Annotated in this window: 107 protein-coding genes and 1 riboswitch (2 of these 108 running past the window's edge); of the genes, 50 read left to right on the top strand and 57 right to left on the bottom strand. The window is 73.6% G+C overall.

The features are described 5' to 3' along the window. Nucleotides 1-82: the final stretch of an SIS domain-containing protein gene (locus ACQYWQ_RS00970; protein ID WP_431031930.1), read on the top strand. It extends 944 nt beyond the left edge of the window; the window shows 82 of its 1026 coding nt (coding positions 945-1026); its start codon lies beyond the left edge, outside the window; the stop codon is at nucleotides 80-82. A 72-nt stretch (nucleotides 83-154) separates the two neighbouring features. On the opposite strand, the gene ACQYWQ_RS00965 is transcribed toward ACQYWQ_RS00970, so the two are convergent. The 12 genes from ACQYWQ_RS00965 to ACQYWQ_RS00910 all read right to left on the bottom strand — a co-directional run bounded on the left by ACQYWQ_RS00965 (nucleotide 155) and on the right by ACQYWQ_RS00910 (nucleotide 13676). Further along, nucleotides 155-1675 (bottom strand): alkaline phosphatase family protein, encoded by a 1521-nt coding sequence (locus ACQYWQ_RS00965; protein ID WP_431031929.1) that lies wholly within the window; start codon nucleotides 1673-1675, stop codon nucleotides 155-157. A 186-nt stretch (nucleotides 1676-1861) separates the two neighbouring features. Further along, nucleotides 1862-2920 carry a 2-aminoethylphosphonate ABC transporter substrate-binding protein gene (locus ACQYWQ_RS00960; RefSeq protein ID WP_431031928.1) on the bottom strand — a complete coding sequence of 353 codons (1059 nt, stop codon included), beginning with the start codon at nucleotides 2918-2920 and terminating at the stop codon, nucleotides 1862-1864. A gap of 109 nt (nucleotides 2921-3029) precedes the next feature. Beyond that, a complete protein-coding gene (locus ACQYWQ_RS00955; RefSeq protein ID WP_431031927.1) occupies nucleotides 3030-3827 on the bottom strand; it encodes an ABC transporter permease in 798 nt (265 codons plus the stop codon). Then, a complete protein-coding gene (locus ACQYWQ_RS00950) occupies nucleotides 3814-4707 on the bottom strand; it encodes a 2-aminoethylphosphonate ABC transporter permease subunit (RefSeq protein ID WP_431031926.1) in 894 nt (297 codons plus the stop codon). Before ACQYWQ_RS00950 ends, ACQYWQ_RS00955 begins: the two co-directional genes overlap by 14 nt. Beyond that, nucleotides 4704-5813, bottom strand: a complete 1110-nt coding sequence (locus ACQYWQ_RS00945) for an ABC transporter ATP-binding protein (protein WP_431031925.1) — start codon at nucleotides 5811-5813, stop codon at nucleotides 4704-4706. The genes ACQYWQ_RS00950 and ACQYWQ_RS00945 overlap by 4 nt, the downstream gene beginning before the upstream one ends. Beyond that, entirely contained in the window at nucleotides 5810-6532 is a 723-nt protein-coding gene (locus tag ACQYWQ_RS00940; RefSeq protein ID WP_431031924.1) for a phosphonatase-like hydrolase, read from the bottom strand. The genes ACQYWQ_RS00945 and ACQYWQ_RS00940 overlap by 4 nt, the downstream gene beginning before the upstream one ends. Before the next feature lie 5 nt (nucleotides 6533-6537). Further along, entirely contained in the window at nucleotides 6538-7662 is a 1125-nt protein-coding gene (locus ACQYWQ_RS00935) for a TIGR03364 family FAD-dependent oxidoreductase (protein WP_431031923.1), read from the bottom strand. Between the two features lie 144 nt (nucleotides 7663-7806). Continuing rightward, nucleotides 7807-8574 carry a GntR family transcriptional regulator gene (locus ACQYWQ_RS00930; protein ID WP_431031922.1) on the bottom strand — a complete coding sequence of 256 codons (768 nt, stop codon included), beginning with the start codon at nucleotides 8572-8574 and terminating at the stop codon, nucleotides 7807-7809. Between the two features lie 200 nt (nucleotides 8575-8774). Continuing rightward, the gene (locus tag ACQYWQ_RS00925; protein ID WP_431031921.1) at nucleotides 8775-10274 is read right to left on the bottom strand and encodes an MFS transporter; all 1500 of its coding nucleotides are present in this window, start codon (nucleotides 10272-10274) and stop codon (nucleotides 8775-8777) included. 22 nt (nucleotides 10275-10296) lie between these two features. After that, entirely contained in the window at nucleotides 10297-12690 is a 2394-nt protein-coding gene (locus tag ACQYWQ_RS00920) for a phosphoketolase family protein (RefSeq protein WP_431031920.1), read from the bottom strand. A gap of 173 nt (nucleotides 12691-12863) precedes the next feature. Beyond that, entirely contained in the window at nucleotides 12864-13310 is a 447-nt protein-coding gene (locus ACQYWQ_RS00915; RefSeq protein ID WP_431031919.1) for a (4Fe-4S)-binding protein, read from the bottom strand. Nucleotides 13311-13358: 48 nt separating this feature from the next. Then, nucleotides 13359-13676 carry a GNAT family N-acetyltransferase gene (locus ACQYWQ_RS00910; RefSeq protein WP_431031918.1) on the bottom strand — a complete coding sequence of 106 codons (318 nt, stop codon included), beginning with the start codon at nucleotides 13674-13676 and terminating at the stop codon, nucleotides 13359-13361. 277 nt (nucleotides 13677-13953) lie between these two features. Here ACQYWQ_RS00910 and ACQYWQ_RS00905 point away from each other — a divergent pair, with 277 nt between their 5' ends. Next, complete coding sequence (locus ACQYWQ_RS00905) at nucleotides 13954-14808, top strand: NmrA family NAD(P)-binding protein (RefSeq protein ID WP_431031917.1); 855 nt, start codon at nucleotides 13954-13956, stop codon at nucleotides 14806-14808. Between the two features lie 31 nt (nucleotides 14809-14839). Here the strand turns inward: ACQYWQ_RS00905 and ACQYWQ_RS00900 are convergent, their stop codons facing one another. The 3 genes from ACQYWQ_RS00900 to ACQYWQ_RS00890 form a co-directional block, all read right to left on the bottom strand. Then, nucleotides 14840-15040: a hypothetical protein gene (locus ACQYWQ_RS00900; RefSeq protein WP_431031916.1), complete on the bottom strand. Its 201-nt coding sequence runs from the start codon at nucleotides 15038-15040 to the stop codon at nucleotides 14840-14842. A gap of 230 nt (nucleotides 15041-15270) precedes the next feature. Next, nucleotides 15271-15885: a DsbA family protein gene (locus ACQYWQ_RS00895; RefSeq protein WP_431031915.1), complete on the bottom strand. Its 615-nt coding sequence runs from the start codon at nucleotides 15883-15885 to the stop codon at nucleotides 15271-15273. Nucleotides 15886-15944: 59 nt separating this feature from the next. Further along, complete coding sequence (locus ACQYWQ_RS00890; RefSeq protein ID WP_431031914.1) at nucleotides 15945-16661, bottom strand: DUF1275 family protein; 717 nt, start codon at nucleotides 16659-16661, stop codon at nucleotides 15945-15947. A gap of 209 nt (nucleotides 16662-16870) precedes the next feature. Between ACQYWQ_RS00890 and ACQYWQ_RS00885 the strand changes: the two genes are divergently transcribed. Together ACQYWQ_RS00885 and ykgO are read left to right on the top strand one after the other, a co-directional pair. Continuing rightward, nucleotides 16871-18334 carry an MFS transporter gene (locus ACQYWQ_RS00885; protein ID WP_431031913.1) on the top strand — a complete coding sequence of 488 codons (1464 nt, stop codon included), beginning with the start codon at nucleotides 16871-16873 and terminating at the stop codon, nucleotides 18332-18334. Nucleotides 18335-18791: 457 nt separating this feature from the next. Next, the gene (gene ykgO / locus ACQYWQ_RS00880; protein WP_010276268.1) at nucleotides 18792-18914 is read left to right on the top strand and encodes a type B 50S ribosomal protein L36; all 123 of its coding nucleotides are present in this window, start codon (nucleotides 18792-18794) and stop codon (nucleotides 18912-18914) included. Between the two features lie 237 nt (nucleotides 18915-19151). Here ykgO and ACQYWQ_RS00875 read toward each other — a convergent pair whose 3' ends face one another. Continuing rightward, nucleotides 19152-19295: a hypothetical protein gene (locus ACQYWQ_RS00875; protein WP_431031912.1), complete on the bottom strand. Its 144-nt coding sequence runs from the start codon at nucleotides 19293-19295 to the stop codon at nucleotides 19152-19154. Nucleotides 19296-19616: 321 nt separating this feature from the next. Beyond that, on the bottom strand, nucleotides 19617-20027 hold the full coding sequence (locus ACQYWQ_RS00870; RefSeq protein WP_431031911.1) for an organic hydroperoxide resistance protein: 411 nt from the start codon (nucleotides 20025-20027) through the stop codon (nucleotides 19617-19619). A 128-nt stretch (nucleotides 20028-20155) separates the two neighbouring features. On the opposite strand from ACQYWQ_RS00870, the gene ACQYWQ_RS00865 reads away from it, so the two are divergent. Next, nucleotides 20156-20692, top strand: coding sequence for a MarR family winged helix-turn-helix transcriptional regulator (locus ACQYWQ_RS00865; protein ID WP_431031910.1), 537 nt, complete (start codon nucleotides 20156-20158; stop codon nucleotides 20690-20692). Here the strand turns inward: ACQYWQ_RS00865 and ACQYWQ_RS00860 are convergent. After that, nucleotides 20684-21295 (bottom strand): CGNR zinc finger domain-containing protein, encoded by a 612-nt coding sequence (locus ACQYWQ_RS00860; protein ID WP_431031909.1) that lies wholly within the window; start codon nucleotides 21293-21295, stop codon nucleotides 20684-20686. The two genes, ACQYWQ_RS00865 and ACQYWQ_RS00860, sit on opposite strands and share 9 nt — an antisense overlap. Nucleotides 21296-21388: 93 nt before the next feature. Between ACQYWQ_RS00860 and ACQYWQ_RS00855 the strand changes: the two genes are divergently transcribed. After that, nucleotides 21389-22567: an MFS transporter gene (locus ACQYWQ_RS00855; protein WP_431031908.1), complete on the top strand. Its 1179-nt coding sequence runs from the start codon at nucleotides 21389-21391 to the stop codon at nucleotides 22565-22567. Here ACQYWQ_RS00855 and ACQYWQ_RS00850 read toward each other — a convergent pair. The 4 genes from ACQYWQ_RS00850 to ACQYWQ_RS00835 form a co-directional block, all read right to left on the bottom strand. After that, a complete protein-coding gene (locus ACQYWQ_RS00850; protein WP_431031907.1) occupies nucleotides 22545-23285 on the bottom strand; it encodes a class I SAM-dependent methyltransferase in 741 nt (246 codons plus the stop codon). The genes ACQYWQ_RS00855 and ACQYWQ_RS00850 overlap by 23 nt on opposite strands. Nucleotides 23286-23326: 41 nt before the next feature. Then, nucleotides 23327-23884 carry an isochorismatase family protein gene (locus tag ACQYWQ_RS00845; RefSeq protein ID WP_431031906.1) on the bottom strand — a complete coding sequence of 186 codons (558 nt, stop codon included), beginning with the start codon at nucleotides 23882-23884 and terminating at the stop codon, nucleotides 23327-23329. Nucleotides 23885-23934: 50 nt separating this feature from the next. After that, nucleotides 23935-24579 carry an HD domain-containing protein gene (locus ACQYWQ_RS00840; RefSeq protein ID WP_431031905.1) on the bottom strand — a complete coding sequence of 215 codons (645 nt, stop codon included), beginning with the start codon at nucleotides 24577-24579 and terminating at the stop codon, nucleotides 23935-23937. A gap of 158 nt (nucleotides 24580-24737) precedes the next feature. Further along, nucleotides 24738-26534, bottom strand: a complete 1797-nt coding sequence (locus ACQYWQ_RS00835; protein ID WP_431031904.1) for an ABC transporter ATP-binding protein — start codon at nucleotides 26532-26534, stop codon at nucleotides 24738-24740. Nucleotides 26535-26779: 245 nt separating this feature from the next. Between ACQYWQ_RS00835 and ACQYWQ_RS00830 the strand changes: the two genes are divergently transcribed. Further along, nucleotides 26780-27796, top strand: coding sequence for a Gfo/Idh/MocA family protein (locus ACQYWQ_RS00830; protein ID WP_431031903.1), 1017 nt, complete (start codon nucleotides 26780-26782; stop codon nucleotides 27794-27796). Nucleotides 27797-27845: 49 nt separating this feature from the next. Here ACQYWQ_RS00830 and ACQYWQ_RS00825 read toward each other — a convergent pair whose 3' ends face one another. The 3 genes from ACQYWQ_RS00825 to ACQYWQ_RS00815 form a co-directional block, all read right to left on the bottom strand. After that, nucleotides 27846-28418, bottom strand: coding sequence for a TetR/AcrR family transcriptional regulator (locus ACQYWQ_RS00825; RefSeq protein WP_431031902.1), 573 nt, complete (start codon nucleotides 28416-28418; stop codon nucleotides 27846-27848). Between the two features lie 79 nt (nucleotides 28419-28497). Beyond that, a complete protein-coding gene (locus ACQYWQ_RS00820) occupies nucleotides 28498-29988 on the bottom strand; it encodes an MFS transporter (RefSeq protein ID WP_431031901.1) in 1491 nt (496 codons plus the stop codon). Between the two features lie 162 nt (nucleotides 29989-30150). Beyond that, nucleotides 30151-31917, bottom strand: coding sequence for a glycosyl hydrolase family 28-related protein (locus tag ACQYWQ_RS00815; RefSeq protein ID WP_431031900.1), 1767 nt, complete (start codon nucleotides 31915-31917; stop codon nucleotides 30151-30153). A 391-nt stretch (nucleotides 31918-32308) separates the two neighbouring features. Here ACQYWQ_RS00815 and ACQYWQ_RS00810 point away from each other — a divergent pair, with 391 nt between their 5' ends. The 9 genes from ACQYWQ_RS00810 to ACQYWQ_RS00770 all read left to right on the top strand — a co-directional run bounded on the left by ACQYWQ_RS00810 (nucleotide 32309) and on the right by ACQYWQ_RS00770 (nucleotide 40730). Continuing rightward, a complete protein-coding gene (locus ACQYWQ_RS00810; protein WP_431031899.1) occupies nucleotides 32309-33322 on the top strand; it encodes a LacI family DNA-binding transcriptional regulator in 1014 nt (337 codons plus the stop codon). Between the two features lie 630 nt (nucleotides 33323-33952). Next, entirely contained in the window at nucleotides 33953-35311 is a 1359-nt protein-coding gene (locus ACQYWQ_RS00805) for an extracellular solute-binding protein (protein ID WP_431031898.1), read from the top strand. 7 nt (nucleotides 35312-35318) lie between these two features. Further along, nucleotides 35319-36281 (top strand): carbohydrate ABC transporter permease, encoded by a 963-nt coding sequence (locus tag ACQYWQ_RS00800; protein ID WP_431031897.1) that lies wholly within the window; start codon nucleotides 35319-35321, stop codon nucleotides 36279-36281. 15 nt (nucleotides 36282-36296) lie between these two features. Beyond that, the gene (locus ACQYWQ_RS00795; protein ID WP_431031896.1) at nucleotides 36297-37256 is read left to right on the top strand and encodes a carbohydrate ABC transporter permease; all 960 of its coding nucleotides are present in this window, start codon (nucleotides 36297-36299) and stop codon (nucleotides 37254-37256) included. A 225-nt stretch (nucleotides 37257-37481) separates the two neighbouring features. Then, nucleotides 37482-39092 carry a glycoside hydrolase family 13 protein gene (locus tag ACQYWQ_RS00790; RefSeq protein ID WP_431031895.1) on the top strand — a complete coding sequence of 537 codons (1611 nt, stop codon included), beginning with the start codon at nucleotides 37482-37484 and terminating at the stop codon, nucleotides 39090-39092. Nucleotides 39093-39357: 265 nt separating this feature from the next. Further along, entirely contained in the window at nucleotides 39358-39597 is a 240-nt protein-coding gene (locus ACQYWQ_RS00785; RefSeq protein ID WP_431031894.1) for a DUF5133 domain-containing protein, read from the top strand. 261 nt (nucleotides 39598-39858) lie between these two features. Next, nucleotides 39859-40032: a hypothetical protein gene (locus ACQYWQ_RS00780; protein WP_431031893.1), complete on the top strand. Its 174-nt coding sequence runs from the start codon at nucleotides 39859-39861 to the stop codon at nucleotides 40030-40032. Between the two features lie 10 nt (nucleotides 40033-40042). After that, nucleotides 40043-40279, top strand: coding sequence for a hypothetical protein (locus tag ACQYWQ_RS00775; RefSeq protein ID WP_431031892.1), 237 nt, complete (start codon nucleotides 40043-40045; stop codon nucleotides 40277-40279). An 88-nt stretch (nucleotides 40280-40367) separates the two neighbouring features. Then, the gene (locus tag ACQYWQ_RS00770) at nucleotides 40368-40730 is read left to right on the top strand and encodes a hypothetical protein (RefSeq protein ID WP_431031891.1); all 363 of its coding nucleotides are present in this window, start codon (nucleotides 40368-40370) and stop codon (nucleotides 40728-40730) included. 90 nt (nucleotides 40731-40820) lie between these two features. Here the strand turns inward: ACQYWQ_RS00770 and ACQYWQ_RS00765 are convergent, their stop codons facing one another. Beyond that, nucleotides 40821-41414 (bottom strand): TMEM165/GDT1 family protein, encoded by a 594-nt coding sequence (locus tag ACQYWQ_RS00765; RefSeq protein WP_431031890.1) that lies wholly within the window; start codon nucleotides 41412-41414, stop codon nucleotides 40821-40823. A 313-nt stretch (nucleotides 41415-41727) separates the two neighbouring features. Continuing rightward, a complete protein-coding gene (locus ACQYWQ_RS00760) occupies nucleotides 41728-43770 on the bottom strand; it encodes a GTP-binding protein (protein WP_431031889.1) in 2043 nt (680 codons plus the stop codon). Between the two features lie 224 nt (nucleotides 43771-43994). On the opposite strand from ACQYWQ_RS00760, the gene ACQYWQ_RS00755 reads away from it, so the two are divergent. Together ACQYWQ_RS00755 and ACQYWQ_RS00750 are read left to right on the top strand one after the other, a co-directional pair. After that, nucleotides 43995-44813 (top strand): tyrosine-protein phosphatase, encoded by an 819-nt coding sequence (locus ACQYWQ_RS00755; protein ID WP_431031888.1) that lies wholly within the window; start codon nucleotides 43995-43997, stop codon nucleotides 44811-44813. A gap of 30 nt (nucleotides 44814-44843) precedes the next feature. Further along, on the top strand, nucleotides 44844-45809 hold the full coding sequence (locus ACQYWQ_RS00750) for an LLM class F420-dependent oxidoreductase (RefSeq protein WP_431031887.1): 966 nt from the start codon (nucleotides 44844-44846) through the stop codon (nucleotides 45807-45809). 99 nt (nucleotides 45810-45908) lie between these two features. Here ACQYWQ_RS00750 and ACQYWQ_RS00745 read toward each other — a convergent pair whose 3' ends face one another. Next, nucleotides 45909-46679, bottom strand: coding sequence for an MgtC/SapB family protein (locus ACQYWQ_RS00745; RefSeq protein ID WP_431031886.1), 771 nt, complete (start codon nucleotides 46677-46679; stop codon nucleotides 45909-45911). A gap of 223 nt (nucleotides 46680-46902) precedes the next feature. Between ACQYWQ_RS00745 and ACQYWQ_RS00740 the strand changes: the two genes are divergently transcribed. From ACQYWQ_RS00740 to ACQYWQ_RS00730, 3 genes are all read left to right on the top strand, one after another. Continuing rightward, nucleotides 46903-47394, top strand: a complete 492-nt coding sequence (locus ACQYWQ_RS00740; protein ID WP_431031885.1) for an ATP-binding protein — start codon at nucleotides 46903-46905, stop codon at nucleotides 47392-47394. An 82-nt stretch (nucleotides 47395-47476) separates the two neighbouring features. After that, a complete protein-coding gene (locus tag ACQYWQ_RS00735; protein ID WP_431031884.1) occupies nucleotides 47477-48307 on the top strand; it encodes an SAM-dependent methyltransferase in 831 nt (276 codons plus the stop codon). Between the two features lie 118 nt (nucleotides 48308-48425). Further along, complete coding sequence (locus ACQYWQ_RS00730; RefSeq protein WP_431031883.1) at nucleotides 48426-48797, top strand: YkvA family protein; 372 nt, start codon at nucleotides 48426-48428, stop codon at nucleotides 48795-48797. 88 nt (nucleotides 48798-48885) lie between these two features. Here ACQYWQ_RS00730 and ACQYWQ_RS00725 read toward each other — a convergent pair whose 3' ends face one another. The 6 genes from ACQYWQ_RS00725 to ACQYWQ_RS00700 all read right to left on the bottom strand — a co-directional run bounded on the left by ACQYWQ_RS00725 (nucleotide 48886) and on the right by ACQYWQ_RS00700 (nucleotide 56128). Next, the gene (locus ACQYWQ_RS00725) at nucleotides 48886-50109 is read right to left on the bottom strand and encodes an aminotransferase class V-fold PLP-dependent enzyme (RefSeq protein WP_431031882.1); all 1224 of its coding nucleotides are present in this window, start codon (nucleotides 50107-50109) and stop codon (nucleotides 48886-48888) included. A gap of 55 nt (nucleotides 50110-50164) precedes the next feature. Next, nucleotides 50165-51160 carry a threo-3-hydroxy-L-aspartate ammonia-lyase gene (locus tag ACQYWQ_RS00720; RefSeq protein WP_431031881.1) on the bottom strand — a complete coding sequence of 332 codons (996 nt, stop codon included), beginning with the start codon at nucleotides 51158-51160 and terminating at the stop codon, nucleotides 50165-50167. A 35-nt stretch (nucleotides 51161-51195) separates the two neighbouring features. Further along, on the bottom strand, nucleotides 51196-52842 hold the full coding sequence (murJ, locus tag ACQYWQ_RS00715) for a murein biosynthesis integral membrane protein MurJ (protein ID WP_431031880.1): 1647 nt from the start codon (nucleotides 52840-52842) through the stop codon (nucleotides 51196-51198). A gap of 10 nt (nucleotides 52843-52852) precedes the next feature. Continuing rightward, nucleotides 52853-54115, bottom strand: coding sequence for a glycosyltransferase 87 family protein (locus ACQYWQ_RS00710; protein WP_431031879.1), 1263 nt, complete (start codon nucleotides 54113-54115; stop codon nucleotides 52853-52855). Between the two features lie 92 nt (nucleotides 54116-54207). After that, nucleotides 54208-54852 carry a response regulator transcription factor gene (locus ACQYWQ_RS00705; protein WP_431039024.1) on the bottom strand — a complete coding sequence of 215 codons (645 nt, stop codon included), beginning with the start codon at nucleotides 54850-54852 and terminating at the stop codon, nucleotides 54208-54210. Between the two features lie 22 nt (nucleotides 54853-54874). After that, nucleotides 54875-56128, bottom strand: a complete 1254-nt coding sequence (locus tag ACQYWQ_RS00700) for a sensor histidine kinase (protein WP_431031878.1) — start codon at nucleotides 56126-56128, stop codon at nucleotides 54875-54877. A gap of 278 nt (nucleotides 56129-56406) precedes the next feature. Between ACQYWQ_RS00700 and fdh the strand changes: the two genes are divergently transcribed. From fdh to nrfD, 3 genes are read left to right on the top strand one after another with little or no spacing between them, the layout of a single operon-like run. Further along, on the top strand, nucleotides 56407-59667 hold the full coding sequence (gene fdh, locus ACQYWQ_RS00695) for a formate dehydrogenase (protein ID WP_431031877.1): 3261 nt from the start codon (nucleotides 56407-56409) through the stop codon (nucleotides 59665-59667). Continuing rightward, complete coding sequence (locus ACQYWQ_RS00690; protein ID WP_431031876.1) at nucleotides 59664-60605, top strand: 4Fe-4S dicluster domain-containing protein; 942 nt, start codon at nucleotides 59664-59666, stop codon at nucleotides 60603-60605. The genes fdh and ACQYWQ_RS00690 overlap by 4 nt, the downstream gene beginning before the upstream one ends. Beyond that, nucleotides 60602-61576 carry an NrfD/PsrC family molybdoenzyme membrane anchor subunit gene (nrfD, locus tag ACQYWQ_RS00685; protein ID WP_431031875.1) on the top strand — a complete coding sequence of 325 codons (975 nt, stop codon included), beginning with the start codon at nucleotides 60602-60604 and terminating at the stop codon, nucleotides 61574-61576. The genes ACQYWQ_RS00690 and nrfD overlap by 4 nt, the downstream gene beginning before the upstream one ends. A 71-nt stretch (nucleotides 61577-61647) precedes the next feature. Here nrfD and ACQYWQ_RS00680 read toward each other — a convergent pair whose 3' ends face one another. From ACQYWQ_RS00680 to ACQYWQ_RS00670, 3 genes are all read right to left on the bottom strand, one after another. Next, a complete protein-coding gene (locus ACQYWQ_RS00680; RefSeq protein ID WP_431031874.1) occupies nucleotides 61648-62055 on the bottom strand; it encodes a rodlin in 408 nt (135 codons plus the stop codon). 207 nt (nucleotides 62056-62262) lie between these two features. Beyond that, entirely contained in the window at nucleotides 62263-63207 is a 945-nt protein-coding gene (locus ACQYWQ_RS00675; RefSeq protein ID WP_431031873.1) for a ribose-phosphate diphosphokinase, read from the bottom strand. Between the two features lie 38 nt (nucleotides 63208-63245). Then, the gene (locus tag ACQYWQ_RS00670) at nucleotides 63246-63989 is read right to left on the bottom strand and encodes a phosphotransferase (RefSeq protein ID WP_431031872.1); all 744 of its coding nucleotides are present in this window, start codon (nucleotides 63987-63989) and stop codon (nucleotides 63246-63248) included. 103 nt (nucleotides 63990-64092) lie between these two features. Here ACQYWQ_RS00670 and ACQYWQ_RS00665 point away from each other — a divergent pair, with 103 nt between their 5' ends. Together ACQYWQ_RS00665 and ACQYWQ_RS00660 are read left to right on the top strand one after the other, a co-directional pair. Beyond that, nucleotides 64093-64374 (top strand): hypothetical protein, encoded by a 282-nt coding sequence (locus ACQYWQ_RS00665; RefSeq protein ID WP_431031871.1) that lies wholly within the window; start codon nucleotides 64093-64095, stop codon nucleotides 64372-64374. Further along, nucleotides 64374-64748 carry a toxin Doc gene (locus ACQYWQ_RS00660; RefSeq protein ID WP_431031870.1) on the top strand — a complete coding sequence of 125 codons (375 nt, stop codon included), beginning with the start codon at nucleotides 64374-64376 and terminating at the stop codon, nucleotides 64746-64748. Before ACQYWQ_RS00665 ends, ACQYWQ_RS00660 begins: the two co-directional genes overlap by 1 nt. Here the strand turns inward: ACQYWQ_RS00660 and ACQYWQ_RS00655 are convergent. Continuing rightward, a complete protein-coding gene (locus tag ACQYWQ_RS00655; protein WP_431031869.1) occupies nucleotides 64687-65244 on the bottom strand; it encodes a GNAT family N-acetyltransferase in 558 nt (185 codons plus the stop codon). The two genes, ACQYWQ_RS00660 and ACQYWQ_RS00655, sit on opposite strands and share 62 nt — an antisense overlap. Before the next feature lie 374 nt (nucleotides 65245-65618). On the opposite strand from ACQYWQ_RS00655, the gene ACQYWQ_RS00650 reads away from it, so the two are divergent. Together ACQYWQ_RS00650 and ACQYWQ_RS00645 are read left to right on the top strand one after the other, a co-directional pair. Further along, nucleotides 65619-66911: a YeeE/YedE family protein gene (locus ACQYWQ_RS00650; RefSeq protein ID WP_431031868.1), complete on the top strand. Its 1293-nt coding sequence runs from the start codon at nucleotides 65619-65621 to the stop codon at nucleotides 66909-66911. A gap of 134 nt (nucleotides 66912-67045) precedes the next feature. After that, on the top strand, nucleotides 67046-67879 hold the full coding sequence (locus ACQYWQ_RS00645; RefSeq protein ID WP_431031867.1) for an aldo/keto reductase: 834 nt from the start codon (nucleotides 67046-67048) through the stop codon (nucleotides 67877-67879). A 22-nt stretch (nucleotides 67880-67901) separates the two neighbouring features. Here ACQYWQ_RS00645 and ACQYWQ_RS00640 read toward each other — a convergent pair whose 3' ends face one another. Then, nucleotides 67902-68684: a polysaccharide deacetylase family protein gene (locus ACQYWQ_RS00640; protein ID WP_431031866.1), complete on the bottom strand. Its 783-nt coding sequence runs from the start codon at nucleotides 68682-68684 to the stop codon at nucleotides 67902-67904. Nucleotides 68685-68975: 291 nt separating this feature from the next. Here ACQYWQ_RS00640 and ACQYWQ_RS00635 point away from each other — a divergent pair, with 291 nt between their 5' ends. Further along, entirely contained in the window at nucleotides 68976-69185 is a 210-nt protein-coding gene (locus tag ACQYWQ_RS00635; RefSeq protein WP_431031865.1) for a hypothetical protein, read from the top strand. Nucleotides 69186-69347: 162 nt separating this feature from the next. On the opposite strand, the gene ACQYWQ_RS00630 is transcribed toward ACQYWQ_RS00635, so the two are convergent. Continuing rightward, a complete protein-coding gene (locus tag ACQYWQ_RS00630) occupies nucleotides 69348-69749 on the bottom strand; it encodes a RidA family protein (RefSeq protein WP_431031864.1) in 402 nt (133 codons plus the stop codon). Nucleotides 69750-70006: 257 nt separating this feature from the next. Between ACQYWQ_RS00630 and ACQYWQ_RS00625 the strand changes: the two genes are divergently transcribed. Further along, nucleotides 70007-70222: a hypothetical protein gene (locus tag ACQYWQ_RS00625; RefSeq protein ID WP_431031863.1), complete on the top strand. Its 216-nt coding sequence runs from the start codon at nucleotides 70007-70009 to the stop codon at nucleotides 70220-70222. A gap of 465 nt (nucleotides 70223-70687) precedes the next feature. Here the strand turns inward: ACQYWQ_RS00625 and ACQYWQ_RS00620 are convergent, their stop codons facing one another. Both ACQYWQ_RS00620 and ACQYWQ_RS00615 read right to left on the bottom strand, forming a co-directional pair. Further along, nucleotides 70688-71155 (bottom strand): MarR family winged helix-turn-helix transcriptional regulator, encoded by a 468-nt coding sequence (locus tag ACQYWQ_RS00620; protein ID WP_431031862.1) that lies wholly within the window; start codon nucleotides 71153-71155, stop codon nucleotides 70688-70690. Nucleotides 71156-71337: 182 nt separating this feature from the next. Next, nucleotides 71338-71691, bottom strand: coding sequence for a DUF6479 family protein (locus tag ACQYWQ_RS00615; RefSeq protein WP_431031861.1), 354 nt, complete (start codon nucleotides 71689-71691; stop codon nucleotides 71338-71340). A 236-nt stretch (nucleotides 71692-71927) separates the two neighbouring features. On the opposite strand from ACQYWQ_RS00615, the gene ACQYWQ_RS00610 reads away from it, so the two are divergent. Then, entirely contained in the window at nucleotides 71928-72665 is a 738-nt protein-coding gene (locus ACQYWQ_RS00610; RefSeq protein WP_431031860.1) for a class I SAM-dependent methyltransferase, read from the top strand. A gap of 113 nt (nucleotides 72666-72778) precedes the next feature. On the opposite strand, the gene ACQYWQ_RS00605 is transcribed toward ACQYWQ_RS00610, so the two are convergent. Together ACQYWQ_RS00605 and ACQYWQ_RS00600 are read right to left on the bottom strand one after the other, a co-directional pair. Beyond that, the gene (locus ACQYWQ_RS00605; RefSeq protein WP_431031859.1) at nucleotides 72779-73348 is read right to left on the bottom strand and encodes a rhodanese-like domain-containing protein; all 570 of its coding nucleotides are present in this window, start codon (nucleotides 73346-73348) and stop codon (nucleotides 72779-72781) included. An 89-nt stretch (nucleotides 73349-73437) separates the two neighbouring features. Next, nucleotides 73438-73899 (bottom strand): VOC family protein, encoded by a 462-nt coding sequence (locus ACQYWQ_RS00600; RefSeq protein ID WP_431031858.1) that lies wholly within the window; start codon nucleotides 73897-73899, stop codon nucleotides 73438-73440. 123 nt (nucleotides 73900-74022) lie between these two features. Between ACQYWQ_RS00600 and ACQYWQ_RS00595 the strand changes: the two genes are divergently transcribed. Next, on the top strand, nucleotides 74023-75036 hold the full coding sequence (locus ACQYWQ_RS00595) for a helix-turn-helix transcriptional regulator (RefSeq protein WP_431031857.1): 1014 nt from the start codon (nucleotides 74023-74025) through the stop codon (nucleotides 75034-75036). Between the two features lie 266 nt (nucleotides 75037-75302). Continuing rightward, entirely contained in the window at nucleotides 75303-76208 is a 906-nt protein-coding gene (locus ACQYWQ_RS00590; protein ID WP_431039023.1) for a glycoside hydrolase family 16 protein, read from the top strand. Between the two features lie 24 nt (nucleotides 76209-76232). Here the strand turns inward: ACQYWQ_RS00590 and ACQYWQ_RS00585 are convergent, their stop codons facing one another. Next, nucleotides 76233-77468 (bottom strand): DUF4032 domain-containing protein, encoded by a 1236-nt coding sequence (locus ACQYWQ_RS00585; protein ID WP_431031856.1) that lies wholly within the window; start codon nucleotides 77466-77468, stop codon nucleotides 76233-76235. Nucleotides 77469-77743: 275 nt separating this feature from the next. Then, the gene (locus tag ACQYWQ_RS00580) at nucleotides 77744-78712 is read right to left on the bottom strand and encodes an aldo/keto reductase (RefSeq protein ID WP_431031855.1); all 969 of its coding nucleotides are present in this window, start codon (nucleotides 78710-78712) and stop codon (nucleotides 77744-77746) included. Between the two features lie 140 nt (nucleotides 78713-78852). Continuing rightward, nucleotides 78853-78958, top strand: a riboswitch (ZMP/ZTP riboswitch). 20 nt (nucleotides 78959-78978) lie between these two features. Between ACQYWQ_RS00580 and ACQYWQ_RS00575 the strand changes: the two genes are divergently transcribed. Further along, nucleotides 78979-80433: a glycine hydroxymethyltransferase gene (locus ACQYWQ_RS00575; protein WP_431031854.1), complete on the top strand. Its 1455-nt coding sequence runs from the start codon at nucleotides 78979-78981 to the stop codon at nucleotides 80431-80433. Between the two features lie 175 nt (nucleotides 80434-80608). Further along, nucleotides 80609-80983 carry a DoxX family protein gene (locus tag ACQYWQ_RS00570; RefSeq protein ID WP_431031853.1) on the top strand — a complete coding sequence of 125 codons (375 nt, stop codon included), beginning with the start codon at nucleotides 80609-80611 and terminating at the stop codon, nucleotides 80981-80983. Nucleotides 80984-80986: 3 nt separating this feature from the next. Here the strand turns inward: ACQYWQ_RS00570 and ACQYWQ_RS00565 are convergent, their stop codons facing one another. Continuing rightward, the gene (locus tag ACQYWQ_RS00565; RefSeq protein ID WP_431031852.1) at nucleotides 80987-82849 is read right to left on the bottom strand and encodes a glycoside hydrolase family 15 protein; all 1863 of its coding nucleotides are present in this window, start codon (nucleotides 82847-82849) and stop codon (nucleotides 80987-80989) included. A 164-nt stretch (nucleotides 82850-83013) separates the two neighbouring features. Here ACQYWQ_RS00565 and ACQYWQ_RS00560 point away from each other — a divergent pair, with 164 nt between their 5' ends. The 3 genes from ACQYWQ_RS00560 (at nucleotide 83014) to ACQYWQ_RS00550 (ending at nucleotide 87414) form a co-directional block, all read left to right on the top strand. Beyond that, nucleotides 83014-83919, top strand: a complete 906-nt coding sequence (locus ACQYWQ_RS00560; RefSeq protein WP_431031851.1) for a Gfo/Idh/MocA family protein — start codon at nucleotides 83014-83016, stop codon at nucleotides 83917-83919. Nucleotides 83920-84196: 277 nt separating this feature from the next. Beyond that, nucleotides 84197-86785, top strand: a complete 2589-nt coding sequence (locus tag ACQYWQ_RS00555; RefSeq protein WP_431031850.1) for an ATP-dependent Clp protease ATP-binding subunit — start codon at nucleotides 84197-84199, stop codon at nucleotides 86783-86785. Between the two features lie 65 nt (nucleotides 86786-86850). Then, nucleotides 86851-87414, top strand: a complete 564-nt coding sequence (locus tag ACQYWQ_RS00550; protein ID WP_431031849.1) for a chloramphenicol phosphotransferase CPT family protein — start codon at nucleotides 86851-86853, stop codon at nucleotides 87412-87414. A 102-nt stretch (nucleotides 87415-87516) separates the two neighbouring features. On the opposite strand, the gene ACQYWQ_RS00545 is transcribed toward ACQYWQ_RS00550, so the two are convergent. Beyond that, nucleotides 87517-87996: a VOC family protein gene (locus tag ACQYWQ_RS00545; protein ID WP_431031848.1), complete on the bottom strand. Its 480-nt coding sequence runs from the start codon at nucleotides 87994-87996 to the stop codon at nucleotides 87517-87519. A 127-nt stretch (nucleotides 87997-88123) separates the two neighbouring features. Here ACQYWQ_RS00545 and ACQYWQ_RS00540 point away from each other — a divergent pair, with 127 nt between their 5' ends. Beyond that, the gene (locus ACQYWQ_RS00540; protein WP_431031847.1) at nucleotides 88124-88951 is read left to right on the top strand and encodes an endo alpha-1,4 polygalactosaminidase; all 828 of its coding nucleotides are present in this window, start codon (nucleotides 88124-88126) and stop codon (nucleotides 88949-88951) included. A gap of 145 nt (nucleotides 88952-89096) precedes the next feature. Here ACQYWQ_RS00540 and ACQYWQ_RS00535 read toward each other — a convergent pair whose 3' ends face one another. The 3 genes from ACQYWQ_RS00535 to ACQYWQ_RS00525 all read right to left on the bottom strand — a co-directional run bounded on the left by ACQYWQ_RS00535 (nucleotide 89097) and on the right by ACQYWQ_RS00525 (nucleotide 91336). Next, nucleotides 89097-89342, bottom strand: coding sequence for a DUF6296 family protein (locus tag ACQYWQ_RS00535; protein ID WP_431031846.1), 246 nt, complete (start codon nucleotides 89340-89342; stop codon nucleotides 89097-89099). A gap of 231 nt (nucleotides 89343-89573) precedes the next feature. Beyond that, a complete protein-coding gene (locus ACQYWQ_RS00530) occupies nucleotides 89574-90614 on the bottom strand; it encodes a serine hydrolase domain-containing protein (RefSeq protein WP_431031845.1) in 1041 nt (346 codons plus the stop codon). Then, entirely contained in the window at nucleotides 90611-91336 is a 726-nt protein-coding gene (locus tag ACQYWQ_RS00525; RefSeq protein ID WP_431039022.1) for a helix-turn-helix domain-containing protein, read from the bottom strand. Before ACQYWQ_RS00525 ends, ACQYWQ_RS00530 begins: the two co-directional genes overlap by 4 nt. A 189-nt stretch (nucleotides 91337-91525) precedes the next feature. Here ACQYWQ_RS00525 and ACQYWQ_RS00520 point away from each other — a divergent pair, with 189 nt between their 5' ends. Genes ACQYWQ_RS00520 through ACQYWQ_RS00500 form a run of 5 tightly spaced genes read left to right on the top strand, consistent with a single transcriptional unit; the run spans nucleotide 91526 to nucleotide 96642 of the window. Beyond that, nucleotides 91526-93097 (top strand): ABC transporter substrate-binding protein, encoded by a 1572-nt coding sequence (locus ACQYWQ_RS00520; RefSeq protein ID WP_431031844.1) that lies wholly within the window; start codon nucleotides 91526-91528, stop codon nucleotides 93095-93097. Beyond that, on the top strand, nucleotides 93094-94080 hold the full coding sequence (locus ACQYWQ_RS00515) for an ABC transporter permease (RefSeq protein ID WP_431031843.1): 987 nt from the start codon (nucleotides 93094-93096) through the stop codon (nucleotides 94078-94080). The genes ACQYWQ_RS00520 and ACQYWQ_RS00515 overlap by 4 nt, the downstream gene beginning before the upstream one ends. Beyond that, complete coding sequence (locus ACQYWQ_RS00510) at nucleotides 94077-94991, top strand: ABC transporter permease (protein WP_431031842.1); 915 nt, start codon at nucleotides 94077-94079, stop codon at nucleotides 94989-94991. Before ACQYWQ_RS00515 ends, ACQYWQ_RS00510 begins: the two co-directional genes overlap by 4 nt. Then, a complete protein-coding gene (locus ACQYWQ_RS00505; RefSeq protein ID WP_431031841.1) occupies nucleotides 94988-95833 on the top strand; it encodes an ATP-binding cassette domain-containing protein in 846 nt (281 codons plus the stop codon). The genes ACQYWQ_RS00510 and ACQYWQ_RS00505 overlap by 4 nt, the downstream gene beginning before the upstream one ends. Continuing rightward, a complete protein-coding gene (locus tag ACQYWQ_RS00500; RefSeq protein ID WP_431031840.1) occupies nucleotides 95830-96642 on the top strand; it encodes an ATP-binding cassette domain-containing protein in 813 nt (270 codons plus the stop codon). Before ACQYWQ_RS00505 ends, ACQYWQ_RS00500 begins: the two co-directional genes overlap by 4 nt. Before the next feature lie 50 nt (nucleotides 96643-96692). On the opposite strand, the gene ACQYWQ_RS00495 is transcribed toward ACQYWQ_RS00500, so the two are convergent. After that, nucleotides 96693-97652, bottom strand: coding sequence for an ROK family protein (locus ACQYWQ_RS00495; RefSeq protein WP_431031839.1), 960 nt, complete (start codon nucleotides 97650-97652; stop codon nucleotides 96693-96695). A 41-nt stretch (nucleotides 97653-97693) separates the two neighbouring features. Here ACQYWQ_RS00495 and ACQYWQ_RS00490 point away from each other — a divergent pair, with 41 nt between their 5' ends. The 3 genes from ACQYWQ_RS00490 (at nucleotide 97694) to ACQYWQ_RS00480 (ending at nucleotide 100093) form a co-directional block, all read left to right on the top strand. Then, nucleotides 97694-98497 carry a creatininase family protein gene (locus tag ACQYWQ_RS00490; RefSeq protein WP_431031838.1) on the top strand — a complete coding sequence of 268 codons (804 nt, stop codon included), beginning with the start codon at nucleotides 97694-97696 and terminating at the stop codon, nucleotides 98495-98497. A gap of 64 nt (nucleotides 98498-98561) precedes the next feature. After that, entirely contained in the window at nucleotides 98562-99689 is a 1128-nt protein-coding gene (locus ACQYWQ_RS00485; RefSeq protein WP_431031837.1) for a mandelate racemase/muconate lactonizing enzyme family protein, read from the top strand. Beyond that, complete coding sequence (locus ACQYWQ_RS00480) at nucleotides 99686-100093, top strand: RidA family protein (RefSeq protein WP_431031836.1); 408 nt, start codon at nucleotides 99686-99688, stop codon at nucleotides 100091-100093. The genes ACQYWQ_RS00485 and ACQYWQ_RS00480 overlap by 4 nt, the downstream gene beginning before the upstream one ends. Nucleotides 100094-100197: 104 nt before the next feature. Here the strand turns inward: ACQYWQ_RS00480 and ACQYWQ_RS00475 are convergent, their stop codons facing one another. From ACQYWQ_RS00475 to ACQYWQ_RS00460, 4 genes are all read right to left on the bottom strand, one after another. Further along, nucleotides 100198-101853: a purine-cytosine permease family protein gene (locus ACQYWQ_RS00475; RefSeq protein ID WP_431031835.1), complete on the bottom strand. Its 1656-nt coding sequence runs from the start codon at nucleotides 101851-101853 to the stop codon at nucleotides 100198-100200. 104 nt (nucleotides 101854-101957) lie between these two features. Beyond that, on the bottom strand, nucleotides 101958-103286 hold the full coding sequence (locus ACQYWQ_RS00470; protein WP_431031834.1) for an MFS transporter: 1329 nt from the start codon (nucleotides 103284-103286) through the stop codon (nucleotides 101958-101960). Between the two features lie 135 nt (nucleotides 103287-103421). Continuing rightward, a complete protein-coding gene (locus ACQYWQ_RS00465) occupies nucleotides 103422-104111 on the bottom strand; it encodes an ArsR/SmtB family transcription factor (RefSeq protein WP_431031833.1) in 690 nt (229 codons plus the stop codon). Nucleotides 104112-104214: 103 nt separating this feature from the next. After that, the gene (locus tag ACQYWQ_RS00460; protein ID WP_431031832.1) at nucleotides 104215-105900 is read right to left on the bottom strand and encodes an IclR family transcriptional regulator domain-containing protein; all 1686 of its coding nucleotides are present in this window, start codon (nucleotides 105898-105900) and stop codon (nucleotides 104215-104217) included. Between the two features lie 183 nt (nucleotides 105901-106083). Here ACQYWQ_RS00460 and ACQYWQ_RS00455 point away from each other — a divergent pair, with 183 nt between their 5' ends. The 3 genes from ACQYWQ_RS00455 (at nucleotide 106084) to ACQYWQ_RS00445 (ending at nucleotide 109176) form a co-directional block, all read left to right on the top strand. Further along, entirely contained in the window at nucleotides 106084-106674 is a 591-nt protein-coding gene (locus ACQYWQ_RS00455) for a putative immunity protein (RefSeq protein ID WP_431031831.1), read from the top strand. A 430-nt stretch (nucleotides 106675-107104) separates the two neighbouring features. Continuing rightward, nucleotides 107105-107902, top strand: a complete 798-nt coding sequence (locus ACQYWQ_RS00450) for a FadR/GntR family transcriptional regulator (RefSeq protein ID WP_431031830.1) — start codon at nucleotides 107105-107107, stop codon at nucleotides 107900-107902. 272 nt (nucleotides 107903-108174) lie between these two features. Beyond that, the gene (locus ACQYWQ_RS00445) at nucleotides 108175-109176 is read left to right on the top strand and encodes a cupin domain-containing protein (protein ID WP_431031829.1); all 1002 of its coding nucleotides are present in this window, start codon (nucleotides 108175-108177) and stop codon (nucleotides 109174-109176) included. Between the two features lie 105 nt (nucleotides 109177-109281). Here ACQYWQ_RS00445 and ACQYWQ_RS00440 read toward each other — a convergent pair whose 3' ends face one another. Then, nucleotides 109282-109887, bottom strand: partial view of an IS1182 family transposase gene (locus ACQYWQ_RS00440; RefSeq protein ID WP_431039021.1) — the 3' portion only. The gene runs 1038 nt beyond the window's last position; only the last 606 of its 1644 coding nucleotides appear in the window; its start codon lies beyond the right edge, outside the window; its stop codon occupies nucleotides 109282-109284.

The raw sequence follows: 109887 nt of genomic DNA, 5'->3' as shown, positions 1-109887 counted from the left end.
CGCCGAGGTCAGGGGCGAGCCGGTCGACAAGGTCGCCTTCGCGCGCGAGGACACGAAGATCGCAGCGCTCGCGGAGTTGTGAGGCCGTGCGTGCTTGACACGGCCGGGGCGGGAGAGCGGCGCTCCCGCCCCGGCCGGTGCCGGGCGCGGGTGCTCAGCGCCGTACCACCGCCACGTCGTCCACCGTCCAGTACCAGTTGTTGCCCGCCGTGTACCGGAAGCGCACCCGCGCGGTGCGTGCTCCCGCCGGGACCTGGAGCGCGATCGTCTCGGTGCGTGAGGGCACGTCCGCCGTGTAGGTGCGTACGGAGACGGGCGCCGCGCCGTCGTACGACACCAGCACCTCGCCGCGCTGGGGCGACTCCTGCCGGTAGTACGTGGTGTAGCGCAGGACGCTGCCCTCCGACACCGGCCAGGCGGGGCTGACGAGCGTCGAGTCGAAGCTGCCCGAGAAGGCGCGGTCGGCCCACTCGTCGCCGTCCGCGACGGCGAAGACGTTCCGCGCGCGGATGTTGTTCTCGCGGCCCTGCCCGCGTTCGGCGGCGCTCCAGAACTCGTCCGTCGTGAAGCTCCAGCCGCGCCACTCGGTGACGCCGCCGCTCATGCCCGTGTTCTCGACGCTCCAGCCGCTCGGCGCCGTGTGCGTGAAGCCGAGGGTCCCCGCGGGGATGCCCGTCTCGTCGACGCGCCCGCCGAGCGCGGGACGCAGCGTGTCGAAGGGGTCGTCCGATGACCGTGCGAGCGGGCGCCCGTCGAGTTCCCACGCCGGGTCGAGGGGAACGCCCAGGTGGGCGAGCGCGGTCACCGCGACGTCGGGCATGCGGACGTCGTACCGCACGCTCCCTGCCGGGAGCCCGGCGCCCGAGGCGACGAGGAAGGTCTGCCGCTCGGGCAGCGTGTTGCCGCCGTGGCCGCCGGGGTCCGTGTGCCCGTGATCGGTCGTCACGAGGACGAGCCAGTCCTCGCGCGCGTACGAGGCCCGGCCGCGCACGGCGTCGAGGAGCTGCCCGAGCTGCGCGTCGACGCCCGCGAGCGCCGCGAGGTACTGGCTGCTGGCCGCGCCGTAGGAGTGCCCCGCGTGGTCGACGTTGTCGAGGTGGACGAAGACGGCGTCGTGGTCGCCGTCGCGCAGCGCCGCCACGGCGCGCGCCGTCGTCCCCGCGTCGTACTCGGCGTCCGGCGTCGAGACGCGCGTGTCGACCTCCGGCGAGAACACGGTCGTGGTGAGCGGGTTCCAGGAGGCGACGGCGTACGTCGACAGGGCGGGCCTGTACCGCTCGGCGCGCGTGAGGAAGTCCGGGTAGAGGTCGAAGCGGCTGCCGGTGAAGTCGTTGTCGCGCACCTTGTGCTTGTCGGGCCACACGCCGGTGAGGATCGTCGACCAGCCGGGCCCCGAGAGGGTGGGCGCGAGCGGTTCGCTGTACAGCAGGCTCTCGGCGGTCACGCCGGAGGCGCGCAGGGCGTCCAGGTGCGGGGTGCCGGCGGCGGCGGTACGGGAGAGGAGGGCGCCGTCGACGCCGAGGAGCAGCACCTTCGGCGTGCGGTCGGCGGCGCGGGCGGGGGAGAGGGGGAGGGCGGCGCCGACGAGGACGGCGCCGGCGCCGGCGAGTACGGCGCGGCGCGAGGGGGAGAAGGCGCGGGAGGAGAGGGGGCCGGTCGTGCTGTCTGCGGGCATCACAGGGCTCCGTTTTCCGTGGGGTGGGGCGGTGTCTGCGGGGTGAGGCGGTGGCGGGCAAGGCGGTGGCAGTGGGGTGACGCGGTGGCTGCGCCTGGAGGGGGGGGTGAGGGACGTGAAGGAGGGGGCGGGGGCAGGGCACCCCGCCCCGGGGGGCACCCCGCCCCGGGCGGGTCCGGCGCGCGGTCAGCTGCCGGTCGCGGTCTTCCAGGCGTCGACGTACGCGTCGAGGTGCTCGCTCAGGTCCTGCCAGTCCGGCGTGAAGATCTCGACGCCGTTCATGATCTTCGCGAGGTCGGTGGCGCGCGCGTCGCTCGCCTCGACGTCGTCGCGCGCGGCGAAGCCGCCGCCGACCGAGCTGACCTCGCGCTGCGCGGCGGGGGAGAGGAGGTAGTCGAGGAGCTTGCGGCCGTTCGCGGAGTGCGGGGCCTTCGTCACGAGCCCGGCCGCGTAGGGCAGGGCGAAGGAGGTGGGCCTGCCGGAGTCACCGGCGGGGAACCAGATGCCGAGGTGCGGCATCGTCGCCGACTGCGCGTAGTTCATCTGGACATCCCCGTTGCCGACGAGGAGTTCGCCCTTGTCGACCTTCGGCGCGAGCTTGCCGGTCGACGCGGAGGGGCCGACGTTGTTGGACTGGAGCTTCTTCAGGTACTCCATCGCCTCGTCCTTGCCGCCGAGGTCGTGCATCGCCTTGACGAGCACGGCCGTGCCGTCCCCGGCGACGCCGGGCGTCGAGTACTGGAGACGGTTCTTGAACCTGCCGTCGAGCAGGTCGTCCCAGGTCTTCGGCGGGGTCTTCAGTTCCGTCGTGTTGTAGACGAACCCGAAGTAGTTGTTGACGACGGTGGTCCACGTGCCGCCCGGGGACTTGGCGTCGGCGGGCACCGCCTCCGCTCCCCGCGGCACGTACTTCTGGAGCAGGCCCTTGCTCTCCGCCTGCTGGATGAAGGGCGGGAGCGTGACGAGGACATCGGCCTGCGCGTGCGACTTCTCGCGCACGGCGCGCTGCACCATCTCGCCCGAACCCCCTTCCACGTACTTGACCTTGATGCCGGTCTTCTTCTCGAAGTCCTTGAAGACCTTGTCGTACCAGCCGTCGCCGTTCTCGCCCTTGAGCCCGTCCGCGCTGTACACGGTGACGGACTTGGCGTCGGCGGCGGCCGAGCCCCCGCACGCGGAGAGCGTGGCGGCGAGGACGGCGCAGGAGGCGAGGGCGGCGAGCGGGGTGAGGTGTCGTATGCGCATGACGTACGTACTCCGGTGGAGGAGGGGAGGAGGGGAGGAGGGGAAGGGACGAGGGCTTTCGACGAGGGCTTCGGCGGTGCGGGGCGTCCTCAGCGGTACGGGGGCGTCCTCAGCGGTACGAAGCCCGCGTGCGCAGCCGGGAGAGGCCCAGCAGGACCAGCAGCGTGGCCACGAGGAGCACCACCGCCGTCGCCGCGCCGGTGAAGAGTGCGCCCCGGTCGGTCGCCGAGAAGATGAGCACGGGCAAGGGGGTCCAGTCCGGCGGGTAGAGCATCATCGTCGCGCTCAGCTCGCCCATCGACAGGGCGAAGCACAGCCCGGCGGCCGCGCCGAGCGCGGGCAGCAGCAGCGGCAGGCGCACGCGCCACAGCACCGTGAACGGGCGGGCCCCCAGACCTGCCGCGGCCTGCGCGAACGCCGGGTCGACGCGTCGCGTCGCCGCGCTCACCGACTGGTAGGCGAACGCCGTCACCAGCACCGTGTGCGCGAGGATCACGATCCACCGCGTGCCGTTGAGCAGGAACGGCGGCCGGCTGAACGCCACGAGCAGGCACAGCCCCACGACGACCGAGGGCACAGCGACGGGCAGCATGAACAGCGCGTCCACCAAGCGTCGCCCCCGCCGCCCGAGTCCCTCGGCGGCGAGCGCCGCCCACGTACCGATGACCAGGGCGAGGAGGCTCGCCACGACCGCCGTCACGAGGCTCGTCGTCAGCGCGTCGAGCGCTTCCCCGCGGGTCGCGCTCGCGTAGTGCGCGAACGTCGGCGCCGAGGGCAGCGCCCCCGACCAGCGGCCCGCGAACGAGGCGGCCACGATCACGGCGAGCGGCAGTGCGAACAACGGCAGGAAGAGGACGAGGAACAGCGCCCACACGGCGTACTTGCCCGCACGGCTACGCACCAGCACGACGGCTCACCACCCGGTACAGGCCGTACAGGCCCACGGAGACAAGGATGTTGACGACGGCGACCGCGCACGCCGCCGGATAGTCGGATTCGAGGATCGCCTTGCCGTAGATGAGCGTCGGCAGCGTCGTGACCCCCTTCGCGCCCGTGAACAGGACGATCCCGAACTCGTTGAGGCACAGCACGAGGACGAGGCTCCCCCCGGCGGCGAGCGCGGGCAGTGCCTCGGGCAGGACGACCCGCCGCACGATGCGCGCGGGCCGCGCCCCCAGTGAGGCCGCCACCTCGACCTGCGCCGTGTCGAGTTGCGCGAAGGCCGCGAGGACGGGGCGCATCACGAACGGCGTGAAGTAGGTGACCTCGGCGAGCAGCACGCCCCACGGCGTCGTGAGGAACGCGAACGGCCCGTGCGCCGCGCCCGTCACGTCCGTCCACAGCCCGTTGGCCATGCCGACCGTGCCGTAGACGAAGAGCAGCGCGAGAGTGATGAGGAACGAGGGGAAGGACAGGAACACCTCCACGCACCGCGCGACGAGCCGCGCCCCGGGAAAGGGCACGAACGCGATGACGAGCGCGAGGAAGAAGCCGAGCACCAGGCACCCGGCCGTCGCCCCGGCAGCGAGGTACACGGTCGTGCCGAGCGCCTTGCGGAAGGCGGCGGAGGCGAACACCTCGGTGTACGGGGCGAACGAGGTACCGCCCCCGTCCGGCGTCAGCGACTGCCGGACGAGCAGCACGAGCGGGTAGAGGAACGCGAAGCCGAGCGCCGCGAGCGGCGGGAGGAGCCACACCCGGCGCGGCACGCGCCGCGCGGGGCGTACCCGTGCGGGGACAGCGGCCTCGGCCTTCTCCACCGGCGTCCTGACCGCGGTGCCGCTCATGCCGCACCTCCCGTCGTCTCGCCCGCGAGGAGCACGGCGTCCTCGGGCGCGAAGCCGAGGGTGACGTCGTCCCCCACCCCGGCCGGCTCCTCGCCCCCGGGCACGTCCACGAGCAGCACGTGCTCCCCGACGCGCACGTGCAGGCGGTGCGCGTTCCCGCGCCACTGGCGCTCGGCGACGGTGCCGCGCAACGCGTTCGCCCGGGTGGGTCCGCCGGAGTCGTCCGGGGCCAGGCGCAGCTGGTGAGGCCGTACGAGCACGGTGGCCGTGCCCGCGACAGCTTCGCCCGCGAGCCGCAGCGGCTGCCCGGCGAACAGCGCGGTGCCGTCCTCGCCCCCTCCCTCGACGGGCAGGAGATTCGCCTCACCGACGAAGGAGGCCGTGAACGCCGTGCGCGGCCTGGTGTACAGCGCGCGCGGGGTCCCGCACTCCTGGAGGCGGGCCCTGTCCAGGACAGCGACGCGGTCCGCGAGGGTCAGGGCCTCGATCTGGTCGTGCGTCACGTACAGGATCGACATGCGCGGGAACTCGCGGTGCAGCCGGGCGAGTTCGGTGAGCATTCCGCTGCGCAGGCGCGCGTCGAGCGCCGACAGCGGCTCGTCCAGGAGGAGCACACCCGGCCGGATCGCGAGCGCCCGCGCGAGCGCGACGCGCTGCTGCTGTCCGCCGGACAGCTCGCGCGGGTAGCGGTCCGCGTAGCCGTCCATGCCGACCAGCTCCAGGGCCTCGGCGACGCGGCCCGCGGCCGCCGCGCGCGGGACCCGGCGGGCCCGCAGCCCGAAGGCGACGTTGTCGCGCACGCGCAGGTGCGGGAAGAGCGCGTACTGCTGCACCACCATCCCGAGCCCGCGCCGGTGCGGCGGCAGGTCCGTCACCTCGCGCCCCGCCAGGTGCACACGCCCCGCGGCGGGCCGTACGAATCCGGCCACCGCGCGCAGCGCCGTCGTCTTGCCCGAGCCCGAGGGCCCGAGCAGTGCCATGACCTCGCCGGGTTCGACGCTCAGATCGAAGTCGTCGAGCACCGTGGTGCCGCCGTACCTGACGCTGACGTGCTCGAAGCGGATACCGCCCGCCGGCGCCTCCGTGACGAGCGGACCGGCGCTCACGCGTCCGCCCCCGCCGGCCGCCGCTCCTCCACGAGGGCGAGCAGCCCCGGGAGTTCCACGACCGAGCCGAGCACCGCCGTCGCCCCGGCGGCGCGCAGCGTCTCCTCGTCGTGCGCCCCGGTCCGCACACCGGCGACGACGCCCGCCCCCGCCCGTACCCCGCCGCGCATGTCGTAGGCGGTGTCCCCTGCCACGGCCACCCGCGCCACGGCGTCCGCGGCGTGCGTGCGCAGCAGCGCGGCGAGCACCAGGTCCGGGTACGGGCGGCCGCGCCCACCCGCCTCCGCGGGGCACAGCGTCAGGTCGGCGAGATCCCGCCAGCCGAGCGCGTCGAGCAGCAGATCCTGTGTCGGCCGCGCGAACCCGGTGGTCAGGACGACGGTCCGCCCCTGGGCGCGCAGTTCCTCGACGGTGCGCCGCGCCCCCGGCACCTCGCCGACCGCACCGTCGCCGACGAGCCGCGCGTACGCCTCCTCGAAGGCGGTGTTCGCGCGCCGGGCCCGCTCCTCGTCCCCGTACAGGTGCCGGAAGACGGAGATCTTCGACTCGCCCATCGTGGCCCGTACGTGCGCGAGCTGCGCGGCGTGCTCGGGCGAGCCGGGGGTGACGCCGAGCTGTTCGGCGGCGGCAGTGAAGGCGCTCTCGACGAGGCCGCCGTCGCGCACCGTCGTGCCCGCCATGTCCAGAACGACGAGGCTGTGGAAGGGAGTTGTGTGCATGTCGGTCACCATCCGATGAGGTCGGCGGTCTGTTCGGCGATGGCGGGCGAGCACGTCATGCCCCGGCCCCCGGGACCGGTCACGAGCCACACGCCCTCCGCGACCTCCTGCCGGTGCACCACCAGGGACGGGTCGGTGCACTGCGCGTACACGCCCGCCCAGCGGTGCCGGACACGGGGCAGCGGACGGCCGAGGTACGACTCCACGACGGCACGCAGGTGCTCGTACGGCTCCTCGACCGTGTCGAAGGGGAAGGGATGCGCGTACGCGTGCGTGTCGCCGATCGTCAGGCCGCCGTCGCGGCGCTGCACCATGAGCAGCTGCATCGCGTGCTCCGCGGCCACCGGCGCCTGGGGCTGCCCGGCGGCGAGGGCGTCCAGCGCCTCGCTCGCGTACGCCGGGTAGTAGCGGAAGGAGTCGGGGTCGGCGACCGAGGTCGTCAGCGGCTCGCCCAGCGGATCGGTCTGCATCATCTGGAGACGCACGCGTCGCACCGGCAGGCCGGGCCCCGCCAGCTCCCGTACGAGACCGCCCAGCCAGGCGCCCGTCGCGAGGATCACCGTGTCGCCCGCGTGCGTGTCCCCGTGGTCGTCGCGGACCGTCCCCGCACCCGTGACCTCCCGTACCTCGCGCCCACCGAGGTACGTGTACCGCCCCGAGGCGAGCAGCTCGCCCTTCAGCGCGAGCTGCGCGGTCCTCGGCTCGACCGCCGCGTCCCGCTCGCACCACAGCGCCGCGGTGAACTCCCCGCGCAGCGCCGGGTTCACCCCGCGCGCCTCCTCGGCCGTGAGCAGCTTGAAGCCGCGCGCGGCCGCGTCCGCCCGGGCGAGAGCCGCCTCGGCGACGCCCACCTCCAAGGGGGTGCGCAAGGGCGTGAGCGAACCGCAGGCACGGAAGCCGAGCCCCGGCACCCGCTCCCCGATCCCCTCCCACAACTCCCGGGCGCGCAGGGCCGCTTCCAGCTCCGGGCCACCGGCCCTGCCGCTCACCCAGATCTGCCCGAAGTTGCGCAGTGAGGCGCCACGCGCCTCCGCCTCACGCTCGATGTGCACGACCTCGTGGCCGCGACCCACCGCGTGCCAGGCGTGCATGGTGCCCACCACGCCTGCTCCTACGACGATGACCTTCATGCCGACGAGATTCACGGCGGCGGGTGGCGTCCAGCGGTCCGTCCGCCGACCGGCTGATGAACCAGCCGCCAATCTTGGACCAGACCCGTTATCTTTCCGTGACACGAGCGGGGGAGTGCGGGCGGTTTCCTGCCGGTACGTTCCCTACTCGGTGGCCTCGCCCAAGCGCGTCGTGAACGAGAACCTGTCGCCCCGGTACAGCGTCCTGACCCGCTCCACACGCCGGCCCGCCGTGTCCCGCGAGACGCGGTGCAGCAGCAGCATCGGCAGCGCGGGCGGCGTCCCGATGAGCAGCGCCTCACGCGGCGAGGCCAGCACCGTCTCGATCCGCTCCTCGGCGGCGCCGAACACGATCCCGAGGCGTTCCCGCAGGTAGGCGTAGAACGAGGAGTCCGGGTCGAAGTCCCGCTCCAGACCCGGCACGCGCTCCACCGACACGTACGTGCTCTCCAGGCCCACCCGCTCGTCGTCCGCCAGGAGCACCCGCTCCAGGTGCCACACCGCCTCGCCCTCGGCGAGCCCCAGTTCGGCGGCGAGCGCGGGCGGGCACGGGAAGCGGTCGAGCCCGATCAGGGACCGCCCCGGCCTGCGGCCCTGCCTGCGCACCCCCTCCGTGTAGCTCGCCAGGGACAACGGCTGCTCCAGCTTGGGGCCCGCCACCACCGTCCCGCGCCCCTGCCGCCGCAGCCGCCCTTCGAGGAGCAGTTCCCGCAGCGCCTGCCGCACCGTCTCGCGCGCCACCTCGTACCGAGCGGCGAGATCCCGTTCCGTCGGCAGCGGCGTCCCGCTCTCCCACGTGTCGAGCAGGGCGGAGATCCGCGCCTTCACCGCGTAGTACTTCGGGACCCGGCCGTGCTCGGGGACCCCGCCGCGCACGGGGGCGCCCGGGTCCTGCTCCTGGGGGTAATCCATGATCAGGATGCTCTCAGACCGGGCGGGGCCGCGTCCTCCGCCCTCCGCGGTGCGCTCGCCCACCGGCCGCATTCCTCGCGGTGCGCTCGCCCACCGGCCGCATTCCTCGCGGTGCGCCCGCCCACCGGCCGCATTCCTCGCGGTGCGCTCGCCCACCGGCCGCATCCTTCGCGGTGCGCCCGCCCACCGGCCCCGGTTCTTCACCCCCGCTGCCCGTCCCCCGGCTCCAGCGGGGGAGAGGCGAGCCCCGCGTGGGTACGGCAGCGCGGCTCGGCCGCTCGCGCCGGGGGTGTCCGGCCCGGGCGCCGTACGAAGCAGAACGCGAGGGCCGCCGCGAGGACGAGGAGGCCCGCCATGCCCCAGGCCGCGCGGTGGAAGGCCGCGTTGACCTGCGGGGCGTGGCGGTAGGCATTGTCCGAGAGACCGACCGCCAGGGGGAGCGCGGCGACCACGAGCAGCTGCGCGATCCGCGCCGCCGTGTTGTTCACGCCGCTCGCGAGCCCCGCGCGCTCCGCGTCCACCGAGGCGAGCACCGTCGCCGTGAGCGGCGCCACGAAGACACTCATCCCGAGGCCCATCACCGCGACCGCGGGGAGGACGTCGGGGAAGTACGAGGCACCCGGCGCGATCCGCAGCATCAGGAGCGCCCCGCCCGCCGCCACCAGCGGACCGGCCGTCAGCGGCACGCGCGGCCCGATCCGCCGCGCGAGGTCACCGGCGGGCGCCGAGAGCACGAGCATCAGGAGCGTGATCGGCAGGCTCGCGACACCCGCTTCGAGCGCGTCGTACCCGAGCCCGTTCTGCAACTGCACGGGCAGCAGGAACAGCACGCCGCCGATCGCCGCGTACAGACACAGCGTCATGAGGTTCGTGACGCTGAACAGGCGCGAGGAGAAGAGCCCGAGCGGCAGCATCGGCTCCCGCGCCCGCCGCTCCACCAGGAGGAACGCCGCACCCGCGGCGAGCCCCGCCACGAGCGGCACGAGCAGCTGCCCAGGACTCGCACCCTTCGCCGTGATGAGCGCGTAGCTGATCCCCGCGAGGAACAGCGCGCCCAGCGCCGCCCCCGCCCAGTCGAACCGCCCCGTCGCCGCGGGATCGCGGCTCTCGGGGACGTGGCGCAGCGCGAGCGCGAGGACGACGGCGCCGAGCGGCAGGTTGAGGAAGAAGATCCACCGCCAGCCCGGACCGTCGATGAGCCACCCGCCGAGGAACGGGCCCACCGCCCCGGCGACCCCCGTGAGCCCCGACCACGCGCCCACCGCCTTCGCCTGGTCCTCCTCGCGGAACGAGGCCCGTACGAGCGCGAGCGAACCCGGCGTCAGGAGCGCCCCGCCCACGCCCTGGAGCGCCCGCGCGGCGATGAGCAGCCCGCCGTCCCACGCGAAGCCGCACAGCGCCGAGGCGAGCGCGAACCACACGATGCCCGCCACGAGCGTCCGCTTCCTGCCGAGCCGGTCGCCGAGCGCCCCGCCGAGCAGCAGGAGCGCCGAGAGCGTCAGCATGTACGCGTTGACGACCCACTGGAGCGTCGCGAGCGACACGTCCAGGTCGCTCCCGATACGCGGCAGGGCGACGTTGACGACCGTGCCGTCGAGCATCGACATCCCCGAGGCGAGCACCGCGCAGGCGAGCACCCAGCGCCCGCGCCCCGAGGAGAGCGCGATGCCGGGCGTGGGCCCGGTGGCGGCGGCGATCACCGCGTGCCCCCGGGCACCGCGCTCAGCCCTCCCAGTGCCACTGCGCCACCTCGGGCAGGTCCTCGCCGTACTCCTGCACCCACGCGCGGTGCCGCGTGCGCGTGTCCGCCATCTCCTGCCGCAGCGCCGCCGCGCGCTGCGCGAGGCCCGGGACCCGGTCGATGACGTCCATGACGAGCCGGAAGCGGTCCATGTCGTTGAGCACGACCATGTCGAAGGGCGTCGTCGTGGTGCCGCGCTCCTTGTAGCCGCGCACGTGCAGGAAGGGGTGCACCGCGCGCCGGTAGGCGAGCCGGTGGATCAGCCACGGATAGCCGTGGTAGGCGAAGATGACCGGCTTGTCGCGCGTGAACACCCCGTCGAAGTCGAAGTCCGGCATCCCGTGCGGGTGTTCGCTCTCCGGGAGCAGCCGCGCCAGGTCCACGACGTTCACGACCCGCACCGCGAGTTCCGGGAGCCTGTGGCGCAGGATCTGCGCGGCCGCGAGGATCTCCAGCGTCGGGGTGTCCCCCGCGCACGCGAGCACGACGTCGGGCAGCCGCCCCTCCTCCGTACCCGCCCACTCCCAGATCCCCGCGCCGCGCGCGCAGTGCCCGCGCGCCTCCTCCAGCGTCAGCCAGTCGAAACTGGGCTGCTTGCCCGCCATCACGACGTTGACGTAGTCCCTGCTCTGGAGCACGTGCTCCGCCGTCGAGAGCGCCGTGTTGGCGTCCGGGGGCAGGTAGACGCGGACGACCTCCGGGCTCTTGTTGAGCACGTGGTTGATGAAGCCGGGGTCCTGGTGCGAGAAGCCGTTGTGGTCCTGGCGCCACACGTGCGAGGACAGCAGGTAGTTGAACGAGGGGACGGGCGCCCGCCACGGCAGCGCGCGCGAGGTCCGCAGCCACTTGATGTGCTGGTTGGCCATCGAGTCGACGATGTGCGCGAAGGCCTCGTACGTGGAGAACAGCCCGTGCCTGCCCGTCAGGTTGTAGCCCTCCAGCCAGCCCTGGCACATGTGCTCCGAGAGCACTTCCATGACGCGCCCGTCGCGCGTCAGGTGCTCGTCGACAGGGAGGATCTCCTCCTGCCACGTCTTCGCCGTCACGTCGTACACCGCGTTGAGCCGGTTCGACGCCGTCTCGTCCGGGCCCATGAGCCGGAAGTCCCGCCGGTCCGCCGTCAGATCCATGATCCGCGCGAGGTACTGGCCGAGCACCCGCGTCGGTTCGTGCGTGCTCGTACCGGGCCGCTCGACCGTGACGGCGAAGTCCTCCAGCGGGGGAGCGGGCAGCGAGCGGGTGAGCCTGCCACCGTTCGCGTGCGGATTGGAGCCGAGCCGCAGATCCCCTTCGGGGACGCACTCCAGGACCTGCGCCCGGGGCCTGCCCTGCTCGTCGAACAGCTCGTCGGGCTGGTAGGAGCGCATCCACTCCTCCAGCTGGCGCAGGTGCTCCGGGTCGGTCCGCACCTCGGCGAGCGGGACCTGATGGGCGCGCCACGTGCCCTCCACGGGAAGCCCGTCGACCATCCGCGGGCCCGTCCAGCCCTTCGGCGTGCGCAGCACGATCATCGGCCAGTGCGCCCGGTCCGTGGAGCGGCCCCTGCGCGCCTCGGCCTGGATCTCGTCGATCCTGCCGACCGCCTGCGCGAGCGCCCCCGCCATCTGCCGGTGCACGAACGCGGGGTCGTCCCCGACGACCTCGATCGGCCGGTACCCGTACCCGCGCAGGAGGTCGTGCAGCTCGGTCTCGGGCAGCCGTGCGAGGAGCGTCGGATTGGCGATCTTGTAGCCGTTGAGGTGCAGGATCGGCAGCACGGCCCCGTCGTGCACCGGGTCGAGGAACTTGTTGGAGTGCCACGAGCCCGCGAGCGGCCCTGTCTCCGACTCGCCGTCACCGATGACGCACGGCACGAGCAGGTCCGGGTTGTCGAAGGCGGCACCGTAGGCGTGCAGCAGCGAGTACCCCAGCTCACCGCCCTCGTGGATCGACCCCGGCAGCTCGGGCGAGACGTGGCTCGGCACCCCGCCGGGGAACGAGAACTGCTTGAACAGGCGCTTCATGCCCGGCTCGTCGCGGCTGATGTCCGGGTAGATGTCCGAGTAGGAGCCCTCCAGCCAGCTGTTGGCGAGCACCCCGGGCCCGCCGTGCCCGGGGCCCCAGACGCACACCGCCTGCTGCCTGCGCAGCCTGATCAGGCGGTTGACGTGCGTGTAGACGAGATTGAGCCCGGGGACCGTGCCCCAGTGGCCCAGGAGACGGGGCTTGATCTGCTCGGGGCGCAGCGGCTCCCGCAGGAGCGGGTTGTCCATGAGGTAGATCTGCCCGACCGCGAGGTAGTTGGCGGCCCGCCAGTGCGCGAGGAGGGCGTCCAGCTCCGCGTCCGAAAGCTCGGGCGCCACGGGGGCCGGTGTCTCGTACGTGAATTCCTGCATCGCAAGCCTTTCAGCACGGCTGTGGGTGACACCTGTCGGTCACGGCCTCCGGTCGCGGCCGCTGGTCGCCGGGGACGGTGCGGACACCGCACCCCCGCTCCCTCCCTCCCCGTTCCCCCCGGCCGCCCCGGCACGCGGGGCCGACCGGCCTCTCCACCGCGGCCGAACGGCCCTCAGCCGTGCGCCGCGCAGCGGCTCCCCGAGTGGTCGCAGAAGGGGCTGTGCGCCGTGTGCCCGCAGGCGCACAGCATGACCCGCGTCTCGTGCCGCCCGCCCTGCGGCGTCTCGACGTCCAGGTCGCCGCGCGCGTGCAGCACCCCGTCCTCGTGCAGCGCGAGGCGCGTCGGCACGCGCGGCCGCTCCGCGTGCCCGGGCCAGTGGTACTGGAGCGCCCCGCTCGGGCAGCGCTCGATCACCTCGGCGACCTCGGCCGCGGGCGCCCCGTCCGGGGCGATCCACGGCCTGCGCTCGACGTCGAAGACGGCGGGCAGACCCCGTACGCATTCGGCGGCGTGCAGGCAGCGCGCCACCTCGTAGCTCACCGCGATCTCCGCGCCCCGGTACCGCCTGGCGCCCTCGCGCACGGTCGGGTCCTCCGCCGCCTGTCGCGCGTCCGGCATCGCTCAGCTCCTCGGCCTCATCGGTTCGTGGGCGCTCGGCCCGCGGACTCAGTCGGTCACCTTGCTCCGCTCCGCGTACAGGAGGTCCTGGTACTCGGGGTGCCGCGCGATCCAGCCGGAGTAGAAGGGGCAGACCGCGAGCACAGCGACCCCGGCCGCGCGCGCCTCGTCGAGCGAGGTCCGCACGAGCGCGCTGCCCACGCCGCGGCCCTCGAAGGCGGGCTCGACGACGGTGTGCACGAAGGCGATGAGGTCCTTCGTACGGATGTACTGGGCGAATCCGGCGAGTTCGCCGTCGATCCTCGCCTCGTACCGGTCCGCGTCGGGGTGATCGCTCACCTCGGCCGAAGCCGTCTTCTCACTCATCGCGCTCCCCTCACCCCCGCCGCCCGCTGCGGCCGGTGTCCGCCCCAGCTTGCCGCGTGAAGAGGCGGGACGCGAGTGGTGTGCCCCCGGCGGGGGCAGCGCGGCGGGCGCAGCGGCGGGAAGGTGACGGGCCGTCGGCCCCCACTCGCCCGTTCGGCCCGCTCCTGTGGCCCGGCGGCCCACGAGGGACGAAGGTGGGGGTGCGTGCGGGCTCGGGCGGGGACGGGGCGCGGGCTCAGGGGGTTTCCGGTGGTGTGGAGCGGCAGGAGGCAGTGCGATGAAGATCGCCGTACTCGGGGCGACCGGAGGGCAGGGCGGTGCTGTGGTCACGGCCTTGCGCGCGGCGGGGCGGCCCGTGCGGGCCGTCGTGCGCGATCCGGGCGAGGCCAGGGCACGTACGCTCGCCGCATCGGGCGTCGAAGTGGTCGCCGCCGATCTGCGCGACACCGGCTCGCTCGCCGCGGCCTTCGAAGGCGCGGCCGCGGCCTTCGCCGTCACGACCCCCTTCGAGGCGGGCCTCGACGCCGAGAAGGAACAGGGCGTCGCGATCGTCGACGCCGCGGCCCGCTCCGCGCTGCCCTTCCTCGTCATGGCCTCCGTCGCGAGCGCCGACCGCGGGACCGGCATCCCGCACTTCGAGACGAAGGCGCACACCGAGAAGATCCTCGCCGCTTCGGGGCTCGCCTCCGCCGTCGTCGCGCCCACGTACTTCTACGACAACGTCTTCGGTGAACTCCAGGAAGTCGCCGACGGCGAGATCACGATGGCGCTGCCGCCCGACACGCGCCTCCAGCAGGTGGCCCGCGCCGACCTCGGCAGGGTCGTCGCCTCGGTGCTCGACGACCCCGTGCGCTGGCGCGGGCAGCGCGTCGAGGTCGCGGGCGACGACCCGACCCCCGCCGAGATGGCGCGCGACATCGGCCGTGCCGCAGGCGGCAGGGTCGAGTACCGGCAGATCCCGCTGGAATCGGTGACGAGCGCGAGCCCTGACATGGGCGCCATGTACGCGTACCTCACCGAGGTCGGCTACCAGGTCGACATCCCCGCGCTGCGCGCCGCGTTCCCCGAGATCCCCTGGACGTCCTACGCGGACTGGGCGGCGGGCCAGTCGTGGCCGACGCCGGGTGGCTGAGCGGCCACGGACACGGCGAAGGGAGCGCCGCTCAGGGCAGCAGCCGCTCGATGGCCTCGCGGCCCTCCTCCGCGAGCTTCCTGCGCGCCCACTCCAGATTCTCGGGTGTCACGTCGCGACCGGCGGCCTGGACGAGATCCTCGGGCGTCACCTCCTGGTCCGCACCCGTGTGCAGTTCGTCGTCGGGGGTGACGACGCGGGGCAGATCCTCCGGGTTCTTCTCGCCTGCCATCTGCGGCCTCCTCGGTGTCGGCGCGGCCGGTGGGGCCGCGCGTCCCTGTCCGTCAATCTTCGTCGGCGCGGCGCCGCCCGGCCACTCGGCGGGAGCGGGCGGCGGACCGCGCGGGCCGCGTACCCTCCGCGCGGCGCGGGACACCTGAGGTGTCCAGGACGCCCGCCCCTCTCAGGACGCCCGCCCCCCTCAGGCCGCGCTCCTCAGGCCCCTCAGGACGTCCGCGCCACTCAGGAGACCTGCGCGAGAAAGGACTCCGGGGTGACCGGGTAGCCGCCTGGCCCGAGTACGGCGACGGGGCCGCCGTCGAGCAGCACGGTCGGTGTCGCGTGCACGGAACTCTCCACGAAGGCCATCGAGACGGCCCGCGCCCACGGCCGGTACGTACCGGCCCGCACCTTGTCGGCGAAGCCGTCCTCGCCGAGGCCAGGTACCTCGCCCGCGAGCCGGACGAGCAGGTCGTCGTCAGAGAAGCGGTCGTCCTCCTCGGGCGGCTGCTCGGCGAAGAGCAGCCGCTGGAAGAGCACGAACTCCCCGGGGCCCTCGTCGAGCGCGGCGCCGAGCGCCGCGAGGGCGTGCAGCGAGCCGCTGCCGCCGGCCCCGTCGTCGATGAAGGTCGCGAAGTGGTACTCGACGCGGAAGCGCCCCGCGTCGGCCGCCTCCTGGATGACCATGCCGAGCCCGTTCTCCATGCGCTTGCAGTACGGGCAGCGCGGATCGAGGTACACGCTCAGGACCCGCCCCGCACCGTCGTCGCCGTAGCGGACGACAGTGCCGTCCGGGCCCGAGGTGTGCGCGGGTACGGGGTACGTGTCCGTGGTGTCGCCGGAGGTGCGTGGGGTCATGCCTCCAGGCTGCGGCCACCCGTACGCCCGCGCAAAACGGGCAGAACGGGTGGTGCCGCTCAGTCGCCCCGCGCGGCCCCTCCGTGTACGGGCCGCAGGCTTCGTACGAGCCGGAGCCCCGCCACTGTCGCGGCGAGCACGGCGGCGGGGAGGGCCGCTGCCCAGGCGGGGGCCGAGCGGTGCAGGAGCGCGGCGAGCGCGGCACCGAGGACGAGGGCGCACAGCCGGGCCACGGGCGCGCTCGCGCGCCGGACGCCGCCCCCACGCGCGAGAGCGAGCACGAGCGTCGTGAGGGTGCTCGTGAAGAACGTCGTCGGGGCGCCCGCGGGGCCGAGCGCGAGGACGGCCGACGCCTGCCCGCCCATCGCCGCGGCGAGCGCCGCGAGCAGCACGTACGGTTCGCTCCCCGCGGGCGGCCCCGCGGCCCACACCCCGGCGACCGCGGCGAGCACCACCGTCTCGGCGAGGAGCACCCGCAGCGGGCCGCCCCACCGCGCCCGCAGCACCGGCGCGGCGCACGCGACGCCGAGTACGTACCCGCCGACCGCCGCGGCTGGGGCCGCGATCCCCTCCGGCAGCCCGGCGCCGCCGAGAGCGGCGCCGAGGAAGACGAGGTTGCCCGTCATGACCCCGGCGAAGGCGCCGCCGAGCGCCACCACGGCGAGCGCGTCGACCGCGCCCGAAGCGAGGCTCAGCGCGAGCAGGGGCCACAGCGGGACGCCCGCCGCGCGCGTGCGGGTGACGACGCGGGTACTCCCGCCGCGTGGCTGCTCCACGTGGGCCTCCGCTCCCTGGGTCACGGGGCGAGCGCGTGCGCACCCGCTTCACGGGACACTCCTCGGCCCCGCGCCCCGCCAGCAGACCACGCGCCCGCCCCGAACCGGGCGAAGAGCGCGCCCACCGGCGGTGCGCGAGCGCGCGCACCGGCCCAGAATCGGGGTACGCGCAGCCCGTCCGAAGCGCAGTGCCGTACAGAGGAGTTCCCGTGGCCCAGCAGGAACCTGCTTCCCCGGCCCCGCAGGAGGCGTACACCCCGGACCCGGACCGGTGGAAGGCCCTCGCTGTCTGTCTGGTCGCCGGGTTCATGACCCTCCTCGACGTATCGATCGTGAACGTCGCGCTGCCCTCGATCCGTACCGGCCTCGACACCCCCGAGTCCGACCTCCAGTGGGTGCTGTCCGGGTACGCGCTCTCTTTCGGGCTCTTCCTCGTGCCCTCGGGCCGGCTCGGCGACGCACGCGGCAGGCGGCGCGTGTTCATGGCGGGGCTCGTCCTGTTCACCCTCGCCTCCGCCTCCTGCGGGGCCGCGCAGTCCAGCCTGTGGCTCGTCATCTCGCGGCTCGTGCAGGGGGTCGCGGGCGGGCTCGTCGCGCCGCAGATCTCGGCGCTCATTCAGCAGATGTTCCGGGGCAGGGAGCGCGGCAAGGCCTTCGGGGCCTTCGGCTCGGTCGTCGGCATCTCGACGGCGGTCGGGCCGCTGCTCGGCGGCCTCCTCATCCAGGCGGCGGGCGCCGATGAGGGCTGGCGGTGGGTCTTCTACGTGAACCTGCCGATCGGCGCGCTGTGCCTCGTCCTCGCCCACCGGCTGCTCCCCGACACGCCCGGCGCCCGCAAGGTGCGGCTGCGTGAACTCGACCCGCTGGGCGTCCTGCTGCTCGGGGCGGGGGTCGTCGCGCTCCTGCTCCCCTTCGTGCAGTCGCGGCAGTGGCCGGGGGACGAGAAGTACCTGCTGCTCGTGGCCGCCGCGGCGCTGCTCGCCGTCTTCGCGTGGTGGGAGAGCCGCTGCACCCGCGCGGGCGCGGAGCCCCTGCTCGATCTCGCGCTCTACCGGGTGCGCTCGTACTCGCTCGGCTCCTCGCTCGGCCTGCTCTACTTCGCCGGGTTCACGTCGATCTTCTTCGTCAGCACCCTGTACCTCCAGAGCGGGCTGCACTACACGGCGCTCCAGGCGGGGCTCACGCTCACGCCCTTCGCGCTCGGCTCGGGGCTCTCGGCGGGGATCGGCGGCAGGCTCGTCGACCGGCTCGGGCGCCCGCTCGTCGTCGTGGGGCTGCTCATGGTCGCGATCGGTCTCGCGGGTACCGCTTTCGCCGTCCACCAGGTGACGGGCAAGGGCATCGGCTGGGCCCTCATCGCCCCGCTGCTCTTCGCCGGGCTCGGCAGCGGCCTCGTCATCTCGCCGAACCAGACCCTCACCCTTTCGGAGGTACCGGTGCGCAGGGCGGGCAGCGCGGGCGGCGCTCTCCAGACGGGGCAGCGCGTCGGCTCGGCGATCGGCATCGCGGCCGTGGGCTCCGTCTTCTTCGGCCGCCTCGCTGACGACGGCTGGTCGAACGCCTACGACCACGGCCTCATCGTCTCGGTCGGCTTCGTCATCGCCGCGCTGCTCGTCGCGGTGGCGGACGTGGTGGCGGGACGGCGCGGGGCGGGGCGTACGGGGGAGCGGTGAGGCGGGACCCTTAAGGGACGGTCGAACGGTTCACCTAGGGGATCGGTGGGCCCCCCGGTGGGCCCAACGCGCGAGGTGCGACGGGGGTTCCGGGGGCCCGGGTTCCCCGGGTTCCAAAACGGGCCAGGGGCTCTCGGGGTCCCTGGGGTTCCAGAGAGGCCAGGGGCTCGCAGGTTCCAGAGGGGCCAGGGGCTCCCAGGTTTCCAGGGAGGGCCGTGGGCTCCCAGGGCTCCCAGGGTTCCTGGGGGCCCAAGGGCTCATGGGCTTCTCGGCTCCCGGGCCTCTCGGCTCCCGGGCTTCCCGGCTGGTTCCGGTGGCTCGCGCGGGTCGCGTGTATGGGGGCCAGGGGTTCCGGCGGCCCCGAGGGGGTGGGAATGCGTTGACCCCCGGCGTGGTTGTCATGGACATCGTCGGCTGGGTGTCCCCGTAGCCCCGCCCCGTTCCGAAAGGTGGCGCCGTGAAGGTACGCAACTCGCTCCGCGCCCTCAAGAACCGTCCGGGCTCCCAGGTGGTACGCCGGCGCGGCCGTGTCTACGTCCTCAACCGCAAGGACCCCCGGCAGAAGGCCCGCCAGGGCTGAGGCCGCCGGAGATCCGCGGTCGTTCCGCCGGAGCCCCGTACCCATGCGGTACGGGGCTCCGGCGCGTCCGGACCCGCTCAGGGCGGATGCCCCGGGCCCCGGGAGAAGGCCCGCCCCCGAGAGGAGGAGCAGCTGCTGTGCCGCCTGCTCCCGCGGCGGCTGACCGGGGACGCGCGATCACCGATTTCGGCCATGCGGATGTCGTGCGAGACGTGTCACGTCATGGGCGCGACCGCCTCAGCCGGGTCCCGGCCGCAGCCCCGCCCGCAACGCCGCCGTCGTCCCGGCCAGGGTGAGCGGCACCGTGAGCGGACCGAGCCGGGTGAAGGCGCCGAGCGAGGGGCGCTCGCCGTGCTCGTGCAGGACGCGGCGCCGCGGCAAGGTGGCGCGCGGGCCCGCGTACGTGAGGTTGGGCCCGAGGCTGACCCCGAGGACCGCGGCAGGGACCGGCCCGGCGCCGCCCGGAGCGACGATCGGCAGGAGCGCGAGGACGGCGGGGGGTTGTCGATCGCGTTGGCGCGCAGCAGACGCGAGACGAAGGAGTCCCCCGCGGGCGGGGGCGGATCAAGGTTCCCACCAGGAGCTACGCCGCGCGCGTGAAGCCCGGCCGGAGCGCCGCACACGTCCCTGGCCCGGTGCGCGAGGGGTGCGCACCGGGCCAGGGACGTGGTCCGTACGGGGCGGAGGGCCCCGTACGGCGGATCACTCGACGACGAGGTCCACCTCGATGTTGCCGCGCGTGGCCTTCGAGTACGGGCAGACCTGGTGGGCCTGCTCGACGAGCTTGCGGCCCGTCTCCTCGTCGATCGTGTCGGGAAGCTCGACGCGCAGGGTCACCTTGAGGCCGAAGGTCCCGCCGTCCTTGCCGATACCGACCTCGGCCGTGACGGAGGCCTCGCTCGTGTCGGCGCCGGCCTGCTTCGACACGAGACCGAGTGCGCTCGCGAAGCAGGCCGAGTACCCGGCGGCGAAGAGCTGCTCGGGGTTGGTGCCCTTGCCGTCGCCGCCGAGCGCGGGCGGCATCGCGAGCGCCAGGTCGAGCTGACCGTCCGAGCTGACCGCGCGCCCCTCGCGCCCGTTCGCCGTGGCCACCGCCGTGTAGATCGCGTCCATGAGAACCATCCCTTTTCGCTGTCGTGCTGTCGATGAGTGGCGGGCGTGCTGCCGTTGCCGTACGACGAGTAGAGCACACAATTAAGTTGTGCACAACTAAAATGGGGGCATGGCGTTAAGGTGGAGTCATGACAGACACGACAGCGGCCGGGGTGGCCGAGGAGGAGTTCCTGCGCCTCGACCGCCAGATCTGCTTCTCGCTCAACGCGGCCTCGCGCGCCTTCGGCGGCGTGTACAGGCTCGTGCTCAAGGACCTCGGGCTCACCTACCCGCAGTACCTCGCGATGCTCGTGCTGTGGGAGCACGGCGAGCTGCCCGTCAAACGCATCGGCGCGCTCCTGCGTCTCGACTCGGGGACGCTCTCGCCGCTGCTCAAGCGCCTGGAGGCGGCGGGGCTCGTACGGCGCGAACGCCTCGCGAGCGACGAGCGCTCCGTCGCCGTCCGCCTGACCCCCGAGGGCACGGCCCTGCGCGTCCGCGCCCTGCGCGTGCCGCGCGCCATCGCCGCGGCCACCGGGCTCGGCCTCGACGAGATCGAGGACCTGCACGCGCGCCTCGGCCGTCTCACCGAGGCGCTGGACCGCGCGGCGGCCAACGGCCTGGCGGACGAGGGGGCGGCGGGCCTGGCGGGGCACTCGGCGGAGGAACCCGAACCCTCAACCTGAGGTCGAGCCCCGCGGGGGCCTGCGCGCGCGGTGCGCCGCCACGCGTTCCCTCGTCGCGCAGCGCCGCGAGCAGTAGCGCCGGGTCGGTCCCGCGCCGTACGGGATCAGGACGCGCGCACAGCCCCGCGCCGCGCAGACGGCGCCCGGCGGTCCCTGCCGCTCCCACACCACGGTCAGCAGTGCGAGCGCCGAGGTGGCGCGGAACCACTCGTCCCACGGCGCCTCGTCGGCGGAGTCGATGTGCGGGTGCCAGGGCGCGTCGCCGTCGTGCGAGGTGAGCCGCAGGGGACCCGCGCACCGCGCGAGCAGCGCGTTGAGCCGCCGGACGGCCGATTCCGTGTCCGGCGCCGTCAGCACGTCGCGCACCTCGTCGGCGGCCATCCGCAGCCCCGCGACATCCGCCGCGGTGAGCCGCACCGGCGGTCGTTCCCCGTAGTCCAGGAGGACGGCGGCGACCTCGCGGGGGCCCGCCCCGTCCACGTGCAGCGCGTTGACCACCGCCACCGTCCGCGCCGCGACCCGCCCCCCGGCGAGTCTGCCCAGCCACTCCGCCCGCTCCAGGCCCGCCGCCCGGACCCGCCGCAGCCTCTCGGCCCGCTCCATCCCGCACCCCTTCCGTCCTCGCGGATATAACGCCGTCCTCGCGGCTGTAACGCTACTGGCAGGCTTCTTCGTTACGTCCCTACGCTCCCCGCCATGCCACCCCGCCCGTCCCCGCTCGCCCGCCACCTCCTCGCCGCCGCCCTCGCCCGGACGGGGGACGAGATGGCGGGACCCGCGCTGCTGCTGCTCGCGCTGGGGGTCACCGGGGGTCCCGCCCGCGCGGGCGGCCTCTTCGGGGCGCTCCTCCTGAGCGCGGCACTCGGCGGCCCCGTACTCGGCGCGCTGCTCGACCGGGCACCGCGCCCAGGCCACGTGCTCGCCGCCGCGCTCGCCGGGTACGCGGCCGGGCTCGCGCTCCTGCTCCTGGGAATCGGCCGGGCCCCATACCCGCTTCTCCTCGCGCTCGCCTTCCTCACCGGGCTCCTCGGCCCGGCCCTCTCCGGCGGCTGGACCTCGCGCGTCCCCGACCTCGTCCCGCCCGCCGCTCTCCCGCGCGCCGCCGCCCTGGACGCGCTCGGCTTCACGGCCGCGAGCCTCCTCGGCCCCGCCCTCGCGGGCCTGTGCGCGAGCCTCGCGGGAGCGCCCGTCTCCGTCGCGACGGCCCTGGTCCTCGTCCTCCTCGCCGCGCCCGCCGCACTCCGCCTCCCGCCGTCCACCACCCCGGCTCACGCGCCCCGCCTGCGCGCCGAACTCCGCGCGGGCGTCCGCGCCCTGCGCACCACCCGCCCCCTCGCCCGCGCCACCGTCGTGAGCACGGTCTCCTGCGCCGGGCAGGGCGTGTTCGTCACCTGCGCCCCGCTGCTCGGGGCGCGGCTCGTCGGCGGCGCCGCGCACGGCACGTCGCTCCTGGCACTGAGCGCCGCGTCGGCGCTCGCGGCGGGTGCCGCCCTCGCGCGCAGGCCCACCGCGCTGCCCCCGGACACGGTCATCGGCGCGAGCGTCCTGGTCCTCGCCGCCGCGAAGCCGCTCGCCGCCATCCCCTCGCCGTGGGCCCTCGTCGCCGCCGTCCTGCTCACCGGTGCGGGCGAGGGCCCGCAGCTCACCGCGCTCCTCGCGATCCGGCACAGGGACGCGCCGCCCCGCCTGCGCGGCCAGGTCTTCACGACCGGAGCGAGCCTCAAGATCACGGCCTTCGCCCTCGGTGCCACCCTCGCGGGCGTCCTGGCGGCCCACTCCCTGACGGCGGCTCTGCTCGCCGCCGCGGTCCTCGACCTCGGCGCGGGCGTCGCGTTTCACGCCCTGCGCCCGGCTACGGGCGCCGCGCGACCGTGATGATCTCGGGACCCGCTTCCCCCACCGCCGCCAGGTCCCAGTCCCCGTACTGCTCCTCCACCACGAAGCCCGCCCCCGCGAGGAAACCGTTCAGCGCGGCCACCCCCAGGAAGCGCAGGCTCTCGCCGAAGACCCGGAGCACCGTGCCCTCCGTGTCGGTGAGAACCCCCCGGAACGTCACCACGTCCCCGACGACGGAGTCGACGTCGTGTCCGTACCGCAGCGCCCGTCCCGCACCGTCCACCAGATCCGTCACGTCGTCCGGATTCGCCGGGGTCCACCGCTCCCAGGCCCGCGCCCCGGGGTGCCGCGTCTCGAAGGCGAATCGTCCCCCCGGGCGCAGGGCGCCGTGGATCGCCGCGAGCGAGGCCCGTACCTCGTCGTCGGTCAGCAGGGTCTGGAAAGCGTGCCCCGTCATGGTCGCGAGGGCGAAACCCGCACCCCGCGGCGCGTCCACCGCCCTGCCCCCGACCCACGCGATGTCGTCCCGCCGTCGTGCCCGCTCCAGTGCCGCCCCGTCGGGGTCGAGCCCGAGCAGCCGCCCCCGGTGCCCCCGCTCCCGCGCGAGCGTCAGCATGGCCCCGGTACCGCACCCGACGTCGATGACCGCGTCCGCGCCCATGACGAGAGGATGGTAGAAGCCGTCGCAGGTGTTCCGCTCGGGGTCCCAGGGGTTCAGCAGGTCGTAGAGCGCCGCGGCGTCGCTGTCCGAGTACACGCGGGGAAGTGTTCTCCGCGCCCGGGCGCGTGGGCAACCCGTTATCCGGCGGTGAAGACCACTTCCGCCGCCGCGACCGTCCCCCCGGCCCGCCCGGGGGCCGCCTGCCGCGACCAGTACAGATTGGTGTGCGCGATGATCGCGGCAGGCCCGGGGACACCCTCGGCGCCCGTGTCCTGCGTCGTGTGCGCGTCGGCGACGAGTGTCACGTCGTAGCCGCGCGCGAAGCCGCCGTGGAGTGTCGAGCGGACGCACACGTCGGTCGCGGCGCCCGTGACGACGATCCGGCCGACGCCCTCCGCGGCGAGAGTGGACTCCAGCTCCGTCGCCTCGAAGGCGTCCGCGTACTCCTTGTCGAGCAGCGCCTCACCCGGCAGCGGCACGAGCGTGGGGACGAGCCGCCACGCGGGGGTGCCCGGGACCAGCTCACCGTCCTGGTGCCGCACCCACACCACCGGAGCCCCCGCACCCCGCGCCCGCTCCACGAGCCCGGCGAGCGTCCGCACCACCTCGTCACGCCGATGGGCCCGTGCCACGACCCCGTTCTGCATGTCGACGACGAGGAGCGCGGTGCGGGGACGGTTCGCCAGTGTGGTCATGCCGACGAGACTAGGGTGAGGTGCGATGCGGGCGCCCGGCAATTACCGTGTCAGTCCTGCCACTTCGAACTCTCGATCAGCGTCACGAAGTCGCCCCGCTCGAAGCCCGGCACGAAGTGCTCCAGGACGTCCGCCTTCACGTTCCCGAACGTCGTCTCCGGCTTCGGCGCGATGCCCTCGGTGAAGGCCGCGAGGATGCGGCGCTTGAAGTCGGGGCGCGGGTGGAGGGCGACCACCTCGGCGCGCTGCCCGGCCGTCAGGTCCTCGTACCCGATGCCGAGGACGTCGTACTCGACCCCCGCCGTCACGAGGGCCACCTCGGGCTCCATGAACTCCGGGATGCCGGGCGTCGTGTGCAGCGCGATCGCCGTCCAGACCCTGCGCACACTGTCCTCGGGGACTCCGTGCGTGTGCAGGAAGGCGCGCGCCTCCTCGGCGCCGTCCACCTCGAAGCGGCGCCCGCTCTCGCGATGGCGCGGGAGCAGCCCCAGGTCGTGGAACATCGCGCCCACGTAGAGCAGCTCGGGATCGAAGCTCAGCCCCCTGCGCCGCCCCTGGAGCGCGCCGAAGAAGTACACGCGCCGCGAGTGGTCGTAGATCAGGTCGTCGGTCGCCTCGCGCACCAGCGCGGTCGCCTCGCGCGCGAGACGGGTGTCGGGGACCCGTACTCCTGCGGGGGCCTGCTCCTCGGTCATGCCGCTCCTCGTCATCAGGGAGCCGGGCGGGTGCCCGGTACACGGCGGGCACTTCCCCCGGGACGCCCGCCGTCTCCCGCCGCCCGCCCGAAACCCTCCGGCCGGGCGACGGGAGCGGAGCCGTACGGCCGCACGGGGCACGGCCCGGCACGGCCCCCTCAGCGGCTGTACGCGCGCGGCTGGAGCGTCGTCGCGTACGGCCCCGTACCGGCGAGCAGCTCCTCGTGCGTGCCGACCTCCACGAGCCGCCCGTGGTCCATCACCACGATGCGGTCGGCGTCCTGGATCGTCGAGAGCCGGTGCGCGACGACGAACACCGTGCGCCCGCGCATGAGGCGTTCGAGGGCCTCCTGGACGAGCGCCTCCGACTGGTTGTCGAGCGCCGAAGTCGCCTCGTCCAGGACGAGGACCCTCGGGTCGCGCACGAGGGCGCGCGCGATCGCGAGCCGCTGCTTCTGGCCGCCGGACAGGCGCGCGCCCCTCGCCCCGACGACCGTCTCGACGCCCTGCGGCATCCGGTCGACGAACTCCAGCGCGTTCGCGGCCGCGAGCGCCGCGCGGATCTTCTCGTCCGGCACCTCGCCGTCCATCCCGTACGAGACGTTCTCGCGGATCGACCCCTCGAAGAGGATCGACTCCTGCGGCACGACGGACAGGAACTTCCGGTAGGTGCGCAGGTCGAGGCCGGCGATGTCCTCACCGTCGAGAAGGATGCGCCCCGCGGTCGGCCTGATGAACCCGATCACGAGGTTGAGCACGGTCGACTTGCCCGCCCCCGAGCCGCCCACCAGCGCGACCGTCTCACCGGCCCGCACCGACAGGCTGAAATCACGCACCGAGTGCTCGGCGGCGTCCGGGTAGCGGAAACCCACCTTGTCGAAGGTGAAGCTCCCCGTCACCTCGCCCGCGTCCGTCTTGCCCTCGTTCACCTCCAGGTCGGGCGCCTGGAGCACCTCGCCGACCGAACGCACCGACTCCAGGCCGCGCGAGACGATCGGCATGAGGTTGAGCAAGGCGGTCAGCGAGGCCGTCAGACCCGTGAAGAAGGTGCTGATCATGACGACGTCACCCGGCGAGATCCCGAAGAGGCCGTAGTACGCGACGGCCGCCGAGCCCGACAGGAAGGCCACCGCCATCACGTTGAGCAGAATCCACGACAGCGCGCCGAAGCGGCCGCCCAGCATGTCGAGCCGGAAACCTGCCGTCAGGACCCGCTGGAGCGAGGAGTCCACGCGGCGCAGCGCGGTGCGCTCCAGGCCGTGGGCCCGCGTGATGGGTATCAATGTGGTCATCTCGCCGACCCTGGCCGACAATTGCTCCACCTCCACCCGGAACGCCTCGTTGTCCGCGCGGATACGGCCGCGCAGGCGCCGTACGAGCAGCGCGGCGAGCGGCACCACGACGAGGAAGAGGGGCAGCGCGATCGGTGCCTGGAAACCGATGACAGCGAGCCCGCCCAGGAGCGTCATGACCGCGCCCAGGCCGTTGTTGGCGGTCTGCTGGAGCATCGTCTCCAGCGCCTCCACATCGCGCACCACCTTCGTCTGGAGCACCTCGGCGCTCACGCGCGAGTGGTACCCGATCGACAGGTGCTGCATGCGGTGGCACAGCGCGCCGCGCAGTTCGGTGCCCGTGCGGCGGATCGACAAGCTCAGCAGCTTGGCGAAGTACATGTTGAGGGGGAAGTTGAGAAGGAGGACGAAGAGGACGGCCGCCGTGTTCCACCACAGCTCGGAGACCGGCTTGCGGTCCACGACGACGTCGATGATGCGGGCCGTCACCAGCGGCAGCAGCCATACGGGTATGTGCTTGACGGCGAAGACGAGCACGGCGAGCGTCAGCCGGCCCCGGTCGGGGCGCAGCAGGTAGCCCAGTGTGCGCAGCGGATGCTCACCGACGTAGGCGTGGTCGAGTGGCGGCTTCCGCACCGCGGAGGGCGGAGGGTTCTGCCTCAAGAGCTCTGATGTCCTTCCAAGGAAGAAGCTCGATCGAACAGGTCCCTATCCTCCTCCTGTCCACGTCGGCGCAGACAGGGGGCGCCCGGCATCCGGACGGTACGTGCCGTGCGCGCGCCGGAGACCGGACGGTACGCGCCCCCGCGCCGGAGCCCGCTGCCGCCCCGCGGGCCTCGGCGCGCGGCCCCGGGTGATCTACGCTGGCCGCCGGGCAGACACGCGAGGGTCAGTCAGGAGGCCAGCGGATGGGTGAGGCACTGGGAGTCGCGGTGCTCGGCGCCGGGCACATGGGCGCCGACCACGTACGGCGCATCGACCGGGTGGTGAGCGGCGCGCGGGTCGCCGCCGTCGCGGACCCGGACCAGGGCAGGGCGCGCGCAGTGGCGGGGGACCTGCCGGGGTGCACCCTGCACACCGACGCGCTCGCCGCGCTCGACGCGCCCGGCGTCGAAGCGGTGCTCATCGCCTCGCCCGCCGAGGCCCACGAGGCCGCGCTCCTCGGCTGCTTCGAGCGCGGACTGCCCGTCCTGTGCGAGAAGCCGCTCGCCCCCGACGCGCGCGGCGCGCTGCGGCTCGCCGAAGCGGAGGCCGCGAGCGGCGGGCGGCTCGCGCGCGTCGGCTTCATGCGCCGCTACGACCCCGAGTACCGCGCCCTGAAGGACCTGCTCGACGGCGGCAAACTCGGCCGCCCCCTCATGCTGCACTGCACCCACCGCAACGTCTCCTCGCCCCCGTACTTCACCTCCGAGATGCTCATCGGCAGCTCGGTCTCGCACGAGATCGACGCGGCCCGCTGGCTGCTCGGCGAGGAGATCGACGCCGTCACCGTGCTGCGCCCCCGCTCCACCGCACACGCCCCGCAGGGCCTGACCGACCCGCAGTTCGTCGTCATGGAGACCAGCGGCGGCGCCCTCGTCGACGTCGAGATCTACGTCAACTCCGGCTTCGGCTACCAGGTGCGCTGCGAGGCCGTGTGCGAGGGCGGCAGCGCGCGCATCGGCGAGGACCGCGCGATGCTCGTCGAGTCGGCGGCCGGCGCCGGGCAGGAGATCGCGCGGGACTACCTCACACGCTTCGCCGACGCGTACGACACGGAGGTGCGGGACTGGGTCGACGCGGTCCGCGCGGGCGCCCCCACGAGCGGTCCGAGCGTGTGGGACGGGTACGTCGCGAGCGTCGTCGCCGAAGCGGGTATCGCCTCGTTCCACTCCGGCGAACGGGTCCCCGTACGACGCGCGCCGATGCCGGGCATCTACGCCTGAACGGGCGCGCCACGGCCGGACGCGGGCACGAGGCCGCGCGCCCGTCCGCTCACTCCCACGCCTTCGCCAGCCGCGCCGCGTGGGCACGCAGGGCGGCCGCGTCCGGCGCGGGGGAGCCGCCCATGACGAGCAGCACCACGGGCCCGCACAGCTCGGCCGCGGCGAAAGGGCCCTCGGGCACTCCGCCGAGCCGCCCGCGCACCCGGGCGAGCACCTCGCGGGCCGGGCCGCCGAGCAGATCGGCCGCGGCGACGAGCTTGCCCACCTCGGGATCGTGCTGCGCCTCGCCGAGCAGCGCCCGGTAGGCGGCCCCCGCGTCCGCGCCGGTCAGGAAGGCGGCGAGCGCGGTGAGGAAGGCGGTGAGCTGTTCCACCGGCTCGGCGTCGTCGTCCGGGACCGTCAGCTCCTTGGACACGTCCGCCGCGCATGCCTCGATGAGGATGTGCGCCTTCGTCGGCCACCAGCGGTAGACCGTCATGCGGCCGACGCCCGCGCGTTCCGCGATGCCCTTCATGGTCATCGCGGCGTAGCCGACGTCCACGAGCAGGTCGTCGACGGCGTGGAGCACCGCGAGTCGTGCGGCCTCGCTGCGCGGGCGGCCGGGGGCGGCGGAACCGGTCATGCGGACAGGGTAGCGATCCCCCGGGGCCGCGCGCCCGGCCCCGGGCCTCTCCCGTGCCGCCGTACGGACTCCCGCCGCCTCACGCCGCGGCGCGGGCCCGGCGGTGGGCGCCCGTGACACTCCCCACCACGAGAGCACCGGCGACGAGCGTGACGAGGGCGGCGGCGCGCAGCGCGGTGTCGGCCCCCTGCGTGAACGCCGCGGTGATCGAGGCGTGCTCGCCCGGGGCCAGTGCCAGCGCCTGCGAGACGGTGCGCGGGGCGGGGCTCTCGTGGCTGAGCCCGGCGGGCAGGTGGTGGAGGAAGCCCGCCGTGAGGATCGTGCCGACGACGGCGACACCGAGCGCGCTGCCCAGTTCACGGGTCGCGGACTGGAGACCGCCCGCGATACCCGCGCGTTCCAGCGGCAGCCCGGCCGCGATCTCGGCGGTCAGTGCGGGCACGGCGAGCATGATGCCGAGGCCGACGACGAAGAGGCAGGCGCCGTACCACGGGTAGGCGCGGTCCGCCGTGAAGGAGAGCCCGGTGAGCCCCGCGCTCGTGATCACGAAGGCGGCCGAGAGGGTCGCGGGCACCCCGAAGCGCCTGACGAGCGCGGGGACGTGACGGCTGCCGAGGAGCAGCGGGATCGTCACGGGGATGATGCCGACGCCCGCGTGCAGCACGGACCAGCCGCGCCCGTACTGGAGCAGCGAGGCGTTGATGTAGAAGAGCCCGAAGTTGCCGAAGAACGCGACGGTCATGCCGAGCGCCGCCCCGGCGAGCCGCGCCTCGCGGAACAGGCGCGGGTCGAGCATCGGGTGCCGTACCCGCAGCTCGGTGAGGACCCACGCCATGCCGAGGACGAGGCAGGCGGCGAACGCGGCGACGACGGTGAGGCTCGACCAGCCCTTCGCGGGCCCCTCGATGATGCCGAGCAGCAGCGCGATCACCGCGCCGACGAACAGGGCCGTGCCGGGTATGTCGAGCCTTCGCGCGTGCCGCGCGCTGCGCGGCGTGACCGCGGCCGCCCAGACCAGGCAGGCCACGGCGACGACGGCGACGGCCACGAACAGCGCCCGCCACGAGCCGCCGAGCAGGGCGCCGCCGCCCAGGTTGCCGACGACCCCGCCGATGCCGGTCGCGGCGGCCCAGACCGCGAGGGCGTGGCCGCGCCGCTCGGGGGCCGTGGCGTGGAGCAGGACCCCGACACAGTTCGGCAGGACGCAGGCCGCGCCGAGACCCGTGAGCGCGCGGCCGCCGAGCATGACAGCGACGTTCGGTGCCACGGCGGAGACGAGCGCGCCCGCGGCCACGACGGCGAGACCGGTCAGCAGGGTCCCCTTGCGGCCGAATTTGTCGCCCGCGGCCCCGGCCGGGATGACGAGGCAGGCGAAGACGACGACGTAGGCGTCGACGATCCACAGGAGCTGGTCGGCGGAGGGATGGAGCGAGGAAGCGGCGAGCCGGGGCACGGCGAGATTGATCGCGGCGACGAAGCCGACGACGAGAGCGGTGCAGACGCTCAGGCAGGCCAGCACCAGCCCCTGCCGGTGCGCGGGCACGGCGGGGCGGTCCACGGTGGAGGTCACGGAGGTTCCTTCCCGTACTGATTTCGAGACATCGTGTATCGAAAAAGTACCACGCATGCGGTGCACGATGTCTCGCAATAAGCAGGGGAGACGGGTGCGGCCCCGTCCCCGCACCAGTCGGTACGGGAACGGGGCCGCGTCAACGGGCCTCCGCAGAGGCCACTACCGCGGCTCGGGCCACGTCGTGCAGTCGTCCCACGTCGTGTCCCAGCCGCTGTTGTCGCCCGTGTCGTCGAGCGTGAAGGTGCCGCTGCCCTCAGGGAAGGGGCAGTTGTACGTGCCGGCCGCGCCGACCCCGCTCGCGTGCACCCCGCCGATCGCCACCTGGCCGGGGGTCTCCGCCTGGACGACGACGGTTCCCGCCGTGTCCACCGTCGCCCCGTCGACCGTCACGTTGCGTACCGCCTTGCCCGTGCCGCCGCCCGAGACGAACTCGAAGGCGCTGTACGGGCTGTCGGTGAAGGTGGTGTCGGTGATGTTCACCTGCGCCTCGATGTCGCTGTCGTACGCGTCGACCCGCAGCGCGCCCATCGGGTGCTGCCAGTTGGGGTTGATCGCGCCGGTGCGCACGAGCGTGTTGCCCGAGACGTCGATGGTCCCGGCGAGCGGGAAGAACGGATCGGCGAACTTCTGGTTGGAGATCGCGATGCCGCTGCCGAGCGCGTTGGTGTCGGAGATCAGGTTGTTGCTCACCGTGATGTCGGTGCCGCCGTAGATCGCGATGCCGTTGGCGAGGTTGGGCTGCGAGATGGTGTTCGCGTCGAAGACCGAGCCCGTGTCCGGTGCGTTGAGCGACCACATCGCCAGCGCGTCGTCGCCGTTGTTGCGCAGGAAGTTCTGCCGCACCTTGACGTTCTTCGCGCTGCCGTTGAGGTTGAGGCCGTCCGCCGTGGTGTCGATGATGCGGTTGTTCTCGACCACGAGGTCGTCGTTGTTCCCGGTGAGCCACAGCCCGACCTTGAGGTGCTGGAGCCACATCCCGGAGACCGACGAGTCCGGGCCGAGCGAGCCGTTGACGAAGTTGTCGGGGCTGGAGTCGTTGCGCTCGGTGACCTCGCCGATGACGGCGAAGTCCTTGATGTGGGCCCCGCCGGCCGCGCTCGACTGGTTGATGAAGCTGGAGGAGTGCACGACGGAGTACCAGCTCCCCGCCCCCTGGAGGGTCACGTCCTCGACGCCGCTGAGCGAGGAGTTCACCGCGTAGTCCCCCGGCGGAATCCACACCGTGCCGCCCTTCGCCGCCGCGATCGCCTCGCGGAACGCCTGCGTCGCGTCGCCCTGCCCGCTCGGGTCGGCGCCGTGGTCGACGACGGAGACCGAGCCCGCGGGCTGCGTAGCGGCCGGGGTGACCTGCTCGAAGTCCGCGACGTCGACCGTCACTTCGGCGGAGGCGGTGAGCGTCACGGTGTCGCCGGCCGCGAGGTCCTGGCCGAGCAGGACGCGCGCGTTGTCGAGCAGGTGGTGCGTGGTGGCGCCCGCGATCCACGGGGTGTCCACGTAGGAGTACTTCGATGTGAGCGCGAGCTTCGCCTCGCTCGCCTGCCCGTTGACGGCTATCGCGAGGTTCCCGGTCTGCCCGTCGGCGATGTTGTACGCGACGGTGAGCGCGTTCGCCGCGGCGGGCGCGGTGAAGGTGATGCTCTGCCCCGCACCGAGCCGGACCGCGCGCCGCCCGGAGGACTCGGAGGCGAGGGTGCCCTGGGTGTAGTCGGGCCCTATGACGCTGCCCTCGCTCTCGGCGTCCTCGGCCTCGACGGAGGTGAAGGGGAGCGAGGCGCCCGCCGCTGCCGCCGCGGGTTCCGGCGCCACGGGGCGGGGAGCGGCGCTCGCTGTGGGGGCGAGCAGGGCCGCGGTGGTGGCCGCCGCCGCGACGGCGACGGCGAGGGGGACCAGCCGACGGCGAGGCGAGGTGGAGATGGTCATGGGCATGTCATGAGGGGCGGCGGTGCGTTTGTCGCTGGCACGCATGGAGTGGTGCGCCTTCCTGTGGGGGAGGGGCGCCCGCCGTGGGCACGGCGGGGCGGCCTAGGCGGGGCTCACCCTAGGTGTGTCGTACGTGTCACAGCAAGGCATCAACAAGGTTTCGTGAATTCCTGCTGACGTGGTGGAAGTTTTCGAAGGTCGTACATCCTGCGGGCACCAGGTTCGGGACCAGCCGGTTTCCCTCCCCCGCTCCGCATGCCCTTCTTCCGGGGGGCTTCCAGGAGGGCCGACCTGCCGCTCGGTGCCGTGCGGCGCGTGCTGTCGCTCGGGTGCGCGCTGGAAACACATCACCGCACGACGTCGGATACCGAGCAAGAGTTGCGTTAATCTTGCGGTCATGACGCGACGAATTGCTCAGGTGGCCAAGAAGGTCGGGGTCAGCGAAGCAACGGTGAGCCGGGTGCTCAACGGGCGGCCCGGCGTCGCCGAGGCCACCCGGCAGTCCGTGCTGACGGCCCTCGACGTCCTCGGTTACGAGCGGCCGACCCAGCTGCGCGGGGAGCGTGCCCGCCTCGTGGGGCTCGTCCTGCCCGAACTCCAGAACCCGATCTTCCCCGCCTTCGCCGAGGTGATCGGCGGCACGCTCGCCCAGCAGGGGCTGACCCCGGTGCTCTGCACCCAGACCAAGGGCGGGGTCTCCGAGGCCGACTACATCGAACTCCTTCTGCAACAGCAGGTGTCCGGGGTGGTGTTCGCGGGCGGCGCCTACGCCCAGGCCGACGCCTCGCACGAGCACTACCGGGTCCTGGCCGACCGGAAGATCCCCGTGGTGCTCATCAACGCCGCCATAGAGACCCTCGGTTTCCGTACCGTCTCCTGCGACGACGGCGTGGCGCTCGAACAGGCGTGGCGCCACCTCGCCTCGCTCGGTCACGAGCGCATCGGTCTCGTGCTCGGCCCCGAGGGGCACATGCCCTCGCGGCGCAAGCTCGTGATGGCCCGCGCGGTCGCGCGCGCGGCGGGGAGCGAACTCCCGCCCGAGCGCGTGGTGCGTGCGATGTTCTCGCTGGAGGGCGGACAGGCCGCCGCTTCGCGCCTGCTCGACCAGGGCGTCACCGGGATCATCTGCGCGAGCGACCCGCTCGCCCTCGGCGCGGTGCGCGCGGCCCGCAGGCGCGGCCTCGACGTCCCCGGGCAGGTCTCCGTCGTCGGTTACGACGACTCGGCCTTCATGAACTGCGCGGAGCCGCCGCTCACCACCGTGCGTCAGCCCATCGAGGCGATGGGCCGTGCCGCCGTGGAACTCCTGAGCCTCCAGATCGGCGGGCGCACCGTGCCCCCGGGCGAGCTGCTCTTCGAACCCGAACTCGTCGTGCGCGGCTCCACGGCACAGGCCCCGCGCCACGACTGAACGGGACGCGCGGCACAGGCCGGGCGGGGCGGTACAGGGTCGGGACAAGCGGGGCGGATTCGGGACAGGCGGTACGGGCTCGGGGCGGACACCAGGAACATGGCGTCCGCCCCGAACCCGTACCGCCCCCCTTGTCCGAGACGCCTCGCGCCGTCAAGGCCCCGGACAGTGCGGAGTCGGTAACTTTCAGAGCACCGTCCGGTCTCCGTCAGGTCTTCGCTCCTGAGCGCGCACTCCGGGGCGTGTCCATCCGGTCGCCCACGAGCGGGGGGAGTGACGCGTTCCACGCCCCGCGGAGAAACATTCCGGGGCACTCTGTGGAGGCCGTCGTCCCGCTCGGCCCGGAGCCCGCCGTTTCCGGTGCCGTGCCAGGTCGCGGCGGGGGCGCGACCGCCGAACCCGCTGCTCAGGGGCCCCGGTCCGACGCCCGTGCGCGGGCCGGGAGCACGAGGGGCCGGCGGTCGCGTACGAGCAACCCGTCCGCCTCTCCGCCCTCGGCCGCATCCACGCTGCTGTCAAAGAATTGCGAAATCGCGGCGACATCTTGCGGACATTCGTGGTTAGTGATTGAGTGAGCGCCGCCACACAGCGAAGCAGCTGTGGGTTTCCCATCCCTAGAGGGGTCCACCGATGAGAAGCTCCGGGTTCCGCCGTACTTGTACCGTCGCCGTTGTGTCCGCCCTGGCGCTGACAAGCCTTGCCGCCTGTGGCTCGGACGACGACGACAAGGGCGGCTCCGCCGACGGCAAGACGAAGATCACCGTCAACTGCGAGCCGCCCAAGAGCGCCAAGATCGACCGGCAGAGCTTCGAGGACGACATCGCGGCGTTCGAGAAGGCCAACAAGGACATCGACGTCACCGCGCACGACGCCTTCCCCTGCCAGGACCCCAAGACCTTCGACGCCAAGCTCGCCGGCGGCCAGATGGAGGACGTGTTCTACACGTACTTCACGGACGCCAAGCACGTCGTGGACATCAACCAGGCAGCCGACCTGACGCCGTACGTCAAGGACCTCAAGTGGTTCCAGGACATCCGGCAGGAACTGCGCGACGTCTACACCGTCGACGGCAAGGTCTACGGCGTACCGCGCACCAACTACTCGATGGGCCTCATCTACAACAAGGCGCTCTTCAAGAAGGCCGGTCTCGACCCCGACAAGCCCCCGGCCACGTGGGAAGAGGTCCAGGCCGCCGCCAAGAAGATCGCCGCTCTCGGCAACGGCACCGTCGGCTACGCCGACTACAGCGCCCAGAACCAGGGCGGCTGGCACTTCGGCGCCGAGATCTACTCGCAGGGCGGCTCCCTCGTCACCGAGGACGGCAAGAAGTCCGCGGTCAACACCCCCGAGGGCAAGGCCGTGCTCCAGAACCTCAAGGACATGCGCTGGCGCGACAACTCGATGGGGAGCAAGCAGCTGCTCATCATCAACGACGTGCAGCAGATGATGGGCTCCGGCAAGCTCGGCATGTACCTCTCGGCCCCGGACAACATCCCGATCCTCGTCAAGGAGAAGGGCGCGAAGTACGAGGACCTCGGCCTCGCGGCCATGCCCGGCGGCAAGGGCACCCTCGCCGGCGGCGACGGCTACATGTTCAACAAGAAGGCCACGCCCGCGCAGATCAAGGCCGGTCTGAAGTTCCTGGAGTTCCAGACCAACACCCCCGGTGAGGGCCTGAACAACTGGAAGCGCGCCGCCGACAACAAGGCCCCCGTCGGTCTGCCCGAGCCGCGCCTGTGGACCGGTGAGCGCGACCAGAAGGACCTCGCGCTGAAGAAGCAGTACGCCAATATGCCGGTCGAGAACTACCAGGCGTTCATCGACGGCGCCGACACCGTCAAGCCGAAGCTGGAGCCGGCCAACGCCCAGCAGATCTACACCGTCCTCGACGCCGTCGTCTCCTCCGTCCTGACCAAGAAGGACGCCGACATCGACAAGCTCCTCAAGGACGCGGACACCAAGATCAACGGCATTCTCGCCCGAGGCTGACCACCCCATGAAGACTGCTCAGGCACCTCAGCGGTCCGCCGCGGCGCCGCCCCCCGCCTTCAGGGGGGCGGCCCGCCCGGCGGGCCACGGGCGCGCCGACCGGCTGCGCCGCGCCCTCGTCCACAACCTCCGCGCCTACGCCTTCCTCATCGGGGGCATCATCTGTTTCGCGGTGTTCTCGTGGTACCCCGCGATCCGCGCGATCATCATCTCGTTCCAGAAGTACATCCCCGGCTCCGACCCGGAGTGGGTGGGCTTCGACAACTTCACGGCGGTCTTCCACGACCCGGAGTTCGCGACCGCCTGGAAGAACACGGCGATGTTCACCGTGTTCGCCCTGGTCATCGGCTTCGCCGTGCCCTTCCTCATGGCGCTGGTCCTCAACGAGCTGCGCCACGCGAAGAGCTTCTTCCGGATCGTCGTCTACCTCCCAGTGATGATCCCCCCGGTCGTGAGCGCGCTGCTGTGGAAGTGGTTCTACGACCCCGAGGCGGGGTTGATCAACGAGGTCCTGCGCTTTCTCCATCTGCCCACTTCGGACTGGATCTTCAGCGCCGACACCGCCCTCGTCTCCCTCGTCCTCGTCTCGACCTGGGCGAACATGGGCGGCACCGTCCTCATCTACCTCGCGGCGCTCCAGGGCATCCCCGGGGAGCTGTACGAGGCGGCCGAACTCGACGGCGCCAACATCTTCCAGCGCGTACGGCACGTCACGATCCCGCAGACGCGTTTCGTGATGCTCATGCTGATGCTCCTCCAGATCATCGCCACGATGCAGGTGTTCACCGAACCCTTCGTCATCACAGGCGGTGGCCCCGAGGCATCCACCACCACCGTGCTCTACCTGATCTACAAGTACGCCTTCAGCTACCAGAACTTCGGCGGGGCCTGCGCCCTGAGCGCGATGCTCCTCGTACTGCTCAGCCTGTTCTCCGCGGTTTACCTGTGGCTCACCCGGACCAAGGACTGAGAGGAGACCGCGCAGATGACCGCCGTCCTGCCGCCCACCGAAGCGGCCCCCGTGCCCCCCACGCGCCGCGACAAGCGCCGCGAGAAGCGTGACAACGGGCCGTCCATCCGCACCCTTGTCTCGCCGCTGGCCCTCGCCAGCACCAAGGGCAAGGTCCTGTACTGGACGTTCTTCTCGCTCATCGTGATCGCCTTCGCGCTCGCCTTCCTCTTCCCCGTGTACTGGATGGTCACCGGGGCGGCGAAGCCCGCGGACGAGCTGACCCAGACGCCGCCCACGCTGTTCCCGGAGCACTGGCAGTTCTCCAACTACACGGACGCGTGGGACCAGATGGACCTGCCCACGCACCTGTGGAACACCGTCGTGCAGGCCTTCGGCGCCTGGGCACTCCAGATCGTCTTCTGCACCGCGGCCGCGTACTCGCTCTCCAAGCTGAAGCCCGCCTTCGGCAAGGTCGTGCTCGGCGGCATCCTGGCGACCCTCATGGTGCCCGCCCAGGCGATGCTGGTGCCCAAGTACCTCACCGTCGCCGACCTGCCGCTCATCCACACGAGCCTGCTCAACGACCCGCTCGGCATCTGGCTCCCGGCCGTCGCCAACGCCTTCAACCTGTATCTGCTCAAGAACTTCTTCGACCAGATACCGCGGGACGTCCTGGAGGCCGCCGAGATCGACGGGGCCGGCAAGCTCCGTCAGCTCTGGTCGATCCTGCTGCCGATGTCCCGGCCCGTACTCGCCGTCGTCTCCATCCTCGGCCTGGTCGCGGTCTGGCAGGACTTCCTCTGGCCGCTCATGGTCTTCTCGGACACCGACAAGCAGCCCATCAGCGTGGCGCTCGTGCAGTTCTCGCAGAACATCTCGCAGTCCACGCAGATCGGCGCGATGGTCATCGCCTCGATCCCGATGCTCCTGGTCTTCCTGGTCTTCCAGCGGCACATCATCGCCGGTATCTCCGCCGGTTCCACCAAGGGCTGACGACCGCACAGGACCGGCCCCCGCGGCGGGGCCGGTCCGGAGCCCTCCCCCCGCCCTGCGCGCCGCCGCCCTCTCCTCCGACCCCGCTGCGGGGGCGGTGGCGCGCAGCCCAGGACGTACCGGCCCGGCGCCGTACCGGCGCCCCCGTACCGACTGGGGAATGACACCGCCCCACGTCACGGCGCCGCGGGCACGACCCGCCGACGCCCGAAAGGACATACAACGATGGAAGGCAGCTCCCGGGAGCCCGCAGGGCCCGACTGGTGGCGTTCCGCCGTCATCTACCAGGTCTATCCGCGCAGTTTCGCGGACGGCAACGGCGACGGCACCGGCGACCTGGCGGGTGTCCGCGCCAAGCTGCCGTACCTCGCCGAACTCGGTGTCGACGCGATCTGGTTCACCCCCTGGTACCTCTCGCCGCTCGCCGACGGCGGTTACGACGTCGCCGACTACCGCACCATCGACCCGGCCTTCGGCACCCTCGCCGAGGCCGAGAAGCTCATCGGCGAGGCCCGCGCGCTGGGCATCCGCACCATCGTCGACATCGTCCCCAACCACGTCTCCGACCAGCACGCCTGGTTCCGGGCCGCGCTCAAGGCGGGCCCGGGCAGCCCGGAGCGGGAGCGCTTCCACTTCCGGGCCGGGCGCGGCGAGCACGGCGAACTGCCGCCCAACGACTGGCCCTCGCAGTTCTCGGGGGAGACCTGGACCCGGGTCGAGGACGGCGAGTGGTACCTCCACCTCTTCACGCCGCAGCAGCCCGACCTCAACTGGGACCACCCCGACGTCCGCAAGGAGCACGAGGACGTCCTGCGCTTCTGGTTCGAGCGGGGTGTCGCCGGAGTACGGATCGACTCCGCCGCCCTCGTCGCGAAGGACCCGGCGCTGCCCGACTACGTCGAGGGCGTCGACCCCAACCCGTACATCGACCGCGACGAACTCCACGACATCTACCGCTCCTGGCGCCGCGTCGCCGACGAGTACGGGGGTGTCTTCGTGGGCGAGGTGTGGATGCCGGACGCCGAGCGCTTCGCGCGCTACCTGCGCCCCGACGAACTGCACACCGCCTTCAACTTCAACTTCATGAGCTGTCCCTGGGACCGTGACCAGCTCCGCGAGGCCATCGACAGCACCCTCGCCGAGCACGCCCCGGTGGGCGCCCCCGCGACCTGGGTGCTGTGCAACCACGACGTGACCCGCACCGTGACCCGCTACGGTCGCGCCGATGACACCGGCTTCGCCTTCGAGCGCAAGCGCTTCGGTGTGCCGAGCGACCTCGCGCTCGGCACCCGCAGGGCCCGTGCCGCCGCCCTGCTCTCGCTCGCGCTGCCCGGCTCCGTCTACCTCTACCAGGGCGAGGAACTGGGCCTGCCCGAGGCGGACATCCCCCGCGACCGCATCCAGGACCCGATGTACTTCCGCTCCGAGGGCGTCGACCCCGGCCGTGACGGCTGCCGCGTCCCGCTCCCGTGGACCGCCGAAGCGCCGTACAGCGGCTTCGGCTCCACGCGGGAGCCCTGGCTCCCGCAGCCCGACGGCTGGTCGGCCTACGCCGCCGACGTCCAGGCCGGGGACCCCGGCTCGATGCTCTCGCTCTACCGCGCGGCGATCCGGCTGCGCGCGAGCGAGGGGGGCTTCGGCGACGGGCCCATCGAGTGGCTCCCCGAGACGCCGGGCGTACTCGCCTTCGCGCGTCCCGGCGGGCTCCTGTGCCTCGTCAACCTCGGCACCGAGCCCGTCGCGCTGCCCGCGCACGAGCGCGTCCTGCTCGCGAGCGGCCCGCTCGACGAGGGCGGACTGCTCCCCACGGACACGGCGGTGTGGCTGCGGCGCTGAGCCGCGAAGCTCCGGGACGGCCCGGGTGCGCGCCTGACCGCGCGCCCGGGCCGTCCCGGGAGGGGCAGACGCAGGCAGGGCGCCGGAGGCGACACCGGCGCCCTGCCACCGGACGGGTGCGCACGGGATGCGGGGGCGCCCGGTGGGGGAGAGGATGACCGGCGGTGCCGGTCTCCTGGCCGTGCCCCTCCCGTATCCGTCCCGGGGAGCACGTCCCCGGGCCCCGCCGCACGCCACGGCGGTTCCCCGCCGGAGTACCCCGCTCATGTCCCTGTCCCAGGACGCGCTGCTCGACGGCCTCCTCCGCCGCTACCGCCACCAAGCGCAGCGGGTCCGCCGTGCCCCCGCCGACCTGCGCGCACGCCGCCGTCTCGAAGAGACGGCGGACGCGCTGCGCGTCCTCACCGGGCGCCGCACGACCGCCGACGCCCTGGCCCACGTACGGCGCGGCACCTGCCGGGGGCTCCTCGGCCGGCCGCGGAACGAGCCCGCGAACACCGTGTGACTCACGTCACAGGATTGTGCGAGGATGGGTGGGGCACAAGCACCTCGACGCACGCTCGGGACCGACCTTCCCCCCGGTCGCCCGAGTTGCCGGCGGCCCCGCCGCCCTTCTTCCCCCGAGGGCACGGCGGGGCCGCGTTTCGTGGCCCTTCTCGCGTCGGCCCCGCACCTCCCGCTCCGTACCAGCGCTTTCGTATGACCGCCGTCCGCGCGGGTACCCGAACGCGGTCCCCACCGGACGCGAAGCGAAAGGAGAGCCGCCGTGCACGACAGCGCAGCGCACCCCACCCCGACACCCACCCCGCCCCCGCCCCCCGAGGGCGAGGTGCGCACCCATCTCAGCGGCCACCCGCGGCAGGAGAACGCGGAGGCCGAGGCCCCGCAGCCGCCCGACCCCGAGTGGCCCGCGGGGAACGTCGTACGGGGACTGGACTGAGGAGACGCGCATGGGTGAGAAACCGCCGAAGGCCCCCGGGGAGCACGGCCGCCCCCCGGTGCCCAGAGACCTGCCCGACCAGCAGCGCACCCCCGGCGAGGACCCGCTCGACGTGGCCCCGCCCCCCTCGCGCGACGGCAGCGAGGAAGTGCCCGACACCGACGAGGGCGGTACGGGACGCCGTGGCCACCCGCACACGGGGGACGCCCACGGGACGGGGCCCGCGCCGCAGGAATCCAGCGGCTGACGGCCCCGGTCGCGCCGCCGTGCCCGGCGGCGCACGCTGGAGGAGAAGCGGGGAAAGGCCACCGTGCCCTGACGACGGGAGCACCATCATGGATCAGGATCAGTCCGCACAGGTCGTCGTGGAGCTTCAGGACTGCTCGGCGCGCGACGCCGACGCGGTCCTCACCGCCCTGGCCGGAGCCTTCGGCACCGACCGCGCGGCGAGCGACACCCCGAGCGAGACACCGGGGGAGCGCCCCACGGTCTGGAGCGCCACCTTCGACACCTCCGACCGCAGGGGCCACACCTCACCGATGCGCATCGACGCCGCGCTCGATCTCACCGCGCAGGGCGGCTACCACGCGGTCACCGACCTCAAGGAAGCCCTCGACGAGGTCTACGCGGTCGAGGTGCTCGGCTCGGCCTCGGGCGACCAGGAGAAGGAGATCCAGCTGAGGCTGGCCCCGGCCTGAACCGCCCGTCCGTGCCGGCGGACGGGCGGCCCGGCCGGAGCGCCCGGGTCTCCCCGTGATCCTCACGCCGTGGTCCCCGCCCCGTGAGGATCACCCCACGAAGATCTCCACGAGCGACCAGATCGCCAGACCCGCCATGCAGATCCCGCCGATCCGCTGCACCGTCTTGAGCGGCACGCGCTTCGCGATGAACCGCCCGGCGAGCAGTGCGAGCGCCGACACGCTCATGAGCGCCGCCCACGCACCGATGGCGACCGAGAGCGTGCCGCGCGAGGCGGCGAGATTCGCGGTGGTGATCTGCGTCAGATCGCCCCACTCGCTGATGAAGACCGCCATGAACGCGGTCGTCCACACGGGCCAGAAGCCGGTCACCGTGCGACTGCTCGCCGCGTCCTCGTCGTCCGCGTCGTCCCCGGCGTCCGCACGGAGGAGGAGGACCGCGCCGAAACCGAAGAGCAGCGCGGAGACGAGCGAGACGATCCAGGAGGGCGCGAGCCCGATGAGGCTCCCCGCCGCGCACGCGATCACGACGTGCACGAGGAAGGCGCTGGAGGTGCCGAGCCACACGTAGAGGGGCCGCATCCGGGTCCCCATCGCCAGCGAGGCGAACATGGTCTTGTCGGGAAGCTCGGCGAGGAAGATGAGGCCGAAGGCCGTGACGATGGCGAGCGGATCGAGAGACATCGAAGCGGTGCCGGTCTTTCGTGAACGGGGCCGCGGCCGCGATCCGTGCGCCGCCCGGCGGGAAGGACCACTCGGCCACGGCACGACGAACGCGCCCACGGGGTCGCGGGCACGGTCCTGCCTGGCCGAAGGTCTCGTCCACCGCCCGTCGCGACGGGCGGCCCGGTCGCCGGGCCCCGCATCCGCCGTCCGGCGCACGCGTGGCCAGTATGTCGACATACCGGTATCGCGGGACTACTCCCCTTCGTCGCCGCCAAGACTAACAAGCCCGCACGGGTGCCACGGACCATGCCCGGAGCACCCGTGCCGGACCTCAGCGCCTTCCCCCCACCGGCACGCCGCGCACGACCCGCAGCAGATACGCCTCGCGATGCAGCGGATCGGCGTCGGTGCGCGCACGCCGGGGGACCTGCCCGCGCACGGGACGGTACGTGGCGAACTCCGTCTCCAGGACGCCTTCACCCCGGCTCGGGCCCGGCAGCAGCCGCCCCAGCTCGTGCACGCGCGCCGCCGGGACCTCGCCCTCGACGGTGTACGTGCCGCCCGCCGCGCGCGGGGCGCCCGGAACCGCGCCGAGCCGCCCGAGCAGCGGCAGCACCGCCCCGTACACCTCGCCGGGCACCTCCAAACGGAAGCGGTGCACGGGCTCCTCGACGACCGTGCCCGCCGCGCGCAGCGCCGACATGAGCACGAGCGGCGTCAGGAGCCGGAAGTCGCCCGCCGTGGACGACATCGACTTGTCGAAGACCGCGTGGCTGTGGCTCTGGCGCGGCCAGTAGCCGGAACGGAGGAGCGTCACCTCGCCGTCGACGACAGGCCAGCCGCGCAGTCCCTCGCCGAGCACCGCGTGGACGGTCTCCTCGATCGCCTTGAGGAACGCCGGAGGCAGCGAACCCGGCTCGATGCCGAGCCGGAAGACCGTGCCACTGCCGGGCGCCCCCGGGCTTACCCGCAGCCCGATCGTGGCGAGGAAGGGATTGCCGTCCCGCTCCCCGACCTCCACCGCGCTCCCCTCACCGCGCACGCGTTCCACGCACAGCGGGCGGCTGGCCCTGAACCCGGCCCGTACCCCGTACTCCTCCAGGAGCGTCGTCGCGATGACCTCCTTCTGCACCTCGCCGTAGAGCGAGACGGAGATCTCCTCGCGTGCCGGGTCGCGGCGCAGGCCGATGAGCGGGTCCTGCTCGGCCAGCTCGCTCAGGGCGGGCCACAGCGCGAGCGCGTCGGAGCGCCCCTCGGGCACGACGACGCTGCTCAGGCTCGGCGGCGCGAAGGCCGTCGCCCCCGAAGCCGCGGGGACCGCGCCGGGTGCGGCGCCCGTCCCGACGCGGTCGCCGATGCGGATGCCGGGCAGTCCGCGCACGACGGCGATCTGCCCGGCACGCGCCTCGCGCGCGGGCGCGGGGCCGCCGTCGGCGAAGACGTCGAGCCCGGTGAGCACGGCGCTCCTGCCGTCTCCGTACGGCACCCGCTCCCGTACGGAGAGCGTGCCCGCGTGCAGCCGCGCGTAGGCGCGGCGCTCACCGCCCCGCCCGCGCTCGATCTTGAAGACCGAGGCCGACAGCGGCGCCCCGGCATCGCCCCGCGCGGCGGGCAGCAGCGTCGCGAGTGCGGTGCGCAGCTCCTCGATCCCCGCGCCCGTGAGCGCCGAGCCGTACAGGACGGGGTGGACCCGTGCGGCGGCGACCGCGCCCCGCAGTTCACGGCCGAGGCGCGCGGGGGACAGGCCGCCGTCGATGTACGCGCCGAGCAGCGCGTCGTCGTGCGCGGTCAGCACCTCGCAGAGCGCCTCGGTGTACGCGGGCTCGTCCGGCGCGTAGGGCACGAAACGAGCGCCGGGCGTCCCTGCCCCGTGCGGCACGCCGAGCGGCACGACGCCGGGGCCGAGCCGCGCGCGCAGCTCACCGAGCAGTTCGCGCGCCCCGCGCCGGTCGATCTTGTTGACGAAGAGCAGCGTGGGGATGCCGAGCCGCCGCAGTGTGCGCAGCAGCACCCGCGTCTGCGGCTGCACGCCCTCGACCGCGGAGACGACGAGGACGGCCCCGTCCAGCACCGCGAGGACCCGCTCGACCTCCGCGATGAAGTCGGGGTGGCCAGGGGTGTCCACGAGATGGACGGTGCGGTCGCCGAGCGGGAAGGAGACGACGGCCGCCTTGATGGTGATCCCGCGCCGCCGCTCCAGGTCGAGCGAGTCGGTACGGGTCGTGCCCGCGTCGACGCTGCCGGGCTCGTCGAGCAGCCCAGCGGCGTGCAGGAGCCGTTCGGTCAGGCTGGTCTTACCGGCGTCGACGTGGGCGAGTACGCCGAGATTGAGGAGGGCCCGCGAAGGGGCCGTCCGAAGGTTGTGCGAGTGCACCCAGGTGCTCCGTGAGGTCGGAAGGAACGGCGATGGCCTGCGGAACGAACCAGTGCGCTCGGCGCATGGCGGGGCCTCCTCGAACGGAACGGATACGGGTGCGAACGGCCGCGGGGGCCCTGACGGGCCTTCAAGCGGACCGGGGAATGGTGCGGCCGAGCGGGCGGCCCCCGCAAGCGAATTACCGCTGCCGTTCCCCCGGGCGGCGCACAGGGCCGAGGACCGTGGACACACACCTCGCCTTCGACCGCCTGCACAACTTCCGCGACCTGGGCGGCTATCGGGCCCCCGGGGGGGGCTATCTCACCCGGCCCCGCGTCCGCTACCGCTCCGACAACCTCGCCAAGCTCCACGAGCCCGCGGCCGCCGCCGACCGCGAGCGTTTCGACGCGCTCGGCATCCGCACCGTCGTCGACCTGCGCCACGACGGGGAGTTCGCCCGCACAGGGCGCGTCCCCGCACGCGACGGTCTCGCCTTCCGCCACCTGGGCATCGAGCACCGCCCCGGGGACCAGGCGGCCACAGGACCACTCCCCGATCCCTGGCGGTACCTCGCAGGCAAGCTCGGCGAGATCCTCACGGACGGCGGCGAGGAGATCGCCCGGGTGCTCGACGTCCTCGCCCACGCCGAGGGCCCCGTCGTCTTCCACCGCGCCTCCGGCAAGGACCGCACAGGCGTCATCGCCGCGCTCGTCCTCACCCTTCTCGGCGTCGACCACGACACCGTCGCAGCCGACTTCGCCCTCACCGAGCACGCCACCGCGGCACTGCGCGCCGACCGGTCCGCGCGCGACGAGGGCCGCGAGCCCGGCCGGGAGCACTACGGGCGCGCCCCCGAGGCCGTTGTCCGGCACCTCGTCGACGACCTCGACAGCGAGTACGGCGGCGTGGCCGCCTACGGCGTGGCGATCGGCGTGCCCGGGACGACCGTCGCGGCTTTGCGCACCCGCCACCTCCTCCCTCTCCGGCTGCTCGTCCGAGTGCGCCCCCGCCGCGTGACCCGCGTATCTGTGCGACACCCGCTCGGCAGGTTTCGGGTTTGACGAGCCCTCCACGCGGTCACATCGAGAGCCATGCCCCGCATCGGATACACGCTCATGACCGAACAGGCAGGCCCCCGCGAGCTGGTGGCGCACGCGGTCGGTGCCGAGGAGGCCGGTTTCGACTTCTCCGTCATGTCCGACCACTACTTCCCCTGGCTACGGGAACAGGGCCACGCGCCCTACGCGTGGAGTGTCCTCGGCGCTGTCGCGCAGGCCACCGAGCGGCTCCCGCTCATGACGTACGTGACCTGCCCGACCGTGCGCTACCACCCCGTCGTCGTCGCCCAGAAGGCAGCGACCGTGCAGCTGCTCTCCCAGGGCCGCTTCCGGCTCGGCCTCGGCTCGGGCGAGAACCTCAACGAGCACGTCGTCGGGCGCGGCTGGCCGGCGGCGCCGGTCCGTATCGAGATGCTGGAGGAGGCCGTCGGCATCATCCGCGCCCTGCTCGACGGCGAGACCGTGCACCACGACGGCAAGCACTTCACCGTCCAGGACGCCAAGCTCTGGGACCTGCCCGAGACCGCCCCGCCGATCGGCGTCGCCGTATCGGGACCCCGCTCCTGCGCCCTCGCCGGCCGCCTCGCCGACCTCGTCATCGCCACCGAGCCCAAGGCCCAGCTCCTCGCGGACTTCGACCGCTTCGGCGGCACGGGCAAACCCCGCGTCGGCCAGCTCCCCGTCTCCTACGACCCCGACCGCGAGGCCGCGCTCACCCGCGCCCACGAGCAATTCCGCTGGTCACTGGGCCCCTGGCCGGTCAACGCCGAACTCCCCGGCCCGGTCTCCTTCGCCGGGGCCACGAGCGCCGTCACGCGCGAGGACGTCGCTGCCGCGATCCCCTGCGGCGACGACGTCGACGCCTTCGCCGAAGCGGTACGCGCCTACGCCGACGCGGGCTTCGACGAGATCGCCCTCATCCAGGTCGGCGGCGCCCACCAGGAGCCCTTCCTGCGCTGGGCGCGCGAGCGGCTGCTCCCCGCGCTGCGGAGGCGGTGAGCCCCGCGGGGGCGCGCGGGCCGGTACGGGCACGGGCCCCGGCACGGCCACGGGCCTCCGGTACGGGTACGGGGCGCCGCCCCGTACCCGTACCGCCGCTCACTCGCCCGCGTCGGCCCGGTCCGAGGTGACGTCGAGCACCCCGTCGAACTCGGAGAGCGAGGCGACGAGCGCGTACACGCTCCCCGAGCCCTCGACCTCCAGCCACACCGCCCGGGCCCCCGTCTCCAGTTCCTCCTCCTCTTCCAGCGGGTCCTTCTTCCTGGAGGGCCGCGCCGGTCGCTCGACGTTCACCTGCACGACCCGGAAACCCATGTCCGTGCACTCCTTGAGCACCCGGGAGAGGACCCCGCCGCCCGAGCGGTAGCTCAGCGTCAGGCCCGCCTGCTCCACCGAGGAGAGTGCGGGCAGCCACCGCGTGAGCCACGGGTAGCCCCGCACGACGAGGAAGTGCACGAGCGTCGCCGCGATGCCGAGCAGCGGCAGCCCGCCCCCGCAGGCCATCCCGATCGCACACGTCAGCCACACGGTCGCCGCCGTCGTCAGGCCCCGTACCGCGTCACGTCGTACGAAGATCAGGCCACCGCCGATGAAACCGATCCCCGAGATGATCTGCGCCGCGACCCGCGAGGGGTCGAACGACACGTTGTCGAGGCCGAGAACCGCGTTGAAACCGTGCTGCGAGACCTCCATGAACAGCGCGCTGCCCACCCCCACCAGCGTGTGGGTGCGCAGTCCCGCGCTCTTCTGCTGAACCGCCCGCTCGGCGCCGATGAGCGTCGAGAGCAGCAGCGCGAGCCCGATCTCCGCGAACTGACGGGCCCCCTGCCCGGCCGCCGGATCGAAGAGCGACATCGCCAGCGCCTGCATCCGCCCACCTTCCTTCCGCGCACACCGCCGGTGCCGCGGCGAACGCCCGGCACCGGTTCCGTACGCACATCCGTCACCGGCCGCCGACGAGCCTATCCACGCCCCACCCTGTGACCCCCCTCACACGCGCTGTCACGTGTGCGGCCCGCGGGCCGGGGTATCCGGCGAAAGCCGGGCACAGCACCGCGTCCCGGCGGAACACGCGCACGGGGGGCTGGAGACCATGAACGAGCACACGACGACGGCGCTTTACCCCGCGGTGGGATGCGTCCGCGCCGCGCACGGGGCCGCGGCGGCGGGACACGCGGCGCCCGCCCGGCCGCTGCACCACACCGCGCACTTCGACGGCACGCCCGGCAGTGTCGCCGCCGCGCGCGCCGTCACCACGCGCTTTCTCCACCGCCTCAGCGCCGAGTGGTGCGCGCACGTCCCCGAACGCACGACAGGTGACCTGCACCTCGTCGTCAGCGAACTCGCCACCAACGCCGAACGCCACGCAGGCGGCTTCCACGCCCTGGAGCTGACCGGCGACGCCACGCACGTCGTCGTCACCGTCCACGACACGAGCCCCGAGGCACCGAGCTTCCCCGCGCCCGACCCGGCCCGCGTCGGCGGCCACGGACTGGAGATCGTCCGCGCGCTCAGCCGCGAGATCCGCCTCGCGCGCACGCCCGGCGGCAAGTCCGTCGGCGCGGTCATCGACCTGCCCCGCTGAGCCCGCACCGCCCCGTCCGTCCCGCCGGGCGCCCCCGGTATCCTCCAGCGACACAGGCCCGCCGCAGGAAGGACCGCGCCCCATGACGCCCGAGGCGCTCGCCACCCTGATGGCGGGTCACGCCCACTCGCCCGCGGCCCAGCTCGCGCAGACCGCGCACCGCCACGCGCTCGCCGCGCACTGGAAGCCGCGCCCCGGCGCCAGGATCGTCGAGATCGGCTGCGGGCAGGGCGACACCACCGCCGTCCTCGCCGCGCTCGTCGGCCCCACCGGGCACGTCCTCGCCACCGACCCGGGCCCCGCCGACTACGGAGCGCCCGTCACCCTCGGCGACTCGCTGCGCCACCTCGCCGCCGGGCCGCTCGGCGACCGCATCCGCACGCGCCTCGGCTTCGACCTCGCGACCGCCCCGCCCGAGCCCGGCTTCGACGCCGTCGTCCTCGCGCACTGCTCCTGGTACATGGCGGACGCGGCGACCCTGCGGCACCTCCTGGAGCGCGCCAGGGCCTGGGCGCCCGTCCTGCACCTCGCCGAGTGGGACCCCGAACCTGCCGCCCCCGGACAACTCGCCCACCTCATCGCCGTCCGCCTCCAGGCCCACCTGGTGGCCGCCGGACTGCGCGGCGACGGCAACATCCGCACCCCGTTCTCACGCCCCCAGCTCCTGCGCCTCCTCGCCGGGACGGGCTGGCACGCGGGCCCCGCCGTCCCCGTCGCCACCGACGGACTCCACGACGCCGACTGGGAGATCGACGCGGCCGGGTACTGGCTCGAAGCGGCCCGCGCCCAGGGCGATCTGCCGCCCCACGCGCTCGACCTGGCCGAGAGCGAGGCCGACGTCCTGGCCGCGTGCGCGCGTACGGAGGGCAACGCGTGCCTCCCGGCGTGGACGGTCACGGCGACGGCCGCCTGAGCGGCGGCGCTCCCCGCTCCATACCCCCCGAACGGCGTGCGCTCACCCCCCCTCCCGCGGGTACACGGCCTTCAGGAGCGGGGGCGCGGGTCCCCGCGCGGCGGGCAGGGAGCCTCGCATGAGTGACGACACACGGGACCTGCTGATCGTGCTCGGCGTGGTCGCCGCCGCCGTGCTCGCCTTCGCCCTCGTCCTCGCGGTGCGCCTCGTGCGCACCCGCAGGACGCTGCGCGCCGCCGGGCTGCCCGCGGGCAAGCGCTGGGTCTTCTGGGGCGCCCTGCTCTACCTCGTCCTCCCCACCGACCTCGTCCCCGACCCCGTCTACCTCGACGACATCGGCGTCCTCCTCCTCGCCCTGCGCTCCCTGCGGGCCGGCGAGACGAGCGCGGCCGTACGGCACGTCGCCGGGCGGGCGGCGCGGGTCGACGGGGGCGGGCGGCGCAAGGAAGTGGGACGGGCGCCCGGGTACCCGCCCCGGCGGGAGCGGTGAGCCGAGACCGCCCGCGCCCCGACGCGGTTCCACCCCCCCCGGCGCCTCGGCCCTCAAGCCGCTCAACGCCCGAGCCGCCCAGCCCCCTTCAGCCCGCCTCGCGCTCCGCGGAGGCGAGCAGCGCGGGCAGCCGCTCCGCGAGGTACGCGTACTCCTCGGGACGGTTGTAGACGTGCGCCGACAGCCGCAGGAAACCGCGCCCGTCCCACGACGTGATCGACACCTCGCAGCGCAGTTCCTCGGCGACGCGGCGCTGGAGCGCCGCCGCGCGGTCGGGGTCGGTCGCGTGCACGGGCGAGAGGGGCACCAGGCGCATCGCGGGCGCCTCGTTCGCACGGACGCCCGAGAGGTCGGCGTGCAGCGCTTCGGCGAGGAGCGCCTGCGCCGCCGTGACCGTGCGGTTCATCGCCTCGCGCGCCGCGTCCCAGCCCCCGCGCCCGGCGAAGAACGCGAGCGAGTCCGGCACCGCGAGCCAGCCGGTCACGTCCTGCGTGCCCTGCTCGTCGAAGCTGCGCGGGAACGGGTAGGGGGCACCCCACGAGTTCACGAGCGGCACCAGCTCCTGCGCCACCGCCGCACGGGCCACGAGCACGGCGGTGCCGCGCGGCCCGCACACCCACTTGTGCAGGTTGCCCGTCCAGTAATCGGCCCCGGAGGCGTGCCGCAGCGGGTCGGCGAGCAGCCCCGGGGCGTGTGCCCCGTCGACCAGGACGCGTGCCCCCGCCGCGTGCGCCTCGGCGACGATCCCGGGGAGCGGGAGGAGCCGGGCGGTCGGTGAGGTGATCTGGTCCACGACGACGAGCGCCACCGGGGCACCCGAGGCGAGCTTCCCCGCGAAGAGCGACCTGATGTGCTCGGCGGACGCGTCGAGCGGCACGTGCAGCGTGTCCACGACGGCGCCGTGCAGCGCGGCTATGCGGCGCACGCCCATCGCGACCGCGCCGTAGGTGTGGTCCGTCATGAGGATGCGCGCGCCGCGCGGGAAGCGCAGCGAGGCAAGGACCGTGCTCGCGCCCGCGCTCGCGTTCGGCACGAAGGCGAGCGAGTCGGGCGCCGTACGCAGGAAGCCGGCCACCTCGGCGCGCGCGGCCGCGATCCGTTCGGTCAGCGTCCGCCACCACGCGTCCGGATTGCTCTCCATCTCGGCGCGCAGCACGGCGAGACGGGCGAGCACGGGGCGCGGCACGGTACCGAAGGAACCGTGGTTGAGGTGCCGCACCTCCGGGTCGAGCGCGAAGTCGGCGAACGTCGGGAGGCCCGCTGTCGCCCCGTCGTCACCGGTGTCCCCCGGCGTCTGCACCTGCGTCGTCATTCCTGGCCTTTCCTCGGAAGCGCGCGTGCCCGGTGGCACGGCCGCGCCCCCGAGGCTACGACGTACGCGTCCCGGCGAGCAGACCGGCGTACCGCTCCAGGTCCACGTTCCCGCCGCTCACCATGACCCCGACGCGCTTCCCCCGCCACCGCTCGGCGTCCGCGTACAGCGCGGCCAGCCCCAGCACGCCCGTCGGTTCGACGACGAGCTTGAGGTACGTGGCCAGATCCCGCATGCAGGGTGCGAGCGCCTCGTCGGGGGCCGTGAGGATGTCCGTGACGGCCTCCTTGACGAGCGGGAACGTGAGCGCGCCGAGCGCGAGGGTCTGGGCGCCGTCAGCGAGCGTGCGCGGCGGGTCGATCGTCACGATCTCGCCGCGCGCGAGGGACTGCCTGCCGTCGTCCCCGGCCTCCGGCTCCACGCCGAACAGCGCGCACTCCGGGGCCACCTCGCGCGCCACGAGCCCCGTTCCCGCGAGCAGCCCGCCCCCGCCGAGCGGCACGAACAGCGCGTCGAGCGGCCCCGTCTCGGCGAACAGCTCCAGGGCCGCCGTACCCGCGCCCGCGATGATGTCGGGGTGGTCGAACGGCGGCACGAACGTGAGCCCGTGACGTGCCGCGAGATCCGCGGCGATCGGCGCCGGGTCGCCCGCGTACCTGTCGTAGAGCACCACCTTGCCGCCGTAGCCGCGGGTCGCCGCGAGCTTGCTTTCGGGGGCGTCCTCGGGCATCACGATCGTCGCCTCGATGCCGAGCAGCCGCGCCGCCAGGGCGACCGCCTGCGCGTGATTGCCCGAGGAGTACGCGACGACGCCCGCGGCCCGCTGCTCCGCGTCGAGCCGGGACATCGCGTGGTAGGCGCCGCGGAACTTGAAGGCACCCATGCGCTGGAAGTTCTCGCACTTGAAGTGCACCTCCGCACCCGTGCGCGCGTCGAGCAGCCGCGAGCGCAGCACAGGGGTGCGGTGCGCGACACCCGAGATCCGGGCTGCGGCGGCCACGACGTCCTGGTAGCGGGGGAGTACGGGAGCGGGCGCGGCGTCAGCAGTCATGCGCGCGAGCCTAAGCCACGCGCCGAACTGCCGTCCTAGGCGGCCTTCCTGCGCGTGAAGCGGTCCAGCTCGCGGATGCCCAGGACCCGCGCGAGGAGCAGGTACACGATCCCGGCCACGAGCAGCGCCGCCACCAGGGCGAGCGCGAGGCCCATCGTGCCGGGCCGCTCGGCGACCCGTACGACGACGGCGGCGGCGACCGCGGCGGCGCCCGAGGCGACGAAGAGCCGCAGGTGTGCCGAGACGAGCTTCCCGCCGAGCCGTCTGCGGGTCTTCTTGCGCAGCAGCTTCGTCGTGACCACGAGCCCCACGAGGTAGCTCACGCCGTACGCCGCCGCCATCCCGACGACCGCCGACTTCGTCGGGAGCAGCAGGTGGCACGCGTAGGCGAGCACGATGTTCACCGCGGCGATGAGCGCGGCCATGAAGAACGGCGTCCGCGTGTCCTCGAAGGCGTAGAAGCCGCGCAGGAGCACGAACTGCATCGAGAACGGGATGAGCCCGGGCCCGAGCACCTGGAGCATCTGGCCGAGCGGCACCGTCGTCTTCACCGCGCCGTGCTGGAAGAGCAGGACCGCGATCTCCGGGCCCAGCGCCGCGAAGAGGAAGGCGGCGGGCACGATGAAGGCGTTCGTCATGCGCAGCGCCCGCGCGAGGTCCCCGCGCAGCTGCCGCAGCTCACCCGCGGCGGCCGCGCGGCTCAGCCGCGGCAGCAGCGCCGTCACCACGGACACCGTCACGAGTGACTGCGGCAGAATCCAGATCGTCTGCGCGTACGAGTACGCCGAGTACCCCGCGCCCGCGTCCGGCGCCTGCGTGTCGACGAGGTTCGCGTAGTGCGTCACGACCGTCATCGCCGTCAGGTTCGCGAGCACGAACAGCAGCGTCCAGCGCGCCGCGGCGAGCGAGGGACCGAGCCCCGTACCGCGCCAGTCGAAGCGCGGGCGGAAACGGAAACCGGCGGCGCGCGCGAAGGGGATGAGCGCGAGCGCCTGGAGCGCGAGCGCGCCCGTCGTGCCGATCCCGAGCCAGCGCACGTGCAGCGCCGTCACGCCCGCGACGTCCGAAGGGACCGTGAGCAGTGTCAGGTAGCCGCCGAACATCGCGATGAGGACGAAGTTGTTGAGGACGGGGGTCCACATCATCGCGCCGAAGCGTTCGCGCGCGTTGAGCACCTGCCCGTAGATCGCGTACAGCCCGTAGAAGAAGATCTGCGGCAGCAGGTACCGCGCGAACGTCACCGTCAGCTGGTACGCCTCGTGCTGGTCAGGGGTGTCGGGCAGGTACACGCTGACGATCTGCGGTGCGGCGAGCACGGCCGCGAGCGAGCCGATGCCGAGCACCACCAGGACGAGCGTGACGAGCCGCTGCTCGTAGGCGAGACCACCGTCGGAGTCGCGCATCCTGGCACGGACGAGCTGCGGCACGAGCACCGCGTTGAGCGCCCCGCCGATGAGCAGCGTGTACAGGCTCGTGGGAACCGTGTTCGCCGTGTTGTACGTGCTCGCGAGCAACCCGGTGCCGAGTGCGACCCCCTGGAGCACCTGCCGGATCAGTCCCGTCGCCCGCGAGGCCATCGTGCCGGCCGCCATGAGCAGCGAGGAGCGTGCGAGTCCGCTCTTTTTCTTGTGCCGCCCCCGAGCCTGCACACCGCCGGGGGCGGTGCGTATCCCCTCCGTCATGACGGGCACTCTATGGGGTCGCCGTTCCCGTCCTGTGACCGGTGGGCCCAGCAAGGTCCCTCCCACCTCGTGATACGTCCGTCCCGTCCCGTACCGTCCCGCTCTGCGTAGGACGCCCGGACACGAGCGGTGCCCAGCAGGACAGCGCGAAGGGCACGACGAAGTAGCCGAACCGCGAGGCGGGCGCGCACGCGAAGGCGGCCGACAGCCCCACCGCGAGCCGTACCGCGGCCGCGCCCGCCGTACGCGGCGGCCTGCGCACCAGCCACCACCCCACCCCGCACGCCGCGAGCAGCAGCGCGACCAGGGCGCACCACCACCCGGCGGGACCGAGCCCCGCGAGGAGCTGACCGGGCAGCGGGCTCGCCGCCGGGGTCGCGAGCCGCCCGTGGCCCGAGGGGAAGGCGAAGACCTGCTCCACGAGCACCCCCGGACTCACGAGGACCCACGGCAGGACGAGGACGGCGAGGGCCACGCAGGCACCGAGCGCGAGGGCGGCGAGGGCGGGCGCGGCGGTACGGGGCCGGGCCCTACGGGTACGGGCGCGCCCCACGAGCAGCGCGGCCGCGACGGCGAGCGCAGGGCACACCGTCCACTTCACCGCGCACCCGAGGCCGAGCACCACTCCCGCCCGGCCCGCCCGTCCCCGCCCCGCGAGCGCGAGCCCCAGGACGCACACCCCCGCCACCGGCAGGTCGACGCCGCTCACCACACAGGGGAGCGCGAAGGGCGGCGCCGCGCACAACAGGGCGAGACCACGCCCGTACCCCCGCGCACCTTCCGGGGGGCGCGCCGCCCCCAGACAGCCGAGGAACACCACCGCGCACCACACCCGCGCGTCCCCCAGCGGCCCGGGCAGCACGAGCGAGGGGAGACCGAGGAGCGCGGCCCCGGGGAGGTACGGGGTGTATTCCGTCACCCCCTCCGGCGCGCTCTCGTACGGGGTGCCCGCATGGACGAGGTGGTGCGCGGCCCGTTCCAGGACGAACACCTCGCTCTGCCCCGCCCCGCGCACGAGCAGGTACACCCCTGGCACCACGAGCGCGCCGCCCACCGCGCACCGCACGGCCCACCGCCCACGCCCCGCCCCCGCGCAGCACGCGGCGAGCGCGTACCCCGCGGCGGCGCAGCCGCCCCACACCCGGTGCGGGGCCAGCGCGCTCACCGCGCACAGACCCAGCGCGAAGACGCAGCACGCGAGGAGCAGCGCGCTCCACGCGCGGCCCGATACCCCGTCACGTTCCCGAAACCCCCGAAGTTCCCGAAGACTCATCCCTCCATTCCAGGAGGAGGAAAGGACCAGGTCACGGGCGGTAAGCGGAGTCCTGTGGTGGGGTTTCGCCTACCGCGGGACGGCGCCTTTCCTCACGCCTGCGCCCGCAGGTGGGCCAGGACCGCGAGGACCCTGCGGTTGCCCTCGGCCGGGTCGAGGCCGAGCTTCATGAAGATGTTGCTCGCGTGCTTGACGACCGCCGCCTCGGTCACGCCCAAGGTCTTCGCGATCGACTGGTTCGTCCCGCCCTCCGCCATGCGCGCCAGGACCTCCCGTTCGCGCGGGGTCAGCCTGCCGAGCGGGTGCGCCGCCGCGCGGTGGCCGAGCAGGACCCGGACCACCTCCGGGTCGATGACCGTCTCACCGGCCCCCACCCGCCGCAGCGCGTCCAGGAACTCGGCGACCTCGCCCACGCGGTCCTTCAGGAGGTAGCCGAGGCCACCGCCCCGCGGGCTCTCCAGGACGAGCCGCGTCGCGTACGCCGACGCGACGTACTGCGACAGGACGAGAACCGGCAGCCGCGGGCACGTGGCACGCAGCGCGAGCGCCGCGCGCAGCCCCTCGTCCTTGAAGCCCGGCGGCATCCGCACATCCGTCACCACGATGTCAGGGCGCTCCCGCTCCACCGCCTGCCGCAGCGTCTCGGCCTCGCCGACCGCGGCGACCACCTCGTGCCCGGCCCGTTCGAGCAGCTCCACGAGCCCCGCCCGCAACAACACCGCGTCCTCCGCGAGCACTACGCGCACGACGCCCCCACCGCTACTCCTCGCACGGCACCTCCACCCGTACCTCCGTCGGCCCGCCCTTCGGGCTCGACACCTCAAGACGTCCGTCCAGGACGGCGAGTCTCTCCGCGAGCCCGAGCAGCCCGCTGCCCGCGGCCGGATCGGCACCACCGCGGCCGTCGTCCCGCACCCGCAGCACGAGCCGCCCGCCCCGCAGCCGGGCGCTCACCAGGACCCGCGTACCGCCGCTGTGCCGCACCGCGTTCGTCAGCGTCTCCGTGATCGTGAAGTACGCCGTCGACTCGACCCGCGCGGGCAGGCGGTGCGGCAGCGCGATATCGACCTGTACCGGCAGCGGCCCGCGCCGCGCCACCTCGTCGACGGCGGCCGCGAGGCCGTGATCCGTGAGCACCTGCGGATGGATGCCGCGCACCAGCTCGCGCAACTGCTCCAGCGCCCGCCGCGCCTCGCCCCGCGCCCGCTCCACGAGCGCGGCACCCGGGGCCTCGTCGTCGCCCAGCTCCATGCGCGCCAGACCGAGCGTCATCGTCAGGGCCACGAGCTGCTGCTGCGCCCCGTCGTGCAGATCCCGCTCGATGCGGCGGCGCTCTGCCTCGAAGGCGTCGGCGAGCCTGGCCCGCGAGCGGGTCAGCTCGATGACCCGCTCGCCCGCGCGCGGGGCGAGCATCGCGCGGGCGAGCCGCGCCCGTGCGGCGGCGAGGAGCACACACAGCCAGGCCAGGAGGACCAGGGAGACGAGCCCCGCGCCCGTGAACCACAGCCCGGCCCAGGGGCCGGGCACCGCCCGCCCCGGGATGATCATCACCGGCTCGGGGGCGAGCGCGCCCACGACGAGCGGCGTCAGGAGGAGCACGACGGCGAAGCCGAGCAGCGTGAGCAGCCCGAGTGCCACCGCCGCGTCGAGCACACCGAGGGCGAGCGCGTAGCCGCACCAACGCCACGTCACGGCCTCGCCGAGCGCGCGGACCCCGCGCCGTACGCGCGCCGGGCGCGCCGGGACCGCGCCGCCGAGCAGGCGCAGCCTCCGGGCCTCGAAGCGCGCGGCGGGCACCCCGGGAACGGCGGTCACGAGCAGCGCGAGCCCCGTGAGCACGAAGAGCAGACACCACCACGGCCGCGCCGAGCCCAGGAACGCGAGCGGACGCAGCGCGGCGGCCCGCACGTCCGCCGCGTACGCCCGTACCTCCGCGCCCCGCGCCGCCCGCCCCCCGCTCGCCCGCACCTCCACGGCGACCGCCCCCGCCAGACCCTCCGCTTCCTTCGCCATCCCGTCCTTCCGGCCCTCGCGCGCCGCCCGGCGGCCCCGCCCCGGAGCCCCACCCGGTCAGCCTAACGACCGCCGGAATCCGTGCACGCGCGACGAATTCCCCCCGCGCGCGACGCGCGGCGCCCGTGACGGGTACCCGGCCCCCCGCTCGGGGCGCCCCGGGCCCGTGCCCCGCCACCCGCCCGGGGCCCGCCCGCTCGCCGGAGCCCGCGCTCGCGGGGATCGTCGGGAGGGGAACCGTCCGGCCCCGGCCGGAGCCGCCGTCACGGGAGTACGCGATGGGCCTGCGCACCTGGATCACCGACTGGCCGGTCTACCGGCAGCTCACCGGGACCGACCCGCTCGGCCGCGGGCACGCCGCACGCTCGCCCGTGACCGACGGGCTGCGCCCCCGTACCGCGAGCGCGGACCGCGTCGTCGGCTCCGTGTGCCCGTACTGCGCCGTCGGCTGCGGCCAGCAGGTGTACGTCAAGGACGAGAAGGTCGTGCAGATCGAGGGCGACCCCGCGTCGCCCGTCAGCCGCGGCCGCCTGTGCCCCAAGGGCTCCGCCTCGCTCCAGCTGACGACGGGCCCGGCACGCCGCCACGAGGTCCTCTACCGCAGGCCGTACGGCACCGACTGGGAGCGGCTCGACCTGGAGACGGCGATGGACATGGTCGCCGAACGCGTGATCCGCACCCGCGCCGAGACCTGGGAGTGGGAGCGCGACGGGGTGCGCACCGCGCGCACGATGGGCATCGCGAGCCTCGGCGGCGCGACGCTCGACAACGAGGAGAACTACCTCATCAAGAAGTTCCTCACGGCCCTCGGTGTCGTGCAGGTCGAGAACCAGGCCCGCGTGTGCCACAGCTCCACCGTCTCCGGGCTCGGCACCTCCTTCGGGCGCGGCGGCGCGACGACGTTCCTCCAGGACCTGCGGCACAGCGACTGCATCATCATCCAGGGCTCCAACTTCGCCGAGGCCCACCCCGTCGGCTTCCAGTGGGTCATGGAGGCGAAGAAGCGCGGCGCCAGGGTCATCCACGTCGACCCGCGTTTCAGCCGCACGAGCGCCCTCGCCGACACCCATGTCCCGCTGCGCGCCGGGACCGACATCGTGCTCCTCGGTGCCCTCATCAACCACGTGCTCACCGAGGAGAAAGACTTCCGCGAGTACGTCGTCCACTACACCAACGCCGCGAGCCTCGTGGGCGAGGACTTCCGCGACACCGAGGACCTCGACGGCCTCTTCTCCGGCTACGACCCGGACACCGGACGCTACGACCCGCTCAGCTGGCAGTACGAGGGCGTCGACGTGCAGGCCCCGACCGGCGACCCCGACGAGCTGTACGAGGAACGGGCACGCGAGTACGCGGGCTCCGAGGCGCACGGCTCCGGCGGCGCGCAGTCCCCAGGGGTCCCGCCGCGCGACGAGACCCTCCAGCACCCGCGCTGCGTCTACCAGGTGCTCAAACGGCACTTCGCCCGCTACACGCCCGCACTCGTGGAGGAGACGTGCGGCATCCCGCGCGCCCTCTTCGACGCCCTGTGCGAGGCCGTCACGAGCAACTCGGGTCCCGAGCGCACCACCGCCTTCTGCTACGCGGTCGGCTGGACCCAGCACACGGTCGGCTCCCAGTACATCCGTGCCGCCAGCATCCTCCAGCTCCTCCTCGGCAACATCGGCCGCCCAGGCGGCGGCATCATGGCGCTGCGCGGCCACGCCTCCATCCAGGGCTCCAGCGACATCCCGACACTCTTCAACCTCCTCCCCGGCTACCTGCCCATGCCGCACGCCCACGCGCACCAGACGCTCGACACGTTCATCGACGCGACCCGCACCGACAAGGGCTACTGGGCCGACATGCGCGCCTACATGGTCAGCCTCCTCACCGCCTGGTTCGGCGAGGCGGCGAGCGAGGAGAACGACTGGTGCTTCGGCCACCTGCCCCGGCTCACCGGCGCGCACAACACCTACGAGACCGTCATGGCGCAACTCGACGGCACCTGCAAGGGCTACTTCCTCATGGGCGAGAACCCCGCGGTGGGCTCCGCCAACACCCGCCTGCAACGCCTCGGCATGGCGAAGCTCGACTGGCTCGTCGTCCGCGACTTCAGCCTCATCGAATCGGCGACCTGGTGGCAGGACGGGCCCGAGATCGAGACCGGGGAACTGCGCACCGAGCAGATCCCCACCGAGGTCTTCTTCTTCCCCGCCGCCGCGCACACCGAGAAGTCGGGGTCCTTCACCAACACCAACCGCTGGGTGCAGTGGCGGCACGCCGCCGTCGAGCCCGAGGGCGAGGCCCGCAGCGACCTGTGGTTCATGTACCACCTCGGCCGCCGCGTCAAGGAACGCCTCGCCGCCTCCACGGACCCGCGCGACAAGGCGGTCCAGGACGTCACGTGGGACTACCCCGTCGAAGGCCCGCTCAAGGAACCGGTCGCCGAAGCGGTGCTCGCCGAGATCAACGGCAAGGTACGCGGCGGCGGTCCCCTCTCCGCGTACACCCAGCTCAAGGAGGACGGCTCGACCTCCTGCGGCTGCTGGATCTACTGCGGGATCTACGCGGACGGCGTCAACCAGGCCGCGCGCCGCCCGCCCGCCGCGGAGCAGGGCCCGGTGGCGGGGGAGTGGGCCTGGGCCTGGCCCGCCAACCGCCGCATGCTCTACAACCGCGCCTCGGCCGCACCGGACGGCACGCCGTGGAGCGCGCGCAAGAAGTACGTGTGGTGGGACGGCGACGCCGGTGAGTGGACCGGTGACGACGTGCCCGACTTCCCCGCGCGCCTCGCCCCCGGGCACGTACCGCCCGACGACGCCGCGGGCGTCGCAGCGCTGCGCGGTGACGATCCGTTCATCATGCAGGCCGACGGCAAGGGCTGGCTCTACGCCCCCGCCGGACTCGACGACGGGCCCTTGCCCGCGCACTACGAGCCCCAGGACTCGCCGTTCCGCAACCCCCTGTACGGGGCCGCGTCGCGCGCCCCCGCCCGCAAGGTCTTCTCGCACGAGGGCAACCGCTACCACCCGAGCGGCGAGGAACCCGGCAGCGACGTCTACCCGTACATCCTCACGACCCACCGCCTCACCGAGCACTTCACGGCGGGCGGCATGAGCCGCTGGTCCCCGTACCTCGCCGAACTGCAACCGGAGTTCTTCTGCGAACTCTCGCCGCAGCTCGCGCGGGAGCGCGGTCTCACGCACGGCGGCTGGGCGACCCTCATCACCGCCCGCAACGCGATCGAGGCCCGCGTCCTCGTCACGGACCGCATGAGACCCCTGGTCGTGCACGGCCGTACGGTCCACCAGATCGGGATGCCCTTCCACTGGGGCCCCAACGGCGTCGTCACGGGCGACGCGGCCAACGAACTCATGGCGATCAGCCTCGACGCCGACGCGCACATCCAGGAGGACAAGGCCCTCACCGCCGACATCCGGCCGGGTCGTCGCCCCCGGGGGCCGGACCTGCCCGCCCTCGTCGCCGACTACCGCCGCCGCGCCGGCATCACGGCGCGCACGGGGACCGAGCGCCCGCACGCCGAGGAGACCCGATGACCGACACGACCGCGCACCGCCTGCTCTCCGGACCCGAACCCGATCCGGCGGGCGACGCGGGCTACGAGGAACATCCGGCCCGCGTCGGTTTCTTCACCGACACCTCCGTGTGCATCGGCTGCAAGGCCTGCGAAGTGGCGTGCAAGGAGTGGAACACCGTCCCCGAGGACGGACTCAGCCTGAGCGCCATGTCCTACGACAACACCCTGGACCTCGGTGCCTCGGCCTGGCGGCACGTCGCCTTCGTCGAACAGGCCCGCCCCGTCGAGGTCACCGAGCCGCCGGGCCCGGGCGACCGCACGAGCCTCCCGCTCGCCGACCCCGGACAGGGCCTGCCCGACCAGGGCGTGCGCTGGCTCATGTCCTCGGACGTCTGCAAGCACTGCACGCACGCCGCCTGCCTCGACGTCTGCCCGACCGGCTCACTCTTCCGCACCGAGTTCGGCACCGTCGTCGTCCAGCAGGACATCTGCAACGGCTGCGGCTACTGCGTCAGCGCCTGCCCCTACGGCGTCATCGAGCAGCGCGAGGGCGACGGCCGCGCCTTCAAGTGCACGATGTGCTACGACCGGCTCGGCGCCGGACAGGAACCCGCCTGCGCCAAGGCGTGCCCCACCGAGTCCATCCAGTTCGGGCCGCTCGACGAACTCCGCGAACGCGCCGCCCTCCGGGTCGACCAGCTGCACGAGGCAGGCGTCACCGATGCCCGCCTCTACGGCCACGCGCCGGACGACGGCGTCGGCGGCGACGGCGCCTTCTTCCTCCTCCTCGACGAACCCGAGGTCTACGGACTCCCGCCCGACCCGGTCGTCACGACCCGAGACCTGCCCGCGATGTGGAAACACGCGGGGCTCGCCGCGCTCGGCCTGCTCACCACGATGACCACGGCCCACCTCCTGCCCGCCGCCCTCAGCGCCCTGCGAAAGGCCCGCCGATGACCGCCCCCGCCGAGACCGGGCCGGAGCGCCCCCGGCGCAGCAAAGGCAAACGCGGCGAACGACTCCTCGTCCCGCGCGCCGAGTTCACCTCGTACTACGGCCGCCCGATCCTCAAGAAACCCTCCTGGGCCGCGAGCGACATCGCCGGGTACTTCTTCCTCGGCGGCCTCGCGGGCGCCGGGTCCGTGCTCGCCGCCGGGGCCCACCTCACCGGGCGGCACACGACGGCACGCGCGCTGAAGGTCTCCTCGCTCGGCGCCGTCGGCCTCTCTGCGGCCGCCCTCGTGCACGACCTCGGCCGGCCCGACCGCTTCGTCAACATGCTGCGCGTCCTCAAGCCCACTTCGCCGATGAGCGTCGGCTCCTGGCTCCTCAGCGGCTACGGGTCCTTCGCCGGTCTCGCCGCGCTCACCGCCGTCTCCGGGCGTCTGCCGCGCCTCGGCACCGCGGCGACGGCCGGCTCCGCGCTCACCGGGTCGGCCCTCGCCACGTACACCGCCGTGCTCGCCGCCGACACGGCCGTACCGGCCTGGCACGGCGTCCACCGCGAACTCCCGTACCTCTTCGCCGCTTCGGCGACCGCCGCCGCATCCGGCGCCGCCCTCGTCCTCGGCCCCCCGCGCGAGCACGGTCCCGCGCGCTGCGCCGCGGCGCTCGCCGCCGCGGGGGACCTCCTCGCGAGCCGGGGCGCGGAGCGTGCCCTCGGTGAACCCGTCGCCGAGACCTGGCGCGAGGGACGCGGGGGCGCCCTGCTGCGCTCCGCCCGCGTGCTCACCGTCGCGGGCGCCGCCGCCGCGCTCGCCGGGCCGCGCCTGGGCCGGACGGGGACCGCGCTCGGCGGGCTCGCGCTCCTCGCGGGTTCCGCCTGCACCCGCTTCGGCGTCTTCGCCGCCGGGGTCGCCTCGACCGAGGACCCGCGCTACGTCGTGGAACCCCAGCGGGCACGGCTCGCCGCGCGCGCCGGAGCCTGAACACGCCGGTGGCCGGCCCCTTCCGTACGTACGCCGTACGGAAGGGGCCGGCCACCGGGCCCCGCGGGCGGTCAGCCGTTGCGCACGCCGTTCGCGGACAGGACCGGGATGTCCTCCACGAGGTGCGACAGGGGCTCGTCGCCCTTCGCCTGCGTGGAGTTCTCCGCGCACTGCTGGTTCTGCGGCGAGGACAGGACGTTGACGTCCTGCACGGCGACCGGCACGAGGAGACCCACGAGCGAGCCGGCGTTGGCCTTGACCGGCACGCCCAGGCACAGCTTGTTGAGGCTGTCGCTCACGAGGCTGGCCTGCGGGCTCTGGTCGCCGAGCGTGGTCGCGTTGCCGAACGCGTCCGCGGCGCCGTTGCCGCTCACCGAGGTGGTGCCGCCGTCGTCGGCGAGCGCCATCGCGGGGGCCGCGGCCATCGCGACACCGGCGACGGACGCGGACATCGCGGCGGCGGCGAGGTACTTCTTCATGAAACGTGCTCCTGATGAGTCGGACTGCGTGACCACCCGGCGGACACGGGGGCCCGGGACGGCCGGCGCCCCGTGGGCGGGGCACGCTGCACAACAGCTCAGCGCCGTCCTGGTTTCGCCCCGTCCCCCGTACGGAGCATCCCGCGCCACCACCCGTGACCGGCCGCGACCTGGGACGTTGGAGGCGGTCACGCCGCCGGACGACTCCTACAGCCCGTCGAAGAGCGCGCTCACCGACTCGCCGTTGTGGATGCGCCGCACCGCCTCGGCGAGCGCGGGCGCCACCGAGAGCACCGTCAGCTTCTCGGTGCGCTCGGCCTCGGGGACCGGCACCGAATTGGTGCAGACGATCTCCAGGACCTCGGGCTGCTCGCTCAGCCGCTTGAGCGCGCCCGAGGCGAAGAGCCCGTGCGTACACGCGACCCGTACCGAACGCGCCCCCAGCTCCCGCAGCCGGTCGAGGAGTTCGAGAACCGTGCTGCCCTTCGCGATCTCGTCGTCCAGGACGATGACGTCCCGGTCGGCGACATCCCCGATGACCGCGCTGATCGACACCTTGTCGTCCTCGAAGCGCTGCTTGGCGCCCGCCGCGACCCGCGTCCCGAGGAGCCGCGCGAAGGCCGCGGCCTCCTTCGCGTTGCCGAGGTCGGGCGAGACCACCGTCGTGTTCGACAGGTCCAGCTTGCGGAAGTGCGTCGCGAGTTCGCGCAGCGCGTGCAGGTGGTCGACGGGGACCGAGAAGAAGCCGTGCACCTGCGGCGAGTGCAGGGTCAGCGCGAGGACCCTGCTCGCGCCCGCCGTCACGAGGAGGTCGGCGACGAGCCGCCCGCCCAGCGAGATGCGCGGCATGTCCTTCTTGTCGGATCGGGCGTAGGAGTAGTGCGGCATGACGACGGTGATGCGGCCCGCCGAAGCCCCGCGCGCCGCGTCGCACATCATGAGCAGTTCGACGAGGTGCTCCTGCACGGGCGCGACGAGCGGCTGGATCAGGAACACGTCCCGCTCCCGGCAGTTCGCCGCCAGCTGCACCTCCAGGCAGTCGTTGGCGAAGCGGTTGATCCGCGCGGGCGAGAGCGGCACTTCCAGGTGCCGGCACACCTCCGCCGCGAGTTCGGGATGGGCACTACCACTGAAGACGGCGATGTCTCGCACGAACCGGCTCTCCTACGGTCTTGGGGGCGTCGGTCGGTCTACGGCTGCCGTCGGGCATCGTAGCGAGCACGCGAGCGCTCCCAGAGCGGGGGGAGGAGCGCGAAAGCCCGCGCGGGGAGCGCGCGTTCCCCGGCCGTGAGCCCCGGTATCGCCTCGCGCCGCTCCCTGGCCGCCGTCAGGTACGTGCCCAGCTCGGGCGGCGCGAGCGCCAGGAACTCGGGCAGGAACAGCTCGACGAGCGCGGGGACGTCGAGCCGCAGCGCCGCCTCGGCGAGGATCAGCGCGCTCGACGCCCAGTCGAGCCCCGGCGGCCCCACCGCCGCCGACTCCCAGTCGATGACGACCGGCCCCGCCGGGGAGAGCAGCACGTTCTCGGGGTGCAGGTCGAGATGGAGCAAGCGGTGCCCGGCGGGCGCGTCGGCGGGGGCGGGCACGCGGTGCAGCCGCCGCAGGAGACCGGCGAGCAGCGCGGCGCCCTCCGCCGTGCCGGTGTCCCCGGCCGCGAGCGACTGCGCGAGCGTCGGCCCCGCGATCCGCGCCACGACCATCTCGTCGACGGCGAAGGGGCCCGGGCGCAGGGCGGGGAGCGGATAGCCGTAGGAGGCGATACGGCGCATCACCTCCGCCTCCGCCGCGGTGTCCCGCGCCGAGCGGTACCTGCGCACCACCCACTCCTCGCCGAGCGCGTACACGTCGGCGCTGCGCCCGGAACCGATCAGCTCGCCCCGCGCCCGGTCTGTCGCCCCGTCAGCGGCCGCATCCGTCGACTTGTCTGCCGTCATGACCGGAATACCACCACGTCAGCACCGAACTTGTCCGTGCCTTCGGTCACTTGACGCCCGATTACCCTTCACGGGCTGGTACCGGCTAGGTACCCTGGCCCGCATGCCGTCACTCAACGTGTCCTTCACCGAAGAGGAGCTGGAAGGCGTCAGGGCCGCGGCGGCGGCCGAGGGCAAGAGCCTCAAGCAGTATCTGCACGACCTCGGCGTGCGGGAGCACCAGCGCAGGCAGTTCGTCTCGGGCGCGCTGGACTGGGGCGACCGGCTGCGTGAGGAGTTCGACGCGGCCTTTCCCACCGAGATACCCCCGCGGCGACGCGCGTCCGGCCACAGTGGCGCGCAGGCCCGCGGGCACGGCCACGGCGGAGGGAAGAGCGTCGCCTGATGGCCCTGTTCGTGGATGTGGCCTGGCTCCTCGACGTCCAGGAGCAGGCCGTGCCCGAGGACGTCTCCGTCGCCGACTACTCGGCGCTCGTCGCCGCCGTCTCACGGCACCGCACCACCATGCCGACCCTCGCCGCCTCCGACCCCGACGCGGCCTGGCGCGCCGCCGCGCTCCTCCACACGATCGTCCGCCTCGAACCCCTTCCGCACCGCAACTCCCTGTACGCGGCACAGGTCGCCGCCCAGTACATGGGCCAGTGCGGCGAGGGCATAGACCCGCCCTACGGGGCACTCTCCGAGCTGATCAAGGAGATCAGCGCGGACCGCGCGGACCTGTACGCGGTGGCGGAACGGCTGCGCGGCTGGCGGATCTGAGCCGGAGCAGCAGCGTGTCCGCGTCCCCCTCGCGTCCCACGCGCACGAAGCCGCGCCCCTCGTAGAGCCGCCGCGCCCTGTTGCCGTCCTCGACGCTCAGGCTCAGCGCCGCGCACCCGGCCGCGGCCGCCGCCAGGACCAGCGCGTCGAGCAGTGCGCCGCCCACGCCCCTGCCCCGCTGTCCGGGCACGACGGCGAGCGTCAACTCCGGGATGTGCGGCGCGACATGCCCGTATCCCGGGTCCTCGGCCGGGAAGCTGCGCGCCCACGCGGCCCCCAGCCCGCGCCCCCGCGCGTCCTCCGCGACGACGCCGAGGTCACCGGCTTGCGGCCAGCCGCTCACGTAGTGCGCGGCCGGCGGCAGCGCCAGGAGCGCGGCACGGGTGAAGCGCGGGCGGTCCCAGTTGAAGGCCTCCAGGAGCATCCGCTCCAGGAAGGGGGCGTCCCCCGCCTGCGCGGGGCGCAGGCGGGGCGCCGGGTGTCTCGTGTCCGTCACGCGCACTGTCTACCGCCGGGCCCGGGCCCCGGCGAACGAGTTTCGGCGGTGACTCGTCTCACTCCTCAGTGGTTTTCGTCCCGTATGACGAGACGAGGGGGCGACGTCGGCCATATGTCTGATTATCGTGTCCGCATGCACGGACCGGCACGCACTCTCAGCCTGGCGCTCTTCGCCGCCACTTCCTGGAGCGTTGACGACGCTCTGTGTCGTCGCTGACACCTGGCCCCGTCCGTACGCGCACCCGGTGACGCACCCCCGTTCCCCCTGTACCTCCGCGCGTCCCGCCATCCGGACAGTCGCGTCCACCCAGCGAACCGCCCGTCCCCCTGGGCCGCCGCGTCGCACCGTATCCCCGCCCGAAAGGCACCCCCGTGACCACCGCCCCCGCTCCCACGGCGGACACCCCGGCAACCCGCAGGGGACCGCTCGCCCCCGTACCCACGAGCACCCCGCCCCCTGCCGCCGAGCCCCTGCCGCCCGTCAACAGGATCCCGCTCGCCCTCGCCGCCGTCATCGGCGCCGGGCTCACCGCCTGGACCTGGGCCGAGCACGGCGCCAAGCCCGGTGTCCTGCTCCTGCTCGGCATCGCCCTCGGCGTCGCGCTCTTCCACTCCCGCTTCGGCTTCACCTCCGCCTGGCGGCAGCTCATCGCCGTCGGCAACGGCACGGGACTGCGCGCCCACACCCTCCTTCTCGGCACCACCGCGGCACTCTTCGCGCTCATCATCGGCACAGGGACCGGGCTCTTCGGCACCACGCCCGCGCCGAGCGCGGGTCCCATCGGTCTCGGCCTGCTCATCGGCGCTTTCCTCTTCGCCGTCGGGATGCAGCTGGGCGGCGCCTGCGCGTCGGGGACCCTCTTCGCGGTCGGCTCGGGACAGAGCACGATCGTCCTCACACTCGCCGGATTCATCGCGGGATCGACGCTCGCCGCCTGGCAGTGGGAGCTGTGGCGCGACCTCCCCGCCGCCGATCCCTTCCTCTTCTCGGACCACTTCGGCGGCTGGGGCGGCTCCGTCGCCGTCACCCTCGTCGCCCTCGCCGTCGTGTACGTCGTCGCGCGCCGGATCCAGGCGCGCCGCAACCCGCCGCCCATCGGTGTGCCGCCGTCCGCGCGCACGACGGCGGCGCGCGTGCTGCGCGGCTCCTGGACGCTGTGGGCGGGCGCCCTCGTCCTCGCCGTCCTCGGCGCCGGCGTGCTCCTCGTCTCGGGCGGCGCCTGGGGCGTCACGAGCGCCTTCGCGCTGTGGGGCAGCCGTATCGCCGACCTGCTCGGTGGCGACCCCTCGGGGTGGGCGTACTGGCAGCAGGCGGGCAACGCGGCACAGCTGCACGGCCCGCTGCTCGCCGACAAGAACAGCCTCACGGACTTCGGCATCATGATCGGCGCCGGTGTCGCGGCCGCCGCGGGCGGCGTATGGACCCTGCACCGCTCGATCCCGGCGCGCACCGCGCTCGCGGGCGTGCTCGGCGGTGTCCTCATGGGCATCGGCGCGCGCATGGCGGGCGGCTGCAACATCGGCGCCTACCTCGCCGGTATCGCTTCGGGCAGCCTGCACGGCTGGATCTGGGGCGCGGTCGCGCTCCTCGGCACGTACGCGGGACTCAAGCTGCGCCCGCTCTTCGGCCTCGGCAACCCGAAGCCCACCGACAGCGTCTGCTGACGCGTCGCCCCGGGGGGCCGCTCACTCGCCTGCGGCGGGGGAGCGGCCCCGTTCGCGTGTGGCGTCAGGGACACGTGGTACGTGAGGAAAGGAACGGGCCCCGGCCGGGGCCCCGGCACAAGGAGCTGCGCCCCATGACGACCCCCGCCCCGCTGCGCGGCCTGAGCGACGGCCACCGCCTGCCCGCGCTCGGCCTGGGCACGTACCCGCTGGACGACGCCGGAGCCGAGCGCGCGGTCCGCACCGCCGTCGCCGCCGGCTACCGCCTCTTCGACACGGCGGTCAACTACCGCAACGAGACCGGCACGGGGCGCGGCATCGCGGCCTGCGGCCTGCCGCGCGAGGAGCTGTACGTCACGACGAAGCTGCCGGGGCGCGACCACGGCTACGAGGAGACGCTGGCGTCCTTCGACGCCTCGCGGCGGCGCCTCGGCGTCGAGTACGTCGACCTCTACCTCATCCACTGGCCGCTGCCCCGCGTCGACAAGTACGTGGACTCCTGGCGCGCCATGATCAAGCTCCGCGACGAGGGCCTGATCCGCTCGCTCGGCGTCTCGAACTTCACGCCGGAGCACGTGCGCCGCCTGGAGGCCGAGACGGGCGTACTGCCCACGGTCAACCAGATCGAGATGCACCCGCTGCTCCCGCAGGACGCGCTGCGCGCCTTCCACCGCGAGAAGGCGATCGTGACCCAGAGCTGGAGCCCGCTGGGCAGGGGCAGCGAACTGCTCGACGACCCCGCGATCGGCGAGGTCGCCGCGCGCCACGGGGTCACGCCCGCGCAGGCGGTACTGCGCTGGCATCTCCAGCTCGGCGCCCTGCCCGTGCCGAAGTCCGCCGACCCGGAGCGCCAGCGCGCGAACATCGACGTCTTCGGCTTCGAGCTGTCCGACGAGGACCTGCGCCGCATCGGCGAGCGTCCCGAGCGGCGGCTCGGCGGCGACCCGGACACGCACGAGGAGTTCTGAGCGGGCCGCGCGTGGCGGGGCGTCAGGGCCGGTAGACCTCACCCGGCTTCGGCGCCCCCGGGGCCATCAGCTCGGGCACGGTCACGAAGGTGTAGCCCTTGGCCCGCAGCGCGTCGATGAGGTGCGGCACGGCGGGCACGGTCCCGTCGTAGAGGTCGTGCAGGAGGATCACGCCGTCGCGCCCGGACTGGTCGAGTATGCGCTTCTCTATGAGCTTCGAGTCCGACGTCGCGTAGTCCTTCGCCGTCGCGCTCCACAGCACCTGTGCGATCCCGAACTCCTTGCATATCTTCGAGACCTCGTCGCTCGTGCGCCCCTGCGGCGGGCGCATCAGCGTCGGCTCCTTGCCGGTCAGGTCCTTGACCGCGTTCTGGGTGCGCGACAGCTCCTCGCGCACCTCCTTCGCGGAGAGATCCGTGAGCCTGCGGTGCGACCACGTGTGCTCGGCGACCTCGTGGCCCTCCTCGGAGATGCGCGTGACGAGTTTCGGGTAGCGCTCTATGTGGTTCTTGCCGAGCAGGAAGAAGGTCGCGTGGACCTTCTTCTCCTTGAGGATCTTCAGCAGTTGCGGGGTGTGCTTGCTGGGCCCCGCGTCGAAGGTGAGCGCGATGCACTTCGCCTTGCGGCAGTCCACCGGCTGATCGGCCATCAGGACCTTCGCCGAAGCATGCCCGCGCTCGCTCGCCGGAGTCACCGTGTGCAGGCTCGTGCAGCCGCTCAGGCCCAGCGCGAGCGCGGCGCTCGCGGTGAGCGCCGCGATCCTGGCGCGGCCGCGACGGCGGGCGGGACGGGGGACAGTGGGCATGGCGGTACTTCCTTCGGTCGGGCGGGGTGGCGAAGCGACCGCGCCCGACCGACCGTCATGACCACGAAAGCGCAGGCCGGCGCGGTGCCCCGGCGCGGAGCGCGTCTCGGGCGATGACTATACACACGAGGTATACATCCGGTTCATAGTGGTGCCGTGGTGCGAACAGGGAACCCGGCGGGGGTACATGCGTCTCTGTAGATGCGCGGGAAGGGGTCCGGGTTGCCTCGTTCCCCGCGCGCGTCGGGAACGGGGACGGCCCGAGGGCCGTCGGGGGAAGGAGGACCGGCCATGCGCAGGGGGCTGCTGTGGGGGGTGCTGCTCGCGTGCGCGGCGGCGAATCTCGTGCTCGGTGTCGCATTCGAACGCGGCCCGCTCGAAGTCGCCCTGCACGTACTCAGCGGTACGGGCGCGCTGCTCGCCCTGCTCGGTCTCGTCCTGGCCCGTGAGCGCGGACACCCGGGAAGCGAGGAGGGCGGGCACGGGGTGACGCGGCGCTGAGGGGGCGACGGGGGGCGGGGAGGCAGCGGGGCGGTGGCGCGCGGGCGGGGGCACGCGGCTGGGGTGGCCCGTGGCGCGCGCTGCCGGTGCGGCTCCGTAGCCGCCTCGCGCCTGCCGTACGGCGGTCAGGGCCCGCTTCGTGCCGTACGGCGGTCGAGGCGGTCAGGCGGCGGGGAGCGCAGCCGTCAGGTCCACCTCCACGAGCTGTCCCGGGTGGCCGAGCGCCGAGGCGCCGAGGAGTGTCGCCGCGCTCGTGAGCGCGGGGCGGAGCGCCGAGTCCCTCAGCCGCTGCCACACCGCGCCGAGTGTCGCCGTCTCCTGCGTCCGTACGTGGACGACCGCGCGCACCACGTCGGCGGGACCCGCCCCGGCGGCGGCGAGGGCCCGCAGCGCGTGCGCGACGACCTGATCGGTCCGCGCCAGGACGTCGCCCTCGGCGACGAGACGCCCCACCGTGTCGAGTGGGCACCGCCCCGAGAGGGAGGCGGTCGGCCCGGCGGGGACGACGGTGACGTGGCTGGAGCCGGGGGCCGGGCGCAGGCCTTCGGGGTGGATTCCGCGCATGCGTCCTCCCTCGTGGCGGGCGGGGACCGTAGCGCGCCCGGTGGCCCCTGTGCGAGGGGTTTTCGCCGCCCGGCGGACGGCTCGCCCCCAATCGGGTGAAGCACCCGCCGGGCGCGTCGCATGCCGTCCCGTGCCACGTCAGGGCGGGCGCCGGGGGTGTGGCGGGGTGTCACGGGACGTCGGCTCCGGGTGCGCCCGGGGGCGGCCGGGGTTTCTCTTGAAGCGCCGGACGAGCGTCCGGGCCGAGAGGAGGAATCGTGCGCATATTGAAGGCGACCCAGGATGCCGGGGAAGCCCCGTCCCTCGTGTGGCACGCGATGGACCAAGGGGACAAGGCGCTGTGCGGCGTCCGTGTGCCCGATGCCCCGCCCGTCCCGCCCGACGCCGGTGAGCGCTACTGCCCCGCCTGCATGAACCGTGTCGACACGCACGTCACGCCGGTGGCGGAGGAGACGGCGGGCCCGCGCGGCTGACCCGGCAGCAGAAGGCCCGACTTCCGCCCCGCGAGCCGGTGCTGCCGCGCTCGCGGGGTCGTCGTGCCGGGGGGCGGGTCGCGGGGCACCGGCTGGATGGCGCGATCGTCGTCCCCGGCTGCGCCGCGGCTGGTCTTGATCTCCGCGAACACCGGGCGCGCGGTTCCGTCAGTACCCGCGGGCCTCTGCCCGGGCGGTCCCCCCGTACGCAAGGCCCGATCGCCGCTCCGTGAGCCCGTGCTGTCGCGCGCGAGGTCGTCGTACCCGGTACCGCTGCCCCGGCCGAGGTCTTCGGGGACACCAGGTGCGCGGTTCCGGAAGGGGTGGCCCCGCTGGTCTGCCCCCGCGCACGGGCGGAAGACCGAGAAGGCCGTGAAGGCGGCGAAGAAGGAGGTCGCCTGCCCTCGCGCACGGGCGGAAGATCGCCGCCGGGCCGGTTGTTTTCGCCGCCGGGCCCGGTTTGTTTCAGGGCGCCGCGCAGTGCCCTTCGTGCACCCGCCGCAACAGCTCCACCAGGTGCCTGCCCTCCTCCACGCTGAGCGGTGCGAGGAGTTCGGCGTTGGCGCGCTCGGCCAGCTCCGCGCAGCGCAGCACCGTCCGCGCACCCCGTGCGGTGACCCGTACCGCGTTCTTGCGGCGGTCGCGCGGGTCGGGCTCGCGTATCGCGAGTTCCGCGCGCTCCAGGTCGTTGAGGAGCAGGACCACGTCCTTCGCGTCGAAACCCAGCTCCCGCACGACTTCGGCCTGCGCGACCGGTCCCCGTTCGCTCACGAAGGCGAGCACGGCGTGGTGCGGCAGGCGCAGCCCGAGGCCGGAGAGCGCGGACGTCACGAGACTTCGGCCGCGCGCGGCGACACGCCCGGCGAGCCAGCTCGGCAGGGTCTGGATGTGCGTGAAGGCGTGCGCGTGCCCGGGCGGGGTCGAGGCCGTCATGAGCGCAGGTTATCGCCCGGTCAGGGCCCTGCCCACGGGCCGGAACGATCTTTCCGCGCCGGGCATCCCGCCGCTACGGGCAGGAGGGCCGCACCCCGCGCGAACGCGGGAGTGCGGCCCTCCGGGTACGGCCCCGTGTCCCCGTTTCTCCGGCTGGCTCGGCCGAGGTGTGCTCCGGCGGCTCAGCCGAAGCCGCCGCTCCCGAAGCCGCCACTGCTGTTCTCGTCCCACTTCCGTTCCTTCTGCGAGGGACTGCGCCGGTCCTGCCCGGTGCCGCCGCCGTTCAGCTCGTGCGGTGTGAGCCGTGCCTCGCGCGGCTCCATCTCGTCCGGCTCGCGCCGCTCGCGTTCCTCGCCCACCGGGCCGCCCTCGGGCAGGTGCGGCTGCTCGTCGGGCGTCGGCGGGGCGGGCTGGCGTGCCCTGAGCCTGCGCCCGTAGACGAACGCCCCGATGAGTGCCGCGACGATGAGCACGCCGATGATCGGCATGATGATCGCGGTCGTGCCGACCGCCAGGTTCCACTGGGTCGTGTCCATAGAAAACGGATACCCCCTAAGCTGTTCCGCGTATCATCCGAAAGGGCTTATATAGGGCTAATCGGATGAAATGTTTCGTGTCGGGGAGTGGATGCGCTCCCGCCTCCCCGCCGGGTACCCCGCACCGCGCGGGCGAACAGCCGCCCCTGCGGGAAAACAGCCCCGTACCGCCCGAAACGGGCGGCCCCCACCCCGCCTCCCGCACGGCTCGCCCCCCGCGCACTACGCTCTGCCGGGTGTTCACCTCTCAGGGACCGACCCTCCGCGAGCTGGCCACCCAGGCGCTCTCCTCCGTCGAGCGGGGGTACGACCTACTCGCACCCAAGTTCGATGCGACGCCCTTCCGCACGCCCGAGTCCTGGCTGCACGCCGTCACCAAGGCCCTGCGTCCGCTCGGGCCCTTCGACGACGGCCTCGACCTGTGCACGGGCACGGGCGCGGGCCTGCGCACCCTGCTGCCGCTGTGCCGGCGCCGCGTGACGGGCGTCGACTTCAGTGCGGGGATGCTCGAAGTGGCCCGTACCACCGCCGCGCGAACGCGCCCCGTGAGCGGGCCGCCCGCCGTGGACTGGGTCCGCGCCGACGCGCTCGCGCTGCCCTTCCGCGAGGGCTACGACCTCGCGGTGAGCTTCGGTGCCTTCGGCCACTTCCTGCCCGACGACCGCCCCCGGCTCTTCGCCCGGGTCCGTCAGTCGCTGCGTCCGGGCGGCGTCCTCGCCTTCCCGCTCGCCGCGCCGCTGTCCGCGAGCGCGCCCGCATGGTGGGCGGCGAGCGGCTTCGACGCGGCGATGCGGCTGCGCAACGCCGTGCGCAGGCCGCCGTTCGTCATGTACTACCGCACGTGGCCCTACAGTGCCGTCCGCGGGGACCTTCTGCGCGCCGGTTTCAGCGAGCGCCTCGTCCCGCTCGACGACTTCGGGCACCGCCCCGACGGCGCACCCCGCGCGGCCCTCCTGGTCGCCCGCAAGCTCTGAGGGGGACCGCCCCCGCGAGGGCCTTCTCAGAGCTTGCGGGCGCGCGCGGAGCCACCCGGAGACGCCGGAGGGGCCGCCCGGGACGGTGTCCCGGGCGGCCCCTCCGTGCGGACTCAGCGCGTGCGCAGCGCCTCGATCGTCGCGTCGACGGCGCCGTCGTCCTGCCGGTTGAACGGCAGCTTGCCGAGGACGGCGGCCATGCCGCACGAACCCGAGACGCCCGAGTAGACGAGGCCGCCCGCGATGCCCACGGCGAGGAGCCGGGCCTTGGGCGCCTTGCGCCCGGCGAGCAGGCCGAGCAGGACCAGCGAACCGGCGGCGAAACGCACCTGCCGGTTCATGTCCCACGGCGTGCGGTCGCCGGCGCCGGCCGACAGCTCCAGGTCGCCGCCCTCCTCGGACCAGGCGTTCGTGCCGCCGCTGAGGACCGCGGCGTCGACGCCCCGCTCCGCGAGCCGCGCGCGGGCGGTCTCCGCGCGCGGGCCGGCCGCGCACACGACGAGCAGGTCGCCGTCGCCCGTGGTCTCGCGCAGCACGGGCACGGCCCGGTCGAGCTGGTCGAGCGGCACGTTGTAGGCGCCGGGCAGGTGCCCGGCGGCGAATTCGCCGGGGGAGCGGACGTCCACGACGGTCAGCTCCTTGAGGCGCTCGCGTGCCTCGGCGGGGGAAAGGTGGGTGCTCATCCTTCGATCATACGTACGAGTCCACGGAGCCTGTCGGGGAGGTGCGAGGTCCCCGGCGGGTCCCGCGGCCCGTGCCCGCTCCCGGCCGCTCAGTCGAGACAGAACTCGTTCCCCTCGGGATCGGCCAGGACGAGGTGCCCCGCGCTCAGCGGTGCCTCGGGCTCGTACCGCGCGAGCCGCCTGGCCCCGAGCGCCACGAGCCGCGCGCACTCGGCCTCCAGCGCCGCCATCCGCTCCTCGCCCGTGAGCCCCGGAGCGGCCCGCACGTCGAGATGCACCCTGTTCTTCGCGGTCTTTCCCTCGGGGACCTGCTGGAAGAAGACCCGGGGCCCGACGCCCTCCGGGTCCTCGATCGCCGAGCGCGAGCCGCGCGCCTCTTCGGGCACCCCGATCCGCGCGAGAAAGACGTCCCAGGCCGCGAGCGGGTCCTCGCCCTCCGCGAGGTCGGCGCCGGGCGGCCCCGGCAGCACGTATCCGAGCGTGTCGCGCCAGAAGAGGGACAGGGCCACGGGGTCGTGGGCGTCGAAGGTGACCTGGAAGGTGTGGCTCATGGCGGGCTCCGTCCGTCGTGCGGCGTGTGGCATGTGGCGTGCGCACTCTGGCAGGAAAAGCGGACCACTTCTGTCCGCGACATCTGCCACAGTGGGCGCGGCGACCACGGGCGAGGGGGAACGATGACGGGAACGGCGGCACGTGACCGCGAACGGAGCACGACCGAGCGGGTACTGGTCCTGCTCGGCCTCCTCCAGCGCAGGCGCAGCTGGAGCGGACCCGAACTGGCCGCCAGGCTCGGTGTCACGAGCCGTACCGTGCGCCGCGACGTCGAGCGGCTGCGCGCGCTCGGCTACCCGGTGCACGCCCTCCAGGGCGTCGGCGGGGGCTACCGGCTCGGTGCGGGCAGCGAGCTGCCGCCGCTGCTGCTCGACGACGAGGAGGCGACCGCCACCGCGGCCTCGCTGCTCGCCGGGGCGGGCGGGGGAGGCCCGGGGGCGGGCGAGGCGGCGCTGCGCGCGCTCGCCAAGATCGACCGCGTCATGCCCGCGCGACTGCGCCACGAGGTGAGCGCGCTGGCCGGGGCCGTCGAATTCTTCGAGGGCGGCCCCCAGCGCGTGGACCCCGCGGCCCTCGTGACCCTCGCCGGGGCCTGCCGCGACGAGGTCGAGGCCCGCTTCCGCTACCCCTCGCACGGCGAGGTCGGCGAGCGCCGCGTCGAGCCGTACCGCCTCGTCGCCTCCGACCGCAGGTGGTACCTCCTCGCGTTCGACCTCGACCGCGACGACTGGCGCACGTTCCGTGTCGACCGCATGACCGAAGTCGCCGCGCGCACGTGGCGGTTCACGCCACGCCCCGCGCCCGAGGACGCGGCGGCCTACGTCCAGCGCGGCGTGGTCACGGGCGCCTACGCGCACAGCGCCCGCTTCCTCGTGCACGCCCCGGCCGGCGAGGTCCGCGCCCAGGTCCCCGCCTCCGCCGCGCTCGTCCGCGAACGGGGCGCGCACGCCTGCGAACTGCTCAGCGGCGGCAGCGCGCCCGACCGCATCCTCGCGTACGTCGCGATGCTGGGGCACGCCTTCGAGGTCATCGAACCGCCCGAGCTGATCGACCGCTGCGCCGCGATGGCGGAGCGCCTGAGCGCGGCCGCGCGCCGTGTGCCTCCCGCCCGTACCCCCCACACGCCCGGCAACTGAGCCCCCTCGCGCGCCAATTGGTCCAGACGAACACCTTGACGCACACCGCCGGTCCCTCTTGAATCGATGACGCCGACAAGTGAACGCGGCGGACGCCCCCCACGGCCCCGCGGCTTCACTTCCTGGCGAGGGCGGAGTGTGCACCGAGCGCGCGGTCACACCACGCACCGGGCCCCCACGCCCCGTACGCCCTCCCGCCCCGCGCCGGCACAGGTCCCCCCACCACTTCACCCACCGAAAGCGAAGTGACCCTCGTGCGCACTCCCTTGCGTGCCCTCAGGCGGCACCGCCCGCTCTCCGCACTCGTCGTGGCCGCCGCGCTCGGCGCCACCGCGCTCCTGCCCGGCGCGGCGAGCGCGGCGCCCACGAAGGCGGCCACGCCCTCCGCCGCCGCCGCGAGCTTCACCGACGACTTCGACGGCCCCGCGGGCGCGGGCGTCGACGCCTCCAAGTGGCAGCTGGAGACCGGCGACAACGTCGACAACCACGAACGGCAGTACTACACCTCGGGCACCGACAACGCGGCACTCGACGGGGACGGCCACCTCGTCATCACCGCCAAGAAGGAGAACCCGGCCGGATACCAGTGCTGGTACGGGAGCTGCGAGTACACCTCCGCGCGCCTCAACACCTCCGGCAAGTTCAGCAGCACCTACGGGCACGTCGAGACCCGGATGAAGATCCCGCGCGGCCAGGGCATCTGGCCCGCCTTCTGGATGCTCGGCGACGACATCGGCTCCGTGGGCTGGCCCAACTCGGGCGAGATCGACATCATGGAGAACGTCGGCTTCGAGCCCGACACCGTCCACGGCACGATCCACGGCCCCGGCTACTCGGGCTCCGACGGCATCGGCGCGGGGTACACGCTCCCCGGCGGCGCCGCGTTCGCCGACGACTTCCACACCTTCGCGGTCGACTGGAACCCCGACTCGATCACCTGGTCGGTCGACGGCAACGTCTACCAGACCCGTACGCCCGCCGACCTCGGCGGCAACGAATGGGTCTTCAACAAGCCGTTCTTCATCATCCTCAACCTGGCCGTCGGCGGCTACTGGCCCGGTGACCCCGACGGCTCCACGCAGCTCCCGCAGCAGCTCGTCGTGGACTACGTGCACGTGACGACGGGCGAGGCGGCGAAGGCGCGGCAGTCGGCGGCCGTACCGAGCGACTGAGCGCCGCTGCCCGGGCGGGACGGCTCACCCCGCCTCGGGGACCTGCCCGGGCAGCACCCGCTCCACGTAGTCCCTCGTCGCCTCGGGGAGCCCCACGTCCTTGCCCGCGCGCTCGGACAAGTACCAGCGGTTCTCCAGGAGTTCGTGGTAGACCTGGGCCGGGTCGAGGTTGCGCCGCGACTCCAGCGGCACCCCGCGCACGGCGGGCCGGAAGACCTCGCGCACCCAGCGGTGCGCGAGCACCTCCGTGCGCGCGCCCGCCGGGTCGCCCGGCGCGTAGTCCTCCTGCGTCGCCATCCACGTCTCCAGGTCGCCGAGCAGCCGCCGCGCCTGGTTCTCCTCCGCGTCGAGCCCCGTCAGGCGCAGCAACTGCCGCTGGTGGTGCCCCGCGTCCACGACCTTCGGCAGGAAGGTGATGCGCTCGCCGTCCCGCGTCGAGCCGATCTGCATCTCGGCCACGTCGAAGCCCAGGTCGTTGAGGCGCCGCACCCGCCGGTCGATGTAGTGCCGCTTGTCCGCCGGGTAGACCGACTGCCGCGTCAGCTCCGTCCACAGCTCCTCGTACCTGGCCGCGAGCGCCGCGGAGAACTCGACGGGATCGACCGAGGGGTGCAGCGCCCCCGAAGCCTCCAGGTCGAGCAGTTCGCCCGCGATGTTGACGCGCGCGAGGTCGATGTCGTACGCGCGCTGGCCCCGGCTGAGCGCCGTGTGCGTCTCGCCGGTCTCGGCATCCACGAGGTACGCGGCGAAGGCGCCCGCGTCGCGCCGGAAGAGCGTGTTCGACAGCGAGCAGTCGCCCCACGCGAAGCCCACGAGGTGGAGCCGCACGAGGAGCACGGCGAGCGCGTCCATGAGCCGGTTCATCGTCGACGGGCGCATCGTCGTCTCGAACATCGCGCGGTACGGCATCGAGCCGCCCAGGTGCCGCGTGATGAGCGCCGTCTCCAGTGGCTCCCCGTCGGCCGTCGTGCGCCCCGTGACGACAGCGAGCGGATCGACCGCGGGTATCCCGAGGCGGTCCAGGTCCCGCAGGAGCGTGTACTCGCGTTCGGCCGGCCGCTTCGCCAGTTCCTTGACCGCGAGCACTTCGTCCCCGGCCCGCGCGTACCGCACGACGTGCCGCGAGATACCGCGCGGCAGCGGCACGAGATACCGCTCGGGCCACTCCTCCAGGGGCAGCTCCCAAGGGAGGTCCAGGAGGAGAGCGGGGTGCTCGGGATTGGTCGCGCTGATCTGGAGGGTGCTCAGCTGGGCAGCCATGTCTCGCCTCGTCGTCGCGGTCGTCGGGGGCGCCGCGCGCCCTCGGGCGGCACGATGATCGTACCGCCGGACGGGGGAGGGGGCGGAGCCCGTACGGGTACGGGGCGGCCGGTACGCGAACGGCGGCCGCCCCCGTACCGGCGCCCGCGCCCGTCGTACCGGCGCCCGCGCCCGTCGTACCGGCGCCCGCGCCCGTCGTACCGGCGCCCGCGCCCGTCGTACCGGCCCCGGGCCCGTCGTACCGGCGCTCCGTCCCGTACCGCCCCGCGCGGGCGTCAGTGCCCCGCGACCTCGTGCGGCCCGTACGGCGCCTCCAGCTCGGCGATCTCCTTCTCGTCCAGGACGACGTCGAGGGCGGCGACCGCGTCCGTCAGGTGCGACTCCTTCGTCACGCCGACGATGGGCGAGGTGACGCCGGGCCGCTGGAGCAGCCACGCGAGCGCGACCCGCGCGGCGGGGACCTCGCGGGCCGCGGCGATCCGCTGGACCGCGGCGACGATCTCGCGGTCGCCCTCGGCGTAGAGCGTCTTGCCGAACTCGTCCGTGCGCGCCCGCTCCGTCTCCGCGTCCCACGGGCGGGCGAGCCGCCCGCGCGCGAGCGGGCTCCACGGCAGCACGCCGACGCCCTGGTCCGCGCAGAGCGGCAGCATCTCGCGCTCCTCCTCGCGGTAGAGCAGGTTGTAGTGGTCCTGCATCGAGACGAAGCGCGTCCAGCCGTGCGCCGCCGCCGTGTACTGGAGCTTCGAGAACTGCCAGGCGTACATCGAACTCGCGCCGATGTAACGGGCCTTGCCCGCCTTCACGACGTCGTGCAGCGCCTCCATCGTCTCCTCGACCGGTGTCGCCGGGTCGTAGCGGTGGATCTGGTACAGGTCCACGTAGTCGGTGCCGAGGCGCTTCAGGCTCGCGTCGATCTCGTGCAGGATCACCTTGCGCGAGAGGCCGCCGCCGTTGGGGCCCTGGCGCATGGGCATGAACACCTTCGTGGCGAGCACGACGTCCTCGCGGCGCGCGAAGTCCCTCAGGGCGCGCCCCACGATCTCCTCGCTCGTGCCGTCCGAGTAGGCGTTGGCGGTGTCGAAGAACGTGATGCCCGCCTCGATCGCCTGCCGGATCAGGGGACGCGAGCGCTCCTCGTCGAGCGTCCACGCGTGATTGCCCCGGTCGGGGATGCCGAAGCTCATGCACCCCAGGGTCAGGCGCGAGACGTCCAGGCCTGTCGAGCCGAGTTTCACGTACTGCACAGCGTGGCCTCCGTCGGTGGTCGGACACCCGGGAACATCCCCGGGCCCGTCCATGATCCTCCCCCCGCGCGCGAGCCGCCGGGGGCGTCCCGCATCGTGAGCCGGAGGGCCCCCGGCAGGCGGGTTCCTTGCTAGCCTGCCTCCGGGGCCGTGACTGGCGCGAACAGTGGAATCGACCACGAGGAAGCGGCCCCCGCACGGGCGGTGCCACCGCCCGGTGTGCGGTCGTGCGCCTGGGCCATTCGACCCTGACCTGGGAGTGAGCCATGTCCACCGCACCCGAACAGAACGCCTCCCTCGCCTCCGCGGCCTTCCGCGGCGCCCTCGACGTCGTCCGCTCCGTCGAGCCCCGCATCGCCGCGGCGATCGGCCAGGAGCTGGCCGACCAGCGCGAGTCCCTCAAGCTCATCGCGAGCGAGAACTACGCGTCCCCCGCGACGCTCCTCGCGATGGGCAACTGGATGAGCGACAAGTACGCCGAGGGCACCGTCGGGCACCGCTTCTACGCGGGCTGCCGCAACGTCGACACGGTCGAGTCCGTCGCCGCCGAGCACGCGCGGGAACTCTTCGGCGCCGACCACGCCTACGTGCAGCCGCACTCCGGCATCGACGCCAACCTCGTCGCCTTCTGGTCGGTCCTCTCGCAGCGCGTCGAGAGCCCGGCGCTCGAACGCGCCGGGGTACGGGGCGTCAACGACCTGACCGAGGACGACTGGGCCACGCTGCGGCGCTCCCTCGGCGACCAGCGGATGCTCGGCATGTCGCTCGACGCGGGCGGCCACCTCACGCACGGCTTCCGCCCCAACATCAGCGGCAAGATGTTCCACCAGCGCAGCTACGGCACCGACCCGGAGACGGGCAGGATCGACTACGACGCCGTGCGCGCCGCCGCCCGCGAGTTCCGCCCGCTCATCCTCATCGCCGGGTACTCGGCCTACCCGCGCCTCGTCAACTTCCGCGTCATGCGCGAGATCGCCGACGAGGTCGGCGCGACGCTCATGGTCGACATGGCGCACTTCGCCGGACTCGTCGCCGGAAAGGTCCTCACCGGCGAGTACGACCCGGTCCCCTTCGCGCACATCGTGACGACCACGACGCACAAGTCCCTGCGCGGCCCGCGCGGCGGCATGGTGCTGTGCGAGGAGTCCCTCGCCGAGCACGTCGACCGCGGCTGCCCGATGGTCCTCGGCGGCCCGCTCCCGCACGTCATGGCCGCCAAGGCCGTCGCCCTCGCCGAGGCCAGGCAGCCCGCCTTCCGCACGTACGCGCAGCAGATCGTGGACAACTCGCGCGCCCTCGCCGAAGGGCTCACGAAGCGCGGCGCGAAGCTCGTCACCGGCGGCACCGACAACCACCTCGTCCTCCTCGACGTCTCCGGCTACGGCCTCACCGGTCGCCAGGCCGAGTCCGCGCTCCTGGACTCCGGCATCGTCACCAACCGCAACGCCGTCCCGCAGGACCCGAACGGCGCCTGGTACACGAGCGGCATCAGGCTCGGCACGCCCGCGCTCACGACGCGCGGCCTCGGCACCCCCGAACTCGACGAGGTCGCGGCCCTCATCGACGGCGTCCTGCGCGGCACCCGCCCCGGCACCACGACGTCGGGCAAGCCCTCGAAGGCCCAGTACGCCATCGAGGAGGGTCTCGCCGCCCGCACCGCCGAACAGGCCGCCGACCTCCTCGCCAAGCACCCGCTCTACCCGGGCATCGACCTCTCCTGAGCCTCCCGCGCCCTCAGACCGCCCCCGGTGCCCCGCGCCGGGGGCGCCGCGCTCCCCGGCGGCGGCGATCTCCGGGACCGCGGTCGCGCCCGCGGAGCCCCTCGCGCCGCGACGCTCTTGTGCGGTCGTGTTCAGGGCGTACGCTCACGCCACACCCCACCCAGAGGAGACCCCGATGTCCCGCCCCGACACCTCCGCCGCCCTCCTCGCCGGACTCCTCGTCGGCACCGGCGTCCTGCACTTCGCGCGCCCCGCCCCCTTCGACACGATCGTCCCGCGCAATCTGCCCGGCTCCCCGCGCACCTGGACCCGGCTCAGCGGCGCCGCCGAGTGCGCGGTCGGTGCCGCCGTCGCGCTGCCGGCGACCCGCTCCCGGGGCGCGCTCGCCGCCGCGGGGCTCTTCCTCGCCGTCTTCCCCGCGAACATCCGCATGGCGCGCGACTGGAACGACAGGCCGACGCCCTACCGCGCGGTGGCCTGGGCCCGCCTCCCGCTCCAGGCCCCGCTCATCGGCTGGGCGTTGCGCGTCTCCGCCCGCAGCCGCGGCTGAGCCTCAGGGCCCCAGCGTCCGGTCCAGGTTCACCGCCGCGCTGATGAGCGCGAGGTGCGTGAACGCCTGCGGGAAATTGCCCAGTTGCTCGCCCGTCGGCCCCACCTGCTCCGCGTACAGGCCGACATGGTTCGCGTACGTGAACATCTTCTCCAGCGCGAGCCGTGCCCCCTCCACGTCCCCGGAGCGCGTCAGCGCCTCCACCCACCAGAACGAGCAGATCGAGAAGGTGCCCTCGGCGCCCTCCAGGCCGTCGGGCGAGAGCCGCGGGTCATAGCGGAAGACGAGGCTGTCCGCGACGAGATCGCGCCGGATCGCCTCCACCGTGCCGAGGAAGCGCGGATCGGTGGGGGACAGGAACTTCACCATCGGCATGAGGAGCAGCGCCGCGTCGACCACCGCGTCCCCGCCCACCGCCTCCTCCGCCGCCGCCGAGTCGCCCGGCCGCAGCCGCTGCGTGAACGTCCCCGCCTCCTCGTCCCAGCCCTCCTCGATGATCTGCCGGTACATCGCGTCCCGCACCGAGATCCACCGCGTGAGGTCCCCCGGCAGCCCCCGCTGCCGCGCCACCCGCACCATCCGCTCCACGGCGACCCAGCACATGAGCCGCGAGTACGTGTGCCGCTGGCGTCCCGCCCGGGTCTCCCAGATGCTCTCGTCGGGCTGGTCCCAGTGGTCGAGCAGCCAGTCGAGCAGCGTGCACAGATCGGTCCACGCCTCGTACGAGATGCCTTTGCCGTACTTGTTGAACAGGTAGACGGAGTCGATGAGTTCGCCGAAGATGTCGAGCTGGAGCTGATCCTTCGCGCCATTGCCCACGCGGCACGGCCTTGAGCCCCGGTAGCCCTCCCAGTGGTCGAGCACGACCTCCTCGCGCACCGCCTCGCCGTCGATCGTGTACAGCGCGCGCAGCGGCCCGCCCTCGCCGCCCACGCACGCCTTGCGGAGCAGCCGTGTCAGCCAGCCCGTGAAGGCGTCGGCCTCCTCCGTGAAGCCGAGCCGGAGCAGCGCGTACAGCGAGAACGCCGCGTCCCTGATCCACACGTACCGGTAGTCCCAGTTCCGCTCCCCGCCCACGCGCTCCGGCAGGCCGAGCGTCGGCGCCGCGATCACCGCGCCGCTCGGCTCGTGCGTGAGCAGCTTCAGGGTCAGCACGGAACGGTGCACACGCTCGCGCCAGCGACCGGTGTACCGGGAGCGGGAGAGCCAGCCGCGCCAGTAGGCGACCGTGCCGAGGAACAGCTCATCGACCTCCGCCGTCGACGTCTCGCGTGTGTCCTCGCGCGCGTCCTGCAGGACGAACGCGGCCGATTCCCCCGCCGAGAGCGTGAACTCGCCGTGCGCGTCCCGCCCCTCGATACGCAGCGGGACCCGCGTGCGCAGCGCGAGCGCCCCCGCGGGGCCGGTGAACTCAGCCCCGTACGCCGTGGCGCGGGCCTCGTGCGGGGCGCGCCCGTAATCCATGCGCGGCGCGATGTCCGTACGCATCGGCATCCGCCCCCGCACGCACACGACGCGCCGCACGAGCCGCTGCCGGTGCGCGTCGTCCTTGGGCCGCAGCAGCGGCATGAAGTCCTGCACCTCGACGATGCCGTCCTGGGTGAGCATCCGCGTCACGAGGATGTTCGTGTCCGGGAAGTAGAACTGGTGGTACGTGGCCTCGCCGTCCGCCACCGGGGCGATCCGCCAGCGCCCGCCCTCGCGCGCGTCGAGCAGCGCGCCGAAGATGCTCGGCGAGTCGAAGCGCGGGGCACAGAACCAGTCCACGCTGCCGTCCACGGCGACGAGCGCCGCCGTGCGCAGATCCCCGATGAGACCGTGCTCAGCGATCGGCGGGTACGCGCCGTGCCTATCCTGCTCCGCCATCGTCCGGCCTCCCGGGGACTCGGGCCGGGGCGCGGGGCGGCCCCGGCAGGTCCGCACGGCCAGTGTCAGGGCCCGGGCCGTTCTCCGCACGCGCAGTACGCCCGCCCGCCCCGTACCACCCGGGCCCCTGGTCAGCACCCCTCGCGCCCAGGCAGACTGCTCCCATGAGCACCCAACGCATCGGCCTCGTCGGTTCAGGTTCCTGGGCCGAGCGCACCCACGCCCCCGCGCTCGCCGCGCACCCGGGCGTCATCTTCACCGGCGTCTGGGGCCGCAGGCCCGAGGCCGCCGCCGCACTCGCCGCCGCGCACGGCGTCCCCGCCCACAGCGGTGACGAGGGCTTCGCCGCCCTCCTCGAAGCGAGCGACGCGCTCGCCTTCGCCCTCCCGCCGGACGTACAGGCCCCGCTCGCCACCCGCGCCGCCGAGGCGGGCCGCCACCTCCTCCTCGACAAGCCGGTCGCCACGGACGTCGCGACGGCCCGTGCCCTCGCCGAAGCCGCCACGAGCGCGGGCGTCGCCTCCGTCGTCTTCACGACGATGCGCTTCGCCCCGGCGTCCGCCACCTGGCTCGCCGACCTCGCCGGGCGCGACGACTGGATCACCGGGCGCGCCGAGTGGTTCGGCGGCCTGTACGGGAGCGACGCCGACCCGAGTCCGGAGTCGCCCTGGCGCCGCGAGAAGGGCGGGCTGTGGGACGTCGGCCCGCACGCCCTGTCGGTCCTGCTCGCCGTCCTCGGCGACATCGATGCCATCACGGCGGTACGCGGCGCGCCCGACCTGACCCACCTGATCCTGCGCCACACCTCGGGCACCACCAGCTCGGCTGCACTCACCCTGAGCGCGCCCAAGGCGGCGGCGGGTGTGACGGTCACCTTCCGCGGCGCCGAGGGCGTCGCATCCCTCCCCGAGGCGCACGACTCCTCGGTGACGTCCTTCACCGCGGCGATCGACGCGCTCCTGGAGGCCGTCGCGACGAAGACCCCGCACCCGTGCGACGTGCGCTTCGGCGCCCGCCTGACCGAGCTGCTGGCCGAGGCGGAGGCACAGCTGGCGGCGGCGGGGGAGTAGCGGGCGGGGCGGGGAGCGGCGGGCGGCCGGCCCGGCACGGGATCACTCTCCGGGGCGACGGGGACCTACGGCCGTCCGGCGGTCCCTCGTACGAGTGCATCGCGGGCCACCCGCCGCACGCCCCCGCCCCGCCGGGCACCCGTACGGCCGCTCATCGCCGCGCGAAGGGCCAGGTGTGACGCCGGGGACTGCAGGGAACCCGTGGGTGCGTACCTGACCAGCACGACCGCACCGGCCCGGCCGCCGGCGCTGACGGGTGGCGACGATGAGTTCGTACATGGGACCAGAGGACTACGGACAGGACCCCCTCGGGGAGTTCCTCGCGCGTTTCTTCGGTGGTGGCGGCCCCTCGCAGGGCCGACGGCAGCCCCGGTACTACGACTTCGCGCGGCTCATGAGCGAGCCGACCCGCCAGCTCGTCCAGCAGGCCGCCAACTACGCCGCGCAGAACGGCAGCAGCGATCTCGGCACCGAGCACCTGCTGCGCGCGGCGGTCGCCGCCGAGCCCACGCGCGAACTCCTCGCCCAGGCCGGAGTGGACCCCGACCAGGTGGGCGCCGAGATCGACGAGCACGCCGAGCGGGGCCCCGCGCGCAGCTCCATCGCCGTGAGCCCCGCCGCCAAGCGTGCCCTCATGGACTCGCACGAGATCGCCCGCGCCTCGGGCTCCTCGTACATCGGCCCCGAACACCTTCTCGCCGCGCTCGCCGCGAACAAGGACGCCACGGCCGGCCGCATCCTCGACGCCGCCCGCTTCTCGCCCGGCGGCCCGGGGCCCGCGCCCGGCGAGCACCCGAGCGGCGCGTGGGGCGGCCCCGAGCGCGGCCAGGCCCCCGGGGCCAGGCCCGGTGGGAACAGCAAGACGCCCACGCTCGACACGTACGGGACCGACCTCACCGAGGCCGCCCGCCAGGGCCGTGTCGACCCCGTCATCGGCCGCGAGAAGGAGATCGAGCAGACCGTCGAGGTCCTCGCCAGGCGCGGCAAGAACAACCCGGTCCTCATCGGCGAGGCGGGCGTGGGCAAGACCGCGGTCGTCGAGGGGCTCGCCCAGCGCATGGCCGACGGCGACGTGCCCGACATCCTCGCCGACCGCCGCGTCGTCCAGCTCAACCTGTCGGCCCTCGTCGCCGGCACGCGCTACCGCGGCGACTTCGAGGAACGGCTCACCGGGCTCGTCGACGAGGTCCGGGAACACTCCGACGAGGTCATCCTTTTCATCGACGAACTCCACACCGTCGTCGGCGCGGGCGGTGGCGGGGGCGGCGAGGGCGGGGGCTCGATGGACGCGAGCAACATGCTCAAGCCCGCGCTCGCGCGCGGCGAACTCCACGTCATCGGCGCCACGACGCTGGAGGAGTACCGCCGCTACATCGAGAAGGACGCGGCGCTCGCCCGCCGCTTCCAGCCCATCCTCGTGCCCGAGCCCAGTCCCGAGGACGCCATCGAGATCCTGCGCGGCCTGCGCGACCGCTACGAGGCCCACCACCAGGTGCGCTACACCGACGAGGCACTCGTCGCCGCCGTCGAGCTGTCCGACCGCTACCTCGCCGACCGCTTCCTGCCCGACAAGGCGATCGACCTCATCGACCAGGCCGGCGCCCGCGTCCGGATGCGCTCATCGACGCGGGGCACCGACGTGCGGGCCCTCCAGCGCGAGGCCGAGCAACTGCGCCGCGACAAGGACCAGGCCGTCGCCGCCGAGCAGTACGAACGCGCCACCGAACTGCGCGACAAGCTCGGCGAGCTGGAGAAACGCATCGAGTCCAGCGGCGACCCGCACCCCAACAAGGACACCATCGCCGAGGTCACGATCGAGGACATCGCCGACGTCGTCTCGCGCCAGACCGGCATCCCCGTCAGCTCGCTCACGCAGGAGGAGAAGGAGCGGCTGCTCGGCCTGGAGGAACACCTCCACGCCCGGGTCATCGGCCAGGACGAGGCCGTCACAGCGGTCGCCGACGCGGTCCTGCGCTCGCGCGCCGGGCTCTCCACGGGCGACCGCCCCATCGGCAGCTTCCTCTTCCTCGGCCCCACGGGCGTCGGCAAGACCGAACTCGCCCGCACCCTCGCCGAAGCGCTCTTCGGCAGTGAGGACCGCATGGTGCGGCTCGACATGAGCGAGTACCAGGAACGCCACACCGTCTCGCGGCTCGTCGGGGCGCCACCCGGATACGTGGGCCACGAGGAGGCCGGTCAGCTCACGGAGGCGGTGCGCCGCAACCCGTACTCGCTGCTCCTCCTCGACGAGATCGAGAAGGCCCACCCCGACGTCTTCAACATCCTCCTCCAGGTGCTCGACGACGGCCGCCTGACCGACGCCCAGGGCCGCACCGTCAACTTCACCAACACCGTCATCGTCATGACGAGCAACCTCGGCTCCGAGGCGATCACGAACAAGGGCAGGCTCGGTTTCGGGGGCAACGACACCGAGAGCGACGAGGAGGACCGCAGGGAACGGGTCCTGCGCCCGCTGCGCGAGCACTTCCGGCCCGAATTCCTCAACCGCGTCGACGAGATCGTCATCTTCCGCCAGCTCGACGACACCCAGCTGCGGCAGATCACCGACCTCTTGCTCGACGAGACGCGGCGCAGCCTGCGCGCCCAGGGCGTCGAGGTCACCTTCACGCCCGCCGCCGTCGCCTGGATCGCCCACCACGGCTTCCAGCCCGAGTACGGTGCCAGGCCACTGCGCCGCACCATCCAGCGCGAGGTCACCAACGAACTCTCGCGCAAACTCCTGCGCGGCGAACTCCCCGAGAACACGGCCCTGGTCGTGGACGCCGAGGAGGGCGCGCCGCGCCTCGTCTTCCGCACGGAGACCGCGACCGGCAAGGGAACGAGGACGGAACCGGCCGCGGACTGAGCGTGCGCGCGCCGCGTGCGGGACGGCCGCCTCCGTACCCGGCGCGCGTCCCGTACGCTGCGCGCGTGCTCCCCTACGACGTCCTCGTCCTCAACGGCGGCTCCAGCTCCGGCACCACGAGCGTCGCCCGCGCCCTCCAGGACCTCCTGCTCCCCGAACCCTGGCTCCTGCTCGCTGTGGACGACCTCGTCGCCGCCCTGCCCGCCGCGCTGCGCGAGGAGGGAGCGAGCGGGGCAGGGACGGGCGAGGGGATCGTGTTCGGGCGGGACGGCTCGGTACGTCCCGGAGAGACCTTCCGGCGCGTCGAAGCCGCCTGGAGGGCGGGCGTCGCCGCGACCGCGCGGGCCGGGGCGCGCGTCCTGGTGGACGACGTCTTCCTGGGGGGCGCGGCCTCGCAGGCCCGCTGGGCGAGCGCGCTCACCGGACTGCGGACGGCCTGGGTCGGCGTCCGCTGCCCGCCCGCCGTCGCCGAGGAGCGCGAGGCGGGAAGGCCCGACCGTGTGCGCGGCATGGCGGCACGTCAGGCCCTCCTGGTGCACGAAGGCGTGCGCTACGACACCGAGGCCGACACGACGCGCGGTGACCCCGCGACGTGCGCGCGCGAGGTGCTGCGGAGACTCGGCGCGTAGCACCGGAGGCCGGGAGGGCGAGGGGGCCCGGGCCGGGTGTGCGGAGGAGCCGCGGGGCCGGGCGCGTGGGAGGGGCTCCGGGGCCGGGCGTGCGAAGGGGGTCTATTTCTCGTCGCCGTCCGCCGCCGCCATGAGCGTCGCGAGGTCGAGTTTGCTCATCTTCATCATCGCGGCCGTCGCGCGCGCCGCGCGCTCCCGGTCGGGGCCCGCGATGAGGTCGATGAAGGGGACGGGCACGATCTGCCAGGACAGGCCCCAGCGGTCCTTGAGCCAGCCGCACGGGCCCTCCGAGCCGCCGAGGCTCAGGGCGTCCCAGTAGTGGTCGACCTCGGTCTGGTCGGCGCACTCGACGACGAGCGAGACCGCCTCGGTGAAGGGGAACCCGGGACCTCCGTTGAGCGCGTTGTGCCGCCTCCCGTCGAGCGTGAAGTCGACCGTCAGGACGGAGCCTGCCGGGCGCGGACCGCCCTCCTGGTAGTGCGTCACGCGGTCGACGCGCGAGTCAGGGAAGACGGAGACGTAGTACTCGGCGGCCTCCAGCGCCTCGCTGTCGAACCACAGGCTCGGGATGACGTGCGGCATGGGTGTCCTCCTCGGCCGGGCGCACGGCCACTCCGTACGTCCTCACCTGGCTACGACCGTCCCACCGCGGGGCACTCATCGCATCCCGGCCCGCCTCCGCACCCGCCGCCTGCCATAGGCTCCCGGGGTGTTCTCGCCCCGCCTGCCCGGCCTCCTGCTCGTCCTCTTCCTCCTCGCCGCCTGCGGCACCGGGCCCGCGCCCACCGCGCCCACCGCGTCCCCCTCGGCGAGCCGGGGCCCGCTCCTCCCGCCCCGCCACCAGGGTGTCGACTACCAGCTCGGCGGCGCCTACCCGCCGCCCGCCGGAGCGGGCATCGTCGTCCGCGACCACACGGCGAAACCCGCCGCCGGGCACTACAACGTCTGCTACGTGAACGCCTTCCAGGCCCAGCCGGGCCGCACCGCCGACTGGCCGGCCGACCTCCTCCTGCGCGACGCGCGCGGCAAGGCCGTCATCGATCACGACTGGGACGAACAGCTCATCGACCTGCGCACCCCGGACCGCAGGAAGCGCGCCGCCGCCCACGTGGGCCGCCTGATCGCGGACTGCGCCCGGCGCGGCTTCCAGGCCGTCGAGCCCGACAACTACGACAGCTACGCGCGCTCCGGCGGCCTTCTCACCCCCGGCGACGCCGTCGCCCACCTCACCCTCCTCGCCCGTACCGCCCACCGCCACGGCCTCGCCGTCGCGCAGAAGAACACGGCCGAACTCGCCTCGGTCCGCACGCGGGTGGGCCTCGACTTCGCTGTCACCGAGGAGTGCGGCGCGTACGAGGAGTGCGACACGTACCTGCGTGCCTTCGACGGGCACGTCGTCGACATCGAGTACACGCGCGAAGGGCTGCGCAGGGCCTGCGCGGTGCCGGGGCTGCGCCCGGCGGTCGTGCGGCGCGACCTGGACCTCGTACCGCGGGGCGACAAGGGGTACGTACGGGCCGTGTGCCCCGCCTCCTGATGCCCCGCCTCCTGATGCCGTGCGCTCCGTTGCGGGCCCCCGCCGACCCGCGCAGGAGCCGTCGGCGGTCGTGTCCCGCTCGGGGGACCCCGGACGCGGGACGCGCGGGGAAGCTTCCCGCGTGCCGGTGCCCGCGGGCCCGTGGTCAGTCCGGCAGCGGGGTCACGCTGCGCGGGGTGCTCGGTGACTGGTGCGTGCTCGTCGGGAGCATCCTGATCTCGCCCTCGGGGTTGATCTCCGCCTGCACGATGCCTGTTTCGTCGCGGTAGAGCGGGGCGCCGCCGGGGCCCGTCTGCTGGGTGCGGATCACGGTCACCGCGGCCGGGCCGCCGCCCGGTTCCCCCACGATCTCGGCGGCGTCGAAGGTCAGCTCGTAGCGCTCGGGCTGCATGAGTGGCTCCGTCCTGCGGGAGGGATCGCGGGCACCGGCTGCCCCCTGCATGATGCGGTCCGGGGCCCTGCGGGGGCGTGCGGGAGTGCGCCGTTCGGGGGCGCACCCCCGGGGCGTGCGGGGGCGCGGCACGGGAGCTTCCGGGGGCGCACTCCGGGGGGGGGAGGGGGGGCGGGCCGGTCCCTTCGGACCCGGCCCGGCCCCCCCGGACACGCCCCCGCGCGGCGGGGCTCACCACCCCAGACCGTGGAACTCCTTGCGCAGGGCCCCGAAGCCCCGCTCCTCGCGCGAGGGATGCACGCGGTTGGTGAGCAGGACCGCGTACCGCCCCGTCGCAGGGTCGACCCACAGGCTCGTCCCCGTGAAGCCCGTGTGCCCGTACGCGCCGGGCCCGAACGAGCCGCCGACGGGCGAGGAACCGCCCGGGTCCTGGCCCTGCCAGGCGAGCGCGCGGCGCAGGTTGAGGCCGTCCGTTTGCGGGGCCGTCATGCGTCCGTACGTCTCGGGGCGCAGCAACTCGCGTGCCCCGCCGGCGAGGGAGCGGGCGAGGGCTTCGACGTCGGCGAGCGGGGCGAAGAGCCCGGCGTGCCCGGCGATCCCGCCGAGGACGACGGCGTTCTCGTCGTGGACCTCGCCGCGCACCACGCGCCCCCGCCACGGGCACTCCTCGGTCGCCACCGCCCGCGCGGGCGGCACGGGCCCGAAGCCGGTCCCGCGCAGGCCCAGTGGGGCGCTCACACAGCGCCGCACGAGCGCGTCGAGCCCTTCGCCTCCCGCCGCTTCGGCGAGCAGCCCGAGGAGCATGAACCCCTGCGAGGAGTACGTGACGCGCTGCCCGGGCGGCCCGCTCAGCGGCAGCCGCGCGAGCCCGTCGAGCAGCGCCTCGCGGGTCGGGTGCGTGCGGTACATCGGGACCTGGCCGGGGAGTCCCGAGGTGTGGGTGAGCAGCGCGGCGACGGTCAGGGGCGCGAGCGGGGTGCCGCGGTAGCGGGGCAGGTACGTGGCGAGCGGCGCTTCGAGCGCGAGGGCGCCGCGCTCGACGAGGGCCATGACGACGAGGCCCACGACGGGCTTCGTCACGGAGGCGAGGTCCCACAGGTCCGTGCCGTCCAGCGCGGGACCGTCCCAGGCGCGTGTTCCGAGCCACCCCCTGTCCACGCCGCCGTCCGCCGTCGACACGGCCCACGCGGCCCCCGAGTACAGGCCGCGCTCCCGCCCCTCGGCGAGCAGCGCGCGACGGGCGGCCGCCTCCTTCGTCCGCACGTCGCTCATCGCCCCTCACCCGCCCCGTCGACGAGGCCGAGCCGGGGCGGGGCCTCGGCGGCGAGTCCCGCCTCGATGCCGCGCGCGGCCGAGAGCGCGAGCGGCGCGTACAGCTCGGCCGCCGTGTCGTCGAAGGTGAACAGCGGGCCGCTCAGGACGAGTACACCGGCGAGCGCCCCTTCGCAGCCGTGCACGGCGACGGCGAGCGCGCGGCGCGCGGCCCCCGGGTCGGCCGGGTCGAGCGTCCAGCCCGCACGGGCGGCCTCCGCGAGCGCCTCCGCGTCCTCGGCCTCGCTCTCGGCGGGCGCTTCGCCCAGGGCCCGTACGAGCAGCCCCCCGGCCCCCGCGGTGAGCGGCTCGCGCTCGCCCGGCCGGGGACCGAGCGCGAGCCCCGTGCCGGGCGCGCTCACATCGACGTGCACGAGCCACTCACGGTCGCGCACCGCGTACGAGACGAACAGCCCGGTGCGGGAACGGAGTTCGTCGAGTACCGGGCGGACGTGGCGCAGTACGGGCTCCTCGGCGAGCACCGCGGCCGCGAGCCCGAGCAGGCGCGGTCCGGGCCGGTAGCTGCCGCCCTCGGCGGCCTCGGCGAAGCCCGCCGACGCGAGCGAGCGCAACAGCCGGTGCACGGTGGGCTTCGCGAGCCCCGTACGCCGGGACAGCTCGGCGAGCCGGTGCGGCGCGCCCGTCGCGACGAGCGCCGAAAGGACCTCCATCGCCTTGTCCACCGGGCCAGGAGCGGCCTTGTCCGCCGGACCCTGAGCGGCCTTGTCCGCGAGGACCGCGGCACCGCCCGTACCCGGTGGAACATCGGGGGCCGCGAGGGCCGCTGGCTGCGAAGGACTGTTGACCGAATTCCCCATGAGGTTTAGCTTACCCGCACTGCATTCCATCTGCCGGAACGGGTGTGTTGCTCAATGGAACGAATACCTCGGGGTGCGTCACACGGGCCCCGCCCGTCGCGCCGCACCGTGCTGCGCTACGGCGGAGCGGCCGTCCCCGCGCTCGCCGCGACGGGGCTCCTCACCGGCTGCGGCACCGAGCCCGCCACGCACGCGGGCAACGTCCTCCGCGTCTCCCAGACCGGCGACCCGAAGACCCTGGACCCGCAGAAGCAGGGCGATATGACGTCGATGAACGTCCTCGTCAACGTCTTCGACACGCTCACCGTCCGGGGCCGCGACAACAAGCTGGGACCCGGGATCGCCCTCACCTGGAAGGCCGTCTCGCCGAAGGTGTGGCGCTTCACGCTGCGCCCCGGCGTCCGCTTCCACAACGGCGAGGTCTGCGACGCGAAAGCGGTCAAGTTCAGCCTGGACAGGCTCCTCGACCCCGCCACCAAGTCCCCGATCGTGGAACTGCGCTACGTCGACGGGGTGACCGTCGTGGACGCGCACACCGTGGACGTCCACACCTCCGTGCACGACCCGATCCTCCCGGACAAGGTGTCGCTCTTCGGCGGCGTCGTCGTCCCGCCCCGCTACCTCGCCGAGGCCGGCGACGACGGCTTCGCCAACCGCCCCGTCGGGACCGGGCCCTTCACCTTCGCCCACTGGCAGCGCGACCACGAACTGCGCCTGCGCGCCTTCCCGCGGCACTGGCGGGGCCGCCCGGGGCCGGACGAACTCGTCTTCACCCCCGCGCCCAACGCCTCCTCCGCGCTCGCCGCCCTCCAGAGCGGCGAGGTCGACCTCGTCAGCGGCCTCACCCCCGACGCCGCCCAGCAACTCGACGGCTACCCGGGCGTCCACCTCGACCACCACACCGGTATCCGCACCTCCTACCTCTCGCTCGACACCCTCACCGACGGTCCCCTGCGCGACCGCCGGGTGCGCCAGGCGCTCAACCACGCCGTCGACGTCCCCCTCCTCATCAAGGCCGTCCTCGGCGGCAAGGCCCAGGAGGTGCCCGCGATGATCCCGCGCGGCGCCTTCGGCTTCGACGACGCGATCACCCCGTACACCCGCTCCGTCGGCCGCGCGAAGGACCTCCTCGCCGAGGCCGGGCACCCGCACGGCTTCCACACCACGCTCACCGCCTCCAACATCGACGCCAACGTCGCCGAGGCACTCTCCGGGCTCCTCGCCCGCGCCGGGGTGCACGCCAGGGTCAACCTCCTCGACCCCGGCACCTACGCACAGCGCCTCACCTCCGACAACCACGGCGCCCTCGGCCCCCTCTACCTCGCCGCCTCCACCGTGTGGACCCTCGACGGCGAGAGCATGCTCCAGTCCAACGTCCGCAGCGACCGCCGCCAGAGCCGCTGGCACGACAAGCGCGCCGACGCCCTCGTGGACTCCGAGGAACTCTCCGTCGAACCGGCCACCCGGCGCCGCGCCTTCAGCCGCCTCCAGGAACTCGTCAAGACGGAGGCGCCCTTCGTGTCCCTCTACCAGATCGACAACATCTACGCCCGCAACAACCGCCCCCGCTGGACCCCCGGCGCCGCCGGGGTCCTCGACATGGCGAGCGCGGAGGTCACCCGATGAGCGCCACGCTCGCCCCCACCCCGGCACCGGCGACCGCGAAGCGGCCCGGCCGCTCCGGGCACATCCTGCGCACCCTCGCCGTCCGCGTCGGCACCGCGCTCCTCGTCCTGCTCTGCACGGCGACCGTCGCCTTCTTCCTCGTCCGGCTCTCCGGGGACCCCGTCAAGGTCCTCCTGCCGCCCGACGCGACCGCCCAGCAGGAGCACGTCCTGCGGCACAGTCTCGGCCTCGACCGCCCGCTCCTGACGCAGTACCTCGACTACCTGTGGGGTCTTCCGCGCCTCGACTTCGGCGACTCGCTCTTCTACAACCAGCCCGTGCGCACCGTGCTCGCCGACCGCATCCCCGCGACCCTTCTCCTCGCGGCGGGCGCCCTCGTCGTCACCCTCGTCATCGCCCTCCCCGCGGGGACCATCGCCGCGATGCGCCGGGGCCGCACCACCGACCGCACCGTCATGACGGGCGTCCTCCTCGGCCAGTCCACGCCGCCCTTCTGGGTCGGCATCCTCCTCGTCCTCGTCTTCGCCGTGGGACTGCACGCCCTGCCCGCCTCCGGGTACGGGAGCTTCGCGCACCTCGTCCTGCCCTCGGTGACCCTCGCCGTCTACTCCGTCGCCGTCGTCGCCAGGCTGCTGCGCTCCTCGCTCGTCGATGTCCTCGCGTCCGACCACATCCGCACGGCCCGCGCACGCGGCCTCGGCCCCGTCCGGACCGTCCTCACGCACGGCCTGCGCAACGCCTCGCTGCCGGTCGTCACCGTCGTCGGACTGGAGGTCGGCAGCCTCCTCGGCGGCGCGATCCTGACCGAACAGGTCTTCTCCTGGCCCGGTGTCGGGCGCCTCACCGTCGAGGCCATCTCCAACCGTGACTTCCCCCTCGTCCAGGCCACGATCCTGCTCTTCGCCGCGACCTTCGTCGTCGTCAACCTCCTCGTCGACCTCTCCTACAGCCTCCTCGACCCGAGGGTGAGGACCCGCGCATGACCACGACCACCGCACCCCCCGCCGCCGAGCCAGCGGCCCCGCCCGTTCCCGCGAGCACCCGCGCGGCCGCACTGCGCTCCCTGCTGCGCAACAAACTCGCCGTCGCGGCCCTCGCCTTCCTCCTCCTCGTCCTCGTCTGCGCCGTCTTCGCCCCGCTCATCGCCCCCGCGGACCCCAACGCGCAGGACCTCCTCGCACGCCTCAAACCGCCCGCCTGGCAGCACGGCGGCAGCTCCGCGCACCTCCTCGGCACCGACCAGCTCGGCCGCGACCTCCTCGCCCGCGTCATCTACGGCACCCGCGTCTCGCTCATGGTCGGCGCGGGAGCCGCCCTCCTCGCGGGCGTCATCGGCACCCTCGCCGGGCTCGCCGCCGGGTACTTCGGCGGCTGGACCGACCGCCTTCTCATGCGCCTCGCCGACGTCCAGCTCGCCTTCCCTGCGATCCTCCTCGCCCTCGCCGTCGTCGGCTTCGTCGGCTCCGGGCTCTGGTACGTCATCCTCGTCCTCGGCATCACCGGCTGGGTCTCCTACGCCCGCGTCGTGCGCTCCGAGGTCCTGTCCCTGCGCACCCGCGACTTCGTCACCGAGGCGCACGCGATCGGCGTACGGCACCCCGCGATCATGCGCCGCCACCTCCTGCCCAACGTCATGGCACCCCTCGCGACCATCGGCACCCTGCACATCGCCGCCGCCATCGTCGCCGAGGCGTCCCTGAGCTACCTCGGCCTCGGCGTCCCCAAGGAGACCGTCACGTGGGGCGCGATGCTCGCCGACGGACAGCTCTACCTCGGCACCTCGTGGTGGGTCGCCGTCTTCCCCGGCATCGCCCTCATGCTCACCTCACTCGCCGTCAACATCACCGGCGACGCCCTGCGCGACGTCGCGGACCCGAAGGCCTACCGCCGATGACCGACACCACCGCCCCGCACGCGCCGGGCACGCGGACCCCCGCGGAACCCGTCCTCCGCATCCAGGACCTCCACGTCGACTTCCGCCTGGAGTCCCACACCGTCCACGCCGTACGCGGCGTGAGCCTCGCCGTCCACGCGGGCGAGACCCTCGCCGTCGTCGGCGAATCCGGCAGCGGCAAGTCGGCGACCGCCCTCGCGACCCTGCGCCTCAACCCCGAACCGCCCTGCCTCTACCCGAGCGGCGAAGTCCTCCTCGACGGCGCCGACATCCTGCACCGCCCCGAGCGCGCCCTGCGCCGCCTGCGCGGCAGCGCCGTGTCGATGGTCTTCCAGGACCCCATGACGAGCCTCGACCCGCTCCAGCGCTGCGGCCACCAGGTGAGCGAGGTCCTGCGCCTGCACGGCGGCCACACCCGGCAGGAGGCCCGCGCGGCGGCGCTCGAAGCCCTCGCCGACGTCGGCATCCCCGACCCCGAACGCCGCTACCGCCAGTACCCCCACGAACTCTCCGGCGGCCTGCGCCAGCGCGTCATGATCGCCTCCGCGCTCGTCGCCCGCCCCCGCGTCCTCATCGCCGACGAGCCCACCACCGCGCTCGACGTCACCGTGCAGCGCCAGATACTCGACCTCCTCACGGACCTGCGGGAGCGCCACGACATGGCCGTCGTCCTCATCACGCACGACCTCGGCGTCGTCGCCGAGACCGCCGACCGCGTCGTCGTCATGCGCCACGGCGAGGTCGTCGAGAGCGGCGACGTCGCGCAGGTCTTCGCCCGCCCCGCCCACCCGTACACCCGCGCCCTCCTCGACGCGACGCCCCGACTGGAGCCCGCCGCATGACCGCCACCCCGCTCCTCGAACTCCGCGGCCTGCGCAAGGAGTTCCCCGGACGCCCGCCGAGCGTCGCCGTCGACGGCGTGGACCTCACGGTGTACGAGGGCGAGACGCTCGCCCTCGTCGGCGAGTCGGGCTGCGGCAAGACGACACTGACCCGGCTCCTCCTGCGCCTCACCGAACCCACCGCCGGCACCGTCCACTTCGACGGCACCGACCTGCACGGCCTCGACCACGCGGCCCTGCGCCGCTTCCGCAGGCAGCTCCAGGTCGTCCTCCAGGACCCGTACTCCAGCATGAACCCGCGCCTGCGCGTCGCCGACATCGTCGCCGAACCCCTCGTCACGCACGACCCCGCCTACCGCGGCAGGGGCGGCAGGACCCGCCGCCGCGAGCGCGTCGCCGAACTCCTCGACGCGGTCGGGCTCGACCCCACCGTCCTCGACCGCTACCCGCACGAGTTCTCCGGCGGCCAGCGCCAGCGCGTCTCGATCGCCCGCGCCCTCGCACTCGAACCCCGCCTCGTCGTACTCGACGAACCCACGAGCGCACTCGACGTCTCCGTACAGGCCCGCGTCCTCGACCTCCTCGCCGCACTGCAACAGCGCCTCGGCCTCACGTACCTCTTCGTCTCGCACAACCTCGCCGTCGTCCGGCAGATCTCCGACCGCGTCGCCGTCATGCGCGCCGGCCGTATCGTCGAGACCGGCACGGCCGCCGACGTCTTCGCCCACCCCGCCCACGCCTACACCCGCGCCCTGCTCGACGCGGTTCCCGTCCCCGACCCCCGCCGTCGCCGCGGGAGCGCGGCATGAGCGCGGCGGACGCGCCGCAGACGGTACGGGGCCGGGCGGCCCGGACCGGCTCAGCGCCCCGAGAGCACCAGCCCCGCCGCGCCGAGGAGCGCGACATCGTCCACCGCCGCCTCGCTCACCACGACCCGGACCGGTTCGCCCCCGCCGAGCACATCCGCGCGCAAGCGCTCCTCGACCAGCGCCCGGAACAGCTCCCCGCCCTCGCGCGCCTCGCCGTGGAGGACGAACAGGCCGCAGGCGAAGAGCTGCTGGACCGTCGCGAGCCCCAGGACCAGGTTCTCCGCGTACCGGGCGACCAGCCGCGCGGCCTCCTCGCCCGGCGCGGCGACGAGCGACCCGAGCGACACATCGCCGCCGAGCCCGACGGCCCGCGCCCGCTCGCGCAGCCAGCGCGTCGTCGCGACCGTCTTCCAGCAGCCCCGCCGCCCGCACGTGCAGGAGCGCCCGCTCGCCGAGACCGTCATGTGCGCCCCGCTGCGCCCGCCCGGCGGTGCCAGCACCTCACCCCCGTACAGGATGCCGACCCCCAGGACCTCACCCGTCGACACCGAGGCGAAGGAGCGCCGCCCGCGCCCAGGACCGAACCAGCGGTCCCCGAGCACCTGCACCCTCGCCCTGTGCTCGACCCGTACCGGAGCGCCCACGAGCGCCTCCAGGCGCCGCGCCACCGGGTAGCCGCGCAGCGCGGGCGCCTCGTTCACCTCCACGACACACCCCGCGCCCGGGTCCACCACCCCCGCCGCAGCGACTCCCACCCCGAGCGGGGCGCCCGCCGCGAGCAGCCCCGCCACCTCGGCGAGCGCCGCGTCCACCGCGGCGGCGCCCGCCGCCGGGTCGAAGACCGCCTCGGCCCGCTCCCGCACCACCCCGGCGCCGCTCAGGAGCGCGGCCCGCACGCGCCCCGGCAGCACCTCGACGGCGCCCAGCGCGCCCGGGCCCGCCACACCGTCGTCGCCGCTCGCGCCGCCCGGGGACGGCACCAACCGCAAAGGAGAACGTTCATGCGCCATACGCCGACTCTGCCACGCCGCACCACCGGGGTGACAGCCGCGTGAGCCACCGGTACCTGACCGAGACCACCTGGCGCGAGACCCGCGAGGCCGCCCCCGACGCCATCGCCCTGCTGCCCATCGGCTCGCAGGAACAACACGCCGCACACCTCCCCCTCGGCACCGACACCCTGCTCGCCGAAGCCGTCACCGAGCGTGCCCTCGCGCACCTCGCGGAGCGCGCGACGGCGGGGGAGCGCATCCCGCACGTCGTACGGCTGCCCACGCTCCCGTACGGGCACAGCCCCCACCACCTCTTCGCCGCCGCGCTCACCCTCTCCGCGCACACCCTCGGCCTCGTCCTCGACGAGATACTCGACTCGCTCGCAGCGACCGGGCACCGCAGGGTCCTCCTCGTCAACGGCCACGGCGGCAACGACGAGATCATGCGTCTCGCCGTCAAGCGCTTCGCGCTGCGCGCCGACGTCACGGCCGCGGCCTGCTCCTACTGGTCGCTCGGCGAAGCGGCGGACACCGAGCCCGAGCACGCCCCGCTCGTGCCCGGCCACGCGGGCTGGTACGAGACCTCGCTCATGCTCGCCGCCCACCCGGAGCTGGTCCGTACCCCCGTCCCAGGCCGCGCGCCCGTGGACCCGCCGCCGCTCTTCGACCGGCCCCCCTACCCGGGGCTCACCACCGAGCGGCACGGCGAGTGGGAACGCGTGGGCGGCAGCACCGACGACGCCTCGGGCGCCGACGCGGAGCGCGGGGCCGCGCTCCTCGACGCGCGGGTCCGGGCCCTCGCCGACGCCGTGCTCGCCTTCGACCGCGCGACCGGCACAGGAACCGTTTCCGGCACGGGGTGAGCCCCGTACCGCCCGCCTCACCCGTACCACCACTCAGCGAGTCAGCACGTCAGCGAGGAACCCCATGAAGATCACCGGTGTCGACGTCCACGTCGTCAACCTCCCCCTCCTCAACCCCTTCACCTCCTCCTTCGAGACCAAGACGGGCGAGACCCGCACCATCGTCCGCATCCGCACGGACAGCGGGCTCGACGGCTGGGGCGAGACGATGTGGGGGCAGCCCGTCGCCGCACTCGTGCGCGTCCTCGCCGACGACCTCATCGGCGCCAGCCCCTTCGCGCTCGAAGCCTTCCACCGCAAGCAGCACATGGTGCCCTTCTTCCACGGCTACCTCGGCTACGCGGCGCTCGCCGCGCTCGACGTCGCCTGCTGGGACGTCATGGGCAAGGCGACCGGGCAGTCCGTCACCGACCTGCTCGGCGGCCCCGTGCGCACGGAGGTCCCGCTCACCGCGCTCATCACGCGCGCCGACGCCCCGGGCGCCGCACCGGCCGACCTGCCGGGCGCGCTCGCCGAGCACACCGCGAAGGTCGTCGCGGAGGGCGGCTTCCGCGCCGTCAAGCTCAAGGGCACCACCGACGTCGCCGGTGACGTCGCGATCCTGCGCGCCCTGCGCGCCGCGCTCCCCTCCGTCGACCTGCGCGTGGACCCCAACGCCGCCTGGTCGGTGCCGGACTCGGTCCGCGCCGGGATAGCCCTGGAGGAGCTGGACCTGGAGTACCTGGAGGACCCCTGCGTGGGCATCGAGGGCATGAGCCAGGTGCGCGCGAAGGTCCGCATCCCGCTGTGCACCAACATGTGTCTCGTGCGCTTCGAGGAGTTCGCGCCCGCCGTGCGGCTCGGCGCCGTCGACGTCGTGCACGGGGACGTCTACAAGTGGGGCGGCATCGCCGCGACGAAGGCCCTCGCCGCGCACTGCGAGACCTTCGGGCTCGGCATGAACCTGCACAGCGGCGGCGAACTCGGCATCGCGACCGCCGCGCACCTCGCCGTCGTCGCCAGCACCCCGGTCCTCTCGCGGGCCATCGACTCCATGTACTACCTGCACGCCGACGACATCATCGAGCCCCTGACCCTGCGCGAGGGCAGCCTCACCGTCCCGACGGGGCCCGGACTCGGCGTCACCGTCGACGAGGACAAGCTCCGCCACTACGCCGAGGTCAACGCGAAGGAAGGGGACCTGACCCGATGAGCACCGACACCACCCGGCAGGCGCTGCGCACCGAGGCGGCGCCCCCGCCCGCGGGCGCCTACAGCCAGGGGCTCGCCGCGGGCCCGTACACCTACACCTCGGGCCTCGGCCCGCAGGACCCCGTGAGCGGCGCGGTCCCCGACGGGATCGGGGCGCAGACACGGCAGGTGCTCGCGAACCTCGCCGCCGTCCTCGCGGCGGACGGCCTCGGCCTCGCCGACGTCGTCAAGGCGACCGTCCACCTCCAGCACCTGCGCCGCGACTTCGCCGGTTTCGACGCCGCCTACCGCGCCGCCTTCGCGGCCACGGGCGGCCCGCTCCCCGTGCGCACGACGGTCGGCTCGGACCTCATGGACATCCTCGTCGAGATCGACGTCGTGGCACTGCGGCGCCGCGGGGCCTGAGGCACACCGGGGGACGAGGTGGGCGGGTACGGGGGCGGGCGGACGGGGGCGGGGCGGCGCCCACCGGCCGCGCGCCGCCCCGCCCCGTACCGCGCTCCCGCGTCTCACACCGGCAGCACGTGTTCCCCGGTCCGGTCGGTGCTCAGGCACAGTGAGCACACGTGTGCCTCGTGCGTCACGCACGCCGTGACGTCGGGGCGCTCGTACTCCTGCGCGCACACGTGGCACGTGTACGGGCTCGCGCTCGGGTTGCCGCTCGCGTCGACGAGCGGTTCGGCGATGCCGTCGCCGGTGCGCCGCAGGTAGTACTTCCCGCGAGTCGCCAGGGCCATGACAGGCGTGAGGACGAAGGCGATGACGACGGCGGCCACCGGTGAATAGGGCTGGAGGGTGTCGCCGAGCGCGTGGAAGTACATCGCGATCGACAGGCCCGAGGCCGCGACGAAGGAGACGACGCCGACCGGGTTGACCGCGTAGAGCATCCCGCGCCGGAACTCGGGCTGAAGCGGCGAGAGTTTCAGGACGTACTTGTTGATCATGATGTCGGTCGCGACGGTCACGACCCAGGCGATCGCGCAGTTCGAGTAGAAGCTCAGGATGTCGTTGAGGAAGCTGAACATGTCGGCCTCCATCAGCGCGAGCGCGAACCCCAGGTTGACGAGCACGAAGACCATACGGCCCGGGTAGCGGCGGGTCACACGGGTGAAGGAGTTCGTCCACGCGAGCGAACCCGAGTAGGCGTTCGTCACGTTGATCTTGATCTGGCTGATCACGACGAGGACGACGGCGAGCGGCACCACGAGCCACGAGGGCATCATCGCGTCGAACGCGCCCCGGAACTGCTGGATCGGCTCCGTCGCTGCCGCAGGTCCCACGCCGGAGAGGATGTACACGGCGAGGAAGACGCCGATGGCCTGCTTGAGCGCGCCGAGCACGACCCAGCCGGGCCCCGCCATGACGACGGCCGTCCACCACGCGCGCCGGTTCTTGTCGGTGCGGGGCGGCATGAAGCGCAGGTAGTCGATCTGCTCGCCGATCTGCGCGATGAGCGAGAGGCACACCCCCGCGCCGAGCAGCACCGACGCGGTGTTGATGCCGCCGTCGCCCGAGGTGCCCGCGTACGCGAGGAAGCGGTCCACCGTGCCGGGGTCCTCGGCGACGACGTAGACGAGCGGTCCCACCATGAGCAGGAGCCACACGGGTGTCGTCCACACCTGGAGCTTGCTGAGCGCCTTCATCCCGTAGATCACGAGCGGGATCACCATGAACGTCGAGACCAGGTACCCGATCCACAACGGCAGATGGAGCCCCAGTTTGAGGCCCTGCGCCATGATCGAGCCTTCGAGGGCGAAGAAGACGAACGTGAAGCTCGCGAAGATCACGCTCGTGAGGACCGAGCCGAAGTAGCCGAAGCCCGAACCACGCGTGATGAGGTCCAGATCGAGGTTGTAGCGGGCCCCGTAGTACGCGAGCGGGAAGCCCGTCACGAAGATGAGCACGGCCGCGAGCCCGATCGCGAGCAGCGCGTTCCCCGTGCCGTGGCTCAGCCCGATCCCCGCGCCGATCGAGAAGTCCGCCATGTAGGCGATGCCGCCGAGCGCCGTCGTCGCCACCACCATCGGGGTCCAGCGGCGGTACGAGCGCGGGGCGAAGCGGAGCGTGTAGTCCTCCAGGGTCTCCCGCACCGCCCCGCTCTCGCGAACGGGACTGTCGGGCGCGGGTTCCGCTGCGGTCGGCGGCCGCGACTGGGTGGTGCTCATGCATGCCCTCCTGGGGACGGTAGGTGATGCCGGGCAGGAGGGAGGCTAGGGACGGGGTGTTTCCCTGCGTCCGCGCACCGCGTGAACGGGGCGTTACGGAGTGCTCACGCGCCTGACGCGCCGGCCTCGCGCGGCACGGCGTCGGGCGAGGCGGAGCGGTCCTTCAAGGCAGCCCGGGCGCGCGGGAGTTCGGTGCCTCGTGCCGCCCGGCCCAGGAGCAGGTACGCGGCGCCACAGGCCGAGAGCGCGGCGGTTGCCGCGAAGACCGGGCCCGCGCCCCAGGCGCCGATCGCGGCCCCCGCCACCGGGTACGACAGCGGCGCGAGCCCGACCATCGTGAGCATGACGACCGAGGTGACCCGCCCGAGGTAGGCGGGATCGGCGGCGTTCTGGAGGAGGCTGTTGTTGAGACTTCCCGCCGTCCCGGCCGCGAGCCCCGTGAGCGCCGCGCACCCGACGACGACACCGAGGACGGGGACGAAGCCGAGCACCCCCGTGCTCACGCAGGCGAGACCGAGCGTCCCGCCCAGCACGAGACCGGCGCGTGGCACCCACCCGACCACCGTGAGGAGCGCGGCGCCGGCCGCTGCGCCCGCGCCGAAGGCACCCACGATCCAGCCGTACCCCGAAGGGCCCCAGCCGCGTTCGGCGTTGAGGAGGATCAGCCCGACGTTGAGCGTCGAGGAGAGCCCGAGTTCGCACAGCGCGAGCGCGAGGACGAGAGGCCGCACGAGCGGGTGCCCGCCGATGTAGCGCAGGCCGTCGGCCAGTTCGGCGCGCAGACGGGTGGGGGCGGCGGGTGTCTCCGCTTCGTTCGTCGCTTCCGGGGGGTGTATCCGCAAGGAGGACAGCAGCGGCAGCGACAGCGCGAAGAGCGTCCCGGCCACGGCGAACGTGACGGGCACCCCGCCGAGACCCAGCGCGAGCCCCGCGAGCGGCGGCGCCGTGATCTGGCTCAGCCGCATCGCGAGCGACCGCATCCCGACGACCCGCGCGAACTGGTCGGGGCGGGTCAGGCGCGGCGGCAGGGCGCCCACGGCAGGGACGAACAGCGCGTCCACCGTGCCGAAGACGAGCGCGACGAGCACGAGGAGCCACAGCGCGGGCGAGGTGAGCGCGACGGCCCCCGCGACCCCGAGGATCAGCACGCACCGCACCGCGTCGCTGCCGAGCACGATCCGGCGCGGGTCGAAGCGGTCGGCGAGCACCCCGCCGCCCAGCATGAGCACCGCGCGGGGCACCGCCCCCGTCGCCATCACGAAACCCACCTCGGTGGGTCCGGCGACCCTCTGCGCCGCCCAGGCCAGCGCCACGAAGTACACGCCGTCGCCGACGAGCGAGGCGGTGTACGCGAGGAGCCAGCGCAGCACGTTCCCGTCGCGGTGCGCGGGACGGAGCGGGGCGACGGGGGCGGCTGGTGCGGGAACGGCCATGACGAGGCTCCTCGGGACGCGCCGGAAGGGTGGCGCGGGCAGGTGTGCGCAGGCGGGGGCGCGCCGGAAGGTCGCGCGCCGGGGATGCGCCGGGACGGGGGTGTCGCACGGGGCGCGCCGCAGGCGCGGCCCCTGTCAGGTCCGGAACGGAAAGCTGTACAGGTGCAGGGAGATGTGCTCGCGCTCCCGCCCGTCGCCGGACCGTCCCGCCGCCTTGGCCCGCTCGCGCCATCGCGTCGCGAGCGTTTCGAACTCCCGCCCCATTTCCGCGAGTTCTTCGGCGGTGAGGTCCATGACCCACTCCGAGGACGTCGCCGCGTCGGACCACTCCGTGCCCCAGGCCTGCGCCTGCGCGAGGTAGTGCCTGTACTGCTCGAAGCGGGTCTCGGCGATCGCGTGCGCCACCGCCTGCGCGGTGGCCGCACCCTCCGGGGTCCCCGCGAAGTGTGCGTTCCTGAAGCCGAATCCGCCCTCGTTCGCCACCCGCCACCAGCGCTCGCGACCGTCCCGCGCGTGCTCGGGGGCCTCCGTCACGAAGTCGTGCCCGGCGAGTTTGCGCAAGTGGTAGCTGACCAGCGAGGGCGCCTCGTCGACCTGCTCGGCGAGCTGCGAGGCGGTCGCGGCCCCGGCCGCGTACAGCAGCCGGTACAGCCGCATCCGGAGCGGATTGGTGAAGGCCTTCAGGCGGGCCAGCTCGGTGACCTGCTGAGGACGGGGCCCCTCGGGGGCGGGGTCCTGGGGGGCGGAAGTCTGGCGTGCGGAGTCCGGAGGTGTGGAGTGCTGAGGTGTGGAGTTCCGGGGGGCGGAGTCCTGAGGTGCGGGCATGCGTCGAGTATGGTTCCGAAAGAAAGACTGCGCAATATTTCTTTCGCAATTATTGTCGCGTGACGCGCCCATGTCCTCCCGAAGACCCGTTCCTGCCGGGCGCTCAGCCTGCCGTCGCGCCCGTCGCGCCCGTCGCGCCCGTCGCGCCCGTCGCGCCCGTCCCGCCCGTCGCGCCCGTCGCGCCCGTCGCCACGACGTCCGCCGTGATCCGTTCCGCCGTCGCGCGCAGTGCGGGGAGTACGGTCGCGCGGGCCTCCGCCGCCGAGGTGCGGCCCGCGTGGAGGGAGACGTTGACGGCGGCGACAACGCGGCCGTCCGCCGCGCGCACCGGCGCGGCGACCGAGCGCAGCCCTTCCTCCAGCTCCTGGTCGACAAGGGCGTATCCGTCCCTGGCCACGTCGTCCAGGGTGCGGCGCAGCACCGCGGGGTCCGTGCGGGTGTACGGGGTGAGCGCGCGCGGCGGGTACGCGGCGAGGTGGCGCGCGCGCTCCTCCGGCGTGAGCCCGGCGAGCAGGACCCGGCCCATCGAGGTCGCCGAGGCGGGGAAGCGCGTGCCGAGGGTGATGGTGACGCTCATGATGCGGCTCGCCGCGACGCGCGCCACGTACCTGATGTCCCCGCCGTCGAGCACCGCGAGCGAGGCCGACTCCTTCAGCTCCCCGACGAGCGCGGCCAGGTGGGGCTGGGCGAGTTCACCGACGGAGAGCCGCGACAGCGGCGCGTGGCCGAGGGCGAGCACCTGCGGGAGCGGCGTGAAGAGCCCGTCGTGTGCCGCGACGTACCCGAGCTGTTCGAGGGTCAGGAGGCTGCGCCGCGCGGTCGCGCGGGGCAGATCGGTGGCGCGGGCCACGTCGGCGAGGCTCATGCCGGCGGGCACCTCGCCGAGCGAGGCGAGCACAGCGAGCCCGCGGGCGAGCGATTGCAGGTAGCCGGGACCGAGTTCCCGCTTCGCGTCGGCCGTCGGGTCGGCCGCGGGAGCGGGGGGCGCGGGGGCGGGCCCGGCGGGCGAGGCGAGGGCCGCCTCCATCGCGGCGGCCGTCTCGCGCAGCGGGTCGAGCGTCGCTTCACACAGTCGCGCGGGGGAGTGGCGGCTTGTGTGGCTGACGGCGCTGAGCGCGGCCGCGACGTCTCCGCCGGGGTCCCGCACCGGCACGGCGAGCGCGATGAGCCCCGGCTCGATGAGCTGGTCGTCGAGCGCCCAGCCCCGCGCCCGCGCGGCCCCGGCCCGTACCCGCAACTCCCCGGCGGACGCCCTGGCCCGGTGCGGATCGGGCAGCGCGGGGAAGTCGCCTGGGTCCGCGGGGCGCGCCGCCCACTCCGCGTACCGCTCCGGTGGCCAGCCACCGGCGAAGAGGATGCCCGCGGCGCAGCGGTCGGCGGGGAGCGCGTCCCCGACGCGGAAGGAGACCGAGAGGGCGCGCCGCCGCGTGTGCTGCGCGACGAACCGCGCCGCCTCGCGGTCGGGCACCGCGAGCGACACCGACTCGTCGAGCGCGTCGGCGAGCCGCGCCGCGAGCGGGTCGAGCCGCGCGGGCAGCCCCCGCAGGTACGCCGCCCCGAGGGCGAGCAACGGCGGCGCGAGTACGACGTCGCGGTCCTCCTCGCGCACGTACCCGAGCCGCAGCAACGTGCCCACGATCCGGTCCACGGGCGAGCGCGCGAGCCCCGTCTCCCGTACGAGCCCCGTCGCCGCCAAGCGCCCGCCCGGCGCCCTTCCCAGCGCCCGCAGCACGAGCAGCCCGCGCTCCAGGGGGCCCACGGGTGACTCGGCGGTGCTCGCCTGTGGCACTGACTGCTCCAGGGTTCTCTGACTCCCGGCTCTCGGGGACGGAGCCGGGCACACGGTGCGGCTGAACCGTAGTTCACCGGGCGAACCCCGGCCAAGCGGGCGTCCGAGGAGGCGCCGGGAGCCCGGGGTGGGGCCCTGGTCGTCCGGTCCCCGGTGGAGCGCGCGGGGATACGATTCCGGGTCATGGCGCAGCGCACGCACAAGGCATCCGGGGACTTCGAGCTGACGATGGACGAACTCCGTGTCGTGACGCGTTACGTGGTGCGGCACGCGGAGGACGTCCTGCCGGTCTTCGAGCGGGCCGTCCCCCGCGACCCCCGTCCGCGCCTCGCGATCGAAGCGGCCCTGGCCTTCGTCGAAGGAGCCCGCAGGACGGCGGCGCAGCGTGTCGCTTCCCTGGACGCCCACCGCGCCGCCGGGGCCGCGCCCACCGAGGCCGCGCGACTGGCCGCGCGCTGCGCGGGGGACGCCGCTTCGGCCGCGTACCTGCATCCCCTCGCCAGGGCGACGCAGGTCGGTCACCTCCTGCGGGCCTGCGCGAGCGTCGCGCGGATCGGGGAGCTGGAGGCGGGCGGTGACCCGGAGGTCGCCGAGGCGCTGCTGGAGCGCGCGCGGCAGCGGGCGACGCCGGTACTCGTCGACGTGCTCCGCCGCTACCCGCCCGCCGAGGGCGGCAGCAGCCGCGTCGCCCGGCTCATGCGCACGCTGGACCACTCCCTGCGCGAGGCGGCCGACGCCCCGTCGGAAGACCCCGGCGGGGGAGGCGCGTCATGATTCCCGAAGGCCGGCGCCCGCGTTCCTCATGCTCCGTCACTGCGGGACCCTCACCGACGAGTACCGCCATCTCCTCGCCCTGCGGGCCGCCACCTGCGCGAGGCGCGTCCGCGGGCTCGGCGAGTCGGCGCGCCCGGAAGGCGGGAGCGGGAAGACGAGAGCGGGAGGGGCGGGCTCGCGAGAGGCGGGAGCGCGACGACCGCCCGTGAGCGGTGTGCAACTGCTGAGGCCGGAGCCGCCCGGCGCGGGCGAAGGCCCTCGGGGTCGTCCACCGGCCGGTACGGTGCACAGAACCGGCCGAAATCCCCGGGGGTGGCACACGCCTCACCCCATCCGGCGCGCGGGAGGGTCAACGGCTGGTAATTTGGTCAGACCGTAAGCCCGGTCGAGGCTCACGGTCAACCGCCGCCATTCGTGGGAGATTGTTCGCATGCCATCGCGTCCCGGGAGTCAGCCGAAGCCAGCGCCGAACGCCAAGGGATCGCCCGCGGCTCCCGCACCCGAGGGGCTGTTCAAGGCCGTGTCCTCCAGCCGGGTCTCCCAGGTCATCGTGGAACAGATCCGGATGCTCCTGAAGGAGGAGAAGCTCAAGCCGGGCGACCGGCTGCCGAGCGAGCGGGACCTGTGCGTGCACTTCGGCGTCAGCCGGGTCACGGTGCGCGAGGCGCTGCGCATCCTGGAAGCGGGCGGGCTCGTCGAGATCCGGGTCGGCGCCCGGGGCGGCGCCTTCGTGACGACACCGGACTCCCGGCAGGTCGGCGAAGGGCTCGCGACACTGCTCTCGCTCTCGCCGCTGACCGCCGCCGAAGTGACCGAGGCGCGCCTCGTCTTCGAACTCGGCATCGTGCCGCTCATCGTGGAACGGGCGACGGACGAGGACCTCGACGAGCTGTTCGCGCTGTGCGACGCCCACATCGCGGCGATGGAGGAGGGCGTCTACACGATGGAGATGTCCGCCGAATTCCACACCCGGGTCGCCGACTGCACCCACAACGCGGCCATCCGGATGCTCGTGGAGTCCTTCCACGGCCCGCTCCTCATGAGCCTGCGCGAGGCCCAGACGGTGGAGCCGAGGATGGGCAAGCGCGGTTCGCGCGAGCACCGTTCCTTCGTCGAGGCGGTCGCCGCCCGCGACGTGGAGCAGGCGAGCGGCGTCATGCGCACCCACCTGGAGCGCACCGCCGCGCGCGTGCGCTCCCAGGGGGCCGGGCGCTCGCGGGAAGCCTGAGCGGCCGCGGAGGGCGCCCGCCGACGCCGCCCGCCGACGCCGCCCGACGCGCCCGTCGTCGCGCCGAGGTCGCGCCGAGGCCGTGCTGACACCGTGCCAGGGGCCCGGTTCCGGAGAGGTCTTCCGGAGCCGGGCCCTCGTGCGTGCCCCGCGTCCGTTCCTCGTGCGCCGGGCCGCTCCCCGGGGTTCCCCCGACCCCTCGCAGGTATTATGGTCATACCATCAGAGGTCTGAGTGACAGACGCCCAATCCGCCCGCACGGGAGGCACAGCATGGCCAAGAAGGGACGCGTCTTTGTTCGCGGCCTGACGTCCGAGACCTACGGTCTGGGCGAGTTCCGCAAACGACAGCTCGCGGTCGACCGGGTCAGGGACGACTCGGTCGTCGTGGACGACGCGAAGGTGGCCCACTCCGGGGACAGCGAGAAGTCCCGTACCTGGTGGCGTGTCGGGCCAGGGGATGAGGACTTCCTCACCCAGACGATCCAGGTCCACTTCGTGGAACTCCCGCCCGAGTCCAGCAACCACGGGCACGGTCACCAGAACGAGGCCGCCTTCTACATCCTGCGCGGCCGGGGCTACGAGATCCACGACGACCAGCGCTACGACTGGGCCAAGGACGACCTCGTCTTCGTCCACACCGACTCCGTGCACCGCCACTTCAACCCCTACGACGAGACCGCCACCGCCCTCGTCGTCAAGGCCAAGAGCACCTGGATGTTCATGGGCCTGCTCCAGCAGGGCCGCAGCGGACCCATCGAGCGGCCCGACGAGTTCGGCGAGCGCGAGGACTGGTCGCGCATCTGGACCCCCGGCGTCCTCGGCCGCAAGAAGGTCATCTCCCCGGCCGACACGAAGTGGGAGACGACGCCGCTCGGTCGCGTCCGCGTCATGTCCTCGCCCGAGCGCACCGACGCCCGCATCTTCTCCATCGACGCCTTCGAGCTCGACATCCCCGAGGGCAGCCGCTCCGGCAAGTACTGGAAGATGGCCGACGAGGTCCTCTACGTCCTGGAGGGCGGCGGCTACGCCCTCCAGTGGGAGGTCGAGGCCGAGATCGCCGAGAAGTACTACGCGCGCGTCGCGAAGGAGCCGATCCGGTACGACATCACCGAGGGCGACACGCTGTACGTGCCGCAGAACCACATCTGCCAGCTCTTCGCCGCCGACGGCACCCCGCTGCGCGTCCTGTCCGCGCAGAACCGGGTCTTCAAGCACCTCGGCTACGACACCGTGCACTACTTCGAGGACGCCCCCGAGTACGCGCGCACCTGAGCAGGACTCCACGGGCCGGACGCACCGGACCTGACATCACGGAAGGGGCCCCGCCCGAAGGACTCTGTTGGCTTATGCCTGGCCCCTGCCTGAGGCCCGCTGCCGTTAGGCGGCGGGCCTCAGGGCTTCGAAGCGGGAGATGCGGGCGCCGATTCGTGGTGTGCCGTTGGTCCAGGAGTCGAGCCGCGAAAGGTTCATCGCCGCAGCGGCGAAAAGGTGTTGGAGGTGCGTCTTGGGCTGGCCGCGATAGCGGGACCGGCGCATGCCGAAGGCGCGGACTCCCTGGGAGACGGTGGCCTCGATGCCGTTGCGCTGCTGGTAGCGGTCGCGCCATTCGCGGGTTTGCCGGGCGGCGCGGTTCCGCTGGATCGCGTGGTGTTCATCGTGACGCCGCAGCATGATCTCGCGGCGCTCGCCGGTGGCTGATCCGACGCATGCACGCAGGTCGGGGCAGGGGCGGCACTCGGTATGCCGGAAGCGGACCCGGACGACTTCAATACCCTTGGAGTTGATGCGGGGATACCACTGGCCTGTGGTGACCCCGTTGGGACAGGTCACCTGCCGGCGGTCCCAGTCGACGGTGAAGGCGTCAGTGGCGAACCGTCCTTTCGCCTGGACCGTGGTGTTCCTCCCAACCGGCCCCAGCAACTCGACGCCCATCCTCTGCGCGGCGAGGATGTTGCTGCCGTCGATGTAGTTCCCGTCGGCCAG

Origin of the sequence: Streptomyces sp. P6-2-1 (assembly GCF_050613165.1) — a bacterium.
Classification (GTDB): Bacteria; Actinomycetota; Actinomycetes; order Streptomycetales; family Streptomycetaceae; genus Streptomyces.
This window is presented reverse-complemented; position numbering and strand designations above follow the sequence as displayed.

Coding starts and splice junctions, on each gene's coding strand:
- ACQYWQ_RS00905 (WP_431031917.1), top strand. CDS start 13,954: ATGAAGATCGCCGTACTCGGGGCGACCGGAGGGCAGGGCGGTGCTGTG.
- ACQYWQ_RS00935 (WP_431031923.1), bottom strand. CDS start 7,662: ATGAAGGTCATCGTCGTAGGAGCAGGCGTGGTGGGCACCATGCACGCC.
- ACQYWQ_RS00515 (WP_431031843.1), top strand. CDS start 93,094: ATGAGCGCCACGCTCGCCCCCACCCCGGCACCGGCGACCGCGAAGCGG.
- ACQYWQ_RS00475 (WP_431031835.1), bottom strand. CDS start 101,853: ATGAGCACCACCCAGTCGCGGCCGCCGACCGCAGCGGAACCCGCGCCC.
- ACQYWQ_RS00730 (WP_431031883.1), top strand. CDS start 48,426: ATGAGTGACGACACACGGGACCTGCTGATCGTGCTCGGCGTGGTCGCC.
- ACQYWQ_RS00500 (WP_431031840.1), top strand. CDS start 95,830: ATGACCGCCACCCCGCTCCTCGAACTCCGCGGCCTGCGCAAGGAGTTC.
- ACQYWQ_RS00920 (WP_431031920.1), bottom strand. CDS start 12,690: ATGCAGGAATTCACGTACGAGACACCGGCCCCCGTGGCGCCCGAGCTT.
- ACQYWQ_RS00745 (WP_431031886.1), bottom strand. CDS start 46,679: ATGCAGGCGCTGGCGATGTCGCTCTTCGATCCGGCGGCCGGGCAGGGG.
- ACQYWQ_RS00930 (WP_431031922.1), bottom strand. CDS start 8,574: ATGGATTACCCCCAGGAGCAGGACCCGGGCGCCCCCGTGCGCGGCGGG.
- ACQYWQ_RS00620 (WP_431031862.1), bottom strand. CDS start 71,155: ATGACGGCCTCGACCCCGCCCGGGCACGCGCACGCCTTCACGCACATC.
- ACQYWQ_RS00450 (WP_431031830.1), top strand. CDS start 107,105: ATGCCATCGCGTCCCGGGAGTCAGCCGAAGCCAGCGCCGAACGCCAAG.
- ACQYWQ_RS00870 (WP_431031911.1), bottom strand. CDS start 20,027: ATGGACGCGATCTACACGGCGGTGGCCACGGCGAACGGGCGCGAGGGG.
- ACQYWQ_RS00495 (WP_431031839.1), bottom strand. CDS start 97,652: ATGGCGCATGAACGTTCTCCTTTGCGGTTGGTGCCGTCCCCGGGCGGC.
- ACQYWQ_RS00725 (WP_431031882.1), bottom strand. CDS start 50,109: ATGACGACGCAGGTGCAGACGCCGGGGGACACCGGTGACGACGGGGCG.
- ACQYWQ_RS00960 (WP_431031928.1), bottom strand. CDS start 2,920: ATGCGCATACGACACCTCACCCCGCTCGCCGCCCTCGCCTCCTGCGCC.
- ACQYWQ_RS00635 (WP_431031865.1), top strand. CDS start 68,976: ATGCGCAGGGGGCTGCTGTGGGGGGTGCTGCTCGCGTGCGCGGCGGCG.
- ACQYWQ_RS00645 (WP_431031867.1), top strand. CDS start 67,046: ATGACGACCCCCGCCCCGCTGCGCGGCCTGAGCGACGGCCACCGCCTG.
- ACQYWQ_RS00720 (WP_431031881.1), bottom strand. CDS start 51,160: ATGACTGCTGACGCCGCGCCCGCTCCCGTACTCCCCCGCTACCAGGAC.
- ACQYWQ_RS00710 (WP_431031879.1), bottom strand. CDS start 54,115: ATGAGTCTTCGGGAACTTCGGGGGTTTCGGGAACGTGACGGGGTATCG.
- nrfD (WP_431031875.1), top strand. CDS start 60,602: ATGACCGCCCCCGCCGAGACCGGGCCGGAGCGCCCCCGGCGCAGCAAA.
- ACQYWQ_RS00465 (WP_431031833.1), bottom strand. CDS start 104,111: ATGCCCGCACCTCAGGACTCCGCCCCCCGGAACTCCACACCTCAGCAC.
- ACQYWQ_RS00505 (WP_431031841.1), top strand. CDS start 94,988: ATGACCGACACCACCGCCCCGCACGCGCCGGGCACGCGGACCCCCGCG.
- ACQYWQ_RS00630 (WP_431031864.1), bottom strand. CDS start 69,749: ATGCGCGGAATCCACCCCGAAGGCCTGCGCCCGGCCCCCGGCTCCAGC.
- ACQYWQ_RS00640 (WP_431031866.1), bottom strand. CDS start 68,684: ATGCCCACTGTCCCCCGTCCCGCCCGCCGTCGCGGCCGCGCCAGGATC.
- ACQYWQ_RS00770 (WP_431031891.1), top strand. CDS start 40,368: ATGGATCAGGATCAGTCCGCACAGGTCGTCGTGGAGCTTCAGGACTGC.
- ACQYWQ_RS00800 (WP_431031897.1), top strand. CDS start 35,319: ATGAAGACTGCTCAGGCACCTCAGCGGTCCGCCGCGGCGCCGCCCCCC.
- ACQYWQ_RS00910 (WP_431031918.1), bottom strand. CDS start 13,676: ATGAGTGAGAAGACGGCTTCGGCCGAGGTGAGCGATCACCCCGACGCG.
- ACQYWQ_RS00700 (WP_431031878.1), bottom strand. CDS start 56,128: ATGGCGAAGGAAGCGGAGGGTCTGGCGGGGGCGGTCGCCGTGGAGGTG.
- ACQYWQ_RS00735 (WP_431031884.1), top strand. CDS start 47,477: ATGACGCCCGAGGCGCTCGCCACCCTGATGGCGGGTCACGCCCACTCG.
- ACQYWQ_RS00670 (WP_431031872.1), bottom strand. CDS start 63,989: ATGACGGCAGACAAGTCGACGGATGCGGCCGCTGACGGGGCGACAGAC.
- ACQYWQ_RS00455 (WP_431031831.1), top strand. CDS start 106,084: ATGGCGCAGCGCACGCACAAGGCATCCGGGGACTTCGAGCTGACGATG.
- ACQYWQ_RS00545 (WP_431031848.1), bottom strand. CDS start 87,996: ATGCCGCACGTCATCCCGAGCCTGTGGTTCGACAGCGAGGCGCTGGAG.
- ACQYWQ_RS00895 (WP_431031915.1), bottom strand. CDS start 15,885: ATGACCCCACGCACCTCCGGCGACACCACGGACACGTACCCCGTACCC.
- ACQYWQ_RS00615 (WP_431031861.1), bottom strand. CDS start 71,691: ATGGACACGACCCAGTGGAACCTGGCGGTCGGCACGACCGCGATCATC.
- murJ (WP_431031880.1), bottom strand. CDS start 52,842: ATGACGGAGGGGATACGCACCGCCCCCGGCGGTGTGCAGGCTCGGGGG.
- ACQYWQ_RS00965 (WP_431031929.1), bottom strand. CDS start 1,675: ATGCCCGCAGACAGCACGACCGGCCCCCTCTCCTCCCGCGCCTTCTCC.
- ACQYWQ_RS00485 (WP_431031837.1), top strand. CDS start 98,562: ATGAAGATCACCGGTGTCGACGTCCACGTCGTCAACCTCCCCCTCCTC.
- ACQYWQ_RS00690 (WP_431031876.1), top strand. CDS start 59,664: ATGACCGACACGACCGCGCACCGCCTGCTCTCCGGACCCGAACCCGAT.
- ACQYWQ_RS00750 (WP_431031887.1), top strand. CDS start 44,844: ATGCCCCGCATCGGATACACGCTCATGACCGAACAGGCAGGCCCCCGC.
- ACQYWQ_RS00825 (WP_431031902.1), bottom strand. CDS start 28,418: ATGACCGGTTCCGCCGCCCCCGGCCGCCCGCGCAGCGAGGCCGCACGA.
- ACQYWQ_RS00815 (WP_431031900.1), bottom strand. CDS start 31,917: ATGCCCATGACCATCTCCACCTCGCCTCGCCGTCGGCTGGTCCCCCTC.
- ACQYWQ_RS00595 (WP_431031857.1), top strand. CDS start 74,023: ATGACGGGAACGGCGGCACGTGACCGCGAACGGAGCACGACCGAGCGG.
- ACQYWQ_RS00520 (WP_431031844.1), top strand. CDS start 91,526: ATGGAACGAATACCTCGGGGTGCGTCACACGGGCCCCGCCCGTCGCGC.
- ACQYWQ_RS00915 (WP_431031919.1), bottom strand. CDS start 13,310: ATGCCGGACGCGCGACAGGCGGCGGAGGACCCGACCGTGCGCGAGGGC.
- ACQYWQ_RS00575 (WP_431031854.1), top strand. CDS start 78,979: ATGTCCACCGCACCCGAACAGAACGCCTCCCTCGCCTCCGCGGCCTTC.
- ACQYWQ_RS00600 (WP_431031858.1), bottom strand. CDS start 73,899: ATGAGCCACACCTTCCAGGTCACCTTCGACGCCCACGACCCCGTGGCC.
- ACQYWQ_RS00860 (WP_431031909.1), bottom strand. CDS start 21,295: ATGGAGCGGGCCGAGAGGCTGCGGCGGGTCCGGGCGGCGGGCCTGGAG.
- ACQYWQ_RS00510 (WP_431031842.1), top strand. CDS start 94,077: ATGACCACGACCACCGCACCCCCCGCCGCCGAGCCAGCGGCCCCGCCC.
- ACQYWQ_RS00810 (WP_431031899.1), top strand. CDS start 32,309: ATGACGCGACGAATTGCTCAGGTGGCCAAGAAGGTCGGGGTCAGCGAA.
- ACQYWQ_RS00660 (WP_431031870.1), top strand. CDS start 64,374: ATGGCCCTGTTCGTGGATGTGGCCTGGCTCCTCGACGTCCAGGAGCAG.
- ACQYWQ_RS00865 (WP_431031910.1), top strand. CDS start 20,156: ATGACAGACACGACAGCGGCCGGGGTGGCCGAGGAGGAGTTCCTGCGC.
- ACQYWQ_RS00785 (WP_431031894.1), top strand. CDS start 39,358: ATGTCCCTGTCCCAGGACGCGCTGCTCGACGGCCTCCTCCGCCGCTAC.
- ACQYWQ_RS00585 (WP_431031856.1), bottom strand. CDS start 77,468: ATGGCTGCCCAGCTGAGCACCCTCCAGATCAGCGCGACCAATCCCGAG.
- ACQYWQ_RS00805 (WP_431031898.1), top strand. CDS start 33,953: ATGAGAAGCTCCGGGTTCCGCCGTACTTGTACCGTCGCCGTTGTGTCC.
- ACQYWQ_RS00530 (WP_431031845.1), bottom strand. CDS start 90,614: ATGAGCGACGTGCGGACGAAGGAGGCGGCCGCCCGTCGCGCGCTGCTC.
- ACQYWQ_RS00665 (WP_431031871.1), top strand. CDS start 64,093: ATGCCGTCACTCAACGTGTCCTTCACCGAAGAGGAGCTGGAAGGCGTC.
- ACQYWQ_RS00605 (WP_431031859.1), bottom strand. CDS start 73,348: ATGAGCACCCACCTTTCCCCCGCCGAGGCACGCGAGCGCCTCAAGGAG.
- ACQYWQ_RS00445 (WP_431031829.1), top strand. CDS start 108,175: ATGGCCAAGAAGGGACGCGTCTTTGTTCGCGGCCTGACGTCCGAGACC.
- ACQYWQ_RS00950 (WP_431031926.1), bottom strand. CDS start 4,707: ATGAGCGGCACCGCGGTCAGGACGCCGGTGGAGAAGGCCGAGGCCGCT.
- ACQYWQ_RS00480 (WP_431031836.1), top strand. CDS start 99,686: ATGAGCACCGACACCACCCGGCAGGCGCTGCGCACCGAGGCGGCGCCC.
- ACQYWQ_RS00740 (WP_431031885.1), top strand. CDS start 46,903: ATGAACGAGCACACGACGACGGCGCTTTACCCCGCGGTGGGATGCGTC.
- ACQYWQ_RS00680 (WP_431031874.1), bottom strand. CDS start 62,055: ATGAAGAAGTACCTCGCCGCCGCCGCGATGTCCGCGTCCGTCGCCGGT.
- ACQYWQ_RS00765 (WP_431031890.1), bottom strand. CDS start 41,414: ATGTCTCTCGATCCGCTCGCCATCGTCACGGCCTTCGGCCTCATCTTC.
- ACQYWQ_RS00855 (WP_431031908.1), top strand. CDS start 21,389: ATGCCACCCCGCCCGTCCCCGCTCGCCCGCCACCTCCTCGCCGCCGCC.
- ACQYWQ_RS00940 (WP_431031924.1), bottom strand. CDS start 6,532: ATGCACACAACTCCCTTCCACAGCCTCGTCGTTCTGGACATGGCGGGC.
- ACQYWQ_RS00845 (WP_431031906.1), bottom strand. CDS start 23,884: ATGACCACACTGGCGAACCGTCCCCGCACCGCGCTCCTCGTCGTCGAC.
- ACQYWQ_RS00840 (WP_431031905.1), bottom strand. CDS start 24,579: ATGACCGAGGAGCAGGCCCCCGCAGGAGTACGGGTCCCCGACACCCGT.
- ACQYWQ_RS00795 (WP_431031896.1), top strand. CDS start 36,297: ATGACCGCCGTCCTGCCGCCCACCGAAGCGGCCCCCGTGCCCCCCACG.
- ACQYWQ_RS00565 (WP_431031852.1), bottom strand. CDS start 82,849: ATGGCGGAGCAGGATAGGCACGGCGCGTACCCGCCGATCGCTGAGCAC.
- ACQYWQ_RS00830 (WP_431031903.1), top strand. CDS start 26,780: ATGGGTGAGGCACTGGGAGTCGCGGTGCTCGGCGCCGGGCACATGGGC.
- ACQYWQ_RS00570 (WP_431031853.1), top strand. CDS start 80,609: ATGTCCCGCCCCGACACCTCCGCCGCCCTCCTCGCCGGACTCCTCGTC.
- ACQYWQ_RS00470 (WP_431031834.1), bottom strand. CDS start 103,286: ATGGCCGTTCCCGCACCAGCCGCCCCCGTCGCCCCGCTCCGTCCCGCG.
- fdh (WP_431031877.1), top strand. CDS start 56,407: ATGGGCCTGCGCACCTGGATCACCGACTGGCCGGTCTACCGGCAGCTC.
- ACQYWQ_RS00790 (WP_431031895.1), top strand. CDS start 37,482: ATGGAAGGCAGCTCCCGGGAGCCCGCAGGGCCCGACTGGTGGCGTTCC.
- ACQYWQ_RS00555 (WP_431031850.1), top strand. CDS start 84,197: ATGGGACCAGAGGACTACGGACAGGACCCCCTCGGGGAGTTCCTCGCG.
- ACQYWQ_RS00900 (WP_431031916.1), bottom strand. CDS start 15,040: ATGGCAGGCGAGAAGAACCCGGAGGATCTGCCCCGCGTCGTCACCCCC.
- ACQYWQ_RS00535 (WP_431031846.1), bottom strand. CDS start 89,342: ATGCAGCCCGAGCGCTACGAGCTGACCTTCGACGCCGCCGAGATCGTG.
- ACQYWQ_RS00775 (WP_431031892.1), top strand. CDS start 40,043: ATGGGTGAGAAACCGCCGAAGGCCCCCGGGGAGCACGGCCGCCCCCCG.
- ACQYWQ_RS00560 (WP_431031851.1), top strand. CDS start 83,014: ATGAGCACCCAACGCATCGGCCTCGTCGGTTCAGGTTCCTGGGCCGAG.